Below are 112,622 nucleotides of genomic sequence, written 5' to 3'. Positions count from 1 at the left end.
TTCTGACGGGTGCGGTGATGGCGTAGGGTGAGGTTCACCGACGCGGGGTGGAGCAGCTCGGTAGCTCGCTGGGCTCATAACCCAGAGGTCGCAGGTTCAAATCCTGTCCCCGCTACTGCGAAACAGGGCCCGATCCTTACGGATCGGGCCCTGTTTCGTGTGCGACGGCGCGATGTCGTCAACTGTTGACTTCCCGGCGCTCAGCCGCGGCTACGAGAGGAAGCCTCGGGTCACGTGCGTTCCGGCGCCGTCGTTCTCGGCCCGGTAGCCGGACGTGCCGACACAGTCGCTGTACTCGTAGTTCGCCCTGGACGTGCCGCTCAGGCCGCCCGCGTCCGTGGAGGTCGGACCGCCGAACACGACGTCGGACCTGGGCATCTCCGCGCAGCTGGGGATGCCGGCGTAGTACTCCACGAAACCGCCCTGGGAGCCCTGGAGCTTTCCGCTGCCCGACGGGAGCTTCCAGGAGCCCAGGTGTACGGACGCACCGGTGACCGCGTCCGTCGCGGTTCCCTTCCAGGTGTCGGTTCCGGTCCGCTCCACCGTGATGTCGTACCGGTGGCCGTAGACGGCGTCGAAGTCCACCGCGCAGGTCACGCCGGGCCCGCCGTCGGCGCCGGCGTGGCAGAGCGGGTCGGTCGTGGTCGCTCCGTCGGTGAAGGTGGAGAACCGTGCCGAGAGCCGCTCGTGGCCATCGCTGTTCTCCCGGGGCTGGAGGCCCGTGTAACCGAAGGCGTTCGCGAAGTCGAACTGCTGGGCGAAGTAGATCCCGCTCGTGTGTGCAGTGGCGGGGTTCACGGTGAGGGGGAAGGTGATGTTGCTCAGTCCGTCGGACGGGACGCCGGGGATCGACCAGCCGGTGGAGACGTTGCCGCCGCCCACGGCCGCCGAGGCGGTCTGGGGAGTGAGTGCGAGCAGGCCCGCCGCTGCGCCAACAGCGGCCCAGTGGAGCAGAGTTGAGGCGATCCGGTGTGACATGTGCTGTCCCTCTCTCGATGTGTGGGGCATCAGGGGCTCGCGGTCATCCCGCCCGAAGACGTGATGACTGCGAGGAGGCACTGTCAGGAGACTGCGGCGCGTTGTGGGGAGACCGCACCGTTCACCTCAGGGCACGCCGTGGCGGTCCCTCAGGGCTCCTTCCTCACCGGTTGTACGCGATCGTCCCGGGCGGCTCCATGGACGTAGGCGCAAGGGGACTTGGACTCTTCACCGGCGCGTGCGTTGCCGACGACGCGAGGTGCGCCCCCGGGCCCGTACTGGCTGCGCACGTCAGACGCGGCTCACGCCCACCCCCCGGGGTTGTCAGACGACGGTCACCGGGTGACGCACGACGGCGTCGAACAGATAGCCCTGGGTGTTGTGCTGCGTGACCTGCGGCTGTGTGCGTCCGGTGGTGTCGGTCGCCCGGGCGAGGACGGTCGTCGGGCCCGTGGTGGTGGGACGCCAGTTCGTGGACCAACGGACCCAGTCGCCGCGCCGAGGAGCATCGTGAAGGTGAGCGCGCCGCCAGGTGGTGCCCGCGTCGGTGCTGATCTCGACACGGGCGATGGTGCCTGCGCCGGACCAGGAGCGGCCGGTAAGCCGGTGGTTCGCGTGAGCCGGCAGGCTCGCGTTCCACGGAAGTTCGAAAGCGGACTTGATCGTCTGCCGGGACAGCGGGGAACTGCCCTCGGGCGGATAAGCGTCGCCGAACAACCGGTAGAAGTCGGTGTTCCAGGGCGAGAAGAGGGGCTCGTCGGAGACCTCGATGTCACCGACCCACTTGATCGAGGCGATACCGACCCAGGACGGGACGATCAGCCGGACCGGGGCGCCGTGGTCGGGCGGCAGGGGCTCGCCGTTCATCTCGTAGGCGAGGATCACGTCGTCGAGCGCCTTGGCGATGGGCAGAGGGCGGCGTACCCGGCCCAGGTTCGTGCCGCCCGCGGTGACGTAGTCGGCGTCCAGGCCGCGCGGCAGCACATCCACCGCGTCACGGCGCAGGCCTGCCAGGCGCAGTACGTCGGCCAGGCGTGCGCCGCGCCACCCGGCCGATCCGATGGCGCCCAGCGTCCAGGCAGTGCCGGAGACGCTCTGGCCCTGCTGGCTGGTGAAGAAGCTGCGACCGTTGCCCGCGCACTCGACGACGCAGGATCGGGTCACGGCGGGGAGACGCTTGAGGTCGTCGAGGGTGAACTGCCGCCCGTCGCCCGCAAGCCCGCTGCCCCACACCTTCAATGTCCAGGCCGTGGCGTCCACATGAGGCGTCGACGTGTGGTTGCGGACGAAGAAGTGGGAGACGGGAGTGTGGTGGCCGGTGGACGCGAGGGACACGAAGTTGGTCTCCGCGTTCGTGCCCCGGGGCGTGAACCACTCCTCGGGCAGTGGCTTGACGATGCCGGCCGCCGACGCGGACGCCGTGCCCGTCGCTGACGCCGTGCCCGCCGAGGCGCGCGCGGTGGTCGCAAGCACCGCCGGAAGACCGGTCGCCAGGCCCGACGCCGCGAGCAGCCGCAGCACATCGCGACGGGCCACTCCGTCGGCACGGGCCCGCCCGGCCAGCCACTGCCGCAACCGGCGCCGGTCGTAGGCCGCCTCGTCAACCACCACGTCGCGTATGTCAGTTGGGATCGTCACGCGGCGAGTGTAAGTGGGTGTTCTGTGGGCTTTCGCCGGGTGTCAGTCCGGGGGCGGGGTTGGCTGCGGTAGCTGGAAGAGGCCGGGCTCGGGTTCGGTGAGGATGCCGCGGCTGACCAGGCGTTTCAGTTTGGCGCGGGTGCCTTCGACGTGCCGGGGCTCGGTGCCGGTGTCCAGGGCGAGGCAGACGTCCTTGGGGTGCAGTCCGTCCGCGGTGTTCTCGAAGAGGGCGAGGATCTGGCGGTAGGCCGAGGGCAGCGGGGCGAGGCCGCCGGGAAGGTCCGGGCCGATCTCCAGGATGGTTTCCCGGGTGATCTTCAGTCGCTCCAGAGCCTGTTCGGCGGCCGTGAGTTGGGCGGTGAGCTCGGCGATCTGGGTGCGGAGCCGGTTCGCGAGGTCACGGCCGGCGGCCTCGCGTATCTCGATCTGTTCCAGGAACTCCTGCATGCTCAACTCCCACACGATCATGCCGGTCCGGGCCGGCGGGCCGGTGGCGGGTCCCGCCAGGTGGGAGTGGTGGTGGCGGTGAGCCGGTGGGTCATGACGTCGGTCATCGACCAGCGGATCCAGGACGCCGAACTGGCGGGCAGGGTCTCGTAGTCGCGGGCCAGGCGGCGGTGCAGCATGAGGGTGCCGAAGGTCTGCTCGGCGATCCACCGTTTCGGGGCCGGGGCGAACCCCTTGGTCTGCGGATCCCGGGACACCACCTCGACGTCGATGCCCAGTGACCGGCCGTGCTCGATGACGGCGTTCTTGAACCCGGCATCGACCCAGCTCTTCACCACGCCGGGGTTGTCGGCGGCCACCTTGTCCAGCAGCGTGATCCCGATGGCGTTGTCGTGCACGCTCGCGGCGACCACGATCACCGCGATGAGCAGACCGAGCACATCGGTGGCGATGCCCCGCTTGCGGCCCCGGCTCTTCTTGCCCGGATCCAGGCCGGTCGTCTCCTTCGGGGCGTTGAGCGAGACGTGCACGGTCTGGGAGTCCATCACGACCGCGGACGGGTCCTCGCGCCGGCCTTTCGACTCGCGGACCTGCCAGCGCAGCAGGTCGTGGATGGTCTGGTCGGTGCCGTCGTCGCGCCACAGCCCGAAGTAGTAGTAGACCGCGGTGTAGGGCGGAAGGTCGTGCGGCAGATAGCGCCACTGGCAGCCGACCCGGGCCTGGTACAGGATCGCGTTGACGATCTCCCGCATCTCGTACCGGCCCTCATGGCCGCTGACCGAACGGTGCTGCCCCTTCCAGGCCGTGATGACCGGCCGGATCAACTCCCATGCCTCGTCCGACAGATCGCTCGGGTACGGCTGCCGATCAGCCACGTCTCCAGCACACCGCAGAAGCGGCCAACCGCAACCCCTCAAACCGGACAACCGGCCACGACGACTCGCAGAACACCCACTAAGAAGCCCTGGGGCTTGAGCCCAGGTCAACTCCATTACCGCAATGCGGTGTTCACAACACGAGGCGCGCGGCCTTGCCGTCCCGTCGAAGCCAAGCGTGGCGCTGTGCGGTCCCGTCAGCTTCCCCCCGACGACCGCTGACGGGGCCCTCTCGCGGGCCGGCGCCGTACTGCCCGGACCACAAAGCAAGGGGGCGGGTCCGGCCGGACCCGCCCCGTCGGCATTGCCTGTGGTCGTCAGTGGAGTTCGAGGGGGATGTCCTCGGCGGCCCGGTGGATCAGGTCGTTACGGATCCAGCCGGTTCGCCCCTTGGCGTTACCCGAAGTCATCTTGACCTTGGTCCAGTTGGTTCCCCAGTCCTTCTCGGAGCACTTGTTGCCCTTGTAGGCGATACCGACCGACGTGGCTCGGGAGGACGGCTTGGAGCGCAACGAGACGGCATGTGCGGTGACGTGACAGCCCTTCGCGGCAGCCTCGGACGACCCGGCTGCGACCAGCCCGGCACCGGTGACGGCTGCGGCCAAGGTCAGTGCGGTGACAACCCTGCGTACCTGCGGAGCGATGAGACTCTTTTCCATGATCGGCCCAACCACGCCGACAGTCGTCCGGTCACGCAGTCGGCTCGCGGACCACCCGGAAGGTCGGAGGGGGACCAGCCGGAACGCCGGAGTGGACTGGTCACTCCGCAGACCCTGCCGTGAGTCCGCACAGGTCGGGGCGCGGTAGCCGCGAGCGCAGCGCCGACAACGTCAGCTGCTTCTCCCGATCACGTTGCGGGCGGCGAGACGGAAATCCTTGATCGTCGGCATCGGTCTCCTCAGGCGCCGCTTCGGCGTGCACCCCTCTCGCACCGTCATGTCGGACCCGGCTGCTGACGCGTGTCCCTGCCGGTCATGGTTGCGGACCATGGACGTCAGGGACTTCGGACACGAGGTCGTCGGGGATTCGGGCGACGGCGACATCGACCGCTTCGGCCGGCGTCGCGACCTGGCACAGGACGGGCTTGTGCCACCACTCCCTGATGGTGTACGCGTCGGTTCCCCGAGGCGAGTCGATCGAGACGAACGGCGGGGAGAAGGGGGAGTGGGGAATGCTGGAGAAGCTCAGTGCCCAGTGGCTGGTGAACGGATAGAGGCTGCGGAGCCTCGGTTGCGCGTAGGCGGCTTCGATGAGCGCCTGGTACTGCGGCCAGTCGGCATCACCTGCGGTCTTGAGCAGCCACTGCCACTGCGAGGCGATGACGCCGCTGGGGTTGTCGTCGGGGACCTCGAAACGTCCGGTCAGAACGTCGAAGGGCGCGGCGAGCCCGATATCGTCAAGGCTGGCTCCTTCGGCCCAACCGTGGATCACGGAGGGCAGTTCCCGCAGATCCTTGGTGTTCCCGCAGATCATCAACCTGTTGTTGGACGATCCCCGGATGCCCCAGTTCCGTGCGTGATGCCACGCTGCGACGTAGGCCGAGTGGCGATGCGGAACGACGCTGGTGATCGTGGCATGGCGCAGTGGATCGGACGGCGTGACGGTCAGCGGAAGGGACAGTCCCTGGTCGGCCGCCACGGCCTGGAGCGCCGCCGCGAGACTGCCGTGGGCTGCCACGTCGGGGTAGAGATCGGCCGGCACCGGTTCACTGCTCATCGGCTCCCCATCCTCAGTTCTGCCGCAGGTAGTAGCGACGCCGTACGTGTGTATCAGGCGCGCGTATCCGACTCACCAGTGTGGTCACGCCGAATCGTGAACTCGGCCGGCCGAAGGCGCAATTGCGGCGAGGCCGTCGATCCGTCCGCGGTCGAGGTCGCCCGTGCTTCGGCCCCTTCACCCACACCCAGGCCAGTGCCCACGCCGGCCCACAACGTGAAGAAGAGGACCTGCCCCCGCCTGGGCAGGTCAGGACGATCCGTTGTCGAGCTCGCCGAGAAGGTCGCCACGCAGGGGCTGGGCGCGCGCAGGCCGCGCCGTTGAACAGCGCCTGATCTCCTGCCGGTAGCGACCTACCCGACCGAGCCGGCCCCGTCGCGTGGAACCGGCACCATGCGGACCCTCCGCGCTAGAGGTGGTTCGTGGGTGGCCAGCCCCACCACCAGAGGAACAGGCCGCCCAGAAGAACGACGAGGAGCACCGCCGTGTTGAGGCGGCGGTAGTGCACGAGGAGGGCGACGAACTCGCGGATGACGGCGCTCGGCCAGAAGTACGACGCCGTCGGCGCTCCCACGACGTTGCCCCGGACCCCCAGTCGTCTCGCCGTGATGGCGGCACGGAACGCGTGATAGTTGCTCGTGACGATCACGCAGCGCGACGCGGGCTTTCTCGCGTGCATCAGGGCCTGGCTGAACGTCAGGTTCTCCTCCGTGGTCGTCGACCGGTCCTCGCGCTCGACGAGATCGGCGGGGAAGCCGCGCTCCAGCAGATAGTCAGCCATCGCATGGGACTCCGGCAGCTCCTCGTCGGGCCCTCGTCCGCCCGACACGATGAGCACGGGGCGCCGTCCCCGCCGCGACAGCCGCGCGTGTTCCTTGCGGGCCTGCTCCAGCCGACTGGCCAGGAGCGGGGGCACGGTGCGGCCGCCGATCAGCCCGGAGCCGAGAACGACGACGAAGTCGCCCCTGCGCCAGAAACCCAGCCGCTGATAGAGAGCGGCGTAGAAGAGGAAACACACGAAGAGGAAAGCGACATAGCCGACCAGCACGACGGCTGCCCCCGCGACGACCGCCAGGGCCCGCGTGTTCAGGACCAGCGCCGCGATCATCAGGGCGAGCAGCATCGTCAACGTGAGACCGACGCCCAAGGACACCAGGTTCCCCAGGCTCCTGCCCTCCTTGCGCATCATCGTGACGCCGTTGGCGAGCAGGAACCCTGCCAGGACGACCACGGCGACGGCAGCAATCCCCAGCAGGCCGACTGCGACGTCGCGGCTCAGCCCAGGCGTTATGGAACCGAGTTGGAGGAGAGCGGCCACAGCGGCGAACACGCAGGTCAGTCCCAGAAGGACTGCGTTGCTGAGCCGGCGGCGCTCCCGTACCACCCCCGCACAGAATGCGACGAAACACAGTGCGGACGGCACGTAGAGCAGCATGTGGACATGCTAGGGGCTCGGCCCGCCCGGCCCAGCGGCGGCGTGCGCCGCACGCCGCGGATCACCGCGTCCCAGTGCCCACCGAGGGCAACCGTTGCGACCTGGAGGACGGAACGCCGATCACGTCCAGGTGCAGGACCGTCGTGAGGACGGCACCACACACCTCGTCCAAGCCGGTGGGGGAGAGGTTTAGGACGTCGAGCCCGGTGCATTGGAATAGCGTGCTGCTCCACCGCCGACGAAGCATTTGCTGTCCGGCCCTGCCGAGGAAGAACACGTGACTGCCATAGAAACCCGCTCCGATGCCGTTCCGGTCCAGATCCAGCGGCTGCGCCGCCGACTGGAGCGGCTGATCGGCGTGGCTGCCACGGAAGGCAACGAACTCGTCGCCTTGCGTAACGGGGACGAGATCTTTCCTGCCATGCTGGGGGCTGTCCGGGCCGCCGAGCACACCATCGACATGATGACGTTCGTGTACTGGCGCGGGCAGGTGGCCCGGGACTTCGCCGCCGCTCTCGCCGAACGGGCCAGGGCCGGGGTGCGGGTGCGGCTGCTGCTGGACGGGTTCGGCGCCAAGGAGATAGAGCAGCGGTTGCTGGACGAGATGGACGCCGCCGGTGTGCAGGTGGCCTGGTTCCGCAAGCCGCTGTGGCTCTCTCCGTTCAAGCAGAATCACCGATGCCACCGCAAGGCGCTCATCGTCGACGAGCACACCGCCTTCACCGGCGGCGTCGGCATCGCCCAGGAATGGTGCGGCGACGCCCGCAACCCCGACGAGTGGCGCGACACCCACGTCAAGGTCCGCGGGCCGGCGGTGGACGGCATCGCCGCGGCGTTCGCCCAGAACTGGGCCGAGTGCCACGACGACCTCTACGACGATCGCGACCGGTTCACCGAGCACACCCAACCCGGCACATCGATCGTGCAGGTGGTGCGCGGTTCGGCCAGCTTCGGCTGGCAGGACATGCAGACCCTCGTACGGGTCATGCTCACCTCGGCCGAACACCGCTTCCGCCTGGCCACCGCCTACTTCGCACCGGACACGTACTTCATCGACCTGCTGTGTGCGACCGCCCGCCGCGGAGTGAAGGTCGAGATCATGCTGCCCGGACCGCATACCGACCAGCGCGCCTGCCAACTGGCCGGCCAGCACCACTACACACGCCTCTTGGAGGCAGGTGTGTCGATCTCCCAGTATCAGCCGACCATGTTGCACGCCAAGATCATTACGGTGGACGGGGTCGCCTCGCTGATCGGGTCCACCAACTTCAACCGACGCTCCATGGACCACGACGAGGAAGTCATGCTCGCCGTCCTGGACGAGCAGTTCACCGCCGGTCTGGACCGGGACTTCGACGCGGATCTCGCACGCAGCGCGGCCATCGATCCGACCCGTTGGAAGCGCCGCGCCGCACTGCAACGGGTGCGGGAGGCAGCAGTCCTTCCTGTCCGCAGGTTCTTGTAGGCCGGACGTCATCGACAGCTCCGGCACCTTCCGTTTCGAGGCCACGCTCCTCGATCAGGTCCTCCAGATCGTGGTGGGTCAGCGCGGCCGAGGCGGGGGCGGCCAACTCCTCGGTCAGGGGTCGAAGGCCCTTGCGGCGGCGGCGAACGGGTCGATGGCGGGCAAGGCGTCGTAGGGGTCCGCCACGCCTCTTCTTCTTGGGTGCTTCGGTCTGGCTGGTCACCTCCGAAGCCAGAGAGAAGAGCCTTTGTCGTTCCAGGATTTCGCCGGTTCCACACCGTCGCGTCGCCGGGGTGGGGCACCGTGAACCGTCCGGGCTCGTCCTCGGCCAGCCAGCCCCGCTCCACCAGCCGTTTCGGCTTCCCCCGCGGTCCCCCGATCCCTCCGGTCACCGCGGGCAGCCCGATCCGCGGCACGATCTGCTTGGCCTGCATCGGCTCCGCGGCTCGGCAAGGACCTCGATGATGTCCCGGTAGACGTACGTCCGGCAGCACCGCGGCCGACAGCCCCTGGCGTCAGTGCGGCACGATGATCGCCGCGACCGCACCGCGGGGTGCACCGGGGTTTCCCGGCTCCGCGCCGTCGGCCACCGGCGCGGTCGCTCCGGACCCGTCCAGATCCGGGATCACCTCTCGGCCACCGTCTCCCGGGCGATCCGCAGCCGCGACCATGCCTCCCGCTCGTCCTCCAGATGGGACGTCAGCCGGGCGAGCTCCGCTTCGAGCGCCTCCACCCGGGCCCGGGGCGTCGCCCCCCCGCGCCTCCAACTCCCTGGTCAACGACCCCATCAGCGTCGCCTCCTCCCTCCACACGGGAGAGACCCGACCACGCCGCCGCCCCTCATGCGCAGTCGTACGTCAGTCCGCCCGCTCATAGGTGAGGACGGTCTTCGGGTGGTTGCCGATCGTGCGTAGGCGGAGCGGGCCGTCCGAGGACGTCACGTCGAAGCGGTACTCGGTCCCCTTCGGTAGGCAGTCGACGGTCCCGTGGCCCTGATCGACCTTGAAGTTGCCCATGATGGACAGGCTGTGCGGGTCGTCACCGGAGACAACGGCACTGCCCTTGCATCGCGGGCCGGTGAGGGACTCGATGGCCACGCGTGCCCATTTGCCCGGCTCGACCTGGTGGATGGACAGCTGCTGGCTGCCGTCCGCGGCTCGCCACCGGCCCACGAACCAGGGGTGGATGGGCCTGTACTCCGTGGCCACCTTGGCGAATCCGGAGCCTTTGCGCCAGGTCAGCGTGGCGCTAAACAGCATGTTGCGACGGACGAAGTCCACTCGGGCGCCGCCGTCGCGGATGCGGGCCTTCGGCCAGACGAGGGAGCGTTCGGTCGTGCCGGTGGTCCAGGAGGAGAGGTCCCCGGTGGCGACGGCCGCGATTACCTCCTGCGGTTCTTCGCCGTCCCTGCAGGACGCCCCGAAGCCGACCGCGAGCCACACGGTGTCCCGGAACGCCTTTGCCCTGATACCGCCGCACGGTTTGGTGCCGGTCTCATAGACCGTCTTCCGGGCGGACCAGGCGTCGTCAGAGGCGTCGCGAAGCTGTGCCTCCAGGCCGCGGCGAGTGAAGCGGAGGGAAACCTGACGGCCGTCGGACAGTTCGAGGACGGTGTGGTCGTCGTCGCCCTCGACGACCCGTGAATCAGGCTTGTCCTCAGTTTCGCTGTGGGACTTCGTGTGCTTCGCGCTGCTGCCGGACGGTCCCTTGTCCGATTGCTCGGCGCAGCCACCGACGGCTGCGCCGAGTATCAGTACCGCTACCGCCCACGCCGCTGTGCTCTTCGTTCTCATGCCGTGTCAGCTCCCCCGTACGCCGTGCCGCGATGCCCGGGCCGGCGGGTGGCACGAACGCGGAGATGATAGTCGGTGGGCGCCCAGCCCCGCTCGGCCCCTGGCGCGGGGCCGTCCCCGCAAGCGCCAGATGTACGGCCGGGCCGGCTTCGGCCTCTTGCGGAAACGAGCCCTGCTGGCGTCCTGACGGGCCCGTTACGAGCTCTGATGGAGTCGCTCTGCAGCCTGAGCAGGGGTGTCGTAGTAGCCAGGCCGGGCCAGCAGGACCGAGCTGAAGTGGTAGCCCTGCTCTTCATCAGGCTCATCGTCGGCTGCGAACGGACGCCAGAAGCTCAGCAGCAAATCCGGGGCAACGAATGAAGCATCGTCGTCAGGATCTTCCTCAATCGAGGTGAACTCGCCCATGCGCTGGACAACCTCGCGGGCCGGAAGCGCGAACACGTCCACACCCTGAAACAACACTCGGTCCGTCTGGGACGATGGCCTTCCCAACTCGATGGCTTCAAGCATGTCTCGCATGCAGTGGATGCTGATCATCAGCCCGCTGGGACGGAAGACGTGCTGCTCCGACCGGTCGGACTCCGAGACCGCAGAGAGATCGTGGAGCAAGTCCAGCGCCGTGTTGGCCGCGTGCCGAGTCATACCGATCCGCAACGGGCCAACGCCGGTCGGTGGGGCGAGGTCGAAGTCCATGTGGGCATGATCCCAAACAGGTCTGTCAACGAGTCCGAAGGGCCATCCAGTTCCGGCAGGTTACAGAGCGTGAGAGCTCTACAGAAGTTGGACCAGAACCCCCCCCAGAGCGACAGCGTTTGTCGATGACGTTGGGCAGCAATCGGTGATCACCGTGCCTCAACATGTCGACGCGTTTTGGGTTCTGGCACAGATCTTGGGGAGCCGTCGCGGAGGGTAGCGGCATCGTTCGATTGCAAGGGATAGTCACGACCCTGGGCCTGTCACCACGCACCTCGACCACCACAGGCATGAGCCCTGCCTGACCCGGCACATACGCTGGCGCCACGGAACAGAGATCCTGAAGCTGGAGGCGGCATGTCGTTGACGTGGCTGGATACGGAGGGCGGCCCGTACATCGTGGTTCCACGCACCGCGCTGCCGCACTGGTCGGGAACGGAGGGCGACTACGACCGGGCCTGCGACGTGATGGATTTCGTCGGAGTCCTCGCACTGCCTGACGGAGCCGAGGCACTGGTCCTCGGGGACGAGCCTCTCTCCACCGCCTACCTTCCCGAGCATCGAGTCCTCGTCCGCTGGTACTACGGGGAGAGCAAGGAAGGTGTCGCGGACATCATCCGGGCTGGACTTGCCACCGCCGAGTGGGAGGAAGGACCCGTACTGAGCACCACTGGCGAGCTCGTCATGTTCTACGCCGCCTACTTCGGCACCGAGGTCGGGACACTCGCAGACAGCACCGCTCTCGAACTCGCCGCTGGCCGCTACCGGGTGGACTCGGCAAGCATCGAACCCGATGACCTGACGTCCTTTCGCGTCCACCGATTCGTCGAGCTGACCTGACCCGATGTTGGGACAGATCATGGGGAGTCGCTCTGAGGTCACTGAAGCAGGATCGTCTTGCGGAGGAGTTCGAATCCGGCTCGCCCGTAGAGCTGCCTCTTGATCTTCTTGATGCGGTTCACGGCGCCTTCGATACTGAGCTCATTCCATCCTCGCCCTGCATCTGGCCAGTTCAGAGGATGGAATGAGCTCAATGTTCTCGCATTCTGGTCCACCACCAACCGAACACCGCCAGCTCAGTATTGTTGGGTTCGGGCAGGGTGCGGCGCTCGAATTCCTCATCGATGTGTGTAATCAGTCGGCCCAAGTCCCGTTGCGCTCCCGGAGGAAGGTGCCGCATCGCCCACTCGAGGTCATCACGGGCATCTCCCACCCCGGGCGATGCAAACTCGGAGGCGTCCGGGTAGCGTCCCGGCTGGTCAAAAACTCGCTCGAAACGCGAGAGCGCATTGGCGACGGCGTTGGGCCACATCTCCTGGTGTTCGACTCGGCGGAACGCTGCACGAGTCCGCGCAGAGTCACCACGGACGCTCAGGACCGAACACTGCCATCGTGGCCGCCACCGCTTTGCGCGGACGACCTTGGGACGCCTACGAGGCATCGCCCTTTCGGATCAGCATGAGGTGTCGACGTACGAGTGCAAGGCCCCAGCTCTGTACAGATGAACGTCCCCAGTTCGGTGGCTCGGATCGTGATTGTGCGAGGATGCGCGGGTGGGGACTCCGAGGGCTTCTTTCCGCTGGCAGCGCATGATCGAAGCGCTTGCCTTGCTTGGTGCGGACTCGGCCGATCAGCTCGCCTGGATCGACAGGTACAAGGTCGTGACCGACGAGCTGGCCCTGGAATTCGATGACGCCTTTCGCCTGATAGCCGACCTCCAGCAGGACGAGTTTCTGGATACGGAAGCCTTGGGCAAGCTGCAGCTGATTGACACGGTGCTCGAGGAGATGAGCGGCAGAGAGAACGCCGAGCGTTGGTCAGGGGAAGCGCTGGCCAACGACGCAGGGTGGCGTCAGGTTCGGACCCTCGCGCGCGACCTGCTGATCAGCTTGCAGGGTGATGGGCGCCGGACACTTCCCGAGATTCACGTCGTGCGATGACAGGAGCGGGCGGTTCGTTCAGGCCACATCGGCTCGGCGGCCGGAGGGGGCACGATCAGTCGTCTTCGAGCCGCTGGAAGACCTCGTGGAATTCGTCGTTCTCGATCAGTCCGGCGATCACCTGGGTCATGTTGTCGATGCCGGGATCCCGGACGATCAGGCCGTCCGAAACCCAGAAGTAGCGGCCACCGAGAGCTTCGTCGGTTCCTGCCCAGGTCTGCATCAAGCGTTCGACCTCTGCGGCCGTGAAGACGGTTGCGCTCCACCGGGAGCCGTCCGTGAGGTCCACGAAGACATCGACGTTGCATACCAAGTCCAAGTCCTCGCGTGAGCTGGGCAGGAACGATGCCTCGAAGTCGTCCGCCCGGACCCGGTACCAGGGCCCATCCCAACCTCGTTCGACCGATCCGGCCAATGCGCTGTGAATCATCGTGCGAGTGTCTCCGGCCAGCCTGACGATCTCAACCAGGATCCTCAGCCGTGCTCCTGCGCGCTACATAGCTGGGGACATTCATCCGTACGCGACTGGGGAGCTTAGGTCGTTGAGTATCTCGCCGAAGTCGCGGACGTGTCCGGCGGCTGTGTCCAGTTCAGGGCAGCGTGCAAGGACATCCTTCAGGCCGGCCCGGTCTTCCTCGCCCAGCGCAGTGGGGTGTTGGGTAAGCCAGCCGGTCACCTGACGCACCGTCGGAGCTCGGGGTGGTGTGCCGGCGGGAGTCCCGCGGAGGGTGGCGACGAAGCCCGGTGAGATGCTGACCGCCGTCGACCTGGCTGCTCTCGCTGAGCCCCTGCGTCCCGGCTCGGGAATCGTGAAGGACTACGTCAAATCGCGCAAGCACGAGTGGGAGCAGGCGTGCTTCATTCCCGATCTCGCCGACGCTGTGGAGCTGACGCGGGTTGTGCGGCGCTTTGTCGAGTTGCAGGAGGAGTTCTTGGCCGGTGGGATCGTTCTTCGCGCCTTCGAGGAGTTCTCGCGGCACGAGTCCGTCGCGGCTGAGGTGCGCGTCTGGTGGCTGGATGGTGAACCCAGGCTGCTGACGCCCCATCCAGACAGCCCGTTCGGGCGAGGGCTGGTGCCCGACCTTGATCACATCGGGCCTGCCGTGCGGCGCCTCGGCTGCCGGTTCGTCACCACCGACGTGGCCCTTCGCGCAGATGGGGTGTGGCGGGTCGTCGAGGTGGGTGACGGCCAAGTCAGTGATCTGCACCAGTCGATCAGCCGAGGCGAATTGGCCGCGCTGCTGGTCGGTCCGTAGCCCTTGAGGGCCGTGTTGCTCGCGCCGGAGGCTGACTCCGGTCACCCGTGCGAGTGCCGACCCGAAGGCAGCGGCGATGCTTCGTCCAGCGGGTCAACGTGGGCGACACGGCCCCGATGGGCGATCCGGGCTCCGAGCCTCCCGCGCGCGAAGCTCTTCCGGTGACGACACCATGGCGCCCCACCTCCACACGCAACGGTAGGAGGTCAACGGCGCCACCACGTAACAGCAGGCTTCTTTCGCCAACAGTCCGCGGATTCAGGTGCGTTGCGGAGGGCCGAGACGGTCGATGACCTTGCGCATCTCTGCCTCCGCGGCTTCGTAAGCCGGCTCACCCCTGCGCGGATCCCGGGCGTGCAGCGTGTGGGTCAGCGGCCCATGCGGTGTTCTGAGGCGGACCGGGGAAGCCGAAGGTCCGTGGACTGCGCGCTCGGTACCCGGCTGGGCGGTCAGGCCGATGCAGCCGACGACCCCCAGGTCGCCCCACACCGTCGCCTGCTTGAGCCGCCCGAGAATGCGCAGGTGAAAGGGGCGACACAGGATCACCGCTGTCCCTTTCGCGGATCGACTCGGCCAGCTCGGCAGGGTTCTGCAGACCTAGCGCCTGCCGTCCCTGGACATCCAGCGCGGCATGCCGCATGCCGCCGCCAAGGCTCGCGTGCTCCTTGCCGTCGACCGTTGACTCGCCCCGGGCTCGCCGACCTGTCCGCCTGCCCGTGCCCTGCAGACGGGTGAAAGAGCCTGTACCGCGTAACGGAGGTGATCGCAGATTGTCGTACGGTCATGACGATCGATCTTCGCACTCCGCTGCCCATGCCGTCCCGCCCCCACCGACGTGACGGGAAGGCCCCACTGCCGGCCCCCGACGAGCGGCGTCGACTCCGGCTGACCTGGCAGCTCACCGAGGAACAAGTGGCTCAGACGTTCGGTGTCAGGACGGCGACGGTGCGGTCCTGGGAGGCGGGCCGCACGTCGCCGACCGGTGCGCGCCGGGCCGCCTACGCCGCTTTCCTCGGCGGCCTGGCCCACGGCCTGGTGCCCGTACCGACAGGCGCGCATGCCGGCCGGCCGGGTGCACGCCCGCCCCGGAGTCCGCGACGCCCCGCCGCGACACCCGACATCCGGCCGTCCGTCACTCCGCGATCGGACCGGAAGCTCCCCACAGGAACGGCGCTCCTGGCGGGACACGCGCCGACGACGGCCGGGCGGCCCGTGGGTCCGGGGCCGGATCCGGTCGCTCCCGCCCGGCTGCGCCGGTTCCGGCGCCTTGTCGTCGCGGTCGGGGTGTGGATCGTCGCGGGACATGTGATGGCCACCATGCCTCCTGGCCATCTGTGACGCGGGGCGCTCACATCAGACGCGGCCCGTGACCGTCACCGTCACCTCAGGTGCGGGCCGTTCGGGCAGGAGGGCGGCGGCTTGCCCCTCGACGCGGACGCGGACGGCGCGGGCCACCTCCACCGCTCTGGCCCGCCGGTCCACGACGACGTGGATCTCAACGCGCCAGGGGCCGTCGTCGGGCAGGATCAGCCGCACGCCGGCGCCCCGCTCCTGCTCGGCACGCGTAGGCCGGGAGACCGAGGAGCGCAGCCGGCCGGCCAGCCCCGGTCGGAGAAACGCGACTCCCGGCACGCCTCTCACCACGGCGGCGACTTCCTCTGCCGTCATCGGCTGCGCGGTGCTGGTGCGGTGAAGGGTCATGGAGTAGGGCCTTCCTGTTCCTCGTCGGCCGCGGCGGGCACGATGTCGGTGACGCGGATGTCGACGACTGTGAGGGCCAGGCCCAGTTCACGGTCCGCGGCCTCCCGTACGCGCTCACGCACGAGGGCGGCGACGTCCGGCAAGGGCACGCGGGCCGGAGCGTGAATCTCCAGGTGGGCCCGGACCGTGCCGTCGCCGTCGGAGGCCGGCAGGCGGCATGAGCCGGCCCGCACTCCGGGCACGGTCTCGGCCGCCGCGCGGATCGAACGGGCCGCGACCGCCTCCATGATCCACAGGCCCTCGGCCGGCTCACCGAGGGGGAGCGGACGCCCCGGACGCAGCTCCAGTCGCACGAGGTCCATGACCCGTCGGGTCAGCGGCTCGGGATCGTAGTCGGAGAGTTCCGTCGTCTCGTGGCGCAGTCCGTGTACCGCGGACTCGAGCTCGTCGAGCTCTCTCACAGCCTGCCGGCAGGACGGGCAGGTCCGGGCGTGCTCGTCGTCGGCGTGCTGCTCCCAGGCGGCCCAAGCCTGGGACAAGAGCCTGCCGCACGACAGGAGTTCGTCGTCCTCGGGGTCGACGGCGCTGTTCGACGGGTCGGTGTGGGCGTTCATCGCCAGGCCCCCAGAGCTTGTGTCAGACAACGGCGTGCGCGGAAGACCCGGGCGCGGACGGCTTCCTGACTGATGCCCACCGCGTCGGCGACGAACTCGTAAGAGCGGCCGTCCAGTTCCCGCAGCACCCAGCAGGCGCGCTGTTCGGGCGACAGCAGGTCGAGGGCCTGCCGGAGTTCACGGACCGCGTCCCGGGCTTCGGTGATACGGGACGGGGACGTGCTGTGTTCGGCCGCCGCGATGTGGCCCGCCTCCTCCAGCGGGGCCGCGGGGCGGCGTGCGCGCAGCACGTTCAGACAGCGGTTGGTGACGATCCGGTACATCCACGAACCGAACGAGGCACGCCGCTGGAACTCGGGCAGTCGCCGCCAGGCGCTGATGAAGGCCTCCTGAACGGCGTCCTCGGCCTCGCTCGACGTGCCGAGCAGCGTCGTGGCGAGCCGGGTCATCGCGGGCGCGTGGCGTTGGACGAGGAGGGCGAAGGCGTCCTCGTCGCCCTCCGCCGCGCGGACCGTGAGCAGGTCGTCGCCGTCGTCGTCCGGTTCGCCGTCGACTGCGTTCTCCCCGCTGGCCGGTGGGGCGCTCGGTGTAAAGGCCCGCGCCACTGGGCGCTCCTCTCGTCGGGTCTCCTGGTTGGACACCGCCGAACCACCGCTGTGACGCGGTTCCTCGGGAATGCGGCGCGCACCCGCTGGGAGGGGTGAAAGGGACGACGGATCACGTGCCCCTGATTCGTCGCCGTAGCGCTTCGGGATGGGTGCGAGACAGCAATTCACTCGATGTGGTCACGATCGGCTCCGGAGGACCGGCTAGGTCCTGCGCTCCCCACCGACGGTGCTCGGCGCATGACGCGTCCGCTCACCGGCGCCCCCCCCGCATGATGCGAAGACCCGTCGAGGGCGAGCCTCGGATCGGGGTAGAGGGGCTCGTGGAGACGGTGGGGTGCGTCGCGGTACCGATGCGACGGCCTGGCCGGAAAGGTTTCTGGTTCTGCCGCGTCACAACGGCCCGCAGCCGGGGTCCAAGAACACAGACCGCCGATCCACGGAGTCGACGAAGCAGGGAGATGTGGGCATGGTGACGCAGCAGATGGCAGCCGTTGAGCGGCAGGGCGCCTCGCCGAAGAGGAGCACGCTGTCCGAGACGACGACCGAGGTCGGTGCCGGGCGCCCGGGTGTGGAGGAGCCGGCGTCGACGCGCGGCAGGACCGCGATCGCCGATGTGGTCGTCGTGAAGATCGCGGGCATGGCGGCACGGGAGATTCCGGGGGTCCATGCGATGGGGGGCGGCCTGTCACGCACTATCGGCGCCGTGCGCGAGCGGATTCCGGGCGGCCGGGCCAATGTGGGGCGCGGAGTGAAGGTCGAGGTGGGGGAGCGGCAGACCGCGATCGACCTCGATCTCGTGGTCGAGTACGGCGTGCAGATCATGGAGGTCACCGCCGACGTGCGGGAGAACGTCATTCTGGCGGTCGAGCGGATCACGGGCCTGGAGGTCGTCGAGGTCAACGTCACCGTCAACGACGTCCATCTCCCCGGCGACGATGACGCCCCGACGCCTGGCGAGTCCCGGGTCGAGTAGCGGGCGGACGGGCAGCCGCGCCCGCTACGGACAGGAACAGCAGCCGCCCCGTCGTGGGGCACGCGAGAGGAAGGCTCACGGGTGAGTACGGCGTTTCAAGGAATGCTGGCGGGAATGGCGCTGGCCTTCGCCGGCTTTTTCGGAGGGTTCGGAGCGTTTCTGCTCGTCGCCGCACTCGGTGCCGTCGGATACGGGGTCGGCCGCTGGCTCGACGACGGCGGGCAACTCGACGATGTGCCGCGGATGTTCTCGCGGGCGCGGCGGTGACGGCTCCTTCCCGCGCGGCGCGGGGCACCACCCTTCTGTCCGACAGAGCCGTGCGCAAGGTTGTCCGGGGCGCCGCCCTGGAGGCCGTCGCCGCGCGGGAGGTGAGCGCGTCGGCCACCGTCGTGGGACGACGAGCCGTCGTCGGTGTGCGGGTGACGCTGCCCTTTCCCGCGCAGTTGTCGGCGGCCACCCGCAGCGTGCAGGAACACGTCACCGCCCGCACGCGCGCACTCACGGGCCTGGACGTCCCTTCGGCTCGTGTGGTGGTGGCCGGGTTGGCCGCGCACGGCACGCCGCCCTCGCCGACCGATGCCGATGCCGATGCCGACGTCGGACCGGCAGGGCGGCCGCCGCGCCGCTGGTGGTCCCAGCGGCGGCGTGCCGCAGGCCTGTTGCTGGCGTCGGCGGCGGCTGCCGCGATCGTGTGCACGGTCGATGTCCTGCGGGTGCACGCCGCCGGTGAGCCGCCTGCGGAGTGGCGGCCCGCCGCGGTGCGATGGCTGGCCGGTCACGGTCCCGGCGACCCGGCCGTCACACTGGCCGGCGCCGTCGCCGCACTCATCGGTGTGTGGCTGTTGATCCTGGCCCTCACACCGGGTCGGCGACGCCGGTTGACACTCCGGACGGCAGGGGACGGATGGTGCGCTGCGATCGACCGGTCAGCCGTGGCCGCTCTGATCCGAGACGTCGTGGCTGATGTGCCCGGAACCCAGGACGTCAAGGCCCGCTGCGGTCGACGGACCGTCACGGTGCGGGGCGAAGTCGCCTTCGGGGACTGCGCGTCGGCTCGGTACCAGGCACTCCGCGCTGCCACCGGCCTGCTGGCCGCCTGCGACCTGAGGCGCCCCCCGCGCCTGCGCCTCGCCCTACGGCCCGCCGGCACCTGGCAGGCGCCGGCTACCACCGACAGGGCCGGCGCGCCGCACCCCGGAGATCCGGCGACCGACGAGGAGAACGCATGACGGCGCGACCACGCATCCTCGCCAACCGGTTGGCCCTGGGCCTGCTCGGGCTGCTCCTCCTGGGAGCCGGCCTGTGCCTCGTCTCCTACGAACAGTCATGGCCCGCACTCCTGCCGAGCGGCCTGCGCAGGCTCCCCGCGGACGGCGTCCTGCTCGACCGGGCCGGACTGTCCGGCCTGCGCGCACACGCCTGGTGGACTCCGGCCGTGGTGGCGGCGGGCATCCTCGCCACCGTCGTCCTGACCCTCTGCCTCGCTTCCCAGCTGGTCGTCCGCCGTCCCGCCCGCCTGGCCCTGGCGGCTCCGGGCAGCCACCTCAGGGGTGCCGCCCTCGAAGAGGCGATCCGGCAGCGCACACAGACGGTCCGCGGCGTGGCCCGCTGCCACGTGCGCACCGCCCGCCGACGGGGCCACCTGCACGTACGGCAGCAGGTGTGGCTGGAGCCCGGCGTCGCGCCCGCCGGCGTGCTCAAGGGGCTCGACGCCGTTGCCGCGGAGGTCCGGACCGCGGTCGAGCCCCGTCCCGTCACCGTCCAGGTCCGCCTGCGCGGCACCCACCACCGCACCCCTCATGTCCACTGAACCCACCGCGGTGCCCGCCCGGGCAGCCGCCGAACGCGTCGTCCCCTCACCGGTCGACCTCTGCCGGGCCCTGCGCCGCACACCCCTGTCGATGTGGAACGACGACATCACCGACTACGCCGCCGCGCTCACCTACTACGCGACCCTGGCCGTGCTGCCGGGTCTGCTGGTGATGGTGGCGGCGTTCGGACTCGTCAGCCCCGGTACCGCGCAGTCACTGATCGAGGACGTCACCGCCTACGCGCCGGGGCAGGCGGGCAACCAGCTCCACGACCTGCTCACCCGCATGATGCGAGAGAACGCCGGCGCCTGGACCGTCATCGCCACCGGCCTGGTGAGCGCCCTCTGGTCCGCGTGCAGCTATCTGGCGGTGTTCCGGCGCGCGCTGCACCACATGCACCACGCTCCCGACCGGCGCACGCCCCTGGCGCGGGCCCACCGCATCGTTGGGACCGCGCTCGCCCTGCTGTCCCTTCTCCTTCTGACCGCGTTGGTGCTCGTGCTGAGCCGACCGGTCGCCGAAGGAATCGGGCGAGCGCTCCAACTGGATGCCACCGTGCCTCTCGCCTGGACGATCGCCCGCTGGCCGCTGCTGCTGGCCCTGGTCGTCCTGCTGGTCTCCACGGTGTTCCGCAACGGCCCGCAGACCGCCCGCGTACGTCACCTCAGTCTTCCCGGGGGTGTCCTGGCCGCCGTGCTGTGGCTCATCGTGACGGGTGGCTTCGCGCTCTACACGTCCATCATCACCACCTACGGCCGCCTGTACGGATCCCTCGCCGGCATCGTCGTCTTCCTGATCTGGCTGTGGCTGTCCAACCTGGCGTTGCTCGCCGGCGCCCAGTTCTCGGCCGAACTCGCCGCGGCGGAAACGGCCGGCGGCTCGGCGTGAGCGAGCGCCGACAGGCGGCTGTCCCGGCACGCTCGTCGCGACCGACCTCGTCGCCGCGCCGTGGACGCGTCCGCGAGGACGAGGGTGAGGGCCTGTCTCCCAGATCCCTGCTGCCCCGCGACGCCTGGCACGCGCTCTCGCCGCACCGGGCCCAAGGCCACCCTGCACCCGGCACGCCGAGAGCACGCACCGGACGCCGCAGGGCCCGCCCTTTGAGCGGACGGAGGGATCTGGGAGACAGGCCCCAGTCGGAACGCCTTGAAGCAGCCGGGGCGTCAGTACGACACGACTCCTCAAGTCAGCCGCGAGGCCGACCGGTTCGCGGTCCCACGAGATCCGCGACGGTCGCGGCGGTCGTGCGGTGCCAGTGGGAGCTGCCGCGCAGCATGGCGTGGTCGCCCCCAGGAACGAGGTGGAACCGGGCGCGCGCACCGGCCGCGCGAGCGCGCTGCACGAACGCTGCCGAGGCGCCGGGGTCGGTGACCCGGTCGCGGTCTCCGTGGAACACCACGACGTCCTTGTCGCGCAGGTGGGTCACGGGTTCGCCCTCGGGAAGCCAGGGGGCCAGCGCTACGACGGCCTTGACCTGGGCCGCGCCCGCGGCTCCCAGAGCGGCTCGTCCGCCCATCGAGTGGCCCACGAGCACCACCGGCACGTCCCTGACGAGTCCCGACAGTTCCCGCAGTGCCTGGCGGGCGTCGTGCAGGGCGTCGGCGTCGGTACCGTTCCAGCCGCGTACGCGGTAGCGCACCTGTGCCAGCAGGACGGGATCATCCGGCAGCGCGGCGGAGAGGGCCCGAACGAACGGACGCATCCGCAGCGCGGCGAGATGCCAGGGCCGTGACGGTGAACGGCTGTCGGCCCGGCCGCCGTGCAGGTACAGCACGGCGGCCCGCGCCCGGGGCGGTGTGCGCAGCACAACCAGCGCGCCGCCCGCCCTCGCCGCGTCCCCGGACACGCGCTGCTCACCGCCGGTCATCCGTCCTCCCGTCCGCCAGGGCCGTGGTGCGGCCCCGCCACCCATCATTCGTCACCGCGCGCGGAAAAGATTGGTTGGCCGGACCAATCCATGGACGCTCGGGCTCCGGAATACCCCGTGAGACACGTGACCACGGAGGGCCCCGTGAAAGAAGTCGTATACATCGGCAGACATCCATCCGCCGAGCCGAACCTGGAACAGATGGTGGGCCGTGTCGCGCTCGGCGACGAAGAGGCCTTCGCCTCGGTGTACGACAGGGTCGCGGGCCCGGTTCTGGGCACCGTGCGCGCCGTCCTGCGGGACCACGCGCAGTCGGAGGAGGTGGCGCAGGAGGTGCTGGTGGAGGTCTGGCGCACGGCACCGCGCTACCGTGCCGACCTGGGCACAGCGATGAACTGGATCCTCACCCTGGCCCACCGGCGCGCGATCGACCGCGTGCGCTCGGTGGAAGCCGCCGCGGCGCGTGACCACAAGGCGGCGCTACTGGCCCGCACACCCGACTTCGATCAGGTGACCGAGCAGGTGGAGGCGCGACTCGAGCAGGAGCAGGTGCGGCGCTGTCTGCGCACGTTGACCGAGGTCCAGCGGCAGGCCGTCACGCTCGCCTACTACCGTGGTCTGACCTACCGTCAAGTGGCCGAAGCGCTGACCCTGCCCCTGGGGACGGTCAAGACCCGGCTGCGGGACGGGCTCATCCGGCTGCGCGACTGCCTGGGGGTGACCGCGTGAACACCGCCGACCTGCACACCCTGACCGGCGCCTACGCACTGCACGCGCTGTCCGACGACGAGCGCGCCGCGTTCGAGCAGCACCTCGCGGACTGCGCGGCATGCACCCAGGAGTCCGCCGAACTCACGGTGACGGCAGTCCGGCTCGGCCTCGCCGCCTCGGTCGTGCCCCCGGCCGCGCTGCGGGAGCAGGTACTGCGGCGGATCACCGGAGTGCGACAGGACACGCCGCGCGAAGCGGCCTCGGTCCGCGTCGCGCGCACGGGGACGGCACGTCGCCGAACGCTGAAGCACTGGGCCCTCGCCGCGAGTGTCGCGGCGGCCGCCGCGCTGGGCGGGACCGCGGTGTGGCAGCACCGACAGGCCACGGACGCACAGGACCAGGTCCACCAGGCCGAGCGGCGCGGCGAGCGGATCGCGGCCGTGCTCGCGGCGCCCGACGCACGCACCAGGACGGCGAAGCTGGCCGACGGCGCCACCGGCACCGTCGTCGTCTCCGCCTCCCAGGACAAAGCCGTCTTCATCGTCTCGGGAATGGACCGGCCGCCTCAGGGCAAGGTCTACCAACTGTGGTTCGACGACGGCGGGACGATGCGCGCGGCCGGACTCATGGACACCGAACGAAGCGACCAGGCGGCGCTGCTGAGCGGTGGCGTCGACGGAGCGTCGGGCATGGGAGTGACGGTGGAGCCCTCGGGCGGCTCGGACCACCCGACCTCCGCACCGGTGGCCCTGATGCGCTTCCCCGCCTGAGAGAACGTGTGCAGCCCCGGCCCCGGGGCTGCACACGGCCCTCATCCGCGCGGCGGCAGCGGAAAGAATCCGCTGGTCCGCGCCGCGTACTCGGCGAATCCCGGACGGTCGGCCATGTGCTGCTCCAGGAGCCGCTTGCCACTGCCCCGCGTCAGCAGCAGGCTCATCACCACCGGCGAGACGACGCTGAGGGCCGCCGCGGTCAGCGAGTCGCACGTGATGAGGAACAGGCCCCACCAGACGCAGAAGTCACCGAAGTAGTTCGGATGGCGGGTATAGCGCCACAGCCCGCGATCCATGATGCGGCCCGTCGCCGTCGGGTCCGCCTTGAAGCGGGCGAGCTGAGCGTCACCGACCGTCTCGAAGAACAGTCCGACCGCCCACAGCGCGGTTCCGGCCCAGGCGAATCCGCTCATCGGTCCCGGTACGTACTGGGCGGCCTGCACCGGCAGCGACACGAGCCAGACCAGGGCACCCTGGAGCAGGTAGACCATGCGCAGGGCGTACAGGTTCCGGCTTCCAGGGGCCTTGGCCAGCATCCGCTCGTATCGCGGATCCTCTTCGTGCCCACGGCCCCGCCAGGCGATGTGCCCGGCGAGCCGCAATCCCCACACCGCCGTCAGTACGGTGACCAGGACGCGGCGTCCCGCATCGCCGGCGTCCTGCGAGGCCAGGAAGCTCACCACGGCGACCGCGGTGAAGCCGATGCCCCAGGCGACGTCGACGATCCGGTGCATACCCTTGCGCACGGCGACGGTGAACGTGACGAGCATGACGGCCATGGCCGCGGCGGCCGACCAGGCCAGGCCCGCCGTGAAACCGCCCCAGTCGAAGCCGTTCACACCTGGTCCAGCCCGATGTACCAGTCCTTCGGACTGGCGGGCAGACCGCTGGGTCCGGCGGCCGCCGGACGCACGGAGAGGATCTGGTCGACGCCCATGCGTCGCTCCTCGAAGGCGAGGGCGCCGCCGACCAGGTACAGGCGCCACACGCGCGCCGTCTCCTCGCCGACGAGAGCGACCACGTCGGCCCAGCGCTCCTCCAAGGTGTCGTGCCAGGCGCCGACGGTGCGCACATAGTGCTCCCGCAGCGACTCCACGGACCGAACCTCCAGACCTGCCTCCTCGAGGAGGTGCACGGTCTCGCCCATGGGGCGCATGTGCATGTCGGGCGCGATGTACGCCTCGATGAACGCGCCGCCGCCCGGCGCCACCGCTCCGCGTGACATCTGTTGTACGAGCACGCGCCCCAAAGGCCGCGTCATCCGGTGCAGCGCGGCGGCGAACGCGGGGTACTCGGCGTCGCCCACGTGCTCGCCCATCTCGACGCTGACGACGGCGTCGAAGCCGCCGCCCGCGATGTCCCGGTAGTCCTGGCAGATCACTTCCACCCGGTCGGCCAGGCCCCGTTCATCGACCTGTTCCCGCACGTACGCGGCCTGCTCCCGGGACACGGTGACGGCGGTGACCTGAGCCTTGTGGTGCTGTGCCGCGTAGAGCGTGAGGGAGCCCCAGCCGCAGCCGATGTCCAGCAGACGGGAACCGGGTTCAAGGCCGAGTTTGCGGCAGATCAGCTCCAGTTTGGCGCGCTGCGCGTCGGCCGCCGTGAACTGCGGTCCCTCCCCGGCCCAGTAGCCGCACGAGTAGGCCATCGACTCGTCCAGGAGGAGCCGGTAGAAGGCGTTGGACAGGTCGTAGTGATGGCTGATGGCCGCCCGGTCCCGGTCCTTCGTGTGCAGGGCGCCGCGCAGCCGCGCCTGGGACGCGGGTGGGGCCGGTGGCGGCCCCGCGGCGCCCAGCCGGGCGGCCACGGCGGCCGCGCGCACTCGTTCACCGAGCGTCAGGCGCGGCGGATGCAGGCTGTGCTGCCGGGCCGCCGACCAGATGGCCCGCAGCCCCTCGGCCAGGTCACCCTCCACGTCGATCTCCCCGGTGACGTACGCCTGCGCGAGCCCCAGCTCTCCGGGCTGCCACAGCAGTCGGCGCAGTGCCCGCCGGGAGCGTACGACGACGACGGGACCGTCGGGCGGGCCGGTCTCGGTGTGGTCCCAGGTGCGCAGGCGCACCGGGAGCGGGCCGCCGAGCGCCGCCTCGGCGAGTTCGGCGAGCCGGTGGGCGGCCCCGGCCCCGCGGCGACGGGTGGTGTTCATCGGCGGGTGTCCTCCTTGGTGAGCAGATACTGCTGGACGTCGAGATACCCGGAGCGGAACCCCGCTTCGGAGTAGGCGAGATAGAACGTCCACATGCGCCGGAACGTCTCGTCGAAGCCCAGTGCGGCGACGTCGTCCGTGTGCTCGGCGAACCGCTCGCGCCACAGCCGCAGCGTCTCGGCGTAATGGGCGCCGTAGGCGTCCCGGCGGGCGATGGCGAGCCCGGTGTGGTCGCGTACGGCCTCGGCGACCGCCTCGACGGACGGCAGCGCTCCGCCGGGGAAGATGTACTTGTGGATCCACGTGTAGGTGGAGCGGCTCGCCAGCATCCGCTCGTGCGGCATGGTGATGGCCTGGAGCACGGCGCGTCCGCCGGGAGCCAGACGCTGGTCGAGGGTGCGGAAGTAGACGGGCCAGAACTCCGCGCCGACCGCCTCGATCATCTCGACGCTGACGACGGCGTCGTAAGTGCCGCGCGCTTCGCGGTAGTCGCACAGCCGCACGTCGATCCGGTCGCTCAGCCCGGCCGCGTCGATCCGGCGGCGGGCCAGGTCGCGCTGCTCGCGGGAGAGCGTGAGCGAAGTGACCCGCGCCCCGCGGGAGGCGGCACGGAGCGCGAGCTCCCCCCACCCGGTGCCGATCTCCAGCACCCGGCTGCCGTCCCGCACGTCGGCGAGGTCGAGCAACCGGTCGATCTTGCGGCGCTGGGCCTCGGCGAGCAGGTCCCAGGTGGCGGGCAGCGCGCGGAAGACGGCGGCGGAGTAGCTGAGGGTGTCGTCGAGGAAGAGGGCGAACAGGTCGTTCGACACGTCGTAGTGGTGGCTGATGTTGGTCCGTGAGCCGCCCTGGGTGTTGCGCTGCTCGCGCGGCCGTTGCAGCGCCCACAGCCGCCGCAGCCGCTGCAACGGAGCCGGGACGAGGTCGCCGGCGTGGGCGGCGAGCACGGTGAGGGCGGCGACGAGGTCGGGAGCGTCCCACTCCCCGGCCATGTAGGACTCCCCGAACCCGACGAGCCCGTAGCGGCCGATACGACGGTGGAAGGCGTCGGGCCGGTGGACGGTCAGCACCGGCCCGCCCTGGCCGACCACGGTGGCGTCGCCGAACTGTGCGCGCAGCGGCAGTTGCCTGAGCGCCCGGCCGACCATGGCACGGGCGACGGCGGTGCGCACGCGCGAGGCGCCCGGCGGGGTGGCGACGTCGGGCCAACGCCCCGGGTCCACAGCGGCCTGGGGCGCCGTGGCCGACGACACGGCGGCGGTGCTGGATTCGCAGGTTGTCATGAGCCGTTCTCCGAAGGGGTCCTGTGGTCGGGGCGGGGCTGGACGGGCAGCCCTCGCAGGTACAGACGGATGCCGTGCAGCCGGATGGCGGCGGAAACGGCCAGGGTGGACCAGGGCCTGCGCAGTGCCAGCCGCAGCAAGGTGGCCGGACGCGCCTCGTGGCGGGTGCCGCGGACGGTCGCCGTGAAGGGCCTGCTGCCGTCACGTTCCAGGTGCACGGTCAGGTCCACGCGCTCGCCCGGCACGGGCAGCCGCATGCGGTAGCGGCCGTCCACGGGGAAGAAGGGCGAGACGTAGAACTCCTTGTCGGTCACCGCCGTGCCCGACGTGTCGGGCCGCAACAGGTAACTGTGGCGCTGGCCGTAGGTGTTGTGGACCTCGGCGACGACGCAGCGCAGCGCGCCGCCGGGGTCGTGACACCAGTACAGCGTGAGCGGGTTGAACACGTATCCGAGAACGCGCGCGTGGGTGAGCATCACGACCGGCCCGCCCGCCAGGTCGACTCCCTGTTCGGCCAGGAACGCGTCGAGGCCCGCCCGCACCGAGGGCCGGTCGCCGTCGAAGTGGTCACCCGGCACGAATCGTGCCAACGGCCTGAGCAGCGGCGGAAGTTCGGGCGGGCACGCGGGATCGATGAGCCACATGTACGTGCGATGGCGCAGCGCGTACCTTCGCGGCGCGGAGCGTACGTGGGTGATCGCGACGCGGTACAGGCAGGGGGCGGCACTCGTCACCAGCGCACCCCCAGAGCGGCGGCGGCAGCGACCCCGGACCGGCAGCCGTCCTCGTGGAAGCCCCAGCCGTGGTAGGCGCCGGCGAACGCGACCGTCTCGGTGTTCAGCTCGGGCAGCCGCTGCTGGGCGGCCACCGCATCCGGGGTGTAGACGGGATGTTCGTAGACCATACGGGCGAGGACCCGGGCCGGATCGACCCGATCCTCGCCGCCGAGCGTCACCACGTACGACTCGGGAGCGGTGAGGCGCTGGAGCCGGTTCATGTCGTAACTGACCCGCACGCTGTCGGACCCCGCCGTACAGGAGGGCATCAGGTAGTTCCATGAGGCGCGGGCGCCCCGTGAGCGCGGCAGCACTCTGGTGTCGGTGTGCAGGAGCGTGGTGTTGCGCGAGTACCGGAACGCCCCGAGGACCTCCTTCTCCAGCGGGGTGGCGTCGGCCAGGAGGTCCAGGGCCTGCCCCGGGTGCGTGGCGACGACCACGGAGTCGTAGGTGTGCACGGAGCCGTCGGCGGCGACGAGACCGACGCCGTCCGCGTGCCGGCGCACGGCGCGTACCGGCGCCCCGAGATGAACCGCGTCCAGTTGCCGGGCCACCCGCTCGACGTAGGTGCCGGAGCCCGCGGTGACGGTGCGCCAGGTCGGCGACCCGCCCACCGAGAGCATCCCGTGGTGCTCCAGGAAGCGGAACAGGTACGCGGCCGGGTAGTGCTGTGCCGTGACCGCGTCGCAGGACCAGACGGCCGACACCAGTGGTGTCGTGAAGTGTGCGCGGAAGTAGGGCGAGAAACCTTCGCGGTCCAGGAACTCGCCGAGGGTGAGCGAGGGGTCTCCGCCGGCCGCGAGGAGACGCCGAGCCGCCCGGTAGAACACGGGCACGTGGACGAGCAGGCGCAGATACCGGGGCCGCAGCGCGTTGCCCGGCTGGGCGAACAGTCCCGCGGGACCGCGGGCGCCTGCGTACTCCAGGCCGCAGCCCTCGCACCGTACGGACATGCTCATCTCGGATTCCTGCGTGCTGACGCCCAGCTCGGAGAAGAGCCGCAGCAGGTTCGGGTAGGTGCGGCGGTTGTGCACGATGAACCCCGAGTCGACCCGGTGCCGGGTGCCGTCCGACGCCGTCAGGTCGTGCGTGTGGGCATGCCCGCCGAGCCGGTCATCGGCCTCGTACAGCGTCACATCGTGGGCGCGGGCCAGCACGTGCGCGGCAGTGAGCCCCGCAACCCCACTGCCGATCACGGCGGTTCGCCGCCGGTGGGTTCCGCCCGGCCCTGTCGGGCGGAACCCACCGGGAACGCCCCCTCGCGCCATCGACATTCCCGCTCCTCTCGCCCGGTTCCCCCTGCGGTCTCACAGGTATTACGGAACTGATCGGGAGAAGGATTGGAGGCGGATGATCAAATTTTCGGCAGCGAGCCGACGTGGCGTCCCGCCTCTCTCGAACGGCTGGGAGGACTTCTGGAGGCCGGCGACATCCTCCCGCCGGTCTTCGAAGCCCCCGTGCGAGGAGAGCGCGCTGTCCGTCCGCCGGATCGCGCTACAGAGGGGCGACCGGCGTCTGGAGCCGGCGGCGCACGTCGCCCGGTTCGAGCGTCGGGCCCACTGTGCCGTGGGTGGGAACGACCCGCGTGAAGTCGAAGCTGTCGAGCCGCTGGAGTGAGCGGACCTGGGTGGGCCCGGAGTACCAGCACACGGAGGGTTCGGCGCTGAGGTCATGACGACAGGGGTCCCAGCCGGGCGAGTCGCCGGTGAGCAGGGTGCCGTCTTCGGTCAGGTACGTGACGTGTCCCTCGGTGTGCCTGGGGGTGGGTATCGCCGGCACCCCGGCGGCTACCTTGCAGGTGTCGTCACGTGTCAGGATCCGGGCTGCGAAGACGGGATCCATACGGCGAGCCCGAGCTCAGTGGCGCGGCCCCTCGGTGGCACACGCCCTCCCTCCAGCAGGGCGGACTCCCCCTCTGCATCAGCCGCGGCCGACCCACTCCACGACGGTGTCGGCGAACTCCCGCGGTATCTGCTCCGGCGCCGCCGCGTGTCCGGCGGACAGCACTCTGGTCGGACAGCCGAGCGCCGCCGCGAACTTCGCCAGGGACGGCAGGGAGAACCTGTCGTCGGGGGCGCAGACGGCGAGCGTGCGCGCGGTGATCTGCGGCAGGCGGGGTTCCATGGCGTAGCGGCGCACCGCCCGGTGGCCCTCCTCGACACGGTCGAGGACGGTCAGCGCGTCGATGACGTACCGGCCGAGGGCCTCCTCCTCGCCCGGCCGGTAGAAGCCACGCCGGTTGTCCCACAGGTGCCGCAGATGTGTGCCGTCCGGTGTGGGGTCGACGTGGTCGACGCTGCCGTGGGCGCCGCCGCGCTTCTCGTCGTCGACGAACGAGGTCGCCGACAGCAGCAGGCTGGCCACGCGGTCCTGGAGGCGGGCCGCCACCTCGACGGCGACCACTCCGCCGGTGTGATGCCCGACCAGGTGGAAACGGTCCAGGCCGAGCGCATCGACCAGGTCGCCGACGCCGTCCGCGAAGCGCTCGATGGTGTGCGGTTCCTCGGGTTTCGCAGACGCGCCGTAGCCCAGGGTGTCCATCGCGATCGCCCGGTACCGGGCACCGACCAGGGGGAGCACGTCGACGTACTCCGTCCAGGAGCGGGGCGTCTGGTGGAGCAGCAGGACGGGCTCGCCGTCGCCGGTCTCCACGTAGTGCAACTGGCCGAAGCGGCTGGGCACATAGTCCTTCCACAGGGCACTCGTGTCCGTCATGTGCGGATCGCTTTCGTTTCGTCGCCGACGGCACCCGGGCCGCGCCGGGTTGACTTGTCGCCCAGCGCCTTCAGGTCGAGGGCGACGTCCGTGATCATGTCCTCCTGGCCGCCCACCATGCCGCGCCGCCCGACCTCGACGAGGATGGTGCGGGTGTCCAGGCCGTAGCGGGCGGCGGCCGCCTCCGCGTGGCGCAGGAAGCTGGAGTAGACGCCCGCGTAGCCGAGACTCAACGTCTCGCGGTCGACGCGCACTTCGCGGTCCTGGAGAGGGCGTACGAGGTCGTCGGCGGCGTCCATCAGCGGGAACAGGTCGCAGTGATGCTTCCAGCCCATCAGGTCGGCGACCGCGACGAACGCTTCGAGGGGACAGTTGCCCGCGCCCGCGCCCTGACCGGCGAGGGAGGCGTCGACGCGGGTGACGCCCTCCTCCACGGCGACGACCGTGTTGGCGACGCCGAGCGCGAGGTTGTGGTGGGCGTGGATGCCCAGCTCGGTGGCGGGGTCCAGGACGTCACGGTAGGCGCGGAACCGTTCGCGTACGCCGTCCATGGTGAGGCGGCCGCCGGAGTCGGTGACGTAGACGCAGTGCGCGCCGTACGACTCCATCCGCTTGGCCTGGCGGGCGAGTTCGGCGGGCTCGGCCATGTGGGACATCATCAGGAACCCGGCGACGTCCATGCCGAGCTCCCGCGCCGCGGCGATGTGCTGGGCCGCGATGTCGGCCTCGGTGCAGTGCGTGGCGACGCGCACCGAGCGGATGCCGAGCGCGTGGGCCTGCTTGAGGTCGTGGATCGTGCCGATGCCGGGGAGGAGGAGCGTGGTGGGGATCGCGGTGTTCGTGGCGTCGACGACCGCTTCGATCCACTCCCAGTCGGTGTGCGCGCCGACGCCGTAGTTGACGCTGGATCCCGCGAGCCCGTCGCCGTGCGCGATCTCGATCGCGGCGACCCCGGCGGCGTCGAGGGCGGCGGCGATGGCGCGGGCCTGGTCGGTGGTGTAGCGGTGCCGGACGGCGTGCATGCCGTCCCGCAGGGTCACGTCCTGGACGTAGAGACGGGTCACTTGGCGGCCTCCGTCGCGTGCTGCGCGGCCATGCGCTCGGCGGTGCGCAGCGCGGCCGACGTCATGATGTCGAGGTTCCCGGCGTAGGCCGGCAAGTAATGGGCGGCGCCCTCGACTTCGAGGAAGACCGACACCTTCAGCGCCTCACCGGTCCCGGCGGGCGCGAGGGCGTGCAGGGGGTCGCCGGGGCGGACCGTCTCGTACTGCACCTTCTGCTTGAGGCGGTAGCCGGGCACGTACGCCTGGACGCGGCCGACCATCTCCTCGACGGACGCCGTGACGGTCTCCTCGGCGCAGGCGGAGACGACGCAGTGCACCGTGTCCCGCATGATCAGCGGGGGCTCGGCCGGGTTGAGGACGATGATCGCCTTGCCGTGTGAGGCACCGCCGACCTGCTCGATGGCGGACGCGGTCGTCTCCGTGAACTCGTCGATGTTGGCGCGGGTACCGGGACCGGCCGAGCGCGAGGAGATGGAGGCGACGATCTCGCCGTAGTGGACCGGGGCGACCGCGTTGACCGCGGCGACGACCGGGATCGTGGCCTGGCCGCCGCAGGTGACCATGTTGACGTTCGGCGCGGTCAGGTGGGCGTCGCCGTTCACCGGGGGGACGACGTACGGGCCGATGGCCGCCGGGGTGAGGTCGATGAGGGTACGGCCCAAGGGGCGCAGAACGTCCTCGTGGTGGCGGTGGGCCCCGGCGGACGTCGCGTCGAAGACGTACTCCACGTCCGCGAACTCCGCCATCCTCACCAGGCCTTCGACGCCCTCGTGCGTGGTGGCGACCTTGAAACGGCGGGCGCGGGCCAGACCGTCGGAGTCCGGGTCGATACCGGCCATCGCGGCGATCTCCAGCGTCTCGGACAGCCGGAGGATCTTGATCATCAGGTCGGTGCCGATGTTGCCGGAGCCGATGACGGCGACCTGGGTGCGGACACTCACGCGGTGTCTCCCTTCTGTGCGAACTGCACGCTGATGCGGCCCAGTTGACTGATACGGGCCTCGAAGCGGTCGCCGGGTGCGGCGGCGGCCATCGGACCGAGCGCGCCGGTGAGTACGACGTCCCCGGCCCGCAGCGGGTCTCCCGCGGCGGCGAGCGTCGAGGCGAGCCAGGCGGCGGCGTTGAGCGGGGAGCCGAGGCAGTCCGCGCCCGTGCCCGTGGAGACCGGTTCCGCGGCGCCGTCGCGCGTCATCGTCATGCGTACGGCGCGCAGGTCCAGGCCCGACAGGGGTACGGGCGTGCCGCCGAGTACGTACAGGCCGCTGGAGGCGTTGTCGGCGACGGTGTCGACGATGGTGATGTCCCAGTCGGCGTTGCGGCTGTCCACGATCTCCAGGGCCGCGAGCGCGAAGTCGGTCGCCCGGATCATGTCCGCCACCGTGCACTCCCGGTGCGGCAGGTCGGCCTTGAGCACGAGCGCGACCTCTGCCTCGACCTTCGGCTGGATGAGCCGCCCCGCCGGGACGGTGCCACCGTCGGGGACCGCCATGTCGGCGAAGAGCGTGCCGAAGTCCGGCTGCCCCACGCCGAGTTGTCCCTGGACGGCGGGGGACGTCAGTCCGATCTTGCGTCCGGCGACACGGCGTCCCGCGGCCAGGCCGCGCTCGACGTTGACCCGTTGCACCGCGTACGCGGCGTCGATGTCGCCCTCGGCGAGCAGGGAGCGTACGGGCGGACAGGGCTCGCCCGTACGCTCCGCCGCCACCAGCGCGTCGGCCGCCTTGGTCACGTCGGCGGCGCTCATCGCGCGCTCACCAGCGCGGTGTCGACGCCCACCGGACCGAGCGGCGTCGCCCCGCCGGGGGAGCCGAGCGCGCTGTCGCGGCCGGGCAGCACCTCCACGAAGAAGTTGCGGTTGTCCTCACGGAAGTCGGGGTCCGCCTTGCGGTCCACCGTGATCGCCTGCTCGGGGCAGGCGACTTCGCAGGCGCCGCAGTCGATGCACTCCATGGGGTTGATGTAGAGCTTGCGCTCGCCCTCGTAGATGCAGTCGACCGGGCACTCCTCCATGCAGGACCGGTCCATGATGTCGACGCAGGACGCGCCGATGACGTACGCCATGGTGTGTTTCAGTGCTCCTTCTCGGTGGAGTGCCCGGGGAACAGGGCGGCCTCCGGGTCGATGACGGTGGCCGCGTTGTTGACGGCGGTGGCGGCCTCGCCGAAGCCGACCGAGATGAGGCGGACCTTGCCGGGGTAGTCGGTGATGTCGCCCGCCGCGAACACCCGGGGCAGATTGGTCGCCATATGGGTGTCGACGGTGATCTTCCGGGCGTTGAGGTCCAGGCCCCAGTGCTGGAGCGGGCCGAGGTCGGCGAGGAAGCCGAGCGCCGCGACCACGGTGCCGGCGGGGACGAGGCGGATCTCCTTGGTGAGGCGGTGCCGGATCTCCGCCCGCTCGACCCGGTCGGCGCCGATGAGCCGGCTCACCTCGCAGTCGGTGACGATCTCCACGCCGAGATCGCGGACCTTCTCGACGGACGCCGCGTGGGCGCGGAAGCGGGCGGTGCGGTGCACGAGAGTGACCGAGCGGGCGATCGGCGCGAGGAGGGCCGCCCAGTCGAAGGCGCTGTCGCCGCCACCGACGACGAGCACGTCCCGGTCCGCGTGCGCGGACGGGTTCGGTACGAAGTACTCCAGTCCGCGCCCGAGGAACTCCTCCCCGGCGGGCAGCGGCCGTGGCGTGAAGGTCCCGACGCCGCCCGTGACGACGACGGCCCCCGCCCGCACCGTCGCCCCCTGGTCGCTGCGGACGACCGGCAGGCCGTCGGCGCCGTGTGTCAGTTCGGCGGCCCGGTGGCCCAGGAGATAGTGCGGGGAGTACGGCTCGGCCTGGGCGACGAGACCGTCCACCAGGTCGCGGCCGCGCACGGACAGGAACCCGGCGATGTCGAAGATCGGCTTCTCGGGGTACATCGCGCTGATCTGCCCGCCGAGTTGCGGCAGGACGTCCATCACGGTCACGGTCAGGCCGCGGAAGCCGGCGTAGTACGCGCCGTACAGGCCCGCCGGACCGGCGCCGATGATCAGGACGTCGGTGGTCAGGACGTCGGTGTCGTCGGTGAGTTGGCTCATGCGGTGAGCGTAGGAACGGGGCGCGGTTCTCCCTACGGAGTCGTTCCGGTGAGCAGGACGCGGCTGGTCAGGAGGGTGCGGCGAGTGCGTCGTGGCGGTCGTGACACCGGAACACGGCGAGGGGCCCGCCGTTCGACGGGCCCCTTCGTGCGTGTGGGAGGTGGCGCGGGTTCGTGCTTCTCGGAGGTGGCGCGGCTTCGTACTCGTGCGAGACCGCGCGGTTAGGCGAGCGACCTGCCGATGCCCAGCGCGGCGGTCCGCAGCGCCGTCGCGTACCCCGACGCGTCCATCCGGTAGGTGGGAGCCGTGATGGACAGCGCGCCCACCAGCGTGGTGCCCCCGGCGAACACCGGAACGGCCAGGCTCGCGTAACCGAGTCGGATCTCCTCGGACTCCAGGACGATGCCCTCCGCCCGGATCCGGTCGAGCTGGGCGCGCAGGCGGCCCGGCGAGACCACCGTGTGCCGGGTGATCGGCTTGAGGCCGCCCCGGACCACGTCGACGAAGAGCGACGGCGGCGAGTACGCGAGGATCGCCTTTCCGGTGCCCGTGCAGTACAGCGGGAGCCGGCCCGCCACGCGCGACTCGGCGTTCAGCCCGCGGTGCGGGAAGATCTTGTCCAGGTAGACGACGTCCAGGCTGTCGTGGATGGCGAAGTGGATGGTCTCCCGGGTGATCAGGAGAAGATCCTCCATGTACGGCTGCACGGCCTCGCGCAGGATGCGCTGCCGGTGCACCCGCTGGCCCAGCTCGAACAGCCGTAGACCGAGCCGGTAGTCGCACCCTTCGCGCTCCAACAGCCCCCAGGTGACCAGCTCTTGGGCGAGCCGGTGCACCGTTGCCTTGGCCGCCCCCGACCGGCGCACGAGTTCGGCGAGCGAGAGGGCGGCGTCATCGGAGGTGAAGGCTTCCAGGATCGGGCGGACCTTCCCCAGAACGGAGTTCATGGAGTCGGCCCCGCCCACCTCGGCCCCGCCCAGCTCCTCGCCCCCAGGCCCCCGTTCGGTGCGGCGTGCGGAGAGGACGAAGCCCTGCCGCGTCGGGGCGGCGAGGGCGTGGTGACCGGCCAGCGCTGCGTCGGCCGGCGGCTTCACGCCGGCTGCCCCACGTCCGCGGCCGCCGGGTCGATGACCGCGACACCCATCCCGGTGAGCCACTCGGGCATCGGCTCGTACGCCAGCCGCCGCGCCGGCGCGTGATCCAGGGCTGCCGCCATCAGCAGCCACGTCCGCAGCTCCTGCGCACCGTTGCCCGCGGCCTTCTCCAGTTCCTCGGTCGTGTACGCGGTGAGGCGGTATGCCTCGCCGCGTTCGAGGAGCGTGAGGAACTCGTTGTCGAACTCCGGGGTGAGGGAGGCCTCGGCGGCCCGGATGATCTCGCGGCGGCGGGTGTCGTAGTCCTGCCAGTTCTCGCGCCCGTTGAGCCAGGCGCCGACCATGAACTCCTCGTCGTCGCCGTGTGGTTCGCGCCAGTCCGGCCAGGGCAGCCGGTGCGAGAGCCCGCCCGAGGCGACCACCGCGACCCGCCGTGCGCCGGGGAAGGAGAGCGCGGCCCCGCGGACGGCGCGCCCCAACTCCTCGCACCGCTGAAGGGTCGGCAGCGGATGCGCGAAGACGTTCACCACCAAGGGCACGATCTCCACGTCGAGCCCGTCGAGCAGGTACTGGATGGCATGGGACTGCCCGTGGTCGATCTGGAGCCGGGCGGAGAACGCCGGGTCGAACCGCCCGCTCTCCACCAGCGAGTCCGCGATGTGCTGCGCGAGCGGCACGTCCACCGGCTGCGGACCCTTCGGTGTCCCGGACTCACCGCTGGCGATGCACTCCCCGACGCCGAGCGTGAACGGCGGGATCAGATCGAGCCAGAACCCTCGGAAGTGGTTCGAGCCGATCAGGACGACGGTGTCGGGGCGGACCCGGGCCAGTTCGGCACGGGCCGCGCCGAGCGCGTCACGGAACCGTTCGGCCCGGTCCTTGTGGACCGTCTCCGCCCAGTGCGTGTTCATCAGCGTGCTGTGGGAGGCCCCCACGCCGAGCACGATCTCGCTCATGCCGTTGCTCCTTCCGGCTGCGCGGGAGCGTCGCACTCCGCGCGGGAACGGGTGACGGTGTCGACCGCCGTGCGGATCAGATGGCGGGCCAGTCTCCGCATCTCCTGTACGGAGACGGTGTTCATGCCGCGGGCGAAGTCGATGTCGAAGGGCGCCTCGCTCACCTTCGGCATGCCGACGCGGACCGTCGGGATGCCGCGCCCGCGCAGGATGTTCGCGTCGGTCGCGCCACTGTTGCCGTTCACGACCCGGTGCGGTCGCCCTTCGAGGGCCTCCCATCCGGCGACCGCGCTGCGGAAGACCCAGCTCTCCCGGCTGGTGGAGGTCCCCGGGATGGCGAGGATCATCTCGACCGTGGCGTCGAGCTCCGGCATCGCGTGCTTCAACTCCGCGATGGCCGCGGTGAACTCACGCTTCGCCTGCATGGGTGTCGTCTCCGGTGCGATGCGCAGGTCGACGCGGAGGGTGCAGGCCGCCGTGGTGACCGCGGCCATCCGCGGCCAGCCGCCCCGCACCGACGACACGATGCCCTGCGGCGCGACCGTGCCGCCGGTGTGCCGCTTCGCGTACGCGGCGAACCACGCCTCCAGGTGCCGTACGACGTCGCCGGCGCGGCCGATCGCGTTGTCGTACGGGAGCCGGTGCCGCGAGCCCACATACGTGTGGGTGCCGTGCACGGTCACCTCGAACCAGACCAGGCCCACCTCGTCCCACGACACGGTCCACCCCGGCTTGGCGATGACCGCGTAGTCGGTCCACACGCCCTGCTCCAGGAGGAACGAACAGCCCGCGCCCTGACCGGTGTTGAGCCGGTCGCTGCCGGGCCGGGCGTTGGTCGGCATGCCACCGGCGCCGAACGCGGCCACCAGATCCCCGGTCAACGGCACACCGGCCAGCGCGATCGCCTCGGCGGCCATCATCACGCAGGCCGCGTGCCCTTTGGGGTTGGAGGCGCCGAGACCGGTCACCAGGTCGTCGTAGACGGTGGCCTCGGGACGCATGTCCTCGCGCAACTTCGGCCCGATCCACGGCACGTCCTCGCTCGCGTCCCCCACGGTCAGGGTGTCGATGGGCGCGTACAGCATCAGGTCGGGGCCGGTGCCGTCGCCTTCGAGGCGGGCCCAGGCGTTGGCCTGCCGCGCGTCGATCGGCTGACAGGCCGCGCGCAGACCGACCGAGGCGAGGGTCCCGGCGATGTGCTCGGCCAGTTGCCGCTCGTCACCGGTCGGACTGGGGATGCCGACGAGCCCCACGATCAGCTCGCGCAGCCGCTCGTCCGTGACGTGCCGCCACGCATCCGACACCCAGGCGCCACGCTGCTCGTCGAGTCCGGAGAGACCGTCGGGCCCGTCGAGTTCGGCGGCGCCCGTCACTGGTTGACCCGGTGGACCTGGGTCATGGTCTTCTCCGCGAACAACTGCTTGGCGCGGGGCAGCGCCACCGCGACGGCGACACCGAGCAGGATCTTGAGCAGGGTGCGGGCCATGATCAGGCCTCCGTTTCCGTGGTGTCCGTGGTGGCTTCGATGACGCCGGCGGCGGCGAGCTTCTTGGCGTACTCCTCCTCGCCGAGGTTGCGCCAGGCGGTCAGCGACACGTCGGGGCGGTAGAGCTTCTCCGGCGGCGCGTCGGTCACGTCGACCATCCAGGCGTCCTGGCCGGAGAACTGGCCGTGGAACAGCCAGCGGATGGCGCCGAGGTACTTGCCGTAGAAGCGGAGGGTGTCCCAGCCCCGCTTGAAGTTGACCATCACGCCGACGTACATGTGGTGGTCGGCGTCGATCGGCACGTAGAACTCGTAGTGCATGAAGTTGGGGTAGGCGATCCGCAGCATGCCCGGCATGGACAGGGACGCGAAGCCGGGGAAGTCCTGGGACTCGATCACCGGGTCGACCTTGTCGGTCGCGCCGGTGTTGCCGAGGTTGAACGTCCCCTCCGGCGGCTGCTTCATCCACCACCGCTTGTTGGTCCAGCGGCCCACGCCCGGGAAGTCGGCCTCCCAGTAGACCTCGTCCTGGACGCGGTAGATCCAGCGGCCCTTCGGCACGATCCGGGTGATGTTCCATGTCGGCATCGGTTTGAGCAGGCGCCAAAGAGCCGTGCGGTGCAGGTACTTGGCGTGCCCTTCGTCGAAGCCGTTCTCGCAGGCGAAGCGCCAGTTGCCGCCGCGCGGATCGAATCGGCCGCCCATCACGAAGGCGTTCGACACCAGCTCCTCGGGCAGCTGCTCGTCGATCGGGTGCGGCTCCTCCTCGGCGATGGGCATGTACACCCAGACCATGCCGAGCCGCTCCTCGACGGCGTACGTGCGCACGCCCAGCTTGCCCGTCAGACGGCAGCCGGGGCCGTCGGTGATGACCGCGGACAGATTGCCCGTGGGCAGGTCGAAGGTCCAGCCGTGGTAGGGGCAGCTGACGGTGCCGGGGAACTGCTGGTTACCCTCGGACAGCGGGACGCCCCGGTGCGGGCAACGGTTGTGCAGCGCGTACACCGTGCCGCTGTCGCGGATCAGCGTGATCTTCTCGCCGCAGAGCGTGAACGGCTTCGGGTCGCCGGTGATGTGGCTCGCCCAGGTGACCGGGTACCAGTAACCGCGGAAACCGGACGCCGCCTTGTCGTAGTGGGGCCAGGACGACCAGTCCTGCCGGCCGATCCTGTCGGCGGATGCGCGGGGTGCCCTGTCGGCCTTGGCGGGCTCCTTCGCCGCGGTCTTCCGTGCGGCGGGGGGTCGTTCGCTCGTCGTCATCTCGTCGTGGCCTCCTGCTTCGGTGGGTGTGCGGCACGAGCATCCGGCGCGGCGCCACGCCTGCCTATGAACCTGTTCCGGTGAACGGACCGCGGCCGACGGGGGACCGGTCAGCGAACCGCTGCCCTTGATCGCTCACGGGGCGGCGGACAGCATCCGCTCATGAACCGCATGACGATTCCCGCCCTGGTCGACGCGGCGGCCGCGGACCACGGAGAACGGGCCTTCCTGACCGTCGACGGAACCCGGCGCACCTACGCGCAGACACGTACGGCCGCCGCCACGATGGCCGGCGCGCTCGCGGCCCGCGGCTGCCGGCCCGGCGACCGGGTCGCCGCGCTCCTGTCCAACAGCGTCGAACTGATCGACCTGGTGCTGGGCTGCGCCTGGCTCGGGGCCGTCGTGGTCCCGCTCAACACGGCGCTGCACGGGCGGCTGCTCCGGCACGCCCTGGACGAGTCGAAGCCTCATTTCCTGTACGTGGGGGCGGAGTTCGCCGACCGAGTCACCGAGGCGGGGTACGCGGGGGAGGTGTGGGTGACCGGTTCGCCGCAGGCGCCCGTCCCCGGGGTCGAGCAGGCGCTGGACCCTCATCCGTCCCGCCCCGGTGACACGGCCGCGATCCTGTTCACCTCCGGCACCACGGGCCCGTCCCGCGGAGTGCGCTGCCCGCACGCCCAGTTCGCCTGGTGGGGCCGGAACGTGGCCGACTCGCTGCGCCTGACCGCCGACGACACCCTCTACACCTGTCTCCCGCTGTTCCACACCAACGCTCTCAACACCCTGGCCCAGGCGATGACCGTGGGTGCCTCGCTCGTGGTGGACCGCAGGTTCTCCGCCTCGCGGCACTGGCAGCGGGCCGCCGAGACCGGAGCCACCTGTGTGTACCTGCTCGGCGCCATGGCGCCGATGCTGCTCGCCCAACCGCAGGGCCCGGGTGACCGTGCGCATCGGGCCTGGCGCGGGCTCGGCCCGGGGACGCCCGGCCCATTGTGGGAGGTGTTCCGCGAGCGGTTCGGTGTGGCGCTCGTCGACGGGTTCGGCTCCACGGAGACCAACGCGATCATCGGCTCCGTGCCGGAGGGCTGTCGCCCCGGATACATGGGCACGGTGCGCGACGGCTTCGAGGCGCGGGTCGTCGACACGGATCTCTCCGACGTGCCGGACGGAACGCCCGGGGAACTCCTGGTCCGCACCGACCAGGAACACGCCTTCTCCCTGGGCTACTTGGGCGAACAGGCGCGGGAATCCGGCTCCTGGTGGCGCACGGGCGACCGCGTGGTGCGCGAGCCCGACGGCTGGTTCCGGTTCGTCGACCGCGTCAAGGACTGCATCCGGCGCCGCGGGGAGAACATCTCCTCGTACGAGGTCGAGACGGCTCTGCGCGGCCACCCCGGCATCGCGGAGGCCGCAGCCTTCCCGGTACCGTCCGAGCTCGCCGAGGACGAGGTGATGGTGGCGGTGGTCCCCCGGGCGGGGTGTCAGCTCGATCCGGCGGACGTGGCCCGGCACTGCAGGGGGGAGCTGCCCGCGTTCGCGGTGCCGCGCTATGTGGACGTGGTCGCCACGTTGCCGCTCACGGAGACGGGGAAGGTGCGTAAGTCCGTGTTGCGGGAGAGGGGGGTGACCGGGGGGACGTGGGACCGATGCGGCTAGGAACTCGGGGGTCCCGGGATCGTTGCCGGGTGCGGGTGCGGGTGCGGGTGCGGGTGCGGGTGCGGGTGCGGGTGCGGGTGCGGGTGCGGGTGCGGGTGCGGGTCGCGGCGGAGCCGTTGATCGGCGTAGTCCCGCGCCCCTGGGATGCAGGGCCCTTCAGGTCGCATCTCCCCGACAGGGGCACAGCGGCTAAGCCGCGTGCCCCTCAGAGCGCGGGGAACCGCGCGACCAGGCACGGCCCGATCCGACCCGCACCCGGCCACGTTCGCGCAGCCCCGAAACGTCACCGGGGCAGCAGAACCGCCCGCCCCCGCACCCGCCCGCCGCGCAGCGCGTCCAGCGCCTCGGAAGCGTCAGCCAGGTCGAACTCCTGCACCGCCAGCGACAGTTCACCCTCGGAGAGCCTGCGCACCAGGTCGCCGGAGACCTCGCGGGCCCGGCGCTCCTGGCGGATCATGTTCACCGGCAGCAGCGCCACCTCGTCGAGCAGCCAGCTCGGCAGGTCGAGCTCGACGTGCGGGCCCGCCACGTACCCGATGACGACCGCGCGCCCGCCCCGCCGCACCCACCGGCTGCGGCCGACAAGACCCGAGCCGCCCAGTGTGTCGACGAGCAGCGAGGCCGGCCGGTCCTGGGCGAGCCCCTCCGCGTCGTCCATCGTCAGGGCCTTCACTCCCTTCGGTACATCGGTCAGTTGGTCCTCCCGGCCGACCACACCGGTGACCCGGGCACCCGCGGCCAGCGCTTGCTGCGCCACCATCGCGCCGACCGCGCCGGCGGCGCCCACCACGACGACGTCCTCGTCCTGACCGATCCGGGCGATGTCGTGCAGCGCCACGTACGCGGTCGTCGCGGGCACGAAGAAGCTCGCCGCCACCGCGGGAGCGAGCGGGGCCTCCAGCGGCGTGACGGCCTTGCGCTTCACGCTGACCCGCTCCGCCCACGTGCCGTCGCGCAGGAGACCCAGACCGCCGCCGCGCAGCACGACCTGCGTGCCGGGGTCCAGACCGGAGTCGGCGTCCGCCTCCAGGACCGTGCCCGCGCCCTCCACGCCACCGACGTACGGAAGCGACGGCTTGAGCTCGAAGTCGCCGGACGCGACGGTGACATCGAGGTGCGAGACACCGCCCGCCGTCACCTGGACGAGGACCTCGCCCGGTGCGCGGACGGGCTCGGGCACCTCGTCGAGGACCGGAGCGGCGCCCCACGCGTGGAACCGGACCGCCCGCATCAGCCGGCGGCCTTGCCGATGAACTCGAGGCTGAGCGCGTTGAAGCGCTCGGCCTGCTCGTGCTGCGGCCAGTGCCCGCAGTTCTCGAAGAGTTCGAGGCGCGAGCCCGGAACGGCCTCGTGCAGCGCCGTCGCCTCGGGGGTCTCGCCGAACGGGTTCTGGCGCCCCCACACCACCAGCGTCGGCTGGGTGATCCTGGCCAGGTGCTCGGGGCGCAACAGGTTGCGCTGACGGCGCTCCATCTCCTGGAGGGAGAGGAGGTTGTCGACGCCCGCGACGAACTCCGGCGTGTGGTAGATCGCGTGCCGGACCTCGACCAGTTCCTCGGTGGCGGAGGCGTCGTCGGCCATGAGCAGCCGCATCCGCTTGCGGGTGAGCTCGATGTCGTCGGAGGCGACGGCCTGCTGGGTGCTGGTCCGGATGCGGTCCATCACCTCGGGGTTGGCCACCGTGCCGCCGGAGCACAGGAGTTGGAGGCTGCGCACCCGCTCGGGGTGCTCGATGGCGGCGCGGGCGCCGACCCAGCCGCCCAGCGACTCACCGACGATGTGGACGCTGTCGACACCGACGGCGTCCAGGTAGTCGAGCAGATGGGCGACGTAGTCGGCGATCTCGTACGGCCTGTCGGGCTTGCCGGTGTAGCCGTGGCCGAGCATGTCGATGGCGTGCAGGTCGTAGGCGGCGTGCGCGGTGATGTTGCGCGCGAAGGCCTCCAGGTGACCGCTGGTGCCGTGCAGGAAGACGACGGCCTGGCCGGTCGGGTCACCGGCGCGCAGGGTGCGGGTGCGGACTCCGGCGGCGTCGACGTACTCGACACGGAAAGGGGTGGGGCTGATCTCCGTCCAGATGGACATGTGCTGGGCTCCGTAAGGCAGTTGGGGAGGTGGGGAGGGGAAGGTTCAGCTCAAGGAGCCGAGGAAGCCGCTGACCACCGAGTGGTACGCCTCGGGACGCTCCTCCTCGAGGTGGTGGGAGGTGTGGTCCATCACGTGGAGGTTCCCGTTCGGCACCATGCGGGCCAGCATCAGCGGGTAGTCCGGAGTGAGGAACGCGTCCTGCATGCCCCACATGAACAGCGTGGGAGCCTGGATCTGCCCCAGTTCCTCGGTGAGGTCCTGCCAGTCGCCGCGCGGCGAGTCGGACATGGCCGCCAGCGCGCGCTCCTCCTCGTCGAGGCTCTGCTCGTAGCGCAGCGTCAGCGTCTCCTCGGGGAGCTTCGCGCCGTCGTACCACTCCAGCTTCGTGATGAGGTCCCGCATCTTCTCGCGGGTCGGGCCCTCGCCGCCGTAGTAGATGTCGCGGGCCGTGCGGCCGCGGTGCCCGTTCTCGGGGAGCGGGGCGAGCGGCCCGTAGAAGACGGGCATGCTGCCGGTGATCACGAGGGACCGGACGCGGTCCGGGTACTTCGCGGCGAGGTTGAGGGCGATGGTGCCGCCCCACGAACTGCACACGAAGTCAGCGCGGTCGACGCCGAGCGTGTCCAGCAGGCCGACGGTCTTCGCCGCGTGGTGGTCCCACATCGGGCCCTCGATGGGGGACTTCTCCGACTTGCCGTACTGCTGGATGTCGACGAGCAGACAGCGCCGGTCGGCCGCGAACAGGTGCGCGACGGGCCCGAAGTCGCTCCACGCGGTGCAGCCGGGGCCGCCACCGTGCAGGAACACGGTGTCGGGCCCCGAGCCGAGGTCGTGGTAGTGGTAGCGGATGCCCGCGCCGTCCGCGTAGTGGCTCTCCGGTGCTGGTGACATGTGCGTCCTTCCGTAGGAATGCAGGAGGTACGTTGTCGAGCCCATCACCGGGCCGGGCGCGAGCCCAGCGCCTCGGTCCGTTCAGCGAACCGCTCCCGCTGGGCGACGCGGGCGGCGCTCACTGCGCGGTGTAGCCGCCGTCCACGTGCAGCACCGCGCCGGTGGTGTAGGACGCGCCGGCGGCGAGCAGCGGCAGCACCGCGTGCGCGATGTCCTGGGGTGTGCCCCAGCGGCCCAGCGGCACCTTGGCGGTGAAGGCGGCCTGGGCGGCGGCGTCGGTGGTGGTGTCGCTCTCGTTCATGGGAGTGCGCACGGGGCCGGGCGCGACACAGTTCACGGTGACGCCGGTCCCGGCGACCTCCAGAGCCGCCGACCTGGTGAGCGCGGCGACCGCGCCCTTGGTGGCGGCGTAACCGCCCCGTTCGGGGGCGCCCGTCGAGCCGAGCACGGAGCCGATCGTGACGATGCGGCCGTGCCCGGCGTCGAGCATGCCGGGCAGGACGGCGCGCATCGCCAGCCAGGTTCCGATGACGTTGGTGTCGAGGGCGGCGCGGAAGTCGTCGGGCGTGAGGTCGAGCACCGAGCCGCGGGCCAACTGGCCCGCCGCCGTCACCAGACCGGTGACGGGGCCCCAGAGTTCGGCGGCCCGGCTCACGACCGCGGCCAGCGCGTCGGGGTCGGTGGTGTCGGCGACCAGCGCCAACTGGCCTTCTCCCGCGCTGTGTTGGAGCTGCTTCTCCGCCGCGCGGCAGCGGTCCTCGGCACGCCCGGTGACCACGACGGGGCGCCCGGCACGGGCCACCGCCTCCGCGACGGCCAGCCCGATCCCGCTGGTGCCGCCTGTGACGAGCACGGGCCCGTTCTGCGCGGCTTCGTCGGTGTGCTGTGTGGTGGTGTGCTCTGGAGAATTCATGCGCCGAGCATGCGGACCGTACGCGAACACGCCAACGCGGATGGTCCGGTCACCGGAACCGGGCCATCCGCGTCGGCACGGTCTCACCGTCCGGTGAACAGCGGCGCCCGCTTCTCCAGGAACGCTTGCAGCCCCTCGGCCGCGTCGGATGTCCCGGTCAGCTCGGCGACGCCCTTCGCCTCGCGCTCCAGGGCCTGTTCCACGGGCAGCCCGTACCCCTCGTCGACGACGCGCTTGAGCAGGCCGATCGCGGCCGTCGGCTTCTCGGCGAGGCGCCGGGCCCGCTCGGCGACCACCGCGTCGAACTCGGCCGGCTCCACCACCACGTCGACGAGCCCGAGCTCCAGGGCGCGCCGCGGCGTCAGCCCTTCCCCCTCGATCATCAGGCGCTTCGCCAGGTGGGGGCCGACGAGCCGGGGGAGCCGCTGACTGCCACCGGCCCCCGGGAACAGGCCGAGTCGCATCTCCGGGAACCCGAACGTGGCTTCCTCCGAGAGGATCCGCAGGTCGCAGGCGAGCGACAACTCCGCGCCGCCGCCCAGCGCGTGGCCGTTCATCGCCGCGACGACCGGCTTGGGCGCCTGCTCGATCACCCGCTGGACCTCGATCCAGCGGCGCATCCTCGCCTGGTTGTCCGCCGACAGGTCCCGCATGACGGCGATGTCGGCGCCGGCGATGAAGAACCGGCCGGTACCGGTGACGACGATGCAGCGCACCTCCGGATCGGCGGCCAGCGACGGCAGCACCGCGAGGAACTCCTCGACCATCGCCGGGTTCACGGCGTTCGCCTTGGGCCGGTCCACGCGGACTGTGGCCACGGCGCCGTCACGCGTCACGTGCAGGACGTAGGGCTGGTCCTGGCTCACCTGGTCTCCCTCGCTCTCCCGGTTCACCTGGGTCATCTTCGCCTCGCTCATTCGGTCACTCCCTCGGCGGTCAGTGCCGTCAGCTGTTCATCGGTCAGGCCCAGAAGCTCGCGCAGCACCTCACCCGTGTGCTGGCCGAGGAGCGGGGCGGGCCGGTCCAGTCCGCCGGGCGTCGCGGCCAGGCGCGCGACGATTCCCTCGTGCGGAACCGGCCCGGTGAGCGGATGGTCCAGCACGGTGTAGAAGCCGCGGGCGGCGAGCTGCTCGTCGGCCTCGACCAGGTCCTGTCCCGTCGCCACGACCGCCGCCGGTACCCCCTCGGCCTGGAGCAGCTCGGCCAGCTTGTGGCCGTCCTGCCCGCGCGTCCAGGCGGCGAGGGCGGCGTCGATCTCGTCTTCGTGCTCCCGCCGTGATGCCAAGTCGCCCTCGGAGGAGGGGAGTTCGGCGAGGCGCGTCAGGGCGTGCCACTGCCCTTCGTCCGTCACCGACACCGCCAGCCACCGGTCCACTCCGGCGACCGGGTACACGCCGTGGGGCACGGCGTGCGGTGACCGGTTCGGATGCTCCGCCGTCCGGGGATCGGGGGCGTCGGCACCGAGGACGGGCTCCAGGGCCGCCGGGCCCATCGTCGCGGCCATCGCCTCCAGTTGGGACAGGTCCACATGACCACCACGTCCCCGCGCCAGCAGGTCGAGCGTGGCGAGCACCGCGGAGTTGGCCGCGATCATGTCGCCGAGCCCGAAGGTCAGTCCCTGCGGCGGGCCGCCCGGGTCGCGGGTCTCGTAGGACAGGCCGGACATCGCGGCGAGCGTGTCGGCGAAGGTCACGGCCTCGCGCCAGGGCCCGGTCTGCCCCACCCCCGCCATCGACACCAGGACGACGTCCGGGTTCAGCTCACGGAGCGAGGCGTAGTCCATGCCCCACCGGGCCAGCACACCCGGGCTGAAGTTCTCCACGACGACGTCGCAGTGCGGGACCAGCTCGCGCAGCAGCCGCCGGCCCTCCTCGGTCCGCAGATTGAGGGCGACGCTGCGCTTGTTGCGGTTGAAGTTGATGAAGTAGCCGCTGTCGTCGGGATCGGAGCCCGGCCGCAGATGCATCGAGGGCGCGAAACGTGTGGGGTCCTGGCGGTGCCGGGACTCGACCTTGACGATGTCCGCGCCGTGCTCCCCGAACTGCTTGGTCACGTACGGGCCGGCGAGCACCCAGGTCAGGTCGAGGACCCGGACGCCCTCCATGGCCCGGGTCCTGGACTGCTCCCGCTGCCGGTGCTCCCGGGCGGGGTGGTGCCACGGAGCGTCGCCGTCCGCCTCGTGGAGCGCGGGCAGGGCGACCGGGCGGGGGAGTGCCGCCCACGGGAAGCCGACGTTCTCGACGCCGCCGTCCGGCAGCCCTTCGCCGGTGACGGTGACCAGGGACTCGCGGTCGCGCAGCTGCGGATGGGCGGTCAGCCGCTCGGGCGGCACGACCTCGGCCCACGGCAGGGCGCGCCGCCGCGCCTCCTCGGCGATGCCGGCGGCCGACTGCCCCTGCGCGAACCGCCGGACGATCTCGTCGACATGGGGGCGCTCGCGCCACCGGAACGCGGCGTCCTGCCAGCGCTCGTCGAGCAGGTCACCGGCCTCGCCGCGCTCCGCCATCCACGCCAGCAGATCGGTCCACATCCGGGGGCTGCCGGAGTAGCCCCCGGCCACATACCCGTCCGCCGTTTCGAAGATCTGATGCGCGACGTGCTCGTACACCCCTCCGCTGCGTACGGGGAAACGTCCCGCGTGGATCCAGGCGACGGCGGCCGTCTCCAGCGTGGCGGCGACGGCCTCCTGCGCGGAGATGTCGACGAGCTGAGGGCTCCCCGACACGACGGCGAGCAGCGCCCCGATCGCCGCGTGGGCCCCCGCGATCTGGAACGCCTGCTCGCGCGGCGGCGGCGTGGGCTGTCCGTCGGGGCGCCCGCCCAGCCAGGTCATGCCACCCGCCGACGCCAGGACCAGATCGTCGACCGCCCAGTCGCGGCGCGGCCCGGTCAGACCGAACGGCGTCACCACCACATGGACCGCGTGCGGCCAGCGGGACGAGCCGTCCTCACGCAGGCCGCGCAGGCGTGCCCGCGGTCCGCTCTCCAGTACGACATCGGCCCCCGCCGCCAGGGCGTCGAGCTCCGCCATGTCGCGCACCGGCGTCCAGCGCTTGCCCGCGTGCCAGTGCGCGCGGGCCGCCGGACCGAGACCGGCACCCGACTCGGTCCGTACGACATCGGCGCCGATCCCCACCAGCAACCGGGCACCCTGGAAGGCGAGTTCATCGGTCAGGTCGAGCACGCGCAGCGGCGTCGGGTCCGGATCTGTTCGCACCACGGCTCCTCCCCTCACATGTCCGCAGCCTTTGCGGCACCCTACGATCACCGGGGGAGGGGAGGCGGGCCACCGGTGCGTTCTGCTGGCCGGACCGGGACCGCCGCGGGGCGTGCTCAGCCCGCGACGACACGCACGGCGGTCGGCTTCCGTTTCGGTGCGCGCACCGCGCGAGCCGGGTCGTACGACGCCTTCTGCGCCACACCGCGCGCGATTCTCTCGGCCGTGTCCTGCACGATCGAGAGATGCCGCTCCACCGACACCTGTGCGACGGGGCCGGTGACCGAGAGCGCCGCGTACGTCGTCCCGGACAGAGCCACGGGCACGGCGAGGCTGGCGTCCCCGATCCTGACACCCTCGAGCTCCAGCGCGTACCTCTGACGTGCCGCCCTGGACAGCCGCTGGGCCAGGACCTGCGGGTCCGTGACGGAGCGCGCGGTCATCGCGGGCAGCCCCCTGTCGACGAGCGCCGCCACCCGCTCGGGTCCGTCCGGGACCAGAGCGAGCAGCAGCTGACCGGTCGCCGTGCAGGAGGCGGGCAGCCGGCCGCCGACGTAGGAGTGGGTGAGCACATTGGCCTCACCGGCGATCTTCTCCAGGAACAGGACGTGGGTCCCCTCGAGAACCGAGAGGTGCACGGCCGTACGGGTCCGTGTGAACAGGTCGGTCATCAGCGGCCGCGCGACGGTGCGCAGCACGGCGGAAGCGGGCACCCGTTGCCCGAGGTGGAAGAGCCTGATGCCGAGCTCGTACGCCTCGCCGTGCCGGTCGAGCAGTCCCCACCGCACCAGTTCCTGGGCGAGACGGTACGCCGACGCCTTGGGCACGCCCGACCGGCGGCTCAGTTCGCTCAGCCGCAGCCGGTCCGCACCCGACTCGAACGCGGCGAGCAGCAGCTGCGCCTTGCCCAGTACGGAATTGGGCAGCAGGACATCCTCTTCCGCGGACGAACCCATTGGCGTCCCCTCACTTCGTCTCATGGCGACACAGGCCATTTGAAGTGCAACAACGCCATGTTGCCTAGAGGGTCGAGGGTGTAAAAATCAGGCGACAGGTGCGCCGACGGTGTCCTTGCGTGCCTGGTCGGCCGGGTGCTCGGGGCCCTGCGGGGCCTGTGCGAAGAAGACCAGGGCCACCAGCGTGACGGCGGCCATCCCCATGGTGAGCAGCGCGACCGGCAGGAAATGTCCCGTGGCCGCCAGCAGTGCCGCCGCCGCGACCGGTGACAGACCGCCGGCGATCGCCGACGACAGCTCGTGGCCCAGCGCCATCCCGGAGTAGCGGGTGCTGGTGCTGAACAGCTCGGAGAAGTAGGAGGGCTGGACCCCGATCATCGCGGCGATGGCGATGTGCCCGACGATGAACGCCACCCACACCGCGGCGGGATGTCCCGTGTCCATGAGCAGGAAGAACGGCACCGCCCACAGCAGCATGCCGATCGCCCCGCCCAGATAGACCGGCCGCCTGCCCACCCTGTCGGACAGCCGGCCGAAGACCACCATCATCACCGAGTCCACCAGCATCCCGACGATCCCGGCCCACAGCAGCACGTTCGAGGAGATCCCCACGTACGCCCCGTACACGAGGGAGAAGGACATGAAGACGTAGCTGGCGCCGCTGTCGGCGAAGCGCAGGGCCATCGCGAACAGCAGCTGCCGCGGATGACGGCGCAGCACTTCCCGCAGGGGCGAGCGCTCCGGGGCCTCGGCCTTCGCGGAGTCGGCCTCGAAGCTGTCCGTCTCGCCGAGATTGCGGCGGATGTAGAGGCCCACCATGAAGATCACCACGCTGGCCAGGAACGGGAGCCGCCAGCCCCAGGCGAGGAAGCCGTCCCCGGACACCTGCTCGGCCGCCCACAGCGCCAGCGACGACAGGACGAAGCCCAGCCCCATGCCGCAGGAGCTGAACGAGGCGAGGAAGCCCCGCCGTTCGGCCGGGACGTTCTCGGTGATGATGAGGACGCCGCCGCCCCACTCGCCGCCGGCCGCCGCGCCCTGCAGAACCCGCAGCAGAACCAGGAGCAGCGGCGAGAGCAGACCGGCCGTGGAGTACGAGGGCAGCAGCCCCATGCAGAAGGTGGCGCCGCCCATCAGGGCCAGCGTCCCCATGAGGGCGGCCTTGCGCCCCCGCCGGTCACCGATGTGCCCGAAGATCAGGCCTCCGATGGGCCGGGCTGCGAACCCCACGGCGTGCCCGGCCAGTGCGGCGATCGTGCCGAGCAGCGGATTCTCGCCGGAGGGGAAGAAGACCTTGCCGAGAACCAGTGCGGCAGCGGTGGTGTAGAGGAAGAAGTCGTACCACTCCATCATGTTGCCGGCGACGGACGCGATGACCACGCGCCGCGTCGCGGCAGCGTCCTCGGTCGTGGACTTGCGGGGCATACGTGCTCCTTGCCGTTCGAGCGTGAGATCGGTGGAGCGTACGAACGGCGTGAAGGCGCCTCAATCGTGCCGGTCCGCCAGGCGGGACACCGCGCTTTCCGCCGACCTCCCGGGGTGCCAGGTTTCCGCCACCTCGACCGCACTTCGACCCGGAGGTCGTATCCGATGTTCCGTCATCACCGCGCGGGTGGGCGCCCGGCAGCCGCCCTGCTCACCCTGCTCGCGCTCCTGCTCGCCACCGCCTGCGGGGCCACCGACTCGACGGGTTCCGCGGGCGGCACGAGCCCGACCGTACGGATCGCGCTGGGCGTCGACGCCTCGTACGCACCGCTGTACCTCGCCGCCGAGCGCGGCATGTTCGAGAAGGCCGGCCTCGACGTCCGGTTGATGAAGGTGGAGGGCGGCCCGGCCGCGGCCCAGGCTGTCACGGCCGGCACCGCGCAGATGTCCGCCAACGCCGACTCCACCGCACTTCCGCAGATGGTGAGCGATCCCGCGCTGCGGGCCCTGGGCGTGTTCCAGTCCTCGGGCCGCCTCCTCAAGGTCGTCCTGCGCGAGGGCATCACCTCACCGCGGCAGATCGAGACGATGGGGTCGATCCAGGGCATCGGCCTGTACGCCACTCACCAGTACCTCCAGCACCACGGCATCGACCCGGACTCCGTGAAGATCCAGCAGAGTTCGCCGCAGGAGATCCCCACGATGCTCCAGCGCGGCGACATCGACGGCTACATCCTCTTCGACCCCTGGGTGACGAAGGGCGTCGAGGCGGGCGGTCGCATCGCCGGTACCACCGGCGATTTCGGAGTCACGTACCGGCAGTGGCTGCTCGCCGACCAGAAGTGGCTGAAGGGGCATGAGGACCTCGCCGGGAAGGTGTTCAAGGTGGTCGCCGAGGCCGACCGGCTGGTGACCGAGGACCCGCACGCGGCTGCCCTCGCATCGCGTGAGCAGGCCGAGCTGCCGGTGGCCGGAACGCGGAAGGCCATCGGCGAGATCTCCTTCACCTCCCGCGCCCTGACGGCGGCCGATGTCACCTCCTCGCGCAGAATCGTGGACTTCCTCCTCGCGGAGAAGCTCATCAAGAGCGCCCCCGACTACGACGCGGTGCTGCTGCGCGGCTGGTACGACCGGCACGCCACGTGACCTCTCGCGACGAACCGCGCCCTGGCCGTCTCACTGAGCGGACCGCCGCGCATGTGCCCGCCCTCCCGGCGGCAGTACCGTTCGCCGACTCGCGGCCCCGCACCCCGATCTCCCGCCGAAAAGCGCCCCTTTCCGAGGTGACCATGCACACAGCGTCCCGCCCGACATCCCGCTCGATCCGTCGCATCGCCGGCACCTTCCTCTGCACCACCGCACTGACTTCGGTGACCGCCTGCGGGGCGGGCACCACCGACTCCGGGGCCGGCTCCGGCGGCGGGGCGGATGATCCCCACATCCGGATCGCCGTCGGTGTCGACGCCGGGTACGCGCCGTTCTTCGTGGCCGACGCCGAGGGGCTGTGGGCCAAACACGGGGTCGACGTCGACCTCGTGCAGTTCGCCAAGGGCGGGGAAGGCGTCGACGCGCTCAACGCCGGACAGGTCCAGATGGCGGGGAACTCCGACGTCACCACCATCGGCCTGCTCGCACAGAACCCGGACCTGCGGTCGCTCCTCGTGTACGAGCAGTCCGGTCGCTACCTCAAAGTCGTCGTGAGGGCCGGGGTGAAGTCCCCCGACAAGATCCGGAAGATGGCCGTGGTCCCTGGCCTGTCCGAGCTGGCGACCACGCGGTTCCTCGAGTCGAAGGGCATCAAGCCCGACGCGGTCGAGCTCGTCGTGGCCGACCCGGCCGAGATCCCGGCCCTCACCGACAAGGGCGACGTGGACGCGTACGTCCTGTGGGAGCCGTGGCCGTCCAAGGGGAAGGCACTCGGCGAGCGGATCCTGGAGTCCACGGGCGACTACGGATTCAGCTACCAGCACTGGCTCCTCTCGACCTCGCCCTGGCTCAAGGACCACAAGAGCACCGCCGTCAAGGTGGCCGCGGCCCTCGAAGAAGCGGCCGAGAAGACCGAGAGCGATCCGCGGTCCGCGGCGCAGGCCACCAAGGACGCAGCGAAGATCCCCACCGACCAGACGATGAAGGCGGTGAAGGACATCGACTTCGGCGTCCGCGACTTCACCGACAAGGACCTGAAGGGCTACGACGACACAGCCGACTTCTACCTGAGCACCGGCAAGGTCAAGGCGCGCCCCGACGTGTCCCGCACCGTCCAGCGCGGCTGGCTGCCCGAGAACACGAAGGGGTCCTGATGACCAAGGGGATCGAGAAAGAGACGGCAGTGGGGGAGGGGGCCGCGGCGGCGGTCACCGTGAAGGCATCCCGTACCCCGGTGCGGGCGACGGCCGGACGGGGCGCCGCCCTGCGCGTCGAAGGCGCGGGCATCTCGTTCGGTGAGTTCCGGGCCGTCCAGGGCATCGACCTGGACATCCCGGCCGGGGAGTTCCTCTGTCTCCTCGGACCGAGCGGCTGCGGCAAGTCCACGCTGCTGTCGGCGATGGCGGGATTCATCCAGGTCAGCGAAGGGTCCCTCACCGCGGACGGCGTCGCCGTCCGCGGCCCCGGCCCCGAACTCGGCATGGTCTTCCAGAGCAGTGAGGCCCTCTTCGACTGGATGACGGTGCAGCAGAACGTCACCTTCGGACCCCGTATGCGCGGCCGTTCCCGCGCCGAGCAGAACCGGGTGGCCGACGAGTTCCTCGGCCTGGTCGGCCTGCGGCACTGCGCGGACCGCTACCCCGGCCGGCTCAGCGGCGGCATGCGCCAGCGCGTCCAGATCGCCCGGGTCCTGGCCAACGAACCGGGCGTCGTCCTCATGGACGAGCCCTTCGGCGCGCTCGACGCGCAGACCCGGCAGGTGCTCCAGCAGGAGACGGCCCGCATCTGGAGCGCGTCCGGTTGCACCGTCGTCTTCGTCACGCACGACATCGACGAGGCGATCCTGCTCGCCGACCGGATCGCCGTGATGACGGCGGGCCCCGCCGCGTCGATCAAGTCCCTGTACACGGTCGACCTGCCGCGCCCCCGCGACGAGTCCGACCCGGCCGCCCTGCGCCTGCGCAGCCGGCTGCGCGAGGACATCGGAGAAGAGGTGCGCAAGGCCATGCGCGATCAAGGACTCGACGACCGGGCCGACCGAGAGGCGAAGGGAGCATGACGATCACCACGACCGAGGCCCCGACCCCAACCCGCGCCCGCCCGCGCCGCACCCGAGGCAAAGGCGGCGGACAAGCGCTGCGTACCATCGGCCTCTACGTCTTCGCCGTCCTCGTCGGCCTGGGCGCCTGGCAACTCCTGGCCATGAAGTACGGGCCGTCCTTGGTCGCCTCCCCGAGTGAGACCCTGTCGGCCGCCCGTGAACTGGCGTCCGACGGCACGCTGGGCAACTCGGTCGTCGCCTCCAGCCGCCGCATTCTGATCGGCTGGGGCCTGGGCGTCCTGGTGGGCGCCCCGGTCGGCCTGCTCATCGGGCAGATCAGGATCGTCCGCCTGCTCCTGGAGCCGTACACCGAGTTCTTCCGCTTCATCCCGCCGGTCGCCTTCGTGACCCTGGCGGTGGTGTGGCTGGGCATCGGTGAGAGTTCGAAGGTGGTCCTGATCTTCTACACGGCCGTCTTCATCGTCACGCTCAACACCAGCGCGGGCGTCATGGCCGTCAACGAGTCCAAGCTTCGGGCGGCGGCCAGCCTCGGAGCGAGCCGCCGGCAGATCCTCCAGCGCGTCGTGCTGCCCTCCACCGTCCCGTACATCCTCACGGGCGCTCGCCTCGCCATGGGGAACAGCTTCCTGACGATCGTCTCCGCCGAGATCGTCGCCGCCCAGGTGGGCCTCGGCTCCCTGATCTGGACCTCCCGCAACTACGGCCGCATCGACTGGGTCTTCGTCGGCATCATCACCCTCGGGATCCTGGGCCTGGTCTACGACCGGATCCTCCGCCTGATCGCGATGCGTGTACTGCACAAGTACGGAGCTAAGGTGTAAACGGACCGCAATGATCAACGGGGGTCGGCGCACTGTCCAACGGGGGAAGAACGGAGATCACAGCACGTGAGCACCAACTCGTCCACCTCGCGCGCCCTCTTCCTGGAGAAGTTCGGCACGCTGCCGCGTCTCGGGGAGCGGGCCGTGCCCGAGCCGCGCCCCGGGCACACCCTCGTCCGGGTGGCGGCCGCCACCGCCGCCCATCTGGACCTGAACATCCTCGACGGCCAGTTCGGCATCCTGCCCGAGCTCCCGTTCATCCCCGGCACCCAGGGCAGCGGCTACGTGGTCGCCTCGGACACCCACCCCGAGGGTGCCCTGGTCCGGCTGCGCGGCGAAGGCCTCGGCCTCAGCCGCGACGGCGCCTGGGCCGAGCACGTGCTCGTCCCGGACACCGCCGCGGAGCTCATGCCCGACGGCACCGACCCCGCCCTGGCCTGCATCTACTTCTCCCCGGTCGGCACCGCCTGGGCGACCGTCCACGCGATCGCCCAGGTGCGGCCGGGGGAGCGGGTCCTGGTCACCGGCGCGTCCGGAGCGGTCGGCGCCATGGCCGTGCAGCTCGCGGCGCGCGCCGGCGCGGAGGTCATCGGCGCGGTCGGCCGCCCGGCGAAGCTCCCGCACGTGCCCGACGCCGCCAAGGCGCTGCTCGCCTCCGACCTCTCCGTGGAAGCGATCGGCGGCAAGGCCGACGTACTGATCGACACGGTCGGCGGCCAGATCCTGCGGGACGCCCTCACCCTGGTCCGCCCGCGCGGCCGGGCCGCGCTCCTCGGCTACACGGCCGGCCGCGAACTCACCCTCGACCTCGCGGACTTCTTCCTCGCCGACGTCTCGCTCCTCCCGGTCAACATGATCTCCCGCAGCCCGGAGGTCGCCCCCGAGGTGCTGCGCCTGCTGCCCGACCTGTCCTCCGGCGCCCTGTCGCTCCCGTACGAGAGCTACCGGATGGACGCGCTCGGTGAGGCCGTGGAGCGGCTGCGCACGGGGCAGGCGGTGGGCAAGATCGTGCTCGACATGGAGCGCAGCGGCAACTGAGCGACGGATACACAAAGGGCCCCCTCCGGCAGGAGGGGGCCCTTCACGCCCGCCGGGTCAGGACTGCGAAACGCCCGCCTGCGCGGCGAGTTGGTCCGGATTCACAGGAAGCCAGTCGTAGTCGATCGAGTTCCAGAAGGCGCACTGGCGGCGCGCCTCGTACACGCCGGTCCTCAGCGCCCGGCTCTCACCGCCCGGCAGCAGGGACATGAACGTCCCGGCCCGGTACGCGGGCCACGCGGCGAGCCCTGGGGCGGCGGGGTTCCCGTGCTTCACGAACGAACCCCAGTAGCGCACCATCTCGCCCGACAGCCGCTGCTGCTCGGGCGACAGCAGCGCCGAGGTCGCCGAGGGCAACAGGTACGGCATCTCGCTGGCATGCGAGGCGCCCGCGTCGAAGCCGGTCGAGGGCCGGCCGGTGGGCGGATGCGGGTCGTTGAACTCGTAGTAGAACGTGCGCGGTTGGCGCTTCGCGTACCGGGCCGTCAGGTTCTGGTACTGGCAGCCCCCGAGACCGAAGAAGGTGCTGCTGTCGCCCCACAGCGCGCCGAAGGCGTACGCCCCGGTGTAGGAGTCGCCGTAAGCGCTGAACGGATAGTGCGCGAGGACGGCGTCGGCCTCGTCCCCGAACTCGATGCGGACCGCCTTCTCGTACTGGTCCTTCGTCGCGTTCGCGAACGGCCGCGCCCAGCTGCGTACCTCGTCACGCGTGTGGCCGATGAGGAGGGGGACGTTCGCGGTCCGTCCGGTGCGTACGGCCTCCAGCGGAGGGACGGGCAGTTCGGGAACCCCGGACGTGGGCAGCGGACCGCTCACGATGCCGCCGATGAAGTCCTTCGCCGCGGCCTGCAACGCACTGGTGGGCTTGGCCCGCAAGCAGGCCAGGTCGGCCGAGGCGGCGGAGCAGCCGGCGGCCGTCGCGTACTTCTCCCCGCGGGCGACGGCCTGCTCGACCGAGTAGCTCGGGCAGCCACCGCTCTGGATGATCGCGCCCGAGAAGAGCCCGCGTGCCGGGGGTGATGCGAGGAGCGCGCAGACCGAATGGCCGCCGGCCGACTCCCCGGCGACGGTGACCCGGTTCGCGTCCCCGCCGAACGCGCCGATGTTGCGCCGGGTCCAGCGCAGCGCCGCCTCCTGGTCGAGCAGACCGTAGTTGCCCGCGCCCTGCTTGCTCAGGCCGGGCAGGTCGAGGAAGCCGAACACACCGAGGCGGTAGTTGATCGTGACGACCACGACGTTGTTGGTCCTGGCGATCAGTGAGCCGTCCTGCGTGTCCCCGGAACCGGTGGAGAAGCCGCCGCCGTGGATCCAGAACATCACCGGCAGCGGCCTGTCGGTCCGGTCGGCGGGCGTGTAGACGTTCAGGTACAGGCAGTCCTCGCTCATTCCCGGGCCCGTGCCGGCGCCGTTCTGCGGACAGCGAGGCCCGGGGGAGGTGGCCGGCCGGGTGACCGGCCACGCTGCGGCGGGTGCCGGCGGCTGCCAGCGTCGGGTGCCGACGGGCGGAGCCGCGTACGGGATGCCGGAGAAGCGGTCGACGTCGTCGGCCGAGGCTCCCGCGACCAGGCCCTTGTCGGTGGAGACCGTCAAGGGCCTGGGGGCGGCCGACGACGGCACGGCCGATACGAGGGTCAGCAGGAAGAGGAGGCTCGCCAGACAGGCGAGTCTTTGTCGGACAGTGGATCGCATGGGGCCTCCTGAGAGGTGGGAGCGATGGAGGGAGTCATGCTCTGCCCCGGGTGGCAGGCGTGCGACGTCCGCGTTCCGTTCCTCGGACCCGTGCGTGTGCAACAGCCCTTTCCCGCAACCTGGTTGAGGTGATCAACGCTTGCGTACGGCGCCCAGCTGGGGGCGGTCGAGACCGGGATCGGTGAAGCCGCGCGCGACGGCGTGCAGTACGCGGGCCATCGCCTGGGCCGCGGGCGTGGTGGCGCGCCGGGCCGGCGTGGCCAGGAGGACGCGACGGACCGGCGGCGCGGTGTCGGACAGCTCGGCGGGGTCGTCGTGGCTGTCGCGCGCGTCGGGGGCGAGGGAGAGAAGGCGTACGTCACTGCGCCGGTTGGTCAGCGCCAGCCGGGGCGCGAGTGCCAGGCCGAGGCCGGCGGCGACCATGGCCTGCGCCTCCTGGTAGTCGTGGGAGGCGTACGCGATGCGTGGCTCGAAGCCCGCCTGACGGCAGGCGCGCCGGAGCACGTCCGCGACCGGGTGGTTCTCGGCGCGGATGATCCACTCCTGGTCCGCGAGGTCGGACAGCCGTACGTGCTCGGAGTCGACCAGCGGAGAGCCCGCCGGTACGACCAGAACCGTGGGGTCCTCCAGGAGGGGCGTGAGGACCAACTGGTGGTCATCGACCCGGTTCCAGTCGTAGTCCCACAGCAGTGACAGCTCCACCTCGCCGGTGTGCAGCATCTCCCGCAGTTCGGCCAGTACCCCGGCCCGTACGACCGTGCGTACCTGCGGGTGGGCCCGGCGGAACCGGGTCAGGGCCAGCGGGAGCAGGGAGGCGCTGGCGGTGGGGAAGGAGCCGAGGGTCACCACCCCCCGGTGCAGATGGCCGAACGCCTCCAAGTCGGCTTCCGCCGCCTGGAGTTCGCGGCGGATGGCACGCCCCCGCTCGGCGAGGGCGGCGCCCGCCGCGGTCGTGCGCACCCCGCGCGGCAGCCTTTCGATCAAGGGTTGCCCGGCCTCCCGCTCCAGCAGGGACATCTGCTGGGAAGCGGCGGACGTGGTCATGGACAGTGCCTCGGCGGCGGCCGTGAGCGAGCCGCGCTCGGCGACCTCGGCGAGCAACAGGAGTCGACGTACATGGAGCATGAGACGACTTTAGAGCAGCTAAACCCTCATCAAGGAATGAGACATTGTGCTCAAGCCGAGAGCTCTGCGAGAGTCAGCGCAACGCAGCGGCCCCGCACGCGCTGCGCGAAGAGAAAGACGCTCTGACATGCACGTTCCCGCAACCCTGGTGCGCGGTGGGACCAGCAAGTGCTGGCTCTTCCCGCAGGTGCACATGCCCATCGAACGCGACCGGATCGAGCGCGTTCTCGTCGATGCCTACGGCGCGGCGGATCCCGTTCAGCTCGACGGCGTCGGTGGTGCCACGCCGACCACGTCCAAGGCGGCCGTGGTCGGCGCGAGCGCCCACGACGGCGTCGACGTCGACTACCTCTTCGCCCAGGTCGGCATCGGCACCGGCACGGTCGAATGGGGCAGCAACTGCGGCAACTGCGCGACCGCCATCGCCCTGTACGCCGTGACCGAGGGCCTGGTGCCCCTCAACGGCGACCGCACCTCCGTGGTCATGCGCAACATCAACACGGGCGCCGTCCTCGAGGCCGAGGTGGACACCCCGGGCGGCCGGGTCCAGGAGTTCGGCGACCGTACGGTCCCGGGCACGCTGGCCGGGGGCGTACCGGTCGGGCTCGCCTTCCGTGACCCCGCGGGCGCCACGACGGGCCACCTCCTGCCGACCGGCTCGCCGCTCGACGAACTGCCCGTCGGCGAGCGGTCGTTGGCCGTGAGCATGGTGGACGCCGGCGCTCCGGTGGTCCTCGTGGACGCGCTCAGGGCCGAGCGGACCGGGGCCGAGACACTGGAGCGGATGCGCGCCCAGGTGCCCTGGCTGCGCGCGGCCCGCCACGCCGCCGCGGTCCGCATGGGCCTGACCGAGCCCGGAGCCGTGCCCGGTGACGCCGTGCCCAAGGTCGGCCTCGTCGGCCCGCCCGTCGCCTACACCACCACGCTCGGCGAGCACGTCGCCGCGCACGAGTACGACGTATCCGTACGGATGCTGTCGATGAACTCCCCGCACCCGGCCATCGGCCTCACCTCCGCGGTCGCCGTCGCCGCCGCCAACCTCACCGCGGGCACCGTGGTGGCCGCGGCGTCCACCGCCGCCGGGCGCACGGTTCTGCGGATCGGAACCCCGGCGGGCGTCCTGGCCGTGGAGTCCACGGGCAGTGGGCCGGACCGGGTCACCGTCGCCCGGGCGGCGCGTGTGCTGTGCGAGGCCCGCATCCTCGTACGCGATCCCGCCCTGCCGGTCGCAGCCTGACCCCTGCCCTGCCCCGCCCTGCCCGGCTGGACAAACCCCGCAGGACAAACCCCGTAGGACAACCCCGCAGACCAACCCCCGCAGGACAAAGAGGACAATGATGTCTCCTGAGCTGGTCTCCGTCGGCGCGCTGCTCGTCATGTTCGTCGTCGGCACCGTCCTGCCGATCAACATCGGCATCCTGGCCTTCGTCGCTTCGTTCGCGATCGGAACGACCGCACTGAACATGACGGAGGACCAGATCTTCGCGGGCTTCCCCGTGGAGCTCTTCCTCACCATCGTCGGCGTCACGTATCTGTTCGCCGTGGCCCGCCGCAACGGCACGGTCGATCTCCTGGTCGCCGCCGGAGTCCGTCTGGTCCGGGGACGCACCTCACTGATCCCGTGGGTGCTGTTCCTGCTCGCCGGTGTGCTGACGTCGCTGGGCACCTTCACCCCCGCCGCCGTGGCGATCCTGGTGCCCATCGCGATGAACTTCGCCTTCCGCTACGACATCAACCCGCTCATGGCCGGAATGATGGTGATCAGCGGCGCCCACGCGGGGGCCTTCTCGCCCATGGCCGTCTCGGGGGCGCTGGTGCTCGGCATGGTCGACGACACGGATCTCTCCGTCGCGCCCGCGACCCTCTTCCTCGCCAGCTTCGCCGTCAATCTCCTGCTGTCCCTGCTGACCTTCGCCGCCCTGCGGCGCCGCACGATGACGGCGGACCCGACCGCGCGGCCTCGGCGGGAGACGGCCGACGGCGCCACGGACGGGCAGCGGTCCACCTGGCACCAGTGGGCCACGCTCGCCGCGCTCGCGGCCCTGGTGGTGTGTGCTCTCGGCTTCCGGATGCAGATCGGTGTCCTCGCCCTGGCCGCCGGAGCGCTTCTCGCGCTCCTCGACATGAAGCGCCAGGAGAAGGCGGTGGACGGCATCAGCTGGCACACCCTGCTCCTCGTCGGCGGCATGATGACCTACATCGCGATGCTGGAGCACGCCGGGATCATCGAGAAGATCTCCGTGCACGCGGCCGACTTCGGGACCCCGCTCGTCGTCGCCCTGCTCCTCTGCTTCACGGTCGCCGTCACCTCCGCCTTCGCCTCCTCGACGGCGATCCTCACCGCGATCATCCCGATCGCCGTTCCGCTGCTGCTGTCCAGCCACCTCAGCTCGACCGGCCTGATAGCCGCGCTCGCCGTCTCCACCACGATCGTCGACGTCTCACCGTTCTCCACCAACGGGGCGCTGGTGCTGAGCAACGCGCGGGGAGTGGAGCGGCGCGGCTTCTACCGCCAAGTCCTCGGCTACACCTGCGGCATCGTCGCCGCGGGGCCCGTGCTGGCCTGGGGCGCCCTGGTCCTGCCCTGGTCCTGACGCCGGCATGAGGGGCGGGGCCACCGCGGGCAACACCCCTGTCCTGCAACGGCCGTGGCGCCACAAGGACAACCAGCGGTGGACCTTCGCCGGGATCGCCGCCGGAGCCGCCCTCGCGTCATCGTGCTGTGACCCTCCCGACGGCGGGCGGCGCCTCGCGTGCCGACCGCCGTCAGCCGTCCGGCCCGGTCAACGTCCGGTGATGTTCACCTCGCGCCTGAACGCGATGTCGCGGGCGGAAGAGCCGACCAGCACGTCGCGACGGCCGGTGGCGAGGGTCCAGCCGGTCTTGTCGCTCCAGTACCGGAGCTGACGCGGCGCGATGCGCAGGGTGACCCGGCGGCTCCGCCCTGGCTTCACGGTGACCCGCTCGTACGCGGCCAGTGCCTTGGGGGCGAACTGGACGCCGGTGGGTGCCTGTCGGGGGCGGCCGAGATACGCCTGCACCACGTCGGTCCCCTCGGTTCTGCCCGTGTTGGTGACCGTGACGGTGACGTCCAGGCCGCCGTCCCGGGCGCCTGTGACCCGCAGTTCGTCGTGGCGGAACGTGGTGTACGACAGGCCGTACCCGAAGGGGAAGAGCGGCGTCTGCCCGGTGGCGTCGAAGTGGCGATAGCCGATGTTGACGCCTTCGGAGTAGGTGGTCACCCCGTCGACCCCCTTGCTGGACCGCTCCGGGTGGGCGGGGTCGTGGGCGACCTCCTGGGAGAGGTCCTTGGGCCAGGTGAAGGGGAGTCGGCCGCTGGGGTTGACCGTGCCGAGCAGGATGTCCGCGGCCGCGACACCGGCCTGGTCACCGCCGAAGTAGGTGTCCAGGACCGCTTTCACGTCGTCCAGCCAGGGCAGCGCTATCGGCTGGTTGGTCTGTAGCACCACGATGGTGTTCTCGTTGACGGCGGCGATGTCGGCGACGAGCTGGTCCTGGTCGTCCGGGAGCGCGGCCGACAGATCCCCGGACCCGGTGTTCCACACGAAGACCACGGCCGTTCTCGCCTCCCTCGCGGCGGCGACGGCGGCGTCGTGGTTCGCCCTGACCTGCGTCGGGGTGACCCAGTTGAGCCGTATCTGGACGGGAGCCCCGGAGACGTCGGGGGCGGCGGTGACGGACAGCGTGTGCGCCCCGGCCTTCAGGTGCACCTTCGTACGGCCGTTGGCGAGACCGTCCGTGGTCGCGGTGGGCGCGTTGCCGTCGGTGGCGTGCACGACGCCATAGCGGGGCGCGGCGCCGAATCCGGCGCCGACCGTGGTGAGCGTCGTACCGTCGACGACGAGCTTGCCGGTGGCGCCGAGGGCCTGGATGTTGAGCCAGTAGTCGCCCTCCGTGGGGACGGTCAGCGTGCCCGTCCACGTGGCGGCGGTGCCGACGGGCAGGGCGTTGCCGCCCGCGGTGGTGAAGTCGAGAACGCTGTCGGTACGGGTGGCGCCGTCGGTGGTGCGCACCAGGCCCGCCGTGCCGTCGTGGCTGAGCGCGGAGGCCGGCACGGGGGTGCCGGTGAGGTCGTCGCCGACCGCGTAGGTGATCCGGGCGTTCTTGGCGCGGGCGCGCAAGGTGTCCAGGGCACTCGTCTGCTCGCTCAACAGGCCTCCGGCCGCCTCTCCGCCACTGTTGGTGGCGATGGTCTGTCCGGCACCGGGGCCGATGAGGGCGAGCGAGGCCACATCGGAGGCGGTCAGCGGCAGAGCGCCGTTCTTGTTCTTGAGCAGTGTCGCCGACCGCTGTGCGGTCCGGAGCAGGACCTCCTGGTTCCGGGCGGTCTTCAGAGGAGTGACGGTGTGCTTGGAAGCGCCGGTCAGCAGACCGAAACGGTCCATCTGGTACAGGATGCGTCCCACGGCGCGGGTGACGGTCGCCTCCGTCACCGTCCCGTCCGCGAGAGCCGCCTTCATCTTCTCCTTGGAGAAATAGGTGGGGATCGAGGTGCCACTCGGGCCGCCACCGCCCGGCATCTCCAGGTCCAGGCCCGCGTTGATGGACGTGGTGCTGTGGTTGGCGCCCCAGTCCGAGGTCACGAACCCCTTGAACCCGAGTTCCTCACGCAGCACGGTGGTGAGCATGTACGTGTTCTGGCTGGCGTACTCGCCGTTGACCTTGTTGTACGACGACATCACCGAGGTGACCCCGGCCTTGACCGCGGCGTCGAACGGCTGGAGGTACACCTCGTGCAGGGTCTGTGAGTCCACCACCACGTTGTTGCCGCCGTCGTACGCGATGTAATGCTTGACCTGCGCCATGGTGCCCTGGCTCTGGATGCCGGTGATGACCGCCGCACCGGTCCGGGCGGTCAACAGGGGATCCTCGCCGTAGGTGTTGAAGCCCCGGCTCCAACTGGTGTCACGGTCCAGATTGACGAAGGGTTCCAGGACGAGATCCTGTCCCAGCGATCTCGCGTCGCGTCCGATGACCTCGCCGTTCTCCTCGGCGTCCGCGACGCTGAAGGTGGCTGCCAGGGCCATGGTGGACGTCATGCCGGTGGAGTCCCGGCGGGTGATGACTCCGGGCGGACCGTCGCTCAGCCGCAAGGGCGGGATGCCGAGCCGGGGCACACCGGCGAGGTACCCGGCCTCGTACTCGGTGGTCGCGGCAGCCTCCGGCTGCCCCTCGATCATGGACAGTTTCTCGTCGAGCGTCATCCGGGCGAGCAGATGGTCGACCCTGCTGTTCCCGGTCACCCGGGCCACGCCGCTCCGCGCCGCGGCGGGGCCGGCCCCGGCGGCCACACCCGTGGCGGCGGCCGCGGTCGCGACCGCCGCCGTGACGAAACTCCTGCGCGAAATCCTCGATCTCATGCGACACCTCGGCAGTGTTGGGGAGCACAGGGCGAAACGGCTCGGCCTATGCGCGCACGCATGCGGTCATTACCGATTCCCCGTGTTCTCGAGAGATTTTCTCTGCCAATCAATCGAACGTCATTGGCGGGAGGACGGTAGGCGCCAGGTTTCCGGCACGTCAACGCTCCCGACAAGAACAAAAGAGGTGAACGCAACTACCGGCGAGAAAGAGGCAGTTCACGGAGTCGGTGGGGGAGGTTCGCTGTTCCTTCTTGAATTCGGCCGGGATCGGGCCTAATCCCTTCAATGTATGGAACATTGACGGCCGGCGTCCGGCCGCTCTACTTTCATCTCGCGACGGCTCCCGTGCCCGCGCGCCGCTCCGTCATCGGGTGCCGCGCCGGTCGGCGGGGGCGTCCACCCCGTCGTCGGCGGCATCGGGTCCTCGACATCGCGGCCGGGCAACTCGCCGCCCGATCAACGGATCTACGATGTGGCAATGAATCGCGGAACGGCCGCACTGCGCCCGGGTGAGCAAAGCGTTCTTCTCGCCCTGCAGTCACTCGGCAGAGCGAGCAGGCGACAGCTCTCGCTGGTGACGGGGCTGCCCCGCACCACTCTCACGGCCGCCGTCAGCGGTCTGCTCGAGCGCGGGCTGCTGGCCGAGGACGAGGACACGCGCCCCCGCACGGGCGCCGGCCGGCCCGCCACCGTACTGCACATCGCACTCGCCAACCGCACGGTCGCAGTGGTCGAGTTCGGCCATCACACGCAGACGACGACCCTGGTGAGCTATGACGGGCGTGTACTGGGCCGGGCCGACCTGCCGGCCCGAGCCGAACGCTCGATGGCCGCGGTCGTCACGGGCATCGCCGAGAACATCAGGCGCATGTCCGCGACGCCGCCCGACTCGACGGTCGTCGCACTGGGGATGCCGGTGCTCAGCGACGGCCGGGGGCTCCGGCACGCCCGGCCGCACGGGCCTGGCGACCCTTCGCACGCAGCGCCTCTCCCGGCCTGGATCCGCGCCGACCCCGTACCTGCCCTCGAAGCAGCATTCATGACGCCCCTTCAGGTGGCCAACGACGCCAACCTCGCGGCACTCGGCGAAGCCGAGCACGGGGCTGCCCGAGGCGCCCGAGCGGCCGTTTGTCTCAGAGTGCTCGGCGGCTACGGCGCCGGAATCGTGATCAACGGCCGCCTCTACAGCGGCGCCGGAGGAGTCGCCGGCGAACTGGCCCATGTCAGTGTCAGGGAGGACGGCGCCCTGTGCGTGTGCGGCAGCCGCGGCTGCCTCGCCACCACACCTCGCGGCCACCTCGACCACCCGGGCGATCTGACGGCCTTCTTCGACGAGGCCATGGGCATCCATGACGTGCTGGGCCGAGCGGGGCACGATGCGCGGGCTCAGCGCTACCTCATCGACATCGGTCGCACCCTCGCCGAGCCCCTCGCGGGCTTCCTCACCCTGCTCAACCCGGACACCCTCGTCGTCGACGCCGACCTCGGCCAGGGCGCCGCCTTCGTGATCAGCGGGCTGCACGCGGCCCTGCGCCGACGGGTCACGCCCCCCGCCTTCCAGGCTCTTCGTATCGTGCGTGGAGATCTCGCCCGGCACGCCGTCGCCGTGGGCGGTTCGGTGCTCGCCCGCCAGCGCTACGTCGACGCACTGGTGACTCCTCAGCGCAGGCCGGCACCGAGGCAGTCCGCCATCGGCAGGACTGCCCAGGCGCAGCAGAGGAAACGACCGGTCCGTTCAGCGGACTGAGTGCTTTGTGGGAATATCGAGTGTTCGTCACCATGCCGTCCCGGACCCGAATACGGAACCACTGTCGTCGGGGCGCGTGAAATAGACGGCGGATTTCCCTAGGAACTCGTGCTCCGGAATCGCTTTCGCAGGGTCCGCAGAAACTGTTTCTGCTTTGCCGGGTCACTCCTCCACGCCGGCCCCAGCGGTCCGTACTTCAGGATCGGTCACTGGATGGGCGACGACATCGTCATCGACGGCCCGACCGGCGCCGTCCTTCATCTGTCCGAACAGGACGGCGAGGACTCCGGACACGCCGAGATCGTGGGCCGGAGTCTGCACGACTTCCTCGCGATGGTCTCCGTGTGGCTGCTCGGCGCCTTCATGTTCACGGCGACAGGCGACAGCATCGAGACCCGAGAGATCGCCTCACGGGTCAAGGGCCTCCAGTCCACGCTGGACCCGGTCGGCGCCGCGGCCGGCATCTGGGGCATCGCCCTGATGGACCACTGACTCTCCCGCAGGCTGCCGGGGAGCTTTCGCTGTCTCGCCCCGCGTTCTGGTCACGGCCCCGATGGGCACGGCCGGCCGCAGCGGAACAGGGGTTCCAGCGGTACTGCGTCAGTCCGTTCGGTGTCCGTGAGTGTGGCGCCCGCCAGAACCTGGGGTCGGTTCCGTTGGGACGCCGGGGTGGCCCGCCCCGACGTCGGCGTTCACGTCTCCCGACCGCACTATGTCGAGCCACCGGCCGCTCACTTCTCGCACCGCCCCTTGAGAGACGGCGGGCGGTTTCGGGCACCCGATGCCCGGCCGCTGGCGAGCCAGATCGAACAGAGCTTCCTACGTCAGGTCCAAGCCCTGCCGCAAGAGACGCAGCAACTGCTGTTCAACGCCGCAGCCGTGCACCAGTGGGGGACATGACCTTGCAGACCCAAGCGGCCGCCCCACGGGGAATCGGGGAGTCCGCGGCGTCACCGGCCGAGGGGCGGCTGGTGACCAGGGCCTCAGTCTCCGACGGTGGTCCGGCGCAGGTGTACCGGCAGGGTCTGGTGGCCATTGCTGATCAGGGTGGGAAGGGGGCGCAAGTCGGCTGCGGCGAGGGCCAGTTGGATGTCGGGGAAGCGGGTGAAGAGCAGGCGGAGCGCCGTGGCCACTTCCAGGCGCGCCAGGGGGGCGCCGAGGCAGAAGTGGACGCCGTGGCCGAACGCCAGGTGATCCTTGACGGGGCGGGTGGCATCGAAGCGGTCGGCGGTGGGGCCGTGCCAGTCGGGGTGCCGGTTGGCGGCGGCGTAGGAGGCGAGGATCGCGTCGCCGCGGGGGATCGTGCGGCCGTCGGGCAGGGGAATGTCCGTGAGGGCGTAGCGCAGTGGGAGGTGCTTGACGGCGGGTTCGTGGCGCAGGGTCTCCTCCACGACGTCGTCCCAGGTCGCCCGGCCCGCGCGAAGGTGGTCGAGCTGCTCGGGATCGGCCAGCAGGGCGGCGACTGCCTGGTCGATGACGTTGACCGTGGTCTCGTAACCGGCGCTGATCATCAGCAGGAGCGTGTCGCGCAGCTCGCTGTCGGTGAAGCCGCTGCCGTCGCCCTCGTCGTCGCGGGCGGCGATGAGGAGGGAGGTCATGTCGTCGGCGGGGTCGGCGCGTTTGGTGGCGATCAGGTCGTCGAGGGCCTTGTAGAGGAATGCCGTGTTCTCGGCGGCCTGCGCGGCGGTGGCCGTGGTGTCGAAGACGCCGTCCACCACGGAGCGGAAGCCCTGCAACTGGCTTTCGGGGATGCCCATGAGGCGCCCCAGGACCGCGATGGGCAAGGGGTACGCGAAGTGTTCGCGCAGGTCCACGCTTTGGCCGAGCGGGACGTCGGCGAGGTCGTCGAGGAGGGTGGTGACGATCGTCTCCACCGTGGGCCGCATGTCCTGGATACGGCGGGCGCTGAGGGCCGGTGCGACCATCCGGCGCAGCCTGCGGTGGTCGCCTCCGTACGCGGTGAACATGTTCTCCACGGCGATCCACAGCGCCAGCGGCCACGTGGACACGGTGTCGGTGTACGCGGGCCAGTGCGCGCGGCCGTCCTTGGAGACCTGCGCGCTGGTGAGCAGATGCTTGAGGAGGGTGGGGTCCGTGACCGACCAGACGGTCAGGCCCAGGATGTCCACGCGGGTGGCCGGACCACGGTCGCGTAACGCGTGGTGCTCTGCGTGGTGGTCGGCTGCTTCGGGGTCCAGGACGAGGGGCGACGACGGCTGTTCGGTCATGAGGGCTCCAAGGCGGACGGCTGGGATGGCGGCAGCGCGTATGGGCCGAACGGTGAGCCGACGGCCTAGGTGTCGGTCACGCACAACTGACTTTACCGGCAGTCGACTTGGGACATTCTGGCGGGAACGGCGGCCCCGCGTCACGACCCCTTCAGCCGCTCGGGGAGCACGTCACTGCGCAACCCACCTCGGGTACTCGAAGCACTCTGGAACCGCGGCCCCGATCCCGTTGCCGCCCGCGACTTCGAGGACGAGCTCCCGGACCCAGGCGGACTCCCACGCTACCGCCGGACCACGCCGAATCCAGAGGTCTTGACTCTTCCTCACTATTCCTCGCGACTGAGCTGCGCCTGGGCCTATCGCGCGATGGCGAGGACGGCGCCGACGACCGTGAGGACGGAGACGGCGGTCATCACCGTGCGCGCGTGCCTGCACACCACCGTGCGCGGCACAGCGACTTGGGTCTGCGGTGCGGGGGCGCAGCGAGGGCAGGGCTGGTGCGTGTGCAGTGAGGGCGGGGTGCTGAGCCAGTAGGCGTCGGTCAGCTGCGTCAGGCTCGCTGGAGCCGTGTCGTGGTCGTCGTGGTGCATGCCAGGGCCAACGCGTCGACGGTCCGTGGGGCATGGCCGGAGGGGAAAGCGCCAGGTGCGCGCCAGGTTCGCCATGGGGCGGGGGACTGGCCTACGGGCCTCGCGCGCCGCGCGGGACCCTCGCCGCGCCCCATGGGTCACGAGGAGCTCGCGATCCCCGGCTTCCTGAGCTTCGAGCGCACCCACCGGGCTGCGCGTGAGGGCCGCAACCCGGCCATGGGCTAGGCACTGACCATCCCGGCCGGCTACAGAGTGAAGGTCACGGACGGGCCCAATCTGACGGAAGCCGCCAAGGCCCCGGAGACGCCCGATGATCAGTCCGTCAGGAGCGTGACTGCACGACGGATCGAAGCCGAGCGCCGTGACCGCTTCGCGCACGTACGGGTGCCACCACGGACCCCAGGTGTCAACTCTCCTCATACCTCTGGACCGTGACCGTGCCGTCCTACTCGCACGACATCGAGGCCCATGCGAAGTCGGCGTCGGGGTTGGCGAGGGCTGTTCGCCGTCACCCAGAGCGGAGCATGAGATCCCGAGCGAGATCCGCGATGGGGAACGGCCGGTCCCCTATCCGCGTGTCCGCGACGGGGGACCGCCCACCCTTGTCACAGAGTCCGGGCAGCACCTGATGCTCTCAGGGCCAGAGAATCTCGATGAGAACTGGCACCGGTCAGGTGCCTACGTGGTCGGCGGGTAATCGGGAGGACGCGCTCTACCGACGGACCGCCGCGATCAGTCCGCCGGGCTGTTCCTCGCGTTGCGCCGGGGTACTGATCGGGCGTCCATAGGCGGCAGCGCGCTCGCGCAGGGTGTGGCAGTCGGCCTTCCAGCCGTGCCCGGCCAGCCAGCCCACCGGGTCGCCGGGCATCTCCGAAACCCACATGGACGCCGCCGACCCCGGCACGGCGTCCGAGCCGAAGCGCTCGATCACGCCGCGCGAGCCCAACGTCAGCCCCAGCCAACTGCCGCTCGTCGACTGCGCGCTGATCCGGGCCAGCAGCAGTTCCACCGCGTCCTCGGGCAGATAGATCAGCAGTCCTTCGGCGATCCACACGGTTGGCGCCGCCGGGTCGTGCCCCGCGGCGGCCAGCGCGTCCGGCCAGTTCTCCCGCAGGTCCGTCGCGACGGTGATCCGCTCGCAGCGTGCGACGGCCCGCTCATGGCGCAGCACCGACGCCTTGAAGTCCAGCGGGGCGGCGGTATCGATCTCGAACAGCCGGGTGCCCTCGGGCCAGTCCATCCGGAAGGCTCGGCTGTCCATGCCGGCGCCGAGCAGTACGACCTGTCGGACCCCGGACGCGGAGGCCCGCTGCAACAGGTCGTCGAGGAACTTCGTCCGGATGACGATGGAGAACGACACGGCCAGCCGGCGGCGGCGCGAGGCCTCGTCATCGGGCAACGGTGGCGAGGAGGGCCACAGGCCGCCGGTGGCCGCGAAAGCCTGTGCCAGCGGGTCGCGGAACAGCGGGTCCTCCCGCTCGGTCTCCAGCGCCCGCACCCTCGCCACCCCCACCGCCGTGGCCCACACTCCCGACGGCTGCACTCGATCCTGCTCATCAGTCATCGCGCCAGCCTAAGAGGTGGTCCGTAAAGGATCTTCAGGTTGGTGGGGCGGTGGTTCGCCCGGCGGCGGGCCGCCCGCCCATCCGCCGAGACTGTGGGTGTGCAGACGGGCGACGCCGAGCCTGACTTGGTGCCTTCCGTCGCCTTTGCGTCGGCAGTCGCGGAGGGATTCTCCAGATCTACATGCGGGCGAAGACGTGCTCGACGCGGGCCGGGACGTGATGGTGTGAACTGGGCGCGGCGCCGATGTACACAGATGCCCACCGATGCACTCAGACGGCTTCACGTCAGCCTTCTGCTCCTCCTGGGGGATCGCACGCTGTTCCAGGGCCTCTTCATCGTGAGCTCGCAGCCCTTCAAGGACTTTCGCCAAGAGCCGGTACGAAACCGTCCTCCGGCTGTTCACAGGCTGAGGGCATACGTCCACGACCCCGATGTCCACGGCCGCACGTCGGTCGATGAGAGTGAACGACCCTGCCTTTTGGGGCGGCCGAGGGACTGGCGGCCGGCGTGCACATGCTGAACGCTGGCGGCACACACCTGACGGCGGCCTCTCCTGGGGCGGCATGACGAGGACGGGGGCCGCGTCCGATGGACGACCCGAGCGATGATGTACGCAAGATCCGCAGGGATCCGGCCGGCCTAAGCTGTCCGGTCGGCCGCCGCGACGACGGCACCTGGCAGGTGCGCGGTTACGCGGCGGCGCGCGCCGTGCTGCGTAGCACCGACACCGTCCAGGCGGGCCTGGGCGTCGAGACCGTCGAGAAGATGCCGGCCCGGATTCGGCGGCCCGTGCTCTACCGCGACGGGCCCGAACACCGGGAGCACCGCCGCCAGACGGCCCGCTACTTCACCCCCCGCCGCGTCGAGGAGCACTATCGCGAACTCACCGAACGCGTTACCCGCAAGCACCTGGACACCCTGCGGACCGACGGCGAGGCCCGGTTGGAGGACCTCACCTTCGGCGTCGCCATCGACGTGGCGTGCGGAGTGATCGGACTGACCCACAGCAGACCCGGCATCCAACGCCGCCTGGAACGCTTCTTCCCCGAGAAGTTCGGCAGGCCCGGCCTGACCAGCCCGCAGGGGATCTACTGGCTCGTCCGCCAGAACACCAACTGGCTGCGGATCTACCTTGCCGACGTCCGCCCTGCCGTCCGAGCCCACCGCACACAGCCCGCCGACAACCTGATCTCCCACCTCATCGCCGAGGGCTGCTCGGATGCCGAGATCCTCGGCGAGTGCCTCACCTACGCCGCCGCCGGCATGGTCACCACCCGCGAGTTCCTCTGCGTGGCCGCATGGCACCTGTTCACGGACGCGGCCCTGCGCGAGCGCTACATGGCCGGGGACGAGACCGCACGCCTCGCGGTGATCCACGAGATACTGCGCCTGGAACCCGCGGTCGCCCGGCTGGCCCGGCGCACCACCGGCGCCCTCGACGTGCCCGGCGCCGACGGCCCGGTCACCGTGCCCGCGGGTGCACGCATCGACCTCTTCGTGGACGAGGCCAACACCGACCCGGACGCCGTCGGTGCCACCCCGACAACCATCTGCCCCGGCCGGCCGACCACGGGCCGCTACGCGGCCGCCCTGTCGTTCGGCGACGGGCCGCACCGCTGCCCCGGAGCCGACATCGCGATGATGGAGGCCAACGTCTTCCTCGGCCACCTCTTCGCCCTCGAGGGCGTGCGGATGCTTACGCCGCCCCGCGTCACATTCCAGGACGAGATAGGGGGCTACGTGATCCGCGGCCTGCGCGTTGCCGTCGGCCCGGAGTGACACCGCACCGCGGGCACCGGCGGGAGTCCTCGGTGTTCGAGCATCGACCAGGCACGGAAGGCGGTCGCCGAACACCCGAGAGGACTCGCGCCGCTCGCTCGCACAGGGCCGGTGAGATCCCCGCTCCGCTCGAGCGGGGGTGAGCCAGGCGCGCAGGTGTGATCCACGTACGCGGTGGTGTGTTTCCCGCCGTGCCTACTCCTGGACCTGCTTCGGGTCGATCGGAATCTCACGTGCCTTGTTCTCGGCGCGCTCCTCGGCGCTCAACTGCCGTGCCACGGTCCCGCAGCAGCGGTTGTACTGGTTCTGCCAGTCCGTCATGAACGCGTCGTAGTTGGTCTGTCCGACCAGCTTGAGGTCCGACTCGTCGTTGTGCCAGACACCGTTGCTCGTCCAGTTCGAGGAGCCGACGAACACAAGTCTGGAGTTGGCCGTACCCGCGTAGGTGCCGCTGACCGACATGTACTTGTCGTGCGTGTAGTGCAGGGCGTGGCCGTTCGCGTCCGTGCCGCGGGTGGTGTCGTGCACCTCGATATTGGGCCGGTCCTTGAGGTAGTTCTGCACGCTGCTGTCAACCTGACCGGCAGTGAACAGTATGCGTATCTTGACACCGGTTTGCGCCAGGCTGACCAGCTTCTTCGGCAGCTCCAGGTAGTTCCGGTCACCCGGGTCCCCGTGGGAAGTCCACTGGTACATGGCGATGTTGATCGTGGCCGGCGCCTTGATGTTGTTCAGGAAGTCGACCCAGGTGTCGCTCTTGGAGCGCGCCTTGGGCCACTGGTAGGAGGGCGGGGACAGTGTCGTCCTGGCGTCCGTGCCGCTGGTGGAGTTGTAGTAGTCGGGCACCAGCGGACCCGGGCCGCCCAGCGCCCCCTTCGACATGGCGGTGAAGTAGCGGACGTAGGAGTTGTACAGGTCGACGTTGCCCTTGACGGTGGCGCCACTGTTCCACGCGGTGTTGGCCTGGGCGGAGGTGGGATTGGCGCTGGTGACGGTCACCGTCCTGTTCGCGTCGCTCCCACCGCTGAGCATGTAGTACTTCGCGTGCAGGGCGGAGCCGGAATAGTGAGTGAGACAGCCGCCCGGGCACAACGCGGCGAAGCTGGAGGCTTGCGGGTCGTTGCCCAGCTCGGTGACCATCGTCTGCCAGATCGCATTGTCGCTGTGAGCGTCCATCAGCGCCTTGACGATGACGCCGCGCTGGTGCGCGGCTATCAGGGCGTTGGCGAAGTCGGGGCCCGGCTGCGTGTTACCTATCGAGTACATGGCGACGCGTATGGTCTGCCCGCAACTGGCGCTGTTGATCGATTCAATGATCGGGCCCATGACGTTCATCCGGGCGTCGGGGTTCTCCGGGTCGTTGAAGCTCGGGCCCGGTGTCGAGGTGAACGTCCGCGACTCGCAACTGAGCGGCGACTTGGCCTTCTTGACCGCCGCGTGCGCCGCGGTCGGCGTCAGCGCGGTGACGGCCAGCGCGGTGATCAGCGTGAGCGTTCGTTTCATGGTCGGGCCTTTCGCTGGGCTGTTGACGATGACAAGTAGAGGTGTTGTTGTGTTGATCGAGCAAGGAGTGGTGTCACGTTATGCCAGACAGTCGACCCAGCAGTACCGACCTGTCCTGCTGTTCGATGTGATGGACTCACCCGTCCTCGGCCTGGCGAACGCGCTGCCAGCGACGCCGGCTGGGATTGAGCCGCTGCTCCATGGATCTGCCCGGCGGCGCAGAGCAGGCGCTGTGACTCCGCCGGGCATGCCTTCGGAGGTAGCCCGTGGGTAGCCCGTGCTTGGCGGCCGACCGTGCTTACGGGACGAGTCCGGTGTCCGAATGCCTCGGAGATGTTGGGCAGACAAGGAATTGCAGGCCGCAGCCACCGACGATGTCGACGAAGGTGCAGTTGCCGTTCCAGGCACTCAGGGCGCGCCGCGCCTGGCGTGCCGGTTCCTCCTCGGCGACCCAGGCTCCGCCGCCACCGTCCCCGTCTCATGGGGCGATCGTGAGGAACGGGACTTGCTCAGAGCGGCACTCTCGGCAGGGGTGTGACTTCGGGCCGGAAAAGGGTCTAGTGGGTCCAGCCGCCGGTCTTCCAGCCGCGGGTGGCGGGGTTGTTCCGGTAGAGCTCGCCGGGGTCGTCCGCGTATGTTTCGTACCGAGCAGGGTGGATCACCTCCCAGGGGCTCGCGCCATCCAGCTGAGCCCGCAGCTCCTTGTGGAGCTCCGAGGGGTTGGGGTACTCGGTGACTTGTTCGGAGGAGAGCAGGTAGGGCTCCGGGAGGTAGCAGTCCCGCTGGACGATGGGCGGCTCGCGCGGTGCGTCAAGAACGTCGGTGACGGTGGCGGCGGAGCACCAGAAGAGGACGGTTCTCGGGTTGTGCGGCCCTTCTCGTGGTCGAAGGGGGCCCAGAGGACCCGGAGGAGGTCCGCGGCGGTTGGGTGTTTGTCACGTACGCCATGATGTGACGTGTTTGTGCAGGTAATCGGTGAGTTGAGGCGGTTGAAGTCCCAGTGCTGCCACGGCTGATGTGTCCAGGGGGATGCGGACGGGCGAGAAGGTGCCGATGTCGGGGTCACGCATTTCAGGGCCGTTGCGGAGGTCGGGATCCGTGTCCAGGACCTGGGCGAGGTAGTAGTGCCGGACGACGGTGACCTTCTCACCCGGGTCGGTCAGGGTCAGGATCTCGGTGACCGGGCCGATCGTGGCGCCGATCTCTTCCATGACTTCGCGGCGCAGGGCCGCTTCCAGGCTGGCGTCTTCGGGTTCGACACCTCCGCCGACGGTCTCGTAGTAGCTGGGACCGCCTGGCCATCCTCGGCGCAGGAACACCAGGTGATCGCCGTCGAGCAGTACCGCGCGAACGTTGCGCCGGATCGTCATGCGCGTGACGGTAGCGGGTTCGGCCGTGCCAGGAACCTGGCGTGCCGACGGGCGACTTCAGGCGCCACATCCGCCCGGGCGCACTGCGGCCGCGGCGTACATCGGCACCGTCATACCTACCGCCTCGAGGCCTGGCGCCCTGCCCGTGCCGAGCCTGGCCGAACAGGCCCCGGGCCTGCTGCGGTATGTGAGAGCTGACACCACTTCTTGCTCAGAGTGGGGGGATGCCCGGGTTCGCCGTAGGGTGACGTCTCTGGTTCTGCCAACACCCGGGGGTTCGCGGTAGGAGCATTGGCGTGTTCTGCGGGATGAGGCAGCGACGACCGGCTTTCGTGTCCGCGACATGCTCGCCACCAAGCTGGTCAACGAGCTGACCAAGGCCGCGTACGAGAAGCTCCTGACCACGACAACCGCCCGCTACGGCCGCATCGCTCTTCTCCGCGTGGCCGAGCTGGGCTACATGGTGTCCTTCTCAAGGAGCGTGAATGACTTGGGTGCGCCGCCCGGCTGCGGTTTGCCTGTCTTGTGGCCAACAACCCGGTAGCCGGCGTCCAGGTAGTAGGCGTTCAGGCGCGCGTTGTCGGCCAGGCAGTCCAGACGCACGAGCGTCCGCCCCGCCGCGGCAACGCGGCGCTCCGCAGCACTCAGCAGAAGCCGTCCCGTCCCCGGCCGGGTGCCGCGGTCCACCATCAGCCGATGAACGTAGCCGGCCACCGGTGGCTGTGACCCCCAGGCATCCTCGTCTTCCCACCACACCTCCCAGGCCCCGGCCACGCGGTCATCGGCCTCGGCGAGCCACACCTCACCACGCGCCATGGACTGGCGGAAGTGGTTCTCGTCCAGCTGACCGGGCTGCCACTGGCCGGTAATGCCCTGGGCGAGCATCCAGCGGGCAGCGTCGTCGCGCAGACGAACCAGAGTGGCGAGGTCAGTGTCGTCAGCGAGGCGGAAGCGCAGATCATTCACGTCGGGATCCTCGCACGGGCCCGCACCGGCGCCTGACACCTTCCCTCCAGAGCCGTACATTCGTCCGGCGGAGGTTTTGGAGCGTTCTGCAGTCTGACAGTGCTGCCCGCGGGGTGGTGGGTGAGGCTGGAATGCTTCAGGAGGCGGACGGTTCGATCTGTCCCGCGAAGACGATGATTTGATCGATGAGGCTTCGCCGCAGGTGGACGACGTCTGTTCCCATCAGGCGGGGGCCTCCGTCCGGTGTGGTGAAGACCCACTGGTAGCGGGCCCACTCGTCGGGCATGTCCACTGCCGAACAGCGCACCATCGTGCCGGTCCCCGCGGGGTGGCGCCGAATGTCCAGCACGAACCGCTCGACCGCCTCGATTCCCTCACTACGGCCCAACGGTCCCCAGAAGACGACGTCCGAGGTGAGGGCCTGGGAGAGCAGCGCAGTGACGTAGCTGTCGTCCGAGGCGTTGAAGGCGGAGATGAATGTGTCGATCGCGGAGCGCGCGGTCTCTTCCTGCATGCACCAGTAATACCACTCGCCTCGCGCTCGTCCCGTGAGCTGTCTCCCGACCACGGTGCACCATCTCGCGCACCCCGCTGGCGCCGCATACCAGCTGCGATTTGACGGAGCGTCAAGACCATTTGCGGTTCGGCGTGATGGTGTGCAGCTGCACGCCGTCGGCCTTGAGGAGCCAGACGTGAGAGGCGGCCGATGAGGGGTTCTGCACGCGCGTGCGCACACCGTGCTGGCCTCACAAAAGGCATTCCGCTGGAGGAGGACTACGTCCGCAACGCCCCTCTGACACCCCTCACCGCGGAGAATCTTCACACCGTGCTGGCCCGCGCACGCTTTTGACCGTCTGTCCGGCCCTGAAACCCGATGCCGGCGCGGTCCTCGCCCCGTCGCCACGAAGGGGGCCTTTCGTGGACTGTTGCGGTGTCTGCGGTCTTCAGGTACGGCGGATGGCTGTGTGTCTCCCGGCGCGTTGGCGAGTGCTGGGACTGTCCGGGGTGTGAGCGATTCGTTTATGTGGCGGGCGCGCGGGCAGTCCGGGTTCCTCGTAACGGACCGCTGAAGGTCTCTCTTCATTGGAGTGCGTTGCCGTGTGCATGGTGGGTGGGGGTCGGGGTACTCGGGGTGTGTTGCCGCTGAATGGCAGCTGATGACCGAGGATTGGATTCGTGATGATTGTTCTTGGCTTGATTTTGCTGATCATCGGGCTGCTGGTGGGGATGGGCCTTCTGACGACGATAGGCGGGATCCTGATTCTGGTGGGTGCGATTCTGTGGATCCTGGGAGCGACCGGGCGGGCCGTCGGCGGGCGAAAGCATTATTTCTAGTCCACAGGCTTCGATCCTTTCCGTCAGATCGTCGACGCATTGATTCGCGCCGGTGACGCAAAGACGTATAGAAGCCTTGGAAGGTAAAAGAGGTTGGCCCGCGATGGATCAGCGGCCCCGGTGCTCGTTCGCGGGTATGACCGCTGATGAGTTCGCGCGACCGCGAAGCGGTCGGCGGCGTGACATGAGAGTGCTGGGGCGCTGGCCCTGTGCGCCCATGTGACAGGCCGGGGGGCCGCCAGGTCATGACAAGGATGAGCGGCGCGGGCGTGCATCGCTCCGGCTTCCGTGGACGAGAGCATGCCTCTCTGATCAATTGGTCAGTCCACCGGATGTGTCTGTCCGGTTAATGACCACGGATGATGTGGGGCCGGATCACCGCCGAACTCGCGCGGCACGAGCGGCTGGTCGCGAAGGCCGGTGAACACCTCGAATTCGACCACTACCTGGAGCTCCTGCTGCGCAGGCCGGGCGCCCTGCCCAGCGCGACCGCGCTCGAACAGGCCCAGCCGGCACGGGGGCGCATCATGCAGTGGTCATGGGCACGGCATCCCCGGCGCCGTGTGTTTCTGCGGCACCAGGGATGCGTGATGCGACGGCAGGCCGCGGATGGGTCAGCTGTCGGTGCCTATGGGCGGTGGACTACTTCCACATGCCCATGTCGCCGTCGTGGTTCATCGAGCCGTGGTGGCCCATGTCGCCCTCGTCCCAGGTGTGTCCGCCCCAGTGGCTCGAGCCGTTGGCACAGGTGTTGCCGAACGCGGGGTTGAGCAGACCGATGACGGTGACGGTGTTGCCGCAGGCGTTCACCGGGACGTGGACCGGTACCTGGACGACGTTGCCCGACAGCACACCGGGTGAACCAATTGCGGCACCCTGGGCCCCGCTGTCGGCGGAGGCGGCGCCCGTACCGGCGAGGACGGCCCCGCCCACGGCCACCAGAACCGCCGCACTCTTCAGCACTCGAGACATGGAACGTTCCTTAACTGTGTGAACGGCACTGCCCTCGGCGGGCAGTGCGAAGAGCTGGTTGCTCCTCATCAGCAATCCGCTGCGCCCGGTAGACCGGGATTGGTCTATTCACCCTTGTTCACCCTTTCGGATCAGTTCTGCGATCGATTCGGTGGGCCGCCACGTGCGATCTCCTCTCTATGCGGGGGGTCTTGGGTGACGCTCTCGATGGCGGCCAGTACGGCCTGACGCGGTGCGGGCGGCCGGAGGGCCCCTGCCGCTGTGCCGTTGCCGGCGCCCACATCGCCACATCGCTCGGCAGCCTGTGCAGGGTGCGGGCGCCGAAGGTCCTGACCGCGCGCCGTGCCCATCGTGGCGCCCTCGTGATGCCCTCTTGCTCCAACCACCGGCCTGCCGAATGGAGCAGCCTTTCCAGCTCCACCGCACACTCCAACGCCTCGTCGGTGCACTCTTCCTGACTCCAAGAGCCGTGTGCAGCGCTCGCTGGTCTGGCGTTAATCCGGTGTCCCCGTGCCACGTGGTCTTTGGGGCGTTTCCTACGCGTTCAGTGCTCGTCGACGAGGGAAACGGGCGCCGATGTGGGGAAGGGGCGAGTGTCTACGGCGCTGTCTGTCCGCTTGCTGCCGTCAGGGTTGGTAGAGCTTTCGCGCGGCATCTTTTCCTCCCTCGATGGCGTGAACGACCAATCCGGGCGTGGCATGAGAACGGATTCCAGGCATGGACGACGACGATTTCCCCAGGCCGTTGCACGGCATCAGGCGTCTTGCTCTGGGTGCGCTGAGTGGGCTGCTCGCCGGTTATGCGGCCATCGCGGTCGCGGAACTGGTCTCCGTGGCCGTACGCCCGGAGTCCGGGCCCGTGATCGCAGTCGGAGGGGCGGCGATCGACCGCACACCGCCCGCCGTGAAGGACTGGGCGATCCGACAGTTCGGCACCAACGACAAGCTCGTGCTCCAGCTCGGCATTCTCGCCGTGCTCAGCGTTCTTGCCCTTGTCGTGGGGATGCTGGCCACGCGTTGGCGGCTGACCGGCTCGCTTTGTGTACTTGCCTTCGGTGTGGTCGGGGCGCTGGCCGCCACTGCCCGAGCCGACTCCACCAGTGTCAGCGACGCGTTCCCATCCCTTGCTGGTTCGGTGGTGGGCGCCTGCTTGCTGTACGCGTTGATCGGCAGACTGGGGCGGCGCACCCGGTCGGCACCCGGACACCATCCCTCGCGGGACGAAGTTGACTCCATCGGCACGGATGACGGTGCGGCAGCCACGCACCACGAAGGGGCGACAGGCGGCGACGGCTGGGACCGGCGCGGGTTCATCCTCGCGGCCACCGCGGCGGCCGCGGCCTCCACCGGCGCCGGCCTCGCGGGACGTGCCCTCAATGACTCGCAGGGTCAGAACGCCGTCGCCTCCCGCAAAGGCGTCGTGCTTCCCCCGGCAGCTTCGGCGGCGACCCCCGTACCGAAGCGCGCCGCGTTGCGGATCGACGGAATCAGTCCGTTCATGACGCCCACGGACGACTTCTACCGTGTCGACACCGCGCTCGTCGTACCCAAGGTCGATGCCACCACATGGAGGCTGCGCATCCATGGACAGGGCCTCTCCCGTGAACGGGTCCTGTCCTTCGACGACTTGCTGAAGATGCCGCTCATCGAACGGAACATCACCCTGACCTGTGTCTCCAACGAGGTCGGCGGTCCGTACGTGGGCAACGCCCGCTGGATCGGTGTCCGTCTCGCAGACCTGCTGCGCGAGTGCGGTGCGAAGCCCCCGTCGAAGGGTGGATCGGCTGATCAGCTGGTGGCGCGTTCGGTGGACGGGATGACCATCGGCAGCCCGGTCGAGGACGTGATGGACGGCCGCGACGCGATGCTCGCCGTCGGCATGAACGGACAACCGCTGCCCTTCGAGCACGGTTTCCCTGTGCGCATGCTGGTGCCCGGTCTCTACGGTTACGTGTCGGCCTGCAAGTGGATCGAGGACATCGAGCTGACCACGTTCGACGCCTACGACTCGTACTGGGTGAAGCGGGACTGGGCCCAACGCGCGCCGATCAAGACGCAGTCACGCATCGACACCCCCAAGCCTTTCGCCCGGCCGAAGGCCGGCACCGTGATGGTGGCCGGTGTCGCCTGGGCACAGCACCGCGGCATCGACAAGGTCGAGGTACGCGTAGACGACGGTCCGTGGGAGCAAGCCCGACTCGCCGACGAGGACACGCGAGACACCTGGCGCCAGTGGTCCTATCCGTGGCAAGCCACCAAGGGCGGCCACACACTGACCATCCGGGCGACGGACCGTACAGGTGAGACGCAGACGCAGAAGCGCACGCAGACGATCCCGGACGGGGCATCCGGCTGGCACTCGGTGGTGGTCAGTGTCGATTAGATCAGCGTACGAGCGCAGGTAGGCGCAACCCGCCGCCGCCGAGGGGGGCGTCGGCGGGGCACCAGGCTCCCCGCAACCAGCCGCCGAACACCGGCAGCCGGAAGGCCGTACATGACGCAAGCCATCCCCATCGGACCAAACCCGGAGCGCAAGCCAGACCTGCAGCAACTCATGGCGAAAGTGGCGCAAGGCGATCAGGACGCGTTCGCCGCACTGTACGACGCTGTGGCCGGGTCCGTGTTCGGGATTGTGCAGAAGGTGCTGCGTGATCACGCGCAGTCCGAAGAAGTGGCTCAGGAGGTCTATGTCGAGGTGTGGCGCACAGCCCCCGGCTACCGGCCCGAGCGCGGTACCGTCCGCAACTGGATTCTCACCTTGGCTCACCGCCGCGCCATCGACCGGGTCCGCTCGACCGAGGCTGCTGCCGCTCGAGACCACAAGGCCGCGGAGCACCGCCCGCCGCTCTCTTTTGCTCCGCTGACGCGGGTGGGAGGCCGACGATGAACGACAACCATTCCGGCCGCGCGGGTGAGTCAGGGAACGGGGTCTCCGATGAACAGTGGTGTGTCATCGAGTGAATCGTCCAGGCGGTAGCTGTCGGCGCTCATCGACAGGCTGCGCTGCTGATGGAACGCTTCATCGTGGCCGCAGGCCTCGCGGCACTGGGTGCACTGCGTGAAGCGCCGGCGGAGTCGTCCAGGTGGCGACGCATGTAGGCAACGTGCTCTCGGCCTTGGAGCGGATCGGAGGAGGCAGCCCGAGTGACGCGGCCGTCAGCGAGTGTCCGGTCGTCTGGTTCGATCGCCAGGAGCCTGGTGATGGCGCTCTTTGGACTTCGCCGACGATGCTCTTGCTGGGCCACTTTGTTGTGCTTGGAAATGAGTGGTGGGGGTGGCGAGCATGATCGGATGCTTGAAATTGATTGCCCACCGGTGATGGGTTGGGGAGTTGTCGAAGCGGATCACGGGCGGGATGTTCGGACCGGTGTGGAACTACCTGGCTGGGCCGGTATCGCCGTCTGGGGTGGCGCGGCGGCGTCGGCGTACGGCAAGAGCAACGATGACGACGGCCGCGAGGCCGATAACGTCGCCTGTCGCGTCGACCGCCCAGGGAGCTTGTAGGGCATTGGGGAGTTCGCGCCAGAGGAAGAACCAGGCCATGAGGAGTGGTAGCCGGATGCGGAAGGTCGTGTGTTTGATGGCCGCGTCGCGTGGTGCGTCGGGACGTGTGGCGTACCCGTAGATCGCCGCAGCGATGAAGAGTACTCCCGCCCCGCTTGCGGCCCATGCAACCCAGTCCATGCCTGCCCCTGTTGTGATCTCGGGAAGCATACGTGTTGGTTGCAACGACCGGTGGTTGAGGTCGGTGCCTGCCTGCCCGCCGTCTTCGTCATCAACGAGCCCGGCCCGTCCGGATACTGGCGGGCTACCGGGAGGTCCCTCCCGAGTGATGTCCGTCCGGGGGGCGTGATGAAAGTGGGGACCCGACGTGAGCAGCTCTGGCGAACACCTTGAGCGCCCCTGGTGATTTTCAACGAGCCCCATTACTGCGGAAGCACGGTCGCCGAGCCCCCGGCCGGTGGACGACTGTCGGTGTCTGCAGGGCATCCTGTATGTCCTGCCCAACGACATAGCCGGGCAACTGCTGCCCCTGTGCTGGGGTTCGGCTCCGGACAGACTTGCTGGCTGCGCCTCGACCGCAGACGGAAGGCGGGTGTCTTCAACCGGCTGCACCGCATTCTGCTCGCCGAACTCCACGCGGCCGGCGAACTCGACTGGTCCCGCGCGTACGTGGACGGCTCTCACGGCCGCGCGACATAGAAGGAGGCCGTGCGGCGTGAGCTGCGGCGTCGCCAGATCATGCCGGAGATCTCCCGCAAGGGCGCTTCTCATATCGAAGCGCTGGGCAAGCTCCGTTACGTCGTCGAGCAGACCTTCCCCCTGCTCCATCAGTTCAAATGCCTCGCCGTGCGTTCGCGACGACGCGTCGCACTCCGCGACGCCTTCTTGGCGTTGGCCTGCAGCCTGATCTGCTCGCAGCGTCTGAGGAGGGCCGCCTCCTGACCGCTAGGATTCGGGTGAGCGCGAGCCGTACGCAGGCCCGAACACCACGAGCAGCACCAGGTCTTCGGTCACTTCTGTGAAGCGATGTTCTTCACCGGCCGGCACGAAGATCACCGTCCCGGGACTCACCTCGTCCGTTCGGCCTGGTGTTTCGATCTTGGCGCGTCCGGCTGTGACGACATAGATCTCATCCTCGGTGTGCGGGCTCTGGGCATCACGCCCGCCGACCGGGATGCAGTACGTTCCCACCGACAGATCCGACGTGCGTAGTTGCTCGATCCAGTCATTGCCGGCTTCGCCGGGGTGTGTCCACACGCCTGCGCCCTTGAGGATCTCCATGGCCGGACCCTAACGCTAGGCCCGGGGAGCGCGATACCCGTGATCCTGTTATGGGTTCTTAGACCGTGTCCTACGTGGTGAGTCGAATGAGACGCTTGTAGCAGCAGATGGCTGCAGCGAGCCCGAGAAAGGCCAGGTAGTTGCGGGGATTGCGTTCGTAGCGAGGGCTGAGACGTCGGTAGCCGGACAGCCAGGACATGGTCCGCTCGATGACCCAGCGGCGTCGCCCTAATCGTTCGCTGGACTCGATGCCTTTGCGCGCGATCCGTACTCCGATGCGTTTGCCGCGTAACCATTTCCGCAGGTCGGCGCGGTCGTAGGCTTTGTCGGCGTGCAGGCGTTGAGGCTTGAAGTGTCGGCCGCGGTGGGGGTCGTGTCTCGTTTGGTGACCCTCGATCATCGGCTTGAGACCTTCGCTGTCGTGGGTGTTGCCGGCCGAGATGCCGACGAGGAGGGGCAGTCCGTTCGCGTCCGACAGGACGTGCATCTTGGAACCCGGCTTGCCCCGGTCCACAGGGCTCGGACCTGTGTGTTCGCCCCCTTTTTGGCCCTGACATGGGCGGTGTCGAGGACGACGCGGGTGACGTCGATGAGGCCGGCGTCGTCGAGGCGGTGTAGCACTGCTTCGTGCAGGCGGCCCCAGACACCGGCTCTCGACCAGATCAGGAACCGGCGGTGAGCGGTCGACTTCGATATCCCGAAGCAGGGCGGCAGTTGGCGCCAGGCGCAGCCGCTGACCAGGACGTAGATGATGGCCGCGAACAGCGTCTCATCAGGCGTGTCCTGCGTTCCGCCGCCTTGCGGCCGCACCCTCGAGGGCGGGATCAGCGGCTTCGCGATCTCCCACAGCCCGTCTGGAACAATCCAACTCCACGTACCCCGCCCCATACCGAGGTTAACGACGCCTCACCACGTAGGACACGGTCTTAGTGGGTGTTCTGTGGGCTTTCGCCGGGTGTCAGTCCGGGGGCGGGGTTGGCTGCGGTAGCTGGAAGAGGCCGGGCTCGGGTTCGGTGAGGATGCCGCGGCTGACCAGGCGTTTCAGTTTGGCGCGGGTGCCTTCGACGTGCCGGGGCTCGGTGCCGGTGTCCAGGGCGAGGCAGACGTCCTTGGGGTGCAGTCCGTCCGCGGTGTTCTCGAAGAGGGCGAGGATCTGGCGGTAGGCCGAGGGCAGCGGGGCGAGGCCGCCGGGAAGGTCCGGGCCGATCTCCAGGATGGTTTCCCGGGTGATCTTCAGTCGCTCCAGAGCCTGTTCGGCGGCCGTGAGTTGGGCGGTGAGCTCGGCGATCTGGGTGCGGAGCCGGTTCGCGAGGTCACGGCCGGCGGCCTCGCGTATCTCGATCTGTTCCAGGAACTCCTGCATGCTCAACTCCCACACGATCATGCCGGTCCGGGCCGGCGGGCCGGTGGCGGGTCCCGCCAGGTGGGAGTGGTGGTGGCGGTGAGCCGGTGGGTCATGACGTCGGTCATCGACCAGCGGATCCAGGACGCCGAACTGGCGGGCAGGGTCTCGTAGTCGCGGGCCAGGCGGCGGTGCAGCATGAGGGTGCCGAAGGTCTGCTCGGCGATCCACCGTTTCGGGGCCGGGGCGAACCCCTTGGTCTGCGGATCCCGGGACACCACCTCGACGTCGATGCCCAGTGACCGGCCGTGCTCGATGACGGCGTTCTTGAACCCGGCATCGACCCAGCTCTTCACCACGCCGGGGTTGTCGGCGGCCACCTTGTCCAGCAGCGTGATCCCGATGGCGTTGTCGTGCACGCTCGCGGCGACCACGATCACCGCGATGAGCAGACCGAGCACATCGGTGGCGATGCCCCGCTTGCGGCCCCGGCTCTTCTTGCCCGGATCCAGGCCGGTCGTCTCCTTCGGGGCGTTGAGCGAGACGTGCACGGTCTGGGAGTCCATCACGACCGCGGACGGGTCCTCGCGCCGGCCTTTCGACTCGCGGACCTGCCAGCGCAGCAGGTCGTGGATGGTCTGGTCGGTGCCGTCGTCGCGCCACAGCCCGAAGTAGTAGTAGACCGCGGTGTAGGGCGGAAGGTCGTGCGGCAGATAGCGCCACTGGCAGCCGACCCGGGCCTGGTACAGGATCGCGTTGACGATCTCCCGCATCTCGTACCGGCCCTCATGGCCGCTGACCGAACGGTGCTGCCCCTTCCAGGCCGTGATGACCGGCCGGATCAACTCCCATGCCTCGTCCGACAGATCGCTCGGGTACGGCTGCCGATCAGCCACGTCTCCAGCACACCGCAGAAGCGGCCAACCGCAACCCCTCAAACCGGACAACCGGCCACGACGACTCGCAGAACACCCACTTAGAGTTTGCCGGGAATCAACATGTCGGTTCGAGATTGGTGTTGCCGTGGTCGAGGAACCGGGCGATGTCATCTGGTGTGCGGAAACGGGCTGTTGAGGCGGGGAGATGAACACCATGGGCTTCCAGGAGCGGGCGGACGTCTCTCGCTGCGCGGCTGATGGTCATGGCGATGGTGTTGAAGAGCTGGCCCAGGAGGTCCATGGTCGCGAGTTTTCGCAGGTGGAGCACGGTGACCGGGACCTTATCGGCTTGAGGTGAGCTTGGCTTTGGCACCTGCGCCAGGGGCCACCAGGCGCTCGTGGCCTCGACGTGTGCGGAGCACTTGCTCGCGTTGAACCTCCATCGCTGGAGTCAGCGAGTCGATGAGCTCGCTGAGCTGTCGGCGGTGCCTCCCGGTCAGTTCCGGGTCCTGGAGCGAACGCCGCATGAGGCGAGTCGGTCTGTCCTCCGGGGCCTCGTCCGGTCTGCTGCCGGCGCTCGCCGCGTCCATCGAGCGCTGGGGGTGGAGGGTGTAGTTCCAGTCGCCGTGGAAGCGATGGCGAGTGATGGGCAGTGCGGCGATCTCGTCGTCGCTGACGCGGACGCCGGTGGGGTACTCACCGCTGTCGAGTTCGGCATGGACGGTAAGGCCGGTGCGGCTGATGGTCGAGGCGATGGTTTGGAGCATGACTTCATGGCTGGTCAGGGGTCTGCCGCGCCAGTTCATGGTGATGTGGGAGAACAGCCGGTGCTCAATCTTGTTCCACTTCGAGGTGCCCGGCGGCGGGTGACACACCGTGACCTCAAGGCCGGTCTCGGCAGCGAGGATGGCGAGCTGGGTCTTCCAGCCGCGGGTGCGGTAGCCGTTGGAGCCCCCGCCGTCGGCAGTGATCAGCAGCCGGTGGGCGCGGGGGTAGCCGTGTCGGCCGCAGGCCTGCCACCAGCGCCGGATCGAGGTGACGGCGAACGCCGCGGTGTTCTCATCGGTGCCGATGCTGACCCAACCGGTTTTCGCCGCCGTGTCATAGATTCCGTACGGAATCGCCTTCTCGGCCTGGCCGGGGAAGTCGTGTGTCTTGACCCTCACGGGCTGCCCTGCGGGCCGCGATGCGTGCCCGGCGTTCTTGTAGTCGCCGATCAGCTCCTTCTTCTTGCTGTCCACGCTGATCACCGGGTCACCGGGTCACCGGGTCACCGGCATCCCGGTGATCTAGGGCGTGTGCCGGAAGTGCTTTAGGTTGGCTGATGTGAGTACGCGGGGGCGGAGTTACCGATACGTCGGACCGGTTGAGCTGAAGGCTGCGGTCCGGCCTGGCAGCGGCGGCTGCCCGATAAGCTCGGCGGCTGACTTCGACGGTTGGATCGCTGAGCGATCGGCAGCGGAGCTGACCGAACCGTTCACCTTCGTGGTTGGCACGGATGGTGTGCTTCGGCTGGCGCCGCGGCGAAGCGAGCACGTGGCCTGCGCTGGTGGGGACATGGTTCTGAGTGCCGGCGAGATCAGCTTCATGCGTGAGGCAGACCGGTGGGCCGTGGGCGAGGTCAGCAACCAGTCCACCGGATACTGCCCGGACGTGGCCTCCTGGCCGGCAGTCGCTCATGCTCTGGACGATGTAGAACTTGGGCGGCCTTCCGGCTTCACCCACGAGGTGGTGTTCCGGCGGTGCCCCAACTGCCAGGAGCACAACATCGTGCGCGAGGACGACTTCGTCTGCGTCTTCTGCGGCAGCGATCTGCCGGAGACGTGGAACGTGGATCCCGCCGTGTGATGGCCAAGGGTCACAGCCACTCGTGGATGGCCGCGACGAGGACGGTCGCCTCGTAGCGGACCGCGAGTTTGTCGTATCGCGTGGCGACGGCGCGGTTCCTCTTGAGGCGGTTGATCCCGCACTCGACCGCGTGACGTTCGCGGTAGTCGACCGGGTCGAAGCGCGGCGGCCGGCCGCCGCGGGAGCCGAGCTTCTGGCGGTTGTAGGCCTGGTCAGCCTTGTCCGGGATGGTGCAGCGGATCCCGCGGCGGCGCAGGTAGGCACGGTTCTTGCGGGAGGCGTACGCCTTGTCAGCCCTCACGCGATCGGGCCGGACGCGTGGCCGGCCCGGCCCGATGCGGGGCACTCGGACCTTGTTGAGCACGGGTTTGAACTGCGGCGAGTCCCCGCGCTGCCCGGCCGTGATCACGATCTCATGGGCTTTTGGCCCTGCTCGACGGCCAGGTACAACTTGGTGGTGAACCCGCCGCGTGAGCGGCCCAGTCCGTGATCATCGGGCTCGGTGAACACCCCGCCCGGCGATTCTTTCTGCAGGTTCCCCTGCTTGCGGGCCCCAGCCGCGTGCTGATGAGCACGACAGACCGAGGAGTCGACGCTCAGGTCCCACGTGATCGCACCCTTTGCGTCGGCCAAGGACTGCAGCCGGGTCAGGATCCGGTGCCAAGTTCCGGTCCGCTGCCACCGACGGAACAAGTCGTAGACCCGACCCCACGGCCCGTACTCGACGGGCACATCCCGCCACGGAACACCGGTCCGGACCCGAAACCGTATGCCGTCGATCAACCGCCGCCGAGGCCAGACAGGCGGCCGGCCCGCCTTCGTGCCCTTCGGCAACAACGGCTCCAGCACCGCCCGCTGCTCATCCGTGAGATCTCCCCGTCCCATGGACCGTGATCATTCACAGTCCAAGATCGACTTTCGACACACGGCCTAGGTGTATTGACCCGCAGGGTTGTTGACGCGGGTGATGGGTGACTGGCCGCCGAGTGCGGTGTGGCTGCGGTGGTGGTTGTAGGTGTGCAGGAAGTCTGCCAGGGCCGCGGTGCGTTCGTCGTTTGAGGTGTAGAGCCGCAGGTAGGCCCATTCCTCGAGCAGGGTGCGGTTGAAGCGTTCGACCTTGCCGTTGGTCTGGGGCCGGTAGGCGCGGGTGAGCTTGCCACTCGCGCCGAGTTCGGCCAGGACGTTCTTCCAGGCCAGGCCCTTGCGGTAGGCCCAGGCGTTGTCCGTCAGCACGCGTTCGATGCGGGTGATGCCCATCTCGGCGAAGAACGCGGCCGCGCGGGTGAGGAAGGCCGCGCAGGTCGCGGCCTTCTCGTCCGGGTGGATCTCGCTGTAGGCGAGGCGGGAGTGGTCGTCGACGGCGGAGTGGATGTAGTCGTAACCCATGTTGTTGCGGGTGACGCGGCCGGCCTGGCGGCCCAGGGCCTTGTGGCCGCCGCCGTCGGGAATCCGGCCGAGTTTCTTCACGTCGATGTGGATCAGTTCGCCGGGCCGGTCGCGTTCGTAACGGCGGATCACGGTGCCGGTCGGCCGGTCGATCCAGGACAGCCGGTTCAGCCGGTGGCGGGTCAGAACGCGGTGCACGGTCGAGGCGGGCAGTCCCAGGATCGGGCCGATCCGGGCCGGCCCGAGCTTGCGGTCGGTCCGCAGCCGGCAGACGTCGGCCTCGATACTCGCCGGGGTCCGATGCGGTGTCGTCAAAGGCCTGCTGGAGCGGTCGGCCAGGCCCGCCCCGCCCTCGGCTCGCCACCGCCGGAGCCATTTATGGGCGGTCGCCCGCGAGATGCCCATCTCGGCGGCGACATGGGCGACGGGACGGCCGGACGCGACACGTTCGACCAGCAGGCGCCTGCCGTGCACGGTCAGCCGGGCATTACGGTGGGACACGAAGACCTCCGTGTGGTGCAGTCCTAGACAGCTCCACCACACCGGAGGTCTTCGCCATGATCAAGACCCGCCAGTGTCAACAACGCTCGTGATCAATACACCTAGTGCCCTGACCGGGAAGGTTCGCCGGGTTGAGCGGGCGGTGGATGGCGTGATGGCTTCCGATGAGGGAGATCTGCCTCATAGGATCTTGAGCCCAGGCTCGGATGTCGGAGGGCGATGATGGAACTACCGCGGATACGCCTCGGCAGCGACGACGTGTGGGTGGAACTGGCTCGGACCGATGGCGACACCTGGCAGGTCACTGCCGATTGGTGCTCGTGGCTGACGGCTGACTTCACCGCGGATGTCAGCGCTGCGGAGGTCATGGACTTCGCGGCCCGCGTGCTCTCTCACCTGCGCGCGCCGTCGGGTGGACGCTTTTCGGTGGCGGTGACTCCGGGCCGGAGCAATCCGATGACGTTGAAGGCGGAGCCCGTCGGGGACGGTTTCGCCTTTTTCGTGCGTCTGACTCCCAACGGCGACGACGGCGTGTGTCATTTGCAGATGGAGATCGATCCGATCGCCACGTTGGAACTTCGTGAAGCATTCGATGCGCTGCACGCGGCGCTGGTTGTCTGACCCGCCGGAACATCTGGTCAGGCCGCCATCGTGAGCGGGCGTCCGCCCCATCGGATGCCCTTCTCGCTGCGGATGCGGGCGCGTTCCCTGCGTTCGGCGGCCAGGACGTCACGATGGCGGGCGTTGACGTTGCGCCAGCGCAGGTAGGCGTGCAGAGCCTTGGTCTGCACGATGTGGTTGGGGTGGTGGGAGTTGGCGATGGTGAACTGTCTCAGCGGTCCGAAGTGGGCCTCTATGGGGTTTGCCCACGAGGCGTAGGTCGGGGTGAAGCACAGCTCGACCTTGTTCTTCTTCGCCCAGCGGCGGATGTCGGCGCCCTTGTGGGCAGACAGGTTGTCCAGGATCACGTAGATCGGTGCGCCGTCGGGGCGGGCGGCACGGATCGACTTCAGCGCGGCCAGCGTGTTCGCGGCGCCCTTCTTGCACCGGTTGACGCCCCACAGGCGGTCGTCCCCAACCGAGTAGCAGCCATGGAAATAGCGCACCCCGTGGGTGCGGTGATATGTGGCGGGCAGTCGGCCGGGGCGCTTTCGTTCGGCCCAGCACGAGCCGGCGGTGGGCCGGATCCCGAGCGGGCCGAACTCGTCGAAGGCGAAAACCCGGTCGGAGAAGCGGTGAAGGACCTCTTCGATCCGGTCCAGCTTCGCCTCGCGGTCCGGGTCCGGCGACTCCTTCCATGTCTTGGTGCGCTGGAAGGTAACGCCGCGGCGGGCGAGCAGGCCACGTAACGCCTCGCGGCCGATGCGGATCACCCGGCCGTGAACTTTCCGCAGGTAGGCGACGAGCTTGCGCAGCGACCAGCGGGTGAAGGGCTGGCCGAGCTTGGTGGGGCGGGTGATGGCCGTCTGGATGACGAAGTCCTCGTCATCACGATCGAGCAGGCGGGGACGGCCTCCCGCCCACCGAGGGTCCAGGCAGGCCAGGCCGATCTCGTTGAACCGGTGGATCACATCGCGCACGGTGTCCTCGTCGGCCTGCACCAGCTTCGCGATCACCGGTGCCCGGTTCCCGCCGGCCGAGGCCAGCAGCATCATCGCCCGCCGGTACCGCACCGAACTGGTGCTGCCCCGGCGCACGATCTGCTGCAGCTTCTGCCCTTCCTGGTCAGTCAGTCTGCGCACCCGAACAGGCTCAGCCACCGCACCCCCAACGGTCGGATCGGACGTCACCGCACATCCAACCGCCACCACCAACAACCCGGCGAACCTTCCCGGTCAGGGCACTAGGGCCTGTCTTCAAAGTGGGCGGAGCCAGAGGAGCGTTGATGCGAGGGTGACCGCGGCTTCGAAGGAGGTCGCGGTCTTGTCGTATCGGGTGGCGATGCCGCGCCATTGCTTGAGGCGGTTGAAGCAGCGCTCGACGACGTTGCGGCGCCGGTAGGCAGCCTTGTCGAAGCCGCATCGCCGTTCACGGCGTCGTGCTCGCCCGGCGAGTTGGTCGACCCGTTCGGGAATGGTGGCCTTGATGCCGCGTCGGCGCAGATGGGTGCGGATGGCCCGGGACGAGTAGCCCTTGTCCGCGACCACCCGGTCGGGGCGAGTGCGGGGGCGACCGGGGCCGAGTCGAGCGACGCGGATACCCGCCATGACCTGTTCGAACTGGGTGCAGTCATTGCGGTTACCGCCAGTGAGAGTGAACGAGAGCGGGCGGCCGCGGCCGGCACAGGCAAGGTGGATCTTGGTGGTCAGTCCACCTCGGGATCGGCCGAGGGCGTGATCTGCCGGTTCGTCCCTCGACCGGCCCCCCTTTTCGCGCCGGCCGCGTGTTGATGGGCACGGACCAGAGTGGAGTCGACGGCCACCAGCCAGTCCACGTCCGCGTTCGCGTCGCGGTCGGCCTGGACCGCGGCAAGCATGCGGGTGAACGTGCCGTCCAGGGCCCACCTGCGGAAACGTGTGTACAACGACTGCCACGGCCCGTACCGGGCTGGCACATCCCGCCAGGCGGCGCCCGCACGGATCTTCCATACGATCCCGTTCAACATCGTCCGGTCGTCCGCCCGCGGGCGACCGAACGATGCCGCCGGTAGGAACGGGCGTAACAACTCCCATTCCTCATCGGTCAGTTCATAGCGGCGACTCACAAGACCCATTATCCCGCGCCGCTACTTTGAAGACAGGCCCTAGTGCCTGCTCATTGAGGTAGCGGAACTGGGCGTCCCTGTCGGGGCGGTGAGCACCCTCGATGGCCTTGGCGTTGGCCTGCAGGCTGAAGCCCTCCTCCCGCAGCAGGCCGGGACCGGGTCCGCGGAGACCCGTGATCCTGCCCAGTCAGCTCCGCGGCCAGCTTCCGGGTCGACTTCGGCGTCTATCGCAGCGGCGACATCGGATGGCCTCGCTCGTCGGGCTCGACCAGCGCAAGCAGCTCCGGCCTCAGCCCCGGATCAAGGTCCACGGCCTTCTTCCGGCCTCCACCAGGCCACGGACCCGCCCCAACGGAACCTGACCAGAGTCCAGTTCAGCCGCTCTGTGCGAGACCGTGCCCTCCCGAACCCCGGCCGCGGCAGCGACGAGCCTGATCCCACCATGCGCCAGTGACGGTGCTTCCGCCCCTATGGCCAGCCGACGCTGACGCTCGTCCAGATGCGGCAACAACACCTGGAACTTCGCAGCCAGGACAGCCTCAATCCCCTCCGGTCTCCCCATACCAGAACAACGAGTGCCGCAGCTGGAAGCCGCGACTTGTTCCCGGCAAGCACTTACTGACCTTCAATGGGCGATGTCGTAGAGGGCTGACAGGTCATAGTTCCAGCGGTACGTCTATGACGTGAGGTATCCGCAAGGGGGTGGGCTGACCGCTGAGCGGCAGGCGTTCCGGGAGCAGATCCGGATGTCGGCGGCTGAGCGGTTCGCCGCTGGGGATGACACCGCGACCGTGGCGAAGGTGCTTCGGGTACATGTGCGTTCGGTGCAGCGCTGGCGGGCGGCCTGGGCAGCTGGTGGCGAAGCATCCCTGGTCTCCAAGGGTCCGCCGAGCCACCCACACCTGACGGACGAGCAGTTCGCGGTGCTCGAGATCGAGCTTGCCCGTGGTCCGACGACGCACGGCTGGCCAGATCAGACATGGACCCTGGCGCGGATCAAGACGCTGATTGGTCGGCGTTTCCACAAGTCCTACACCGTGCAGGGTGTGCACTACCTGCTGCGGAGACATGGTTGGTCGGTGCAGGTACCGGCCCGTCGGGCAGTCGAGCGCGACGAAGCCGCGGTGGCCGGCTGGGTGAAGGAGACCTGGCCAAACGTGGAAGCACCCGGGCGGCGCTCGGAGCCTGGCTGATCTTCGAAGACGAGGCCGGGTTCACGATGACGCCGCCGACCGCCCGCACCTGGTCCAAGCAGGGACGCACACCCGTGGTCGTCGTCCGGGGCCGGTCCCGACGCCGACTGTCGGTGGCGGCGCTGGTCTGCTACAAACCCGGCGAACGGTCCCGGCTGATCTACCGTCCTGCACCCGATCGACGTGCCGACGGACGCAAGAGCTTCGCCTGGACCGACTACCGCGATCTGCTGACTGTTGCCCACGCTCAGCTCGGTGGTCCGATCGTCCTAGTCTGGGACAACTTGAACACCCACCTGACCGGCGGGATGAAGCAGTTCATCGCCGACCGATACTGGCTCACCGTGATCCAACTGCCTGCCTATGCTCCGCAGCTGAACCCGGTCGAAGGCATCTGGTCTCTGGTCCGTCGAGACCTGGCCAACACCGCGTTCGCCGACCCTGAGCACCTGTTTGCTGCTGTCCGTCGCAACCTGCGCGAGATCCAGTATCGGCCCGGACTCATCAACGGCGCACTGGCCGGCACCGGACTCGCGTCCATCACCGTGCTCGGCGGCAACTGACACACTGGCTCTGTGATGAGCCCCTTGCTTAGTGGATGGACAGTAGAACGACTGCGCACAGTGTCGGGCGACGACACCGCCATCCCGCTGGAGCCCACCATGACCGTCACAGCCGACCTCCCTGGTCAGCCTGCCGACGCAAGCATCCTCACCCTTCAGCCAGAGATCGTCATCGCATGCCACCACCTATGCATTGTGAAGTGCATCGACGACGAGGACTGGTACATGGGGACGATCCACGACGACGGCTCGATCCTGTGCTGGGCCGCCTACCCCAACCTGGAGCAGGCACTCCGGGGCTTGTGAACGCCCCCGAATCAGGCTCGCCCGACCGCCCCGGCGTCGAATCCACTACGACATCACCGTTTGAAGGTCAGTAGAGCTCGTAACACGATCATGTTGCTGACACGGACGGTGGCATCCGGACAGCCACGCCACCGTGCGCTCCACGGTCCAACGGTGACGGCCAAGGCGCTGGGAGGATTCGATGCCCCGGCGCGCGATGCGCGGTGTGATGCTGCGGGAGCGGAGCCACGTGCGCAGCCAGTCGAAGTCGTAGCCCTTGTCACCGTGCAGCTTGGCCGGTCGACGGCGGCGCGGCCCGCGGCGGGAGCGGATGGGTGGGATGCCCCGCACCATAGGCTCCAGACCCTGACTGTCGTGGGTGTTGGCAGCCGAGATCCCAATGGAGAGGGGCAGACCGGTCCGCTCCGTGATCAGGTGGATCTTCGATGCCTTCTTGCCGCGATCTACGGGATTCGGGCCCGTCAGGTCCCCCTTTGAGGGCTCGCATGTTCACCGAGTCGATCGCGCACCGCGACCAGTCCAGTCCGCCGCGTGCGCCGAGCTCGTCCAGGACCAGGCGGTGGAGCTTGCCCCATACGCGGGCCTGGCTCCACTCGGTGAAGTGGCGGTGCGCGGTCGGCCCGGACGGGCCGAAGCCCGGCGGAAGTTGTCGCCACGTGCAGCCGGTCGTTGCCACGAACACGATGGCAGCCAGCACCTGCCGGTCCCCATACCGGCGCCTTCCCCCACCCTGCGGCCGCACCGGCGCCGCCGGAACCGCCCGCTGGAACAACTCCCACAACCCGTCTGGAACCAGACGCTTCACCATCGCTGTCACGGCATTCAGCCTAGTGATCAAGCCACTTGAGACGATCTCTTGGCTGGTCCGACTGGCGACGCCGCCATCAAGCCCGGTCCCGCACCAGCCACTATCGGCGACAAGCTGCGAATCAGACATGAAGATCACGATCTACAGCTGGAGTACTAGATCCCGACTTCCGTAGGACCGAAGGCGAGAAAACTGGTCGATGGGTCAGATGACTGGGCACCCCAGGTGAAATGGTCTGTCAAGCTCATTCGATGTTCGAATATCGTCTCTGGCTTGCCGCCGTCCCGGAACCCATACCTGAAGCCGAAGCCTGTAATTACTGGAACCTCAAGGATCTCCCCACTCCGACCCTCGACGGAGCATTGAAGCAAGCGCACTACGCCTACGTCGGCTCCTGGCAGGACAGGCATCTGGCGGAACTGCCGCAGTCTGGCCGTTGCTCGGCTGTCCGGGTCTTCGACTGGCTGTTCTATCGAGGGACCATCGACTGCTACCAAGCACCGCTCCTGGACGCTCGGCTGCGAGATGAACTGATTGGGCTCTACCAGCCCCGGCCAGACGACCTGCCCGCGGAGTGCACCAATACGGACGAGATCGCCACGTTCCTCACCGCGCACCTCGGTTGGTGCCTGCTGCCCGAGGAAGCGCCACCACCAACCACGGCACCGTCCCCGGGCGATCAGAGGCAATCTGACCGACGAGCAGGATGGCTGAACTGACCTTCTTGCCGTCAGTAGATTCCGCGAAAGCCATGTTGTTCGAGAATGCCGTGGGGCAACGTTCTCAAGTGACATGGCACGCCAGTAGGTCAGCAGCCCTCTACCTGCCAGATGAACTGCGACAGGACAGCAGATCGCAGAGGCTGAGCCCTGCCCCGCGCGGTTGGCTGCGCGGCATCTGCCGCTGGCATCTCCTCAGGCGGCAGCCGGTTCGGTGTCGGGGTACGGGCTGAGCATGGTGTCGAAGTGGCCCTCCGGGGCTTCTGCCAGGAAAGTCGACAGGTTCTCCAGGAAGGCGCGCAGCGGGGGCGTCGCGTTGTGCCGGTCCAGGTCTTCCTGCGAGCGCCAGACCTCGTACAGGAAGAAGGTGCCGTCCTCGTGCTCGTGGAGGTGGTACTCCAGGTTGCCGGGTTCCTGCCGGGTGGGTCCCACGAAGGCGGAGAGGATGCGCCGGACCTCGTCCGCGCGCTCCGGCCTGGGCCGCAAGAAACCATAGAGGGCGATGGGGCGATCTGTGTGTGTCATGCCCGTCAGGCTAAGATCTCACATCAATGTGAGGTTCAAGAGGTTGTGAGGAGCACCACATGAAGATCGGTGAGCTCGCCGCCGCGACGGGCACCTCAGTCCGACTGCTGCGTTACTACGAGGAGCAAGGCCTACTGGAGGCCTATCGCCTCGACAGCGGCCACCGCCGCTACGACGACAACGCCCCCGCCGTGGTCCGCCGCATTCGCGCGCTGCTGGACGCCGGCCTGCCGACGCGGGTCATCCGCGACCTGCTGCCGTGCGTTCGCCAGGACGGCACGGTCGCCGGATGCAAGCTGGAGACTCTTCAAGAACACCTCCAGGGTCTGGACGAACGGATCGGCGCACTGTCCGAAACCCGCACCTCTCTGGCCGGGCTCATCTCCGCCGCCCAGGCCCGCGAGCCGGCACTCGGGTAGGACCGCCACCCCTACCGGGCATCCCGGTACGAAGCACGAATCACATGGTTGGGCGCGGCAACCTGCTGTCCCGGCCAAGAGGATTCAGTCTGCACAAAGGCCGTCCCCTGTTTACCCTGCAAACCGAGGTCCGGCTTCCGTGAGGCCAACTCGTTTATGAACGACGCCCACATCGCATTCCCAAACCAACTGACAGTCCCGCAGGTCAGATCCCTGCCCCTTGCATTCGGAATGCGACAGGACCAGGAGAAGCCGCCGAGCGGGGCAGATGGCCGACGGGCACCGGAGCTGGTGACAACTGCCGTGCTTTCGACGCTGCTGGTGACAAGTGGCGTGCCGACCTGGTGACAAACGCCGTGGCTTCGCCGCGCCGAAGTCACAAGTCGGTGGCCGCCGATGGTGACAACTGTCGCGCTTCAGCACGCCCCCCGCTGCCCGGCCAACCCGATACGTTCCGCCCTCAACCCCCGGCAACCGCCGGGGGTTTCTTCAGGTCTGGAGGAACAACGTTCCCGCGCTACACCCTTGCCCCCGCCCACCTGAGCGGCGCCGTCGGGGGCTGGATGCTTCATCGCGACGGCCGATACCTCGACTGCCACGAGGCCTTCCAGCGCACCTTTGTCCGCGACGTCGAAGCAGCGATGGACTGGGCGGAGCAGATCATCGGCACACGCCTCGGCTGGCTCCACACGCGCGTGGGCGGGCCGGACCGATGGACCGCCGTGCACAACCCGCAGGAAGACCCCGGCACCACGTCTGCCGACGCCGCCGTACTGCGCGTCCTGGAGCCGGGCACGCTCATCGTCGCCGTGGGCGCGGCGGGTTCGGAGGAATCGACGTTGGCCTCCGCCCTGGACGACGTCGCCATCGTCGTCTGCCTCGATGTGCTGCGCGAAGAGATCAGCGGCTGCTTCTCTGTCAAGTTCAGCGTGTTGAGCAGTGGTGACGTCCGGCCTTTGACCGAGAGGAGCGGAGGGCCGAGTACCGACGAGAACGAGTGAGCCCTGGGAGCGTTTGCCGGTGGGCATGATCAGCCGACGCCGCGTCGCAGTCGACGTCACCGCTCACTGGCGTGCACGGGCACGGCGTGGCCCAGGGGCTATCGGAGCAGGGGCATGAGGACGCCGTCGACGATCTGTGCGATGTCCTCGTCGCTGATCGGACGGTCGTGGATGGTTCCCCAGTGGACGAGGAGGGCGATGGCGGCGGAGACCGCGATCGCGTGTCCGTCCTGGGGGTGGTTGGGTCGGGAGGGCAGGTCGCCGCGCTGGACCGCTTGGGCCAGCACGCCGGCGAGTGCCTGGTGCAGGGACTCGACGTAGCGCACGCGGATGAGGCTGCACAGCTCCGGCTCCTGGCGAGCGGTGTCCAGCAGGGCCGAGACCAGGTCGACCCGGGAGGTGTCCTGGCTGCCGATGGCGCTGGCCAGCGTGGCGAGGAGTTCGTCGCGCAGGTGCCCGTTGCCGAGGATGACCGGCGTGACGTCGTCGGCGAGTCCGGCGTGGCTGAGGGCTTCCGCGGCGAGTTCGGCGCGCGAGGGCCAGCGGCGGTACACGGTCGCCTTGCCCACCCCGGCCCGTGCCGCGGCCTTGTCCATGGTCATGGCCGGGTAGCCGCCTTCGGCGAGCAGCTCCGTTGCGGCGTGCAGGATTCGGGCGTCCCGGGCGGGATCGCGGGGCGGTCCGGAGAGGCCGGAAGGCCGCCGCAGCTGTGCACCGGGTTGTGGCATGGGGCTCTCCTCGCCGAACTAGGACTGATTTGTTTCGAGTATAGCCGGGCTGTTAACGTCGCTGAATACCCGGAACATCTGCGTCTCGGGTTCGAGGGTGCAGTCAGCGATAGTGAGGTGGCGCAGTGAAGGCCGTAGGTTTCACCGAGTTCGGCGGCCGCGAGGTCATGCGGGTGCTGGAGCTGCCCGAACCGCACGCCGGACCGGGGCAGGTACGGATCAAGGTGGCCGCCGCCGCTGTACACCCGGCCGACGTCAACATCCGCACCGGGCTCTCCGCCAAGTACAGCCCGGAGATGAACCCGCCCTCGGACGTGTACGTCGTGGGCTGGGAGATCGCCGGGACGATCGACGAGGTCGGAGAGGGAACACGACCGGAGCTGGCCCTGAGCGCCGAGGTAATAGCGGTCACGGAGCCGAAGCTGGCTCTGGGCGGGCAGGCGCAGTACGTGGTCGTACCGGCGGAATCGGTGGTCCGCGCGCCGAAGGGCGTCGACCTGACGGCTGCCTCGACCCTGCTGATGGCCGCACTCACCGCGCAGATGGGTCTGGACGCGCTGGCCCTGGCCCCGGGAGCGACGGTGGCGGTGACCGGCGCCGCCGGCGGGATCGGCGGCTACGCCGTGCAGCTGGCCAAAGCGGCCGGGCTGACGGTTATCGCCGACGCAGCGGACAGGGACCGTGACCTCGTCACGAGCCTGGGCGCCGATCATGTACTCCCTCGCGGGGACGACTTCCCCGACGCGGTCCGCCGGCTGCGCCCCGACGGTGCGGACGGAGTCATCGACGGCGGGTCGATGGGCAACGCGGTAGCCCCAGCGGTACGCGACGGCGGCGCCATCGCGACCGTCAAGGGATTCACCGGCGCCACCGCCCGGGGCGTGCGCTGGTTCCCCGTCTTCGTCTACGACCGCATCCGCGACACAGCCGCTCTGACGCGGCTGCGCGACCAGGCCGAATCCGGTGCCCTCACGCTCCGCGTCGCGGGGACCTACCCGCTTGAACAGGTCGCTGAAGCGCACCGGCTCATCGAGGAAGGCGGAGTGCGGGGCCGGCCCGTGCTCGTGTTCTAAGCCGAGACCCCAGAACCCCCCGGCCACGCCCGTCCTGGCCGGCCCGGCGATGCCGTGCCGAGTCCGACAGTCCCGTGCCCAGACACCAGAAAGCACGATCAACCGAAAGCAGGCTCACCATGACATCCCACGACAAGGCCAAGGTGCTGGTCACCGGGGCGACCGGAATGCAGGGCGGCGCTGTCGCCCGCGCGCTCCTGCGCGCGGGACACCCCGTCACCGCGTTGGTGCGCAACCCCTCCTCGGCTCCCGCCCAGGCCCTGGCCGCGCTGGGCGCCGCCCTGGCCACCGGGGACCTGGAGGACGTCGCCTCCTTGCACGCGGCCGGCGCCGGACACGACGCGGTCTTCTCGGTGCAGCTGGCCAGTATCGACCCGGCCGACCCCGCCGAGAGCCGCCAGGCCGGCAACATCGTCACGGCGGCCCAGCGCGCCGGCATCACCCAGCTCCTGCACACATCGGTGTCGGCGACCGGATGGCGTGCCCAGCACCCGGACCTCGAGATCAACGATCCGGTGATGGAGGAATACTGGAACCAGAAGGAAGAGACCGAGGAAGCCATCCGTCGCTCAGGGCTGCACCGCTGGACCGTCTTCAAGCCCGCCTGGTACATGGAGAACTTCCTCCCGCCCCGCCGTGACTACATGGCCCCCGAGCTGCCTCACGGCAAACTGGTCACCGCCATGAGCCCGCAGACCGAACTGGCGCTCATCTGCGCCGACGACCTGGGTGCCGCTGTCGCCGCCGCCGTCGCCGAGCCCGACAGGTTCCACGAGGCCGAGATCGACCTCGCCGGCGATGCGCTGACCTACCCGCAGATGGCCGACGTCCTCTCCCAGGTGACCGGCCGCGAGATCAGCACCGACTTCATCTCCCTGGAAGAGAAGACGCAGCGTAGCGGCGTATCCGCAGCGTTCGGCGACCGCTGGAACAACCGTGTCGGCTACCCCGCACGCCCCCACCACGCCGCCGCCTACGGCCTGACCACGACGCCCTTCGCGCAGTGGGCAACGCGCCAAGACTGGAGCACCGTGACTGCTGAACGCAACTGAACTGACGCAGCCCTCCAGCGGGCAGCCGGTCATCACCTGACTGAACACGCCTCGGGGGTCATTGTCGTCTTCGTCAGACCGTGGTCGGCTCGCCGCTGCGTGGGCCGGTACCTCGTCCAGCTGGCGGAGGAAATCCGCGAACGTGCGCACGATGTACCAGCTGCCCTCGCTGGACTCGACACTGTCCCAGCCGCAGCCCGGAGCACACTTCGCCGTGAACACGATGGCTGCGCGGGCGACCAGTCGGTGCCCCCCCGCGGTCGCACGGCAGAACGCCTTCCTGGAGCAGCACCTGGCCGCGGGGCGCGGGTGTTCCTCGACTCGACCAATGTGGAGATCCGGGTGCGGGCCGGACTTGTGAGGCGGGTCCGGTTTCATTTGGCTCGCCCGCTCGCGTCCCGGCTGTGTTTGCGGTGCCGGAATCCGGGATGTGTCATGGGGGGTGGTGGAACTGGGCCAGGTGGCAGGGGAGTTCCTCGCTCTCTCTTAGCCCTGTGAGTTCGCGCAGGTGAAGAGTTCTTGGTGGGGATGCGCGGGTTCGGCAGTCGGTTGTCGGGCGGGGAGGCGCGGGTCGAACCTGGGGTGCGGGTCGGCGTGCAAGGGTCGGTAAGTGCTGTGGTGCCCGGCAAGGGAGTTCGTGGCGGTTTCGGCGGCATCGGACTGGGGGCTGGAGAGGTGATGGTCAGTGGGGTGTTGCGCGGCTTGTCCGGTATCGGCCTGGGGTTACTCCGAATTCTCTGAGGAATGCGTGTGACAGGGCGTAGGGCGAGCTGTAGCCGACTTCCTTGGCCACTGATTGCAGGGGGGCGTCTGTTGTGCTCAGGAGGGTTGCTGTGCGGTTCATCCGCCACCATGTCAGGTAGGACATCGCGGGGCGGCCGACCAGGGTGGTGAACCGGCGGTTGAGTGTCGCGCGTGAGACGCCTGCGCGGGTTGCCAGGTGCTCGGCGGTCCAGGGGTGGGCCGGGTCGGTGTGGAGCAGGCGCAGTACTTCGGTGACGACGGGGTCGGCGAGGGCGGCGGGCCAGCGAGCGGCGGCCGGGGCCTGTGTGGTCCAGGCCCGGATCATGTAGATGAGGAGGAGGTCGAGGAGGCTGGGTAGGGCCGCGCAGGAGCCGGGGCCGGGGGCTGCGGCTTCGCCGGCGAGCAGGTTGACGGCGGAGCGGAGTTCAGGGTGTGGGGGTCGTCGTGCGGCAGATGGACGACGTCGGGCAGTTCGGCGAGCAGGGGGTGGGAGCGGCTGTGGTCGAGGCGGTACTTGCCGCACAGGAGTTCCACCGTGCTGGGCCCGGCCGGTGCCACAGGAGGCTCCCGGGCCGTGTCGAAACGTGTGGCGCGGCTCGGATCTGTTGGGGCGTCGGCCAGTATGTGGCCTGCGCCGTGCGGCAGCAGCACCGCGTCGCCGGGGCGCAGGGCGAGGGCGGTGCCGGTGTCGGTCCGCAGCCAGCAGTCACCGGTGAGCACCACGTGAAAGCCCGCTCCCTCGTACGGGGCCAGGCGTACGCACCAACGCCCGCTGACCTGGAGCCTGTTGGCGTGCGGATAGCCCGTTCGTACGGCGGCTATCGCGTCGCTGACCACGTCCATGCGGGGAGCGTAGCCGGAGGGCGCCCGGACAGGTGAGCCGATCACGTATCGGTCTGATCCCATCAAGCATTGAGGCGCTCGCCCTGCCGTTCCTAGTGTGGCCGGCATGGATAGCGACATCGACAGCATCACGCTCGGCGACATCGAGATCATCAGGGTCGAGGAGGTGCGCGGGCCGTTCGGGGCGCCCGGCGACCTGTTTCCCGGCATCGAGGACACCTGGCGTGCGGGCGAGGAGTGGCTCGCCCCGCACTTCCAGGACCCCGGCAGCGGCGCGGTGCTCGCCGCCGTGCAGGCGTGGGTGCTGCGCAGCGCAGGCCAGGTCATCGTGGTCGATCCGGGGGTGGGCAATGGCCGCGAGCGTCCGGCCACCCCGCACTTTTCCGGCCTCGACACCGACTTCCTCGACCGGCTCGCGCGGGCAGGGGTGCGTCCCGAGGACGTCGACCTCGTCATCAACACGCATCTCCACGGCGACCACGTGGGCTGGAACACCGTGGAGGAAAACGGAAGTTGGGTACCGACGTTCCCGAACGCCACGTATCTCGTGCCGCGTGTGGACCATGACTTCTACGGACCTGGCGGCGCTGCCCGCACCCCGCACGGCAATCACGCTCTCCTCTTCGCGGACAGTGTCGCGCCGGTGGTGAAGGCAGGGCAGGCTGTGCTGTGGGATGGGGACTCGCATCGCGTCGACGCGAGTCTCGTCCTGGAGCCCGCGCCCGGGCACACCCCGGGCTCGTCCGTGCTACGGCTCGCCTCCGGCGCGGACCGGGCCGTCTTCGTAGGAGATCTGCTGCACAGTCCGGTGCAGTTCCTCGCGCCGACCTGCAGCAGCGCGATGTGCGTGGACCGGACACAGTCGGCTGCCAGCAGGGTCCGAGTACTGCAACGAGCGGCCGACGAGGGGGAGTTGGTGATTCCCGCGCACTTTCCCGGTCCCGGCGCGGCGGAGATCCGCAGGGACGGGGACCGGTTCGTGGTCAACCGGTGGAGGGCGTGAACGCGGCGCCGGGCTGCGCAGGGCGCCCGTACTCTCGCACCGCCCGGCGCTGCCTGCGACGTCCCCCGCCCGGTGTCCGGCGTCTCGCCTGCCTGCGGGAGGGGACCGGAATCTCCCTGCTCCTGTTCGCCCACTGCGCCACCGAACATGCCGCCCGGCGACTGCACACCCTCCTGAAGAGCAACGGCCTGGACCCCGACCCGCCGCCCCTCGCACCGCTGCTCACCCGCCCCGCCCTGCCGCCGCTTCCGGCGCCCCTCCCGAGCCCCGCTGCTTTGCCGCCGGACCGCTTCGCCCAACTGCCCGCGCTGACTGAGTTGTCGAAATGCTCTTTCACTCGTTTCCGCGCCGAGGCCCACCACCGTCTGGACGAGGACGGCTTCGCCCGCGTCGACGCGCAGTACCACGCTGGCCTGTACGCGGCCCGCACCCACTGCGCCCGCGTCCCGCAGGCCGCCCATCGCCAGGAGACGGAGCTCTTCCTGGCCCGCCTCACCGCCACCAGCCCCAGCCGGGCGCACACGGTGGCCCGGCTGCGAGGCGCCCAGGCCGGCTTCCTCACCAGCGGTCTGCTCCTTCAGACGCCCCCGGTCCCGGACAGTGCGTCAGGACCGGGGCTGACCACCCGCCCCGTCACCGGGTACGTCCTGCACCAGGCCAGCCGGGGCATCGCCCACCCGGTCCAACTCGCGGCGATCCTCGCCCTGTTGTTCACCGGCACCCACCCCGACGCCCTGCGCGCCACCCCGCTCTCGGGCCTCGACGCGCGCTGCACGCGGCTGACCGTCCCCGACGTGTGGCACCCCGGGCACGGCTCGCCCAGTGAACCGCCCGGCGTCTGCTACGTGATCCCGCCCCGCGTGCGCCCGGTCTTCGCCGCCGCCCGCTCTTTTCGCCGCCTGGGCCATGCCGCGGACCACTTCCCGCTGTTCGAGCTCTCCTTCGGCCACCGCCTCGACGCCCTCGCAAAGGACGCGGCACTGCCCATCCCCGCGCTCACCCACGCGCACTACGGGCCCGACTGGCACCACCGCGCCCGCTGCCACCAGCTCACCGGCGACTCACCCGCGCCCCAGCGCCGTCCGCCACGTCGTACACCGCCGCTCCGGCCGGCCGAACCGCCCCCAAGCCCCCACACGTTGAGTTCGAGCGAGCGCGCCGTGCTGCTCGCCCACACCGACAACGCCGCGCCGGGCGACCTCACCCTGGAACAAGCAGCCTTCCTGGCCGCGGCCTTCAGCGGACATCCGGCCACCGCAGGCCGTGCCCCGCTGAGCGCGTCGGCCCTGGCCCATCTCACCGAGCGCCGTCTGCTGGATGCCCGCTCCACGGCGCGCATCCCCGTTCTCCACCCGGATCTGCGCTTCGCCCTCGCCCTGTCCACCCGATGCGCTCGCGCCCGGAACTCCGCATGAGCAGAAGGGTCATCTATCCGGCCGCGCCGCCCGTCACCGTGCTCCTAAACCCCGCCGACGACGCCGCCGTCATCCGCGCCGCGCTGGCCGCGCACCATCCAGCCGCCGGCCGGATCACCGTCCACCCCACGCCCGCCGCGTCCGGTACCGCGCTCGCTCTCGACATCCTCGCCGCCCTCGGCAAGCCGACCGAACTGCCGGGCGACTGGGGCGCCCAGGGACCGCCCGTCGTGAACATCGCAGCAGCCTGGATTCTCGCCCTGCCCATCACCCGTATCACCGTGCTGCGCGCCCACCTCCTGGACCAGAAGAGCTGGTCCGCACTGCTCACCCTGCGCCTGCGCACCGGAGTGCACCTGGTGGCCGTCTGCCACACCCGACGCCCGCCCGCCGTGATGCGCACCGCGTTACACGACGTCGACCACCACACCGTCTCCACCGAGGGTCCGACAGGCGACCTGCTGGCAAAAGCCCCCACTACTCCTGCGCCCCGCCGTGGCGCCGAGGGCCGTTGGATCACTGTGCCGGCCCTGGCCTTCCTCAACTTCCGCCGGGACTTCCCCGCCTGCCGCTGTACTCCACCCCCAGCCGACCGCCCCTACGTCCCCGAACGCGCCTACGGCATGGACCAGATCGCCCACCGCCTGGGCGCCCGCACCGCCGCACCCCAGATCGCCGCCGCCCTGGCCACCGCAGTCTTCACCGGCACCTCCGTCTCCCAGCTCGACACAGTTCACGTGAACCACCTCGACGAAGACGCCGCCACCCTCACCCTTCACGGCCCCGGCTTCACCCGCTACGGCGGTTCGTCCTCCGACGGCTACATTTCGCACTGCGCCACCTACACCGTCCCGCCCTGGGCCAGGTGCTTCCTGCGGGCGGCAGCCAACCTGGCCCATCTGTCGCCGCGCGGCGACGACTCCCTCTTCTCCGCCGGCCCGCCGCGGGCCCTACCGCACCTGACCACCTTTGCCGAGCAGTTCCGCCTGCGTCCGCCGCAGCCCGCCCCGCCCTGGCCCCACCCCAAAACCCGCCACAGGAAACGGAACAAGACACCCGAACCACCTGTGGTGCGGTGGTACACCGGCGTTGAGCATCCCGACCTCAATGCCGTCAGCTACCAGAAGTGGCTGCGCTCAGCTGGATGACAACCGCCCTCCTGACACCGGTATCCAGGCCAGGGCCGTGCGCTGGCCCAAGCCACGGTCACCGTCAGGGGCAGGAGGGGCGAGTGCCCGAGAAGAACCTCGAGTTCGGCAAATACGGTGCCCGCGGGACCAGAGGCAGCGAGGTGGTCGCCCGCCGCCTGGACGGCCTCGTCGACTTCATCACGACTCCCGTCACCGCCCCGCGCGGCCTGCTCGCCCGCCTCCATTACCTCACCAAGACGCCGCGGATGCTCCAGGCCGCCCGTGAACAAGGGCTGACGGTCACGGACCGGACCCTGAAGACATGGCTGGACGGCAAACGCCGCCCCTCGAAGGCCAACCTGGAACGCATCGACGCCGTCTACCGCACGGTGCGCCGCCACAACGTCGCCCGCCACCTCCTGCGGCGTCTCAACTCCTGCGGCGGCACGAGGGTGGAGATCCACCCCTTCAACCAGTCCCAGGTCGCCAGGCCGCACCAGCGCGTCGTGGAGTTCCGGAAACTGAACGTGCGGCGCTGGGACCGCATCGTGACCGCCTGGGCCAACAGAGACCAGCAGACTCTCGACGACGTATGGGCCACCGACGTCCTGCCCGACCTCGGCAGCCAATGGGGCCAGTACGAATACGTCTCCAACATCGGCTTCGCCGCCTGAAAGACAACGTGACGGCACGCTGCGCCGGACTCACGCCCCGTTGAGCTCAAGCACCAACTCCACCATGACGGCCGGCGGCAGAGACGGGTTGGCGGCCGCGGCTTCCACCACTTGCCAGTCGTGGTCGGCGAGCAATTCGACGATGGCCTGTGGCGGCAGGGCCGCGTGCCCGGCAGCGATCCGCCGCGCGTCCTGGTCCGTCAGACAGACCAGAAGCGCCGGACCAGTCGCATTGGGGTGCCGGGCGACCTCACGCAGTGCTTTCCGGACCGGCGTCATGTGCGCCGTCAGGTATTCCAGCAGGGCGGACGGCGTCTGCGGGTTGGCCGCCACCTTGGCGATGACCCGGGATCCGTGGCGCTCGACCATGGAGCGGAGCTGAGCTTCCGAGAGGCCAGGGTGTCCGGCGATGGACTTGACCACCTTCGCGTCCGGATCGTCGGCCAGCCTGTCGCGGATCTCGGCCGGCAGATCACGCCGTTCGGCCAGGAGCATCCGCACTACCGGATTCGACGACGTGGACAACTCCTCGACCTCGGAGGGAGAAGCGGAGGCGATCCGCGGCAGCAGGGTCGAACCGATCTTGGTGGTGGCGGCGAGGCCGGAAAGTACGTCGAGCGGCACCCGGGGATTGTGCGCCAGTCTGCGCTGCACGTCGTGACCGCCATCGGCAGCCAGCACCCGCATCACAGATTCGCTGATCGTGGGATTCTCCGCGAGATCGGCTCGTACGCCGGGAACAGGGTCACCGGCGAGCCGCGCCACTGTCTCCGGCGGCAGATCGGGGCGGGCAGCGAGCCGGCAGCGCAACAGCGCCGAAGGATGGCCGGTGAAGCGCAGGAGCGCCTCGATCGGTGTGGCGGGGTTCCACAGGGCCTGTTCCGCCAGCTCGTGAAGGGTGGACTCGTGCGAGCCGGAGCACGAGGCATCGGCGGACAGGCCGCAGTCGAGCCGCGGACAGTGCGGATCGTGTACGTAGGGCGTCTCCTCGCTGTCGCAGACCAGGCACTGCTCTGCCGGTGGCAGCCCCTCGCCGGTGATCAGCATGGCCAGGACCTGTGGTGGTGTCGCCTCGTTGGCCGCCACCGCGCGACGGACCTCGGCATGCGGGTGGCGCGCGAGACGGGCGGCCACATCCGCCGTGGTCCACAACGCGAGTTCCGCAACGACCCGTACGTCCCGGTCGGCGGCGAGCATCTCCCGCACATCCGCCAAAAGACCGGGACAGGCGGCCAGCTTCGCCCGACGCTCGACGTTGGGATCCACCGCGAACAGCCGCGTCCACTCCAGGTCACCGAAACCCTCCTCGAGCAGGGCGAGCGCGGCCTGCGGCTGCGTACGGGGGTTGATGTCCGCAGCTGCCAGCCGGCCTTCGTACGCGAGTCGCACGGCGCTCCCCTCGCCCCGCACGGCCAAGGCGACCGCTTGCTCACGGCTGAGGTCCGCGCGGCTGGCGAGGCCGTCAGCGATGTCCGCGTCCGCGACCACGATCAGGCGGTCGACCAGCTCGACGGGCAGCGCCACATTGGACGCGAGGCCGCACAGCACAGGGTTCATAGGGACACATCCTGCCTGGCCCGCAGTCGAACGACCGACGGATTTGAGGCGCCCACGTACGGCTACTGGCCTGCACCCAGCTCCGAGCGCTTCGCGTTGCGAAGGCCGCGTAGCCGCCCTCAGGCTTGGGAGTGCCGTAGTGCCCAGTCTTGGTCGTTCGGTGTTGGCTCGGTCCGCCAACGAGCCCGTAGAACTCCGTCGTTGTCGGGCATGACCGCGGTACACAGAGGTGCACGTTCGCCCGCGTATACGGACAGGAGCGCGGCGCCCGAGGCGCTGGAGATCAGGGCGGAAAGTTCCGGGAACTCGTCCTCGTCGGCGATGGCGCTGTGGATGTGGCCGTTCTTGTCCTGCCAGACGCCTTCGACGAGTCCGTCCTCGGGCAGGTTGCCCAGGACGGCGTCGATGTCACCGGACAAGGGAGGCCAGACCTCCAGGCGGGCCCGGGGAGCCAGTCCGGCACGCACCGCCTCGATGGCTTCGCGGGTGAGGAGGTGCCACCGTGAGGCGCCATCGAGATAGGTCTCCTCGAGGATTCCGGCGCGACCTGTGGCGACGGCGCGGAGGAGGTCGAACCAGAACTCATCGTCTGCGGGACGCTGCACGCCTTCCTCCTCGTCCTCGAAGGCGTACGGGGACACAGCGATACGTTCGGGGAACAGCCCGAGCCCGCGGGCTCGAGCCAGTGCCTTCTCGCAAGGCCGGCTGCTGCTGATGTAGAGGTACTGGTCCCATCCCACATGAACCGCGAAGGTGTCCTCCACCTCCAGCCGGCACCAGGCGCCGCTGCCCCGCAGCATGATCCGCACCAACTCCAGGGCGACATCGAGCGCCACCTCTGCCCCGTCGTAGAAGCCGGCCAAATCATCCGGGAAGAGGCCGTCCAACCCGAAGCAGTCCATCGCCGACTCCACGCCGAAGTGCGCAAGGGACGGAACCCCTGGTTCGCGTACGGCCAAGTGATCGACGGCGGTGTCCCTGGCGAACTCAGCGACCGCCTGGAGAGAAGCCGCCTCGACCTCGCCGTGGTCGCTGACGATGTCTTCCGTGCCGACGTAGTGCCCGTACTCGTCACGGTCGGCTGGATCGTACTTGGTGACACGGTAGACATAGGTCAGCACGCCCCCATTCTTCTGCACGCGTGCAAAGAGCAGACGCCGTCCGACGAAGCGTGCGGTTGCCTTCCCACCGCGCCCGGAAATCCGTTGGCTGACCGCCAGCGTCCTGGGACCATGCCTCTGAATCCCAGCGGAGGACATTTGTTCGTTTTCGTGTGCGCGGGGTGCGGCGCCGAGCTGACCGCCCCGCTGTCCCAGGTTGCTCTGCCGGCCCACGCCCGCCAAAAGTACGGGAACTCGATCCAGCTCCCGGCCCTGATGGAGCCGGGCACATTCGCCGTGGCCCCGGAGCCTTCGGGACCACCATGGCGGCGGTGGGAGGAGATCACCCCCGACGAAGCAGCGGCCCGCGGCATCTACGCACCGGTCTACGCCCTCTCCGATGGCGCGCCGGGCGCGATCGTCATCGCTCCCGGAGATACCCGCAACACAGTGCTGCTCCCGGAGAAGCGTGGTGGTGCCTGCTGCGGCATCGACGGGGCCGACGGCCCCAACATGGCCTGCATGTCATGCGGCCTCCCCGTGGCGAGCAGGGTCGATGACTGCTCGCTGTGGCAGGCGGTGTGGCTCGCCCCCGACGCCGTACGCCGCCTCCCCGCCGAAGGCACCGAGGACACACTGCTCTCCTGGACGGAGCTGGTGGACAACGAGAAGGGCACACCTCCATTCGCGCCGATGACCATGGTGTGGGGATCACGACTGGGCCTGAACAACTTCTGGTCCTGGAGCCCGCAATGGGAAGCGGCAGCCGGCCATGCGCTCGCCCACCTGCTGGCGGCCTCACAAGGCCGGCCGGTGACCGTCCCGGGCGGCCTCACCGCTCAGGTGTTTCAACGCGCCCTTGACGCCCTGCTGCCCGCGGGAGGGCCAAAGCGTCCGGCGGTCGTGGCCGGACCAGATCTGCCCGTAGCCGACGAGGACGCCGACATCCTTCTCGTGCCGGTCCATCCGCAGACAGGGGAGACTTGGAGACCGCCCGGCTCGGCTGCCTCGGCATACCGGGTGCCACTGCCGTTCGGCGTGTGGCGGTGGATGATCCACCCTGAGCCACATCTACCCACGCCCGCGTCTGGAGGGATGCCCGACGGCGTGCTCCGCGACGACCCGCCCGAACCCAGACCCGACCAACTGTTCCGAGTTGACTCAGAAACGTTCCAGCACACCCTGGTCCGACTACCGGCCGCCCGTGCTCCGTGGCTGCGCCAGATCCTCGAGAACCTCACGCAGCACATGCAGGCCGGCATCTTCTAACGCTGGAAAACGGGAAGGCCCGCCTGACTGAGTACGCTCAGCCCCGCTGCAGCGGACGAGGAGGGCACGCATTGACGCGAAGACTACCGATGGACGAGGCCGCCGAGCTCCTTGAGGGCGAACTGAGGGCTGGACAGCAGGAGTCCGCTGACCTGGATACGGAAGGCGCCTGGCTCGCCTTCCTACGCTTTGGCCGACGACTCTTTGACGTCTCGGACACCCCCGATGCAGATGGCCTCCTGTTCCAATACGGGACCTACGCCTTCGACGGCCCTGCCACGTTCATGCTGGACCTCGCCCGGCAGTTCGAAATCACCGACAGCGACGGCAACCACGACCACTACGTGCAGGTCCACTGCGAGCTTCGATACGAACCCGCTCCCGCCCTGGAGACCCTCGGCAGCTTCCACTCATGGTTCTTCCACGGCGCCGGAGACGATCTCGCCGAGTGGGCCGAAAAGCTGAGCGCGCGAGCAGCCTGGATAACCATCCGCACACTCAGACCCGCCGACATCAAGGTGTACCAGGAACAGGTGTAGCCGCTCAGGCAGGTTCGCCAGGTGCCCATACGGGCCGCCGCGAGTACGGAAGGATGGACGGCGACCATTCCGCCGCGAGCTGAGGCCGTACCCGATGTCTTCCAACCTCGAGCCAGCGGCTGCTGCAGCACCCTCGACCGTCCCTGCAGGTCGTCGTGTGCCGCGCCCGGATCAGAACGCGGCCATCGAGGCCGCAGTCCGGCATCTGAAGCACCCCGGCTCGCGTGGGCACATCGTGTCCGCGTGCGGGACGGGCAAGACGCTCATCGCGCTCAGAAGCGCCGAGGCACTGGATACCCATCACCTGCTGGTCGCGGTGCCGAGCTGGGACCTGATCGCCCAGTGGGCCCAGGCCGCCCGCACCGATGGCCGCTCCGAGGCGCTGATGGCCGTGTCCTCCCTCGACGCCGGCAAGCACCCGCTGCTCGCCGACGCCGGCGCGATGAGTACGGGTTCGGGGGACTACCTGGCGTACTGGCTCGCGCAGCGCAGGAAACGGCGTGAGCGGGCGACCGTGTTCGTCACCCTCGACTCCCTGGCCAGGATCGAAGAGACCCAGCACACCATTTTCCCGGTCCCCGTCTTCGACCTCCTGGTGGTGGACGAAGCGCACCGCACCGCCGGGTCCTGGGACAAGCAGTGGACGATGATCCACGACAACCAGCGCGTCCGTGCCGACCGCCGCCTATACCTGACCGCGACCCCGTATGAGTGGGAAGCCCCGCGCCTGACCGAAGTCCCGGACGCGCGCCCGCAGCCCAAGCGCACCGCGGCCACCGCCCCGCAATGGGAAGCCCCGTCCCTCATCGCCTCGATGGACGACCCGAAGGTCTTCGGCCCCCGTCTGCACACCTACTCCCACGCGGACGCGATCGACGACGGCGTCCTGGCCGACTACCAGCTCCTCATCCCCACGATCACCGACACCGACCTGCGCAGCGCCCTGACCGACACCGACCTCCAGACCGGCTTCGGCACCACGGCCCGCCGAACGAGCGCACTGCACCTGGCCGTCCTCAAGGCCATGCGCGAGCACGACCTCCACCATGTGATCGTCTACTTCCAGCAGATCGCGGACGCGAGCGACTTCGCCCGCCAGTTCCCCCACACCCTGCGCACCCTCCCCGAAACCCAACGCCCCTCTTGGGCCACCGAGTTGAGTGTGCAGTCGATCAACGGCACCCATCCTCCCGAGCAGCGCCACACCATCCTCGACCGCTTCGAAAAGGCCACCCGCGGCATCCTGACCAATGCCCAAGTCCTCGGCGAGGGCGTCGACCTGCCAGCCGTGGACGCGATCGTGTTCGCGGACCGCACCGCGAGCGTGCGCCGCATCGTCCAGGCCCTGGGCCGCGCTCTACGCAAGCCCCCCACACTCGACCACAAGATGGCGAGCCTGGTCATCCCCGCCTACACCTCACCCGACGCCGAACCCACCGACCTCCTCGGCACCCCCTACGAGGCCCTCTGGCTCATCACCGCGGCCCTGCGCCACCACGACCAGTCCATCACGGCCCGCGCCCCTCGCAAGCACGCCAAGCGCCGCCTGGAGACCGACACCCACCAACTGATCGCGCGCCGTTTCCGCTTCGACTTCACCCTGGATGCCGACCACATCGCCCGCGCGATGGACCTGATCGCCTGGCCCTCCGACGGCGCTGTCCTCTCAGCACCCCGCCGCGCCGGCCTCGCCGCCGCCGTCCGCTACCACGCCGAACACGGCCACCTCCGCGTCCCCACCGACTACGAGGACGCCTACGGATACCGCCTCGGCTCCTTCATCACCGGCCAGCGCACCGCCTACCACCAAGACGCACTCACCACCGACTGGATCGCCGAACTCGAAGCCCTCAGCATGATCTGGGACGAAAACGAAGCCGCCTGGCAAGCCAACCTCGCCACCGTCGAGGCCTTCCACGCCGTCCACGGCCACCTCGCCATCCCCGCAACCCAACCCGGCGGCCAGTTCCTCGTCGACCAACGCGCCCGCGCCCGCAAAGGCCTCCTCACCCCCAGCCGCGAACAGCACTTCACCACCCTCGACCCCAACTGGCAGCTCCCGCACGGACCCGACTGGCACCGCAAATACCACCTGCTGCGCCGCCACATCGAAGCCGGCCACGACCCCGCCACGCTACGCCGGGACCTGACGATCGACGGAGTCAAGGCCGGCGGCTGGCTGCACCGCCAGTTCACCACCTGGAGCCAGCTCGCCGACGGCCAGCGCGACCTCCTCACCGACCTCGGCCTGACCCCCGATCAAGTACCGCTCCCCGTACGGAGTACGAGCGCCACGCCCAGCACACGAGGCCGCCGCCGCTCCTTCCGGCAGACCGCCGAACTCCTGCGCCTCTTCGTGGAACGCTGGGGCCGCCCGCCCAACGCCCGGGAAGGGATGGAGATCGACGGCGAACACGTCATGATCGGCCCGTGGCTCTGCAAGGTACGCACCAAGCAGAACGCAGACCAACTCACCCAAGAACAAGACCAGTTGATGACCGAGATCCTCAAGAGCAACTGGACCGTGACCGGCCGCACATCCTCCACAGAGGCCCTCCACCAACCCTCGAAGATCACATAGTTTTCTGCTTCCATACAGCAGACAGGCTCCTCACCGAACCAGTACGATGAGGAGAGCAAGACAGAGAGGCGACCCCGGACGCAGATCGACTGCGTGGCAGAACCGGGGGAGGAGCAGCCTGCAGCCCTCAGGGCAGAGGACAAAATTGGAAGGCTGGCACCCTCCCAATCCCCGTCCGTAGCTGCCGCTTTAAGGAATCCGCGGAGCGGATTCCGCCGGATCGCGGAGCGATCCGAGCCTCGGACAACGGAGTTGTCCGCACCGGCCACAGGTGGCCGGCCAGCCGCGCGGGCGCGGCGTTCTTCCGCCGCGTAGCGGCGGCGCGT

Annotated in this window: 104 protein-coding genes, 1 tRNA gene and 10 pseudogenes; 47 read left to right on the top strand and 68 right to left on the bottom strand. The window is 69.6% G+C overall.

Annotation, left to right across the window (positions count from 1 at the left end):
• Positions 1–41: 41 nt before the first annotated feature.
• Positions 42–115, top strand: a tRNA-Met gene (locus tag V2W30_RS00585).
• A 95-nt stretch (positions 116–210) separates the two neighbouring features.
• Here the strand turns inward: V2W30_RS00585 and V2W30_RS00580 are convergent.
• The 7 genes from V2W30_RS00580 to V2W30_RS00550 all read right to left on the bottom strand — a co-directional run bounded on the left by V2W30_RS00580 (position 211) and on the right by V2W30_RS00550 (position 7,089).
• Positions 211–978 carry a hypothetical protein gene (locus V2W30_RS00580; RefSeq protein WP_338692669.1) on the bottom strand — a complete coding sequence of 256 codons (768 nt, stop codon included), beginning with the start codon at positions 976–978 and terminating at the stop codon, positions 211–213.
• A 324-nt stretch (positions 979–1,302) separates the two neighbouring features.
• Positions 1,303–2,616, bottom strand: a complete 1,314-nt coding sequence (locus V2W30_RS00575; RefSeq protein ID WP_425244461.1) for a sulfite oxidase — start codon at positions 2,614–2,616, stop codon at positions 1,303–1,305.
• A gap of 42 nt (positions 2,617–2,658) precedes the next feature.
• Entirely contained in the window at positions 2,659–3,063 is a 405-nt protein-coding gene (locus tag V2W30_RS00570) for a hypothetical protein (protein ID WP_338692564.1), read from the bottom strand.
• A gap of 17 nt (positions 3,064–3,080) precedes the next feature.
• The gene (locus V2W30_RS00565; protein ID WP_338692562.1) at positions 3,081–3,938 is read right to left on the bottom strand and encodes an IS5 family transposase; all 858 of its coding nucleotides are present in this window, start codon (positions 3,936–3,938) and stop codon (positions 3,081–3,083) included.
• A gap of 317 nt (positions 3,939–4,255) precedes the next feature.
• Positions 4,256–4,597 (bottom strand): SH3 domain-containing protein, encoded by a 342-nt coding sequence (locus V2W30_RS00560; protein ID WP_338692667.1) that lies wholly within the window; start codon positions 4,595–4,597, stop codon positions 4,256–4,258.
• Positions 4,598–4,910: 313 nt separating this feature from the next.
• Positions 4,911–5,654, bottom strand: coding sequence for a DUF6193 family natural product biosynthesis protein (locus tag V2W30_RS00555; protein WP_338692665.1), 744 nt, complete (start codon positions 5,652–5,654; stop codon positions 4,911–4,913).
• Between the two features lie 409 nt (positions 5,655–6,063).
• Positions 6,064–7,089, bottom strand: a complete 1,026-nt coding sequence (locus V2W30_RS00550) for a YdcF family protein (protein ID WP_338692664.1) — start codon at positions 7,087–7,089, stop codon at positions 6,064–6,066.
• Positions 7,090–7,366: 277 nt separating this feature from the next.
• On the opposite strand from V2W30_RS00550, the gene V2W30_RS00545 reads away from it, so the two are divergent.
• Positions 7,367–8,554, top strand: coding sequence for a phospholipase D-like domain-containing protein (locus tag V2W30_RS00545; protein WP_338692663.1), 1,188 nt, complete (start codon positions 7,367–7,369; stop codon positions 8,552–8,554).
• An 857-nt stretch (positions 8,555–9,411) separates the two neighbouring features.
• Here V2W30_RS00545 and V2W30_RS00540 read toward each other — a convergent pair.
• Positions 9,412–10,347 carry a hypothetical protein gene (locus V2W30_RS00540; protein WP_338692662.1) on the bottom strand — a complete coding sequence of 312 codons (936 nt, stop codon included), beginning with the start codon at positions 10,345–10,347 and terminating at the stop codon, positions 9,412–9,414.
• Between the two features lie 195 nt (positions 10,348–10,542).
• Positions 10,543–11,040: a hypothetical protein gene (locus V2W30_RS00535; RefSeq protein ID WP_338692661.1), complete on the bottom strand. Its 498-nt coding sequence runs from the start codon at positions 11,038–11,040 to the stop codon at positions 10,543–10,545.
• A gap of 357 nt (positions 11,041–11,397) precedes the next feature.
• On the opposite strand from V2W30_RS00535, the gene V2W30_RS00530 reads away from it, so the two are divergent.
• Positions 11,398–11,880: an Imm21 family immunity protein gene (locus V2W30_RS00530; protein WP_338692660.1), complete on the top strand. Its 483-nt coding sequence runs from the start codon at positions 11,398–11,400 to the stop codon at positions 11,878–11,880.
• Between the two features lie 749 nt (positions 11,881–12,629).
• Positions 12,630–12,980: a hypothetical protein gene (locus V2W30_RS00525; RefSeq protein WP_338692659.1), complete on the top strand. Its 351-nt coding sequence runs from the start codon at positions 12,630–12,632 to the stop codon at positions 12,978–12,980.
• A gap of 55 nt (positions 12,981–13,035) precedes the next feature.
• On the opposite strand, the gene V2W30_RS00520 is transcribed toward V2W30_RS00525, so the two are convergent.
• Entirely contained in the window at positions 13,036–13,410 is a 375-nt protein-coding gene (locus V2W30_RS00520; RefSeq protein ID WP_338692658.1) for a hypothetical protein, read from the bottom strand.
• 322 nt (positions 13,411–13,732) lie between these two features.
• Between V2W30_RS00520 and V2W30_RS00515 the strand changes: the two are divergent.
• Both V2W30_RS00515 and V2W30_RS00510 read left to right on the top strand, forming a co-directional pair.
• A pseudogene (locus tag V2W30_RS00515) lies at positions 13,733–14,236 on the top strand (ATP-grasp domain-containing protein); the annotation flags it as partial.
• Positions 14,237–15,019: 783 nt separating this feature from the next.
• Positions 15,020–15,574, top strand: coding sequence for a hypothetical protein (locus V2W30_RS00510; RefSeq protein ID WP_338692657.1), 555 nt, complete (start codon positions 15,020–15,022; stop codon positions 15,572–15,574).
• Between the two features lie 15 nt (positions 15,575–15,589).
• On the opposite strand, the gene V2W30_RS00505 is transcribed toward V2W30_RS00510, so the two are convergent.
• From V2W30_RS00505 to V2W30_RS00495, 3 genes are read right to left on the bottom strand one after another with little or no spacing between them, the layout of a single operon-like run.
• A complete protein-coding gene (locus V2W30_RS00505) occupies positions 15,590–15,937 on the bottom strand; it encodes a hypothetical protein (protein ID WP_338692656.1) in 348 nt (115 codons plus the stop codon).
• Entirely contained in the window at positions 15,934–16,551 is a 618-nt protein-coding gene (locus V2W30_RS00500; protein ID WP_338692655.1) for an Asp23/Gls24 family envelope stress response protein, read from the bottom strand. Before V2W30_RS00500 ends, V2W30_RS00505 begins: the two co-directional genes overlap by 4 nt.
• Entirely contained in the window at positions 16,548–17,156 is a 609-nt protein-coding gene (locus V2W30_RS00495) for an RNA polymerase sigma factor (protein WP_425244460.1), read from the bottom strand. Before V2W30_RS00495 ends, V2W30_RS00500 begins: the two co-directional genes overlap by 4 nt.
• Before the next feature lie 469 nt (positions 17,157–17,625).
• Here V2W30_RS00495 and V2W30_RS00490 point away from each other — a divergent pair, with 469 nt between their 5' ends.
• From V2W30_RS00490 to V2W30_RS00470, 5 genes are all read left to right on the top strand, one after another.
• Positions 17,626–18,132 (top strand): Asp23/Gls24 family envelope stress response protein, encoded by a 507-nt coding sequence (locus V2W30_RS00490; protein WP_338692654.1) that lies wholly within the window; start codon positions 17,626–17,628, stop codon positions 18,130–18,132.
• Positions 18,133–18,246: 114 nt separating this feature from the next.
• A complete protein-coding gene (locus V2W30_RS00485) occupies positions 18,247–18,399 on the top strand; it encodes a hypothetical protein (protein WP_338703938.1) in 153 nt (50 codons plus the stop codon).
• A gap of 50 nt (positions 18,400–18,449) precedes the next feature.
• On the top strand, positions 18,450–19,361 hold the full coding sequence (locus V2W30_RS00480; RefSeq protein ID WP_338692653.1) for a DUF6286 domain-containing protein: 912 nt from the start codon (positions 18,450–18,452) through the stop codon (positions 19,359–19,361).
• On the top strand, positions 19,358–19,942 hold the full coding sequence (locus tag V2W30_RS00475) for a hypothetical protein (protein ID WP_338692651.1): 585 nt from the start codon (positions 19,358–19,360) through the stop codon (positions 19,940–19,942). The genes V2W30_RS00480 and V2W30_RS00475 overlap by 4 nt, the downstream gene beginning before the upstream one ends.
• Complete coding sequence (locus V2W30_RS00470; RefSeq protein WP_425244459.1) at positions 19,932–20,831, top strand: YihY/virulence factor BrkB family protein; 900 nt, start codon at positions 19,932–19,934, stop codon at positions 20,829–20,831. The genes V2W30_RS00475 and V2W30_RS00470 overlap by 11 nt, the downstream gene beginning before the upstream one ends.
• 298 nt (positions 20,832–21,129) lie before the next feature.
• Here the strand turns inward: V2W30_RS00470 and V2W30_RS00465 are convergent, their stop codons facing one another.
• Positions 21,130–21,810: an alpha/beta hydrolase gene (locus V2W30_RS00465; protein ID WP_338692649.1), complete on the bottom strand. Its 681-nt coding sequence runs from the start codon at positions 21,808–21,810 to the stop codon at positions 21,130–21,132.
• 144 nt (positions 21,811–21,954) lie between these two features.
• Between V2W30_RS00465 and sigK the strand changes: the two genes are divergently transcribed.
• Positions 21,955–22,539, top strand: a complete 585-nt coding sequence (gene sigK, locus V2W30_RS00460; RefSeq protein WP_338692648.1) for an ECF RNA polymerase sigma factor SigK — start codon at positions 21,955–21,957, stop codon at positions 22,537–22,539.
• Entirely contained in the window at positions 22,536–23,291 is a 756-nt protein-coding gene (locus V2W30_RS00455) for an anti-sigma factor (RefSeq protein ID WP_338692647.1), read from the top strand. The genes sigK and V2W30_RS00455 overlap by 4 nt, the downstream gene beginning before the upstream one ends.
• 41 nt (positions 23,292–23,332) lie before the next feature.
• Here V2W30_RS00455 and V2W30_RS00450 read toward each other — a convergent pair whose 3' ends face one another.
• The 16 genes from V2W30_RS00450 to V2W30_RS00375 all read right to left on the bottom strand — a co-directional run bounded on the left by V2W30_RS00450 (position 23,333) and on the right by V2W30_RS00375 (position 39,144).
• The gene (locus tag V2W30_RS00450) at positions 23,333–24,133 is read right to left on the bottom strand and encodes a DUF1295 domain-containing protein (RefSeq protein ID WP_338692646.1); all 801 of its coding nucleotides are present in this window, start codon (positions 24,131–24,133) and stop codon (positions 23,333–23,335) included.
• Positions 24,130–25,440 carry a cyclopropane-fatty-acyl-phospholipid synthase family protein gene (locus tag V2W30_RS00445; protein WP_338692645.1) on the bottom strand — a complete coding sequence of 437 codons (1,311 nt, stop codon included), beginning with the start codon at positions 25,438–25,440 and terminating at the stop codon, positions 24,130–24,132. The genes V2W30_RS00450 and V2W30_RS00445 overlap by 4 nt, the downstream gene beginning before the upstream one ends.
• Positions 25,437–26,720: a cyclopropane-fatty-acyl-phospholipid synthase family protein gene (locus tag V2W30_RS00440; protein ID WP_338692644.1), complete on the bottom strand. Its 1,284-nt coding sequence runs from the start codon at positions 26,718–26,720 to the stop codon at positions 25,437–25,439. Before V2W30_RS00440 ends, V2W30_RS00445 begins: the two co-directional genes overlap by 4 nt.
• Positions 26,717–27,457, bottom strand: a complete 741-nt coding sequence (locus V2W30_RS00435; RefSeq protein ID WP_338703415.1) for a DUF1365 domain-containing protein — start codon at positions 27,455–27,457, stop codon at positions 26,717–26,719. Before V2W30_RS00435 ends, V2W30_RS00440 begins: the two co-directional genes overlap by 4 nt.
• Positions 27,451–28,764 (bottom strand): NAD(P)/FAD-dependent oxidoreductase, encoded by a 1,314-nt coding sequence (locus V2W30_RS00430; protein ID WP_338703413.1) that lies wholly within the window; start codon positions 28,762–28,764, stop codon positions 27,451–27,453. Before V2W30_RS00430 ends, V2W30_RS00435 begins: the two co-directional genes overlap by 7 nt.
• 226 nt (positions 28,765–28,990) lie before the next feature.
• Complete coding sequence (locus tag V2W30_RS00425; RefSeq protein WP_338692643.1) at positions 28,991–29,275, bottom strand: hypothetical protein; 285 nt, start codon at positions 29,273–29,275, stop codon at positions 28,991–28,993.
• Positions 29,276–29,416: 141 nt separating this feature from the next.
• On the bottom strand, positions 29,417–30,211 hold the full coding sequence (locus tag V2W30_RS00420) for an alpha/beta fold hydrolase (protein ID WP_338692642.1): 795 nt from the start codon (positions 30,209–30,211) through the stop codon (positions 29,417–29,419).
• Positions 30,208–31,275, bottom strand: coding sequence for a 4-hydroxy-2-oxovalerate aldolase (gene dmpG, locus V2W30_RS00415; protein ID WP_338692641.1), 1,068 nt, complete (start codon positions 31,273–31,275; stop codon positions 30,208–30,210). Before dmpG ends, V2W30_RS00420 begins: the two co-directional genes overlap by 4 nt.
• Positions 31,272–32,216, bottom strand: a complete 945-nt coding sequence (locus tag V2W30_RS00410) for an acetaldehyde dehydrogenase (acetylating) (protein ID WP_338692640.1) — start codon at positions 32,214–32,216, stop codon at positions 31,272–31,274. The genes dmpG and V2W30_RS00410 overlap by 4 nt, the downstream gene beginning before the upstream one ends.
• Complete coding sequence (locus V2W30_RS00405) at positions 32,213–33,019, bottom strand: 2-keto-4-pentenoate hydratase (protein WP_338692639.1); 807 nt, start codon at positions 33,017–33,019, stop codon at positions 32,213–32,215. The genes V2W30_RS00410 and V2W30_RS00405 overlap by 4 nt, the downstream gene beginning before the upstream one ends.
• Positions 33,016–33,336 carry a ferredoxin family protein gene (locus V2W30_RS00400; protein ID WP_338692637.1) on the bottom strand — a complete coding sequence of 107 codons (321 nt, stop codon included), beginning with the start codon at positions 33,334–33,336 and terminating at the stop codon, positions 33,016–33,018. The genes V2W30_RS00405 and V2W30_RS00400 overlap by 4 nt, the downstream gene beginning before the upstream one ends.
• Before the next feature lie 8 nt (positions 33,337–33,344).
• Positions 33,345–34,349: an NAD(P)/FAD-dependent oxidoreductase gene (locus V2W30_RS00395; protein WP_338692636.1), complete on the bottom strand. Its 1,005-nt coding sequence runs from the start codon at positions 34,347–34,349 to the stop codon at positions 33,345–33,347.
• Positions 34,350–34,570: 221 nt separating this feature from the next.
• Positions 34,571–35,443, bottom strand: coding sequence for an IclR family transcriptional regulator (locus V2W30_RS00390; RefSeq protein ID WP_338692634.1), 873 nt, complete (start codon positions 35,441–35,443; stop codon positions 34,571–34,573).
• The gene (locus V2W30_RS00385) at positions 35,440–36,399 is read right to left on the bottom strand and encodes a catechol 1,2-dioxygenase (protein ID WP_338692632.1); all 960 of its coding nucleotides are present in this window, start codon (positions 36,397–36,399) and stop codon (positions 35,440–35,442) included. Before V2W30_RS00385 ends, V2W30_RS00390 begins: the two co-directional genes overlap by 4 nt.
• Complete coding sequence (locus V2W30_RS00380; protein ID WP_338692630.1) at positions 36,396–37,772, bottom strand: deacylase; 1,377 nt, start codon at positions 37,770–37,772, stop codon at positions 36,396–36,398. The genes V2W30_RS00385 and V2W30_RS00380 overlap by 4 nt, the downstream gene beginning before the upstream one ends.
• A gap of 115 nt (positions 37,773–37,887) precedes the next feature.
• Entirely contained in the window at positions 37,888–39,144 is a 1,257-nt protein-coding gene (locus V2W30_RS00375) for an aromatic ring-hydroxylating oxygenase subunit alpha (protein ID WP_338692628.1), read from the bottom strand.
• A gap of 162 nt (positions 39,145–39,306) precedes the next feature.
• On the opposite strand from V2W30_RS00375, the gene V2W30_RS00370 reads away from it, so the two are divergent.
• Positions 39,307–40,800, top strand: a complete 1,494-nt coding sequence (locus V2W30_RS00370) for an AMP-binding protein (protein ID WP_338692627.1) — start codon at positions 39,307–39,309, stop codon at positions 40,798–40,800.
• A 283-nt stretch (positions 40,801–41,083) separates the two neighbouring features.
• Here the strand turns inward: V2W30_RS00370 and V2W30_RS00365 are convergent, their stop codons facing one another.
• The 8 genes from V2W30_RS00365 to V2W30_RS00330 all read right to left on the bottom strand — a co-directional run bounded on the left by V2W30_RS00365 (position 41,084) and on the right by V2W30_RS00330 (position 50,290).
• Positions 41,084–42,031, bottom strand: coding sequence for a quinone oxidoreductase family protein (locus V2W30_RS00365; protein ID WP_338692625.1), 948 nt, complete (start codon positions 42,029–42,031; stop codon positions 41,084–41,086).
• Positions 42,031–42,885: an alpha/beta fold hydrolase gene (locus V2W30_RS00360; protein ID WP_338692623.1), complete on the bottom strand. Its 855-nt coding sequence runs from the start codon at positions 42,883–42,885 to the stop codon at positions 42,031–42,033. Before V2W30_RS00360 ends, V2W30_RS00365 begins: the two co-directional genes overlap by 1 nt.
• A gap of 45 nt (positions 42,886–42,930) precedes the next feature.
• Positions 42,931–43,779: an alpha/beta hydrolase gene (locus V2W30_RS00355; RefSeq protein ID WP_338692621.1), complete on the bottom strand. Its 849-nt coding sequence runs from the start codon at positions 43,777–43,779 to the stop codon at positions 42,931–42,933.
• Positions 43,780–43,897: 118 nt separating this feature from the next.
• Positions 43,898–44,692 carry an SDR family NAD(P)-dependent oxidoreductase gene (locus tag V2W30_RS00350; RefSeq protein WP_338692619.1) on the bottom strand — a complete coding sequence of 265 codons (795 nt, stop codon included), beginning with the start codon at positions 44,690–44,692 and terminating at the stop codon, positions 43,898–43,900.
• 83 nt (positions 44,693–44,775) lie between these two features.
• Positions 44,776–45,609: an enoyl-CoA hydratase/isomerase family protein gene (locus tag V2W30_RS00345; RefSeq protein WP_338692617.1), complete on the bottom strand. Its 834-nt coding sequence runs from the start codon at positions 45,607–45,609 to the stop codon at positions 44,776–44,778.
• Positions 45,606–47,909, bottom strand: a complete 2,304-nt coding sequence (locus V2W30_RS00340; protein WP_338692615.1) for a CoA transferase — start codon at positions 47,907–47,909, stop codon at positions 45,606–45,608. Before V2W30_RS00340 ends, V2W30_RS00345 begins: the two co-directional genes overlap by 4 nt.
• A gap of 116 nt (positions 47,910–48,025) precedes the next feature.
• Entirely contained in the window at positions 48,026–48,865 is an 840-nt protein-coding gene (locus tag V2W30_RS00335; RefSeq protein ID WP_338692613.1) for an IclR family transcriptional regulator, read from the bottom strand.
• Positions 48,866–48,952: 87 nt separating this feature from the next.
• Positions 48,953–50,290: an MFS transporter gene (locus V2W30_RS00330; RefSeq protein WP_338692612.1), complete on the bottom strand. Its 1,338-nt coding sequence runs from the start codon at positions 50,288–50,290 to the stop codon at positions 48,953–48,955.
• A 165-nt stretch (positions 50,291–50,455) separates the two neighbouring features.
• Here V2W30_RS00330 and V2W30_RS00325 point away from each other — a divergent pair, with 165 nt between their 5' ends.
• From V2W30_RS00325 to V2W30_RS00305, 5 genes are all read left to right on the top strand, one after another.
• The gene (locus tag V2W30_RS00325) at positions 50,456–51,436 is read left to right on the top strand and encodes an ABC transporter substrate-binding protein (RefSeq protein WP_338692611.1); all 981 of its coding nucleotides are present in this window, start codon (positions 50,456–50,458) and stop codon (positions 51,434–51,436) included.
• Positions 51,437–51,579: 143 nt separating this feature from the next.
• Positions 51,580–52,590, top strand: a complete 1,011-nt coding sequence (locus V2W30_RS00320) for an ABC transporter substrate-binding protein (protein WP_338692609.1) — start codon at positions 51,580–51,582, stop codon at positions 52,588–52,590.
• Positions 52,590–53,495, top strand: a complete 906-nt coding sequence (locus V2W30_RS00315; protein WP_338692607.1) for an ABC transporter ATP-binding protein — start codon at positions 52,590–52,592, stop codon at positions 53,493–53,495. Before V2W30_RS00320 ends, V2W30_RS00315 begins: the two co-directional genes overlap by 1 nt.
• Positions 53,492–54,319: an ABC transporter permease gene (locus V2W30_RS00310; RefSeq protein WP_338692606.1), complete on the top strand. Its 828-nt coding sequence runs from the start codon at positions 53,492–53,494 to the stop codon at positions 54,317–54,319. The genes V2W30_RS00315 and V2W30_RS00310 overlap by 4 nt, the downstream gene beginning before the upstream one ends.
• 66 nt (positions 54,320–54,385) lie before the next feature.
• On the top strand, positions 54,386–55,357 hold the full coding sequence (locus V2W30_RS00305; RefSeq protein ID WP_338692604.1) for a zinc-binding alcohol dehydrogenase family protein: 972 nt from the start codon (positions 54,386–54,388) through the stop codon (positions 55,355–55,357).
• 57 nt (positions 55,358–55,414) lie between these two features.
• Here V2W30_RS00305 and V2W30_RS00300 read toward each other — a convergent pair whose 3' ends face one another.
• Positions 55,415–57,046, bottom strand: a complete 1,632-nt coding sequence (locus tag V2W30_RS00300) for a carboxylesterase/lipase family protein (RefSeq protein WP_338692602.1) — start codon at positions 57,044–57,046, stop codon at positions 55,415–55,417.
• Between the two features lie 132 nt (positions 57,047–57,178).
• The gene (locus tag V2W30_RS00295) at positions 57,179–58,171 is read right to left on the bottom strand and encodes a LysR family transcriptional regulator (protein WP_338692600.1); all 993 of its coding nucleotides are present in this window, start codon (positions 58,169–58,171) and stop codon (positions 57,179–57,181) included.
• 127 nt (positions 58,172–58,298) lie between these two features.
• On the opposite strand from V2W30_RS00295, the gene V2W30_RS00290 reads away from it, so the two are divergent.
• Together V2W30_RS00290 and V2W30_RS00285 are read left to right on the top strand one after the other, a co-directional pair.
• Complete coding sequence (locus V2W30_RS00290; protein ID WP_338692598.1) at positions 58,299–59,408, top strand: PrpF domain-containing protein; 1,110 nt, start codon at positions 58,299–58,301, stop codon at positions 59,406–59,408.
• Positions 59,409–59,508: 100 nt separating this feature from the next.
• On the top strand, positions 59,509–60,765 hold the full coding sequence (locus V2W30_RS00285; protein ID WP_425244650.1) for an SLC13 family permease: 1,257 nt from the start codon (positions 59,509–59,511) through the stop codon (positions 60,763–60,765).
• A 189-nt stretch (positions 60,766–60,954) separates the two neighbouring features.
• On the opposite strand, the gene V2W30_RS00280 is transcribed toward V2W30_RS00285, so the two are convergent.
• A complete protein-coding gene (locus tag V2W30_RS00280; protein WP_338692595.1) occupies positions 60,955–63,552 on the bottom strand; it encodes a beta-glucosidase family protein in 2,598 nt (865 codons plus the stop codon).
• A 481-nt stretch (positions 63,553–64,033) separates the two neighbouring features.
• On the opposite strand from V2W30_RS00280, the gene V2W30_RS00275 reads away from it, so the two are divergent.
• Both V2W30_RS00275 and V2W30_RS00270 read left to right on the top strand, forming a co-directional pair.
• A complete protein-coding gene (locus V2W30_RS00275; RefSeq protein WP_338692593.1) occupies positions 64,034–65,302 on the top strand; it encodes an ROK family protein in 1,269 nt (422 codons plus the stop codon).
• A gap of 108 nt (positions 65,303–65,410) precedes the next feature.
• Positions 65,411–65,794: an SUKH-4 family immunity protein gene (locus V2W30_RS00270; RefSeq protein WP_338692591.1), complete on the top strand. Its 384-nt coding sequence runs from the start codon at positions 65,411–65,413 to the stop codon at positions 65,792–65,794.
• A 491-nt stretch (positions 65,795–66,285) separates the two neighbouring features.
• On the opposite strand, the gene V2W30_RS00265 is transcribed toward V2W30_RS00270, so the two are convergent.
• Positions 66,286–67,530, bottom strand: a complete 1,245-nt coding sequence (locus V2W30_RS00265) for a cytochrome P450 (RefSeq protein ID WP_338692589.1) — start codon at positions 67,528–67,530, stop codon at positions 66,286–66,288.
• Between the two features lie 356 nt (positions 67,531–67,886).
• Complete coding sequence (locus tag V2W30_RS00260; protein ID WP_338692588.1) at positions 67,887–68,120, bottom strand: hypothetical protein; 234 nt, start codon at positions 68,118–68,120, stop codon at positions 67,887–67,889.
• A gap of 135 nt (positions 68,121–68,255) precedes the next feature.
• Between V2W30_RS00260 and V2W30_RS00255 the strand changes: the two are divergent.
• Positions 68,256–68,414: pseudogene (locus V2W30_RS00255) on the top strand (HU family DNA-binding protein); the annotation flags it as partial.
• 418 nt (positions 68,415–68,832) lie between these two features.
• Here V2W30_RS00255 and V2W30_RS00250 read toward each other — a convergent pair.
• Positions 68,833–69,684: a class I SAM-dependent methyltransferase gene (locus V2W30_RS00250; protein ID WP_338692587.1), complete on the bottom strand. Its 852-nt coding sequence runs from the start codon at positions 69,682–69,684 to the stop codon at positions 68,833–68,835.
• A 590-nt stretch (positions 69,685–70,274) separates the two neighbouring features.
• Between V2W30_RS00250 and V2W30_RS00240 the strand changes: the two genes are divergently transcribed.
• Positions 70,275–71,465, top strand: a complete 1,191-nt coding sequence (locus V2W30_RS00240) for a cytochrome P450 (protein WP_338692585.1) — start codon at positions 70,275–70,277, stop codon at positions 71,463–71,465.
• Between the two features lie 195 nt (positions 71,466–71,660).
• On the opposite strand, the gene V2W30_RS00235 is transcribed toward V2W30_RS00240, so the two are convergent.
• Together V2W30_RS00235 and V2W30_RS00230 are read right to left on the bottom strand one after the other, a co-directional pair.
• Positions 71,661–72,968, bottom strand: a complete 1,308-nt coding sequence (locus tag V2W30_RS00235) for a phospholipase D-like domain-containing protein (RefSeq protein ID WP_338692583.1) — start codon at positions 72,966–72,968, stop codon at positions 71,661–71,663.
• A gap of 935 nt (positions 72,969–73,903) precedes the next feature.
• A complete protein-coding gene (locus V2W30_RS00230; protein ID WP_338692581.1) occupies positions 73,904–74,338 on the bottom strand; it encodes an NUDIX hydrolase in 435 nt (144 codons plus the stop codon).
• A gap of 301 nt (positions 74,339–74,639) precedes the next feature.
• Between V2W30_RS00230 and V2W30_RS00225 the strand changes: the two are divergent.
• Positions 74,640–74,801: pseudogene (locus V2W30_RS00225) on the top strand (IS21-like element helper ATPase IstB); the annotation flags it as partial.
• On the opposite strand, the gene V2W30_RS00220 reads toward V2W30_RS00225, so the two are convergent.
• Together V2W30_RS00220 and V2W30_RS00215 are read right to left on the bottom strand one after the other, a co-directional pair.
• Complete coding sequence (locus tag V2W30_RS00220) at positions 74,795–75,304, bottom strand: GNAT family N-acetyltransferase (protein ID WP_338692580.1); 510 nt, start codon at positions 75,302–75,304, stop codon at positions 74,795–74,797. The pseudogene V2W30_RS00225 and the gene V2W30_RS00220 sit on opposite strands and share 7 nt — an antisense overlap.
• A gap of 136 nt (positions 75,305–75,440) precedes the next feature.
• Positions 75,441–75,818, bottom strand: a complete 378-nt coding sequence (locus tag V2W30_RS00215) for a nuclear transport factor 2 family protein (protein WP_338692579.1) — start codon at positions 75,816–75,818, stop codon at positions 75,441–75,443.
• A gap of 662 nt (positions 75,819–76,480) precedes the next feature.
• On the opposite strand from V2W30_RS00215, the gene V2W30_RS00210 reads away from it, so the two are divergent.
• Complete coding sequence (locus V2W30_RS00210) at positions 76,481–76,639, top strand: hypothetical protein (RefSeq protein ID WP_338703936.1); 159 nt, start codon at positions 76,481–76,483, stop codon at positions 76,637–76,639.
• A gap of 320 nt (positions 76,640–76,959) precedes the next feature.
• On the opposite strand, the gene V2W30_RS00205 is transcribed toward V2W30_RS00210, so the two are convergent.
• Both V2W30_RS00205 and V2W30_RS00200 read right to left on the bottom strand, forming a co-directional pair.
• Positions 76,960–77,082 carry a hypothetical protein gene (locus V2W30_RS00205; protein ID WP_338692578.1) on the bottom strand — a complete coding sequence of 41 codons (123 nt, stop codon included), beginning with the start codon at positions 77,080–77,082 and terminating at the stop codon, positions 76,960–76,962.
• Between the two features lie 199 nt (positions 77,083–77,281).
• Positions 77,282–77,611, bottom strand: a complete 330-nt coding sequence (locus tag V2W30_RS00200) for a chaplin (protein ID WP_338692576.1) — start codon at positions 77,609–77,611, stop codon at positions 77,282–77,284.
• Between the two features lie 717 nt (positions 77,612–78,328).
• Here V2W30_RS00200 and V2W30_RS00195 point away from each other — a divergent pair.
• Both V2W30_RS00195 and V2W30_RS00190 read left to right on the top strand, forming a co-directional pair.
• Entirely contained in the window at positions 78,329–79,993 is a 1,665-nt protein-coding gene (locus tag V2W30_RS00195) for a sulfite oxidase (protein ID WP_338692574.1), read from the top strand.
• A 111-nt stretch (positions 79,994–80,104) separates the two neighbouring features.
• Positions 80,105–80,440: pseudogene (locus V2W30_RS00190) on the top strand (sigma factor); the annotation flags it as partial.
• Positions 80,441–80,985: 545 nt separating this feature from the next.
• On the opposite strand, the gene V2W30_RS00185 reads toward V2W30_RS00190, so the two are convergent.
• On the bottom strand, positions 80,986–81,324 hold the full coding sequence (locus V2W30_RS00185) for a hypothetical protein (RefSeq protein ID WP_338692572.1): 339 nt from the start codon (positions 81,322–81,324) through the stop codon (positions 80,986–80,988).
• Between the two features lie 321 nt (positions 81,325–81,645).
• Between V2W30_RS00185 and V2W30_RS00180 the strand changes: the two genes are divergently transcribed.
• Positions 81,646–81,813, top strand: coding sequence for a hypothetical protein (locus tag V2W30_RS00180; protein ID WP_338692571.1), 168 nt, complete (start codon positions 81,646–81,648; stop codon positions 81,811–81,813).
• A 9-nt stretch (positions 81,814–81,822) separates the two neighbouring features.
• Complete coding sequence (locus tag V2W30_RS00175; protein WP_338692570.1) at positions 81,823–82,056, top strand: transposase; 234 nt, start codon at positions 81,823–81,825, stop codon at positions 82,054–82,056.
• Between the two features lie 3 nt (positions 82,057–82,059).
• Here the strand turns inward: V2W30_RS00175 and V2W30_RS00170 are convergent, their stop codons facing one another.
• The 6 genes and pseudogenes from V2W30_RS00170 to V2W30_RS00145 all read right to left on the bottom strand — a co-directional run.
• Positions 82,060–82,395: a cupin domain-containing protein gene (locus tag V2W30_RS00170; RefSeq protein WP_338692568.1), complete on the bottom strand. Its 336-nt coding sequence runs from the start codon at positions 82,393–82,395 to the stop codon at positions 82,060–82,062.
• Between the two features lie 70 nt (positions 82,396–82,465).
• Positions 82,466–83,283, bottom strand: a protein-coding gene (locus tag V2W30_RS00165; protein ID WP_338692566.1) for an IS5 family transposase whose coding sequence is annotated in 2 segments (ribosomal slippage) — positions 82,466–82,941 and positions 82,941–83,283 — 819 coding nt in all. Because the reading frame shifts where the segments join, the coding sequence is not laid out codon by codon here.
• A 70-nt stretch (positions 83,284–83,353) separates the two neighbouring features.
• Positions 83,354–83,758, bottom strand: coding sequence for a hypothetical protein (locus V2W30_RS00160; protein ID WP_338692564.1), 405 nt, complete (start codon positions 83,756–83,758; stop codon positions 83,354–83,356).
• 17 nt (positions 83,759–83,775) lie between these two features.
• A complete protein-coding gene (locus tag V2W30_RS00155) occupies positions 83,776–84,633 on the bottom strand; it encodes an IS5 family transposase (protein WP_338692562.1) in 858 nt (285 codons plus the stop codon).
• Between the two features lie 97 nt (positions 84,634–84,730).
• A pseudogene (locus tag V2W30_RS41440) lies at positions 84,731–85,130 on the bottom strand (ISAzo13 family transposase); the annotation flags it as partial.
• A gap of 81 nt (positions 85,131–85,211) precedes the next feature.
• Positions 85,212–85,874, bottom strand: a pseudogene (locus V2W30_RS00145) (ISAzo13 family transposase); the annotation flags it as partial.
• A 67-nt stretch (positions 85,875–85,941) separates the two neighbouring features.
• On the opposite strand from V2W30_RS00145, the gene V2W30_RS00140 reads away from it, so the two are divergent.
• On the top strand, positions 85,942–86,463 hold the full coding sequence (locus tag V2W30_RS00140) for a hypothetical protein (protein WP_338692558.1): 522 nt from the start codon (positions 85,942–85,944) through the stop codon (positions 86,461–86,463).
• Between the two features lie 10 nt (positions 86,464–86,473).
• Here the strand turns inward: V2W30_RS00140 and V2W30_RS00135 are convergent.
• A protein-coding gene (locus tag V2W30_RS00135) for an IS5 family transposase (protein ID WP_338692556.1) occupies positions 86,474–87,348 on the bottom strand; the annotation gives its coding sequence in 2 pieces (ribosomal slippage) (positions 86,474–86,877 and positions 86,877–87,348; 876 coding nt in all).
• 45 nt (positions 87,349–87,393) lie between these two features.
• A complete protein-coding gene (locus V2W30_RS00130) occupies positions 87,394–88,350 on the bottom strand; it encodes an IS481 family transposase (protein WP_338692554.1) in 957 nt (318 codons plus the stop codon).
• A 219-nt stretch (positions 88,351–88,569) separates the two neighbouring features.
• Between V2W30_RS00130 and V2W30_RS00125 the strand changes: the two genes are divergently transcribed.
• Positions 88,570–88,971: a hypothetical protein gene (locus V2W30_RS00125; protein WP_338692552.1), complete on the top strand. Its 402-nt coding sequence runs from the start codon at positions 88,570–88,572 to the stop codon at positions 88,969–88,971.
• A gap of 17 nt (positions 88,972–88,988) precedes the next feature.
• Here V2W30_RS00125 and V2W30_RS00120 read toward each other — a convergent pair whose 3' ends face one another.
• The 3 genes and pseudogenes from V2W30_RS00120 to V2W30_RS00110 form a co-directional block, all read right to left on the bottom strand.
• Positions 88,989–90,110, bottom strand: coding sequence for an IS630 family transposase (locus tag V2W30_RS00120; RefSeq protein WP_338692551.1), 1,122 nt, complete (start codon positions 90,108–90,110; stop codon positions 88,989–88,991).
• Between the two features lie 96 nt (positions 90,111–90,206).
• Positions 90,207–91,063: pseudogene (locus tag V2W30_RS00115) on the bottom strand (IS5 family transposase).
• Between the two features lie 34 nt (positions 91,064–91,097).
• Positions 91,098–91,616: pseudogene (locus V2W30_RS00110) on the bottom strand (ISAzo13-like element transposase-related protein); the annotation flags it as partial.
• Between the two features lie 121 nt (positions 91,617–91,737).
• On the opposite strand from V2W30_RS00110, the gene V2W30_RS41435 reads away from it, so the two are divergent.
• Positions 91,738–92,810 (top strand): IS630 family transposase gene (locus V2W30_RS41435; protein WP_425244458.1). Its coding sequence is split into 2 segments (ribosomal slippage): positions 91,738–92,181 and positions 92,184–92,810, totalling 1,071 coding nucleotides; the frame shifts between segments, so codons are not numbered across the junction.
• A 99-nt stretch (positions 92,811–92,909) separates the two neighbouring features.
• Positions 92,910–93,116 carry a hypothetical protein gene (locus V2W30_RS00095; RefSeq protein ID WP_338692543.1) on the top strand — a complete coding sequence of 69 codons (207 nt, stop codon included), beginning with the start codon at positions 92,910–92,912 and terminating at the stop codon, positions 93,114–93,116.
• Positions 93,117–93,200: 84 nt separating this feature from the next.
• On the opposite strand, the pseudogene V2W30_RS00090 reads toward V2W30_RS00095, so the two are convergent.
• A pseudogene (locus V2W30_RS00090) lies at positions 93,201–93,924 on the bottom strand (IS5 family transposase); the annotation flags it as partial.
• Positions 93,925–94,175: 251 nt separating this feature from the next.
• Between V2W30_RS00090 and V2W30_RS00085 the strand changes: the two are divergent.
• The gene (locus tag V2W30_RS00085) at positions 94,176–94,643 is read left to right on the top strand and encodes a hypothetical protein (protein WP_338692541.1); all 468 of its coding nucleotides are present in this window, start codon (positions 94,176–94,178) and stop codon (positions 94,641–94,643) included.
• 195 nt (positions 94,644–94,838) lie between these two features.
• Here V2W30_RS00085 and V2W30_RS00080 read toward each other — a convergent pair whose 3' ends face one another.
• A complete protein-coding gene (locus V2W30_RS00080; protein WP_338692539.1) occupies positions 94,839–95,168 on the bottom strand; it encodes a putative quinol monooxygenase in 330 nt (109 codons plus the stop codon).
• Positions 95,169–95,227: 59 nt separating this feature from the next.
• Here V2W30_RS00080 and V2W30_RS00075 point away from each other — a divergent pair, with 59 nt between their 5' ends.
• Both V2W30_RS00075 and V2W30_RS00070 read left to right on the top strand, forming a co-directional pair.
• Positions 95,228–95,587, top strand: coding sequence for a MerR family transcriptional regulator (locus V2W30_RS00075; protein WP_338692537.1), 360 nt, complete (start codon positions 95,228–95,230; stop codon positions 95,585–95,587).
• A 563-nt stretch (positions 95,588–96,150) separates the two neighbouring features.
• Entirely contained in the window at positions 96,151–96,588 is a 438-nt protein-coding gene (locus tag V2W30_RS00070; RefSeq protein WP_338692535.1) for a hypothetical protein, read from the top strand.
• 98 nt (positions 96,589–96,686) lie between these two features.
• Here the strand turns inward: V2W30_RS00070 and V2W30_RS00065 are convergent, their stop codons facing one another.
• A complete protein-coding gene (locus tag V2W30_RS00065; protein WP_338692533.1) occupies positions 96,687–97,316 on the bottom strand; it encodes a TetR/AcrR family transcriptional regulator in 630 nt (209 codons plus the stop codon).
• Positions 97,317–97,441: 125 nt separating this feature from the next.
• Here V2W30_RS00065 and V2W30_RS00060 point away from each other — a divergent pair, with 125 nt between their 5' ends.
• Both V2W30_RS00060 and V2W30_RS00055 read left to right on the top strand, forming a co-directional pair.
• Positions 97,442–98,389, top strand: coding sequence for an NADP-dependent oxidoreductase (locus tag V2W30_RS00060; RefSeq protein ID WP_338692531.1), 948 nt, complete (start codon positions 97,442–97,444; stop codon positions 98,387–98,389).
• A gap of 119 nt (positions 98,390–98,508) precedes the next feature.
• The gene (locus V2W30_RS00055) at positions 98,509–99,441 is read left to right on the top strand and encodes an NmrA family NAD(P)-binding protein (RefSeq protein ID WP_338692529.1); all 933 of its coding nucleotides are present in this window, start codon (positions 98,509–98,511) and stop codon (positions 99,439–99,441) included.
• A 682-nt stretch (positions 99,442–100,123) separates the two neighbouring features.
• Here V2W30_RS00055 and V2W30_RS00050 read toward each other — a convergent pair.
• Positions 100,124–101,028, bottom strand: a pseudogene (locus V2W30_RS00050) (AraC family transcriptional regulator).
• 106 nt (positions 101,029–101,134) lie between these two features.
• On the opposite strand from V2W30_RS00050, the gene V2W30_RS00045 reads away from it, so the two are divergent.
• The 4 genes from V2W30_RS00045 to V2W30_RS00030 all read left to right on the top strand — a co-directional run bounded on the left by V2W30_RS00045 (position 101,135) and on the right by V2W30_RS00030 (position 105,250).
• Entirely contained in the window at positions 101,135–102,031 is an 897-nt protein-coding gene (locus tag V2W30_RS00045) for an MBL fold metallo-hydrolase (RefSeq protein WP_338692527.1), read from the top strand.
• Positions 102,028–103,446, top strand: coding sequence for a hypothetical protein (locus V2W30_RS00040; protein ID WP_338692525.1), 1,419 nt, complete (start codon positions 102,028–102,030; stop codon positions 103,444–103,446). The genes V2W30_RS00045 and V2W30_RS00040 overlap by 4 nt, the downstream gene beginning before the upstream one ends.
• Positions 103,443–104,594, top strand: coding sequence for a hypothetical protein (locus V2W30_RS00035; protein WP_338692524.1), 1,152 nt, complete (start codon positions 103,443–103,445; stop codon positions 104,592–104,594). Before V2W30_RS00040 ends, V2W30_RS00035 begins: the two co-directional genes overlap by 4 nt.
• 83 nt (positions 104,595–104,677) lie before the next feature.
• Positions 104,678–105,250, top strand: a complete 573-nt coding sequence (locus V2W30_RS00030) for a transcriptional regulator (RefSeq protein ID WP_338692523.1) — start codon at positions 104,678–104,680, stop codon at positions 105,248–105,250.
• A 30-nt stretch (positions 105,251–105,280) separates the two neighbouring features.
• On the opposite strand, the gene V2W30_RS00025 is transcribed toward V2W30_RS00030, so the two are convergent.
• Positions 105,281–106,807, bottom strand: coding sequence for a hypothetical protein (locus tag V2W30_RS00025; RefSeq protein WP_338692521.1), 1,527 nt, complete (start codon positions 106,805–106,807; stop codon positions 105,281–105,283).
• 119 nt (positions 106,808–106,926) lie between these two features.
• Positions 106,927–108,066 carry an RNA-binding protein gene (locus V2W30_RS00020; protein WP_338692519.1) on the bottom strand — a complete coding sequence of 380 codons (1,140 nt, stop codon included), beginning with the start codon at positions 108,064–108,066 and terminating at the stop codon, positions 106,927–106,929.
• Here V2W30_RS00020 and V2W30_RS00015 point away from each other — a divergent pair, their 5' ends adjacent.
• The 3 genes from V2W30_RS00015 (at position 108,067) to V2W30_RS00005 (ending at position 112,296) form a co-directional block, all read left to right on the top strand.
• Positions 108,067–109,176, top strand: a complete 1,110-nt coding sequence (locus V2W30_RS00015) for a hypothetical protein (protein WP_338703412.1) — start codon at positions 108,067–108,069, stop codon at positions 109,174–109,176.
• An 89-nt stretch (positions 109,177–109,265) separates the two neighbouring features.
• Complete coding sequence (locus tag V2W30_RS00010; protein ID WP_338692518.1) at positions 109,266–109,715, top strand: hypothetical protein; 450 nt, start codon at positions 109,266–109,268, stop codon at positions 109,713–109,715.
• Between the two features lie 157 nt (positions 109,716–109,872).
• Positions 109,873–112,296 carry a Helicase associated domain protein gene (locus tag V2W30_RS00005; RefSeq protein ID WP_425244457.1) on the top strand — a complete coding sequence of 808 codons (2,424 nt, stop codon included), beginning with the start codon at positions 109,873–109,875 and terminating at the stop codon, positions 112,294–112,296.
• The last annotated feature ends 326 nt before the right edge of the window (positions 112,297–112,622 follow it).

This window comes from Streptomyces sp. Q6, assembly GCF_036967205.1.
GTDB lineage: Bacteria > Actinomycetota > Actinomycetes > Streptomycetales > Streptomycetaceae > Streptomyces > Streptomyces citrinus.
This window is presented reverse-complemented; position numbering and strand designations above follow the sequence as displayed.

Coding starts and splice junctions, on each gene's coding strand:
- V2W30_RS00580 (WP_338692669.1), bottom strand. CDS start 978: ATGTCACACCGGATCGCCTCAACTCTGCTCCACTGGGCCGCTGTTGGC.
- V2W30_RS00570 (WP_338692564.1), bottom strand. CDS start 3,063: ATGCAGGAGTTCCTGGAACAGATCGAGATACGCGAGGCCGCCGGCCGT.
- V2W30_RS00560 (WP_338692667.1), bottom strand. CDS start 4,597: ATGGAAAAGAGTCTCATCGCTCCGCAGGTACGCAGGGTTGTCACCGCA.
- V2W30_RS00555 (WP_338692665.1), bottom strand. CDS start 5,654: ATGAGCAGTGAACCGGTGCCGGCCGATCTCTACCCCGACGTGGCAGCC.
- V2W30_RS00550 (WP_338692664.1), bottom strand. CDS start 7,089: ATGCTGCTCTACGTGCCGTCCGCACTGTGTTTCGTCGCATTCTGTGCG.
- V2W30_RS00540 (WP_338692662.1), bottom strand. CDS start 10,347: ATGAGAACGAAGAGCACAGCGGCGTGGGCGGTAGCGGTACTGATACTC.
- V2W30_RS00535 (WP_338692661.1), bottom strand. CDS start 11,040: ATGGACTTCGACCTCGCCCCACCGACCGGCGTTGGCCCGTTGCGGATC.
- V2W30_RS00530 (WP_338692660.1), top strand. CDS start 11,398: ATGTCGTTGACGTGGCTGGATACGGAGGGCGGCCCGTACATCGTGGTT.
- V2W30_RS00525 (WP_338692659.1), top strand. CDS start 12,630: ATGATCGAAGCGCTTGCCTTGCTTGGTGCGGACTCGGCCGATCAGCTC.
- V2W30_RS00520 (WP_338692658.1), bottom strand. CDS start 13,410: ATGATTCACAGCGCATTGGCCGGATCGGTCGAACGAGGTTGGGATGGG.
- V2W30_RS00510 (WP_338692657.1), top strand. CDS start 15,020: ATGACGATCGATCTTCGCACTCCGCTGCCCATGCCGTCCCGCCCCCAC.
- V2W30_RS00505 (WP_338692656.1), bottom strand. CDS start 15,937: ATGACCCTTCACCGCACCAGCACCGCGCAGCCGATGACGGCAGAGGAA.
- V2W30_RS00500 (WP_338692655.1), bottom strand. CDS start 16,551: ATGAACGCCCACACCGACCCGTCGAACAGCGCCGTCGACCCCGAGGAC.
- V2W30_RS00490 (WP_338692654.1), top strand. CDS start 17,626: ATGGTGACGCAGCAGATGGCAGCCGTTGAGCGGCAGGGCGCCTCGCCG.
- V2W30_RS00485 (WP_338703938.1), top strand. CDS start 18,247: ATGGCGCTGGCCTTCGCCGGCTTTTTCGGAGGGTTCGGAGCGTTTCTG.
- V2W30_RS00475 (WP_338692651.1), top strand. CDS start 19,358: ATGACGGCGCGACCACGCATCCTCGCCAACCGGTTGGCCCTGGGCCTG.
- V2W30_RS00470 (WP_425244459.1), top strand. CDS start 19,932: ATGTCCACTGAACCCACCGCGGTGCCCGCCCGGGCAGCCGCCGAACGC.
- V2W30_RS00465 (WP_338692649.1), bottom strand. CDS start 21,810: ATGACCGGCGGTGAGCAGCGCGTGTCCGGGGACGCGGCGAGGGCGGGC.
- V2W30_RS00445 (WP_338692645.1), bottom strand. CDS start 25,440: ATGAACACCACCCGTCGCCGCGGGGCCGGGGCCGCCCACCGGCTCGCC.
- V2W30_RS00440 (WP_338692644.1), bottom strand. CDS start 26,720: ATGACAACCTGCGAATCCAGCACCGCCGCCGTGTCGTCGGCCACGGCG.
- V2W30_RS00430 (WP_338703413.1), bottom strand. CDS start 28,764: ATGGCGCGAGGGGGCGTTCCCGGTGGGTTCCGCCCGACAGGGCCGGGC.
- V2W30_RS00420 (WP_338692642.1), bottom strand. CDS start 30,211: ATGACGGACACGAGTGCCCTGTGGAAGGACTATGTGCCCAGCCGCTTC.
- V2W30_RS00405 (WP_338692639.1), bottom strand. CDS start 33,019: ATGAGCGCCGCCGACGTGACCAAGGCGGCCGACGCGCTGGTGGCGGCG.
- V2W30_RS00400 (WP_338692637.1), bottom strand. CDS start 33,336: ATGGCGTACGTCATCGGCGCGTCCTGCGTCGACATCATGGACCGGTCC.
- V2W30_RS00395 (WP_338692636.1), bottom strand. CDS start 34,349: ATGAGCCAACTCACCGACGACACCGACGTCCTGACCACCGACGTCCTG.
- V2W30_RS00385 (WP_338692632.1), bottom strand. CDS start 36,399: ATGAGCGAGATCGTGCTCGGCGTGGGGGCCTCCCACAGCACGCTGATG.
- V2W30_RS00375 (WP_338692628.1), bottom strand. CDS start 39,144: ATGACGACGAGCGAACGACCCCCCGCCGCACGGAAGACCGCGGCGAAG.
- V2W30_RS00370 (WP_338692627.1), top strand. CDS start 39,307: ATGAACCGCATGACGATTCCCGCCCTGGTCGACGCGGCGGCCGCGGAC.
- V2W30_RS00365 (WP_338692625.1), bottom strand. CDS start 42,031: ATGCGGGCGGTCCGGTTCCACGCGTGGGGCGCCGCTCCGGTCCTCGAC.
- V2W30_RS00360 (WP_338692623.1), bottom strand. CDS start 42,885: ATGTCCATCTGGACGGAGATCAGCCCCACCCCTTTCCGTGTCGAGTAC.
- V2W30_RS00355 (WP_338692621.1), bottom strand. CDS start 43,779: ATGTCACCAGCACCGGAGAGCCACTACGCGGACGGCGCGGGCATCCGC.
- V2W30_RS00350 (WP_338692619.1), bottom strand. CDS start 44,692: ATGAATTCTCCAGAGCACACCACCACACAGCACACCGACGAAGCCGCG.
- V2W30_RS00345 (WP_338692617.1), bottom strand. CDS start 45,609: ATGAGCGAGGCGAAGATGACCCAGGTGAACCGGGAGAGCGAGGGAGAC.
- V2W30_RS00335 (WP_338692613.1), bottom strand. CDS start 48,865: ATGGGTTCGTCCGCGGAAGAGGATGTCCTGCTGCCCAATTCCGTACTG.
- V2W30_RS00330 (WP_338692612.1), bottom strand. CDS start 50,290: ATGCCCCGCAAGTCCACGACCGAGGACGCTGCCGCGACGCGGCGCGTG.
- V2W30_RS00325 (WP_338692611.1), top strand. CDS start 50,456: ATGTTCCGTCATCACCGCGCGGGTGGGCGCCCGGCAGCCGCCCTGCTC.
- V2W30_RS00320 (WP_338692609.1), top strand. CDS start 51,580: ATGCACACAGCGTCCCGCCCGACATCCCGCTCGATCCGTCGCATCGCC.
- V2W30_RS00315 (WP_338692607.1), top strand. CDS start 52,590: ATGACCAAGGGGATCGAGAAAGAGACGGCAGTGGGGGAGGGGGCCGCG.
- V2W30_RS00310 (WP_338692606.1), top strand. CDS start 53,492: ATGACGATCACCACGACCGAGGCCCCGACCCCAACCCGCGCCCGCCCG.
- V2W30_RS00300 (WP_338692602.1), bottom strand. CDS start 57,046: ATGCGATCCACTGTCCGACAAAGACTCGCCTGTCTGGCGAGCCTCCTC.
- V2W30_RS00295 (WP_338692600.1), bottom strand. CDS start 58,171: ATGCTCCATGTACGTCGACTCCTGTTGCTCGCCGAGGTCGCCGAGCGC.
- V2W30_RS00290 (WP_338692598.1), top strand. CDS start 58,299: ATGCACGTTCCCGCAACCCTGGTGCGCGGTGGGACCAGCAAGTGCTGG.
- V2W30_RS00285 (WP_425244650.1), top strand. CDS start 59,509: ATGTCTCCTGAGCTGGTCTCCGTCGGCGCGCTGCTCGTCATGTTCGTC.
- V2W30_RS00280 (WP_338692595.1), bottom strand. CDS start 63,552: ATGAGATCGAGGATTTCGCGCAGGAGTTTCGTCACGGCGGCGGTCGCG.
- V2W30_RS00275 (WP_338692593.1), top strand. CDS start 64,034: ATGAATCGCGGAACGGCCGCACTGCGCCCGGGTGAGCAAAGCGTTCTT.
- V2W30_RS00265 (WP_338692589.1), bottom strand. CDS start 67,530: ATGACCGAACAGCCGTCGTCGCCCCTCGTCCTGGACCCCGAAGCAGCC.
- V2W30_RS00260 (WP_338692588.1), bottom strand. CDS start 68,120: ATGCACCACGACGACCACGACACGGCTCCAGCGAGCCTGACGCAGCTG.
- V2W30_RS00250 (WP_338692587.1), bottom strand. CDS start 69,684: ATGACTGATGAGCAGGATCGAGTGCAGCCGTCGGGAGTGTGGGCCACG.
- V2W30_RS00240 (WP_338692585.1), top strand. CDS start 70,275: ATGGACGACCCGAGCGATGATGTACGCAAGATCCGCAGGGATCCGGCC.
- V2W30_RS00235 (WP_338692583.1), bottom strand. CDS start 72,968: ATGAAACGAACGCTCACGCTGATCACCGCGCTGGCCGTCACCGCGCTG.
- V2W30_RS00230 (WP_338692581.1), bottom strand. CDS start 74,338: ATGACGATCCGGCGCAACGTTCGCGCGGTACTGCTCGACGGCGATCAC.
- V2W30_RS00215 (WP_338692579.1), bottom strand. CDS start 75,818: ATGCAGGAAGAGACCGCGCGCTCCGCGATCGACACATTCATCTCCGCC.
- V2W30_RS00200 (WP_338692576.1), bottom strand. CDS start 77,611: ATGTCTCGAGTGCTGAAGAGTGCGGCGGTTCTGGTGGCCGTGGGCGGG.
- V2W30_RS00195 (WP_338692574.1), top strand. CDS start 78,329: ATGGACGACGACGATTTCCCCAGGCCGTTGCACGGCATCAGGCGTCTT.
- V2W30_RS00185 (WP_338692572.1), bottom strand. CDS start 81,324: ATGCTTCCCGAGATCACAACAGGGGCAGGCATGGACTGGGTTGCATGG.
- V2W30_RS00170 (WP_338692568.1), bottom strand. CDS start 82,395: ATGGAGATCCTCAAGGGCGCAGGCGTGTGGACACACCCCGGCGAAGCC.
- V2W30_RS00160 (WP_338692564.1), bottom strand. CDS start 83,758: ATGCAGGAGTTCCTGGAACAGATCGAGATACGCGAGGCCGCCGGCCGT.
- V2W30_RS00125 (WP_338692552.1), top strand. CDS start 88,570: ATGATGGAACTACCGCGGATACGCCTCGGCAGCGACGACGTGTGGGTG.
- V2W30_RS00095 (WP_338692543.1), top strand. CDS start 92,910: ATGACCGTCACAGCCGACCTCCCTGGTCAGCCTGCCGACGCAAGCATC.
- V2W30_RS00085 (WP_338692541.1), top strand. CDS start 94,176: ATGTTCGAATATCGTCTCTGGCTTGCCGCCGTCCCGGAACCCATACCT.
- V2W30_RS00080 (WP_338692539.1), bottom strand. CDS start 95,168: ATGACACACACAGATCGCCCCATCGCCCTCTATGGTTTCTTGCGGCCC.
- V2W30_RS00075 (WP_338692537.1), top strand. CDS start 95,228: ATGAAGATCGGTGAGCTCGCCGCCGCGACGGGCACCTCAGTCCGACTG.
- V2W30_RS00070 (WP_338692535.1), top strand. CDS start 96,151: ATGCTTCATCGCGACGGCCGATACCTCGACTGCCACGAGGCCTTCCAG.
- V2W30_RS00065 (WP_338692533.1), bottom strand. CDS start 97,316: ATGCCACAACCCGGTGCACAGCTGCGGCGGCCTTCCGGCCTCTCCGGA.
- V2W30_RS00055 (WP_338692529.1), top strand. CDS start 98,509: ATGACATCCCACGACAAGGCCAAGGTGCTGGTCACCGGGGCGACCGGA.
- V2W30_RS00045 (WP_338692527.1), top strand. CDS start 101,135: ATGGATAGCGACATCGACAGCATCACGCTCGGCGACATCGAGATCATC.
- V2W30_RS00035 (WP_338692524.1), top strand. CDS start 103,443: ATGAGCAGAAGGGTCATCTATCCGGCCGCGCCGCCCGTCACCGTGCTC.
- V2W30_RS00025 (WP_338692521.1), bottom strand. CDS start 106,807: ATGAACCCTGTGCTGTGCGGCCTCGCGTCCAATGTGGCGCTGCCCGTC.
- V2W30_RS00020 (WP_338692519.1), bottom strand. CDS start 108,066: ATGTCCTCCGCTGGGATTCAGAGGCATGGTCCCAGGACGCTGGCGGTC.
- V2W30_RS00010 (WP_338692518.1), top strand. CDS start 109,266: ATGGACGAGGCCGCCGAGCTCCTTGAGGGCGAACTGAGGGCTGGACAG.